101 protein-coding genes and 1 pseudogene are annotated in these 110,564 nt (G+C 63.4%); 59 read left to right on the top strand and 43 right to left on the bottom strand.

The features are described 5' to 3' along the window. Positions 1 to 216: 216 nt before the first annotated feature. From ACH488_RS15645 to ACH488_RS15635, 3 genes are read right to left on the bottom strand one after another with little or no spacing between them, the layout of a single operon-like run. Positions 217 to 1,050: an alpha/beta fold hydrolase gene (locus ACH488_RS15645; protein ID WP_397325480.1), complete on the bottom strand. Its 834-nt coding sequence runs from the start codon at positions 1,048 to 1,050 to the stop codon at positions 217 to 219. A gap of 49 nt (positions 1,051 to 1,099) precedes the next feature. After that, positions 1,100 to 1,954, bottom strand: coding sequence for an alpha/beta fold hydrolase (locus tag ACH488_RS15640; protein ID WP_397325479.1), 855 nt, complete (start codon positions 1,952 to 1,954; stop codon positions 1,100 to 1,102). 9 nt (positions 1,955 to 1,963) lie between these two features. Continuing rightward, a complete protein-coding gene (locus ACH488_RS15635; RefSeq protein ID WP_397325478.1) occupies positions 1,964 to 2,854 on the bottom strand; it encodes an alpha/beta fold hydrolase in 891 nt (296 codons plus the stop codon). A gap of 56 nt (positions 2,855 to 2,910) precedes the next feature. Here ACH488_RS15635 and lysS point away from each other — a divergent pair, with 56 nt between their 5' ends. From lysS to ACH488_RS15605, 6 genes are all read left to right on the top strand, one after another. Beyond that, positions 2,911 to 4,440 carry a lysine--tRNA ligase gene (gene lysS, locus ACH488_RS15630; protein ID WP_397325476.1) on the top strand — a complete coding sequence of 510 codons (1,530 nt, stop codon included), beginning with the start codon at positions 2,911 to 2,913 and terminating at the stop codon, positions 4,438 to 4,440. Positions 4,441 to 4,442: 2 nt separating this feature from the next. Further along, on the top strand, positions 4,443 to 4,616 hold the full coding sequence (locus ACH488_RS15625) for a hypothetical protein (protein WP_397325475.1): 174 nt from the start codon (positions 4,443 to 4,445) through the stop codon (positions 4,614 to 4,616). 127 nt (positions 4,617 to 4,743) lie between these two features. Beyond that, positions 4,744 to 5,073, top strand: coding sequence for an Lsr2 family protein (locus tag ACH488_RS15620; RefSeq protein WP_387439078.1), 330 nt, complete (start codon positions 4,744 to 4,746; stop codon positions 5,071 to 5,073). Positions 5,074 to 5,442: 369 nt separating this feature from the next. Beyond that, on the top strand, positions 5,443 to 7,935 hold the full coding sequence (locus ACH488_RS15615) for an ATP-dependent Clp protease ATP-binding subunit (RefSeq protein ID WP_397325474.1): 2,493 nt from the start codon (positions 5,443 to 5,445) through the stop codon (positions 7,933 to 7,935). Between the two features lie 83 nt (positions 7,936 to 8,018). Next, positions 8,019 to 9,281, top strand: coding sequence for a glycosyltransferase (locus ACH488_RS15610; protein WP_397325473.1), 1,263 nt, complete (start codon positions 8,019 to 8,021; stop codon positions 9,279 to 9,281). 80 nt (positions 9,282 to 9,361) lie between these two features. Beyond that, positions 9,362 to 11,443 carry an alpha/beta fold hydrolase gene (locus tag ACH488_RS15605; RefSeq protein ID WP_397325472.1) on the top strand — a complete coding sequence of 694 codons (2,082 nt, stop codon included), beginning with the start codon at positions 9,362 to 9,364 and terminating at the stop codon, positions 11,441 to 11,443. Here ACH488_RS15605 and ACH488_RS15600 read toward each other — a convergent pair. After that, positions 11,440 to 12,678 carry a Fic family protein gene (locus tag ACH488_RS15600; RefSeq protein WP_397325471.1) on the bottom strand — a complete coding sequence of 413 codons (1,239 nt, stop codon included), beginning with the start codon at positions 12,676 to 12,678 and terminating at the stop codon, positions 11,440 to 11,442. The two genes, ACH488_RS15605 and ACH488_RS15600, sit on opposite strands and share 4 nt — an antisense overlap. 111 nt (positions 12,679 to 12,789) lie before the next feature. Beyond that, the gene (locus tag ACH488_RS15595; protein ID WP_397325470.1) at positions 12,790 to 13,449 is read right to left on the bottom strand and encodes a TetR/AcrR family transcriptional regulator; all 660 of its coding nucleotides are present in this window, start codon (positions 13,447 to 13,449) and stop codon (positions 12,790 to 12,792) included. Positions 13,450 to 13,540: 91 nt separating this feature from the next. Here ACH488_RS15595 and ACH488_RS15590 point away from each other — a divergent pair, with 91 nt between their 5' ends. From ACH488_RS15590 to ACH488_RS15545, 10 genes are all read left to right on the top strand, one after another. Continuing rightward, entirely contained in the window at positions 13,541 to 14,551 is a 1,011-nt protein-coding gene (locus ACH488_RS15590; RefSeq protein WP_397325469.1) for an NAD(P)-dependent alcohol dehydrogenase, read from the top strand. A 141-nt stretch (positions 14,552 to 14,692) separates the two neighbouring features. Beyond that, the gene (locus ACH488_RS15585) at positions 14,693 to 15,202 is read left to right on the top strand and encodes an amino-acid N-acetyltransferase (protein WP_397325468.1); all 510 of its coding nucleotides are present in this window, start codon (positions 14,693 to 14,695) and stop codon (positions 15,200 to 15,202) included. A gap of 207 nt (positions 15,203 to 15,409) precedes the next feature. Beyond that, positions 15,410 to 16,798, top strand: a complete 1,389-nt coding sequence (locus ACH488_RS15580; protein ID WP_397325467.1) for an FAD-binding oxidoreductase — start codon at positions 15,410 to 15,412, stop codon at positions 16,796 to 16,798. A 9-nt stretch (positions 16,799 to 16,807) separates the two neighbouring features. Further along, positions 16,808 to 16,978: a hypothetical protein gene (locus ACH488_RS15575; protein WP_397325466.1), complete on the top strand. Its 171-nt coding sequence runs from the start codon at positions 16,808 to 16,810 to the stop codon at positions 16,976 to 16,978. A gap of 98 nt (positions 16,979 to 17,076) precedes the next feature. Further along, positions 17,077 to 18,078 carry a dihydroxyacetone kinase subunit DhaK gene (gene dhaK / locus ACH488_RS15570; RefSeq protein ID WP_397325465.1) on the top strand — a complete coding sequence of 334 codons (1,002 nt, stop codon included), beginning with the start codon at positions 17,077 to 17,079 and terminating at the stop codon, positions 18,076 to 18,078. Between the two features lie 2 nt (positions 18,079 to 18,080). Further along, positions 18,081 to 18,725, top strand: a complete 645-nt coding sequence (gene dhaL, locus ACH488_RS15565; RefSeq protein WP_397325464.1) for a dihydroxyacetone kinase subunit DhaL — start codon at positions 18,081 to 18,083, stop codon at positions 18,723 to 18,725. After that, a complete protein-coding gene (gene dhaM, locus ACH488_RS15560; RefSeq protein WP_397325463.1) occupies positions 18,722 to 19,396 on the top strand; it encodes a dihydroxyacetone kinase phosphoryl donor subunit DhaM in 675 nt (224 codons plus the stop codon). The genes dhaL and dhaM overlap by 4 nt, the downstream gene beginning before the upstream one ends. A gap of 86 nt (positions 19,397 to 19,482) precedes the next feature. Next, entirely contained in the window at positions 19,483 to 19,659 is a 177-nt protein-coding gene (locus ACH488_RS15555) for a CsbD family protein (RefSeq protein WP_397325462.1), read from the top strand. A gap of 78 nt (positions 19,660 to 19,737) precedes the next feature. Continuing rightward, positions 19,738 to 19,998: a DUF4235 domain-containing protein gene (locus tag ACH488_RS15550; protein ID WP_397325461.1), complete on the top strand. Its 261-nt coding sequence runs from the start codon at positions 19,738 to 19,740 to the stop codon at positions 19,996 to 19,998. A gap of 3 nt (positions 19,999 to 20,001) precedes the next feature. Then, on the top strand, positions 20,002 to 20,364 hold the full coding sequence (locus ACH488_RS15545) for a VOC family protein (RefSeq protein ID WP_397325460.1): 363 nt from the start codon (positions 20,002 to 20,004) through the stop codon (positions 20,362 to 20,364). A gap of 104 nt (positions 20,365 to 20,468) precedes the next feature. Here the strand turns inward: ACH488_RS15545 and ACH488_RS15540 are convergent, their stop codons facing one another. Then, positions 20,469 to 20,981, bottom strand: coding sequence for a VOC family protein (locus ACH488_RS15540; protein ID WP_397325459.1), 513 nt, complete (start codon positions 20,979 to 20,981; stop codon positions 20,469 to 20,471). A 71-nt stretch (positions 20,982 to 21,052) separates the two neighbouring features. Here ACH488_RS15540 and ACH488_RS15535 point away from each other — a divergent pair, with 71 nt between their 5' ends. Beyond that, the gene (locus ACH488_RS15535; RefSeq protein ID WP_397325458.1) at positions 21,053 to 21,859 is read left to right on the top strand and encodes a helix-turn-helix domain-containing protein; all 807 of its coding nucleotides are present in this window, start codon (positions 21,053 to 21,055) and stop codon (positions 21,857 to 21,859) included. On the opposite strand, the gene ACH488_RS15530 is transcribed toward ACH488_RS15535, so the two are convergent. Next, the gene (locus tag ACH488_RS15530; RefSeq protein ID WP_397325457.1) at positions 21,856 to 22,716 is read right to left on the bottom strand and encodes an SDR family NAD(P)-dependent oxidoreductase; all 861 of its coding nucleotides are present in this window, start codon (positions 22,714 to 22,716) and stop codon (positions 21,856 to 21,858) included. The genes ACH488_RS15535 and ACH488_RS15530 overlap by 4 nt on opposite strands. Before the next feature lie 290 nt (positions 22,717 to 23,006). Further along, positions 23,007 to 24,437, bottom strand: a complete 1,431-nt coding sequence (locus ACH488_RS15525; RefSeq protein ID WP_397325456.1) for a PLP-dependent aminotransferase family protein — start codon at positions 24,435 to 24,437, stop codon at positions 23,007 to 23,009. A 106-nt stretch (positions 24,438 to 24,543) separates the two neighbouring features. On the opposite strand from ACH488_RS15525, the gene ACH488_RS15520 reads away from it, so the two are divergent. The 6 genes from ACH488_RS15520 (at position 24,544) to ACH488_RS15495 (ending at position 29,972) form a co-directional block, all read left to right on the top strand. Continuing rightward, positions 24,544 to 25,788: a Tm-1-like ATP-binding domain-containing protein gene (locus ACH488_RS15520; protein WP_397325455.1), complete on the top strand. Its 1,245-nt coding sequence runs from the start codon at positions 24,544 to 24,546 to the stop codon at positions 25,786 to 25,788. After that, entirely contained in the window at positions 25,785 to 26,612 is an 828-nt protein-coding gene (locus ACH488_RS15515; protein ID WP_397325454.1) for a phosphoenolpyruvate hydrolase family protein, read from the top strand. Before ACH488_RS15520 ends, ACH488_RS15515 begins: the two co-directional genes overlap by 4 nt. 9 nt (positions 26,613 to 26,621) lie before the next feature. Next, positions 26,622 to 27,455 (top strand): SDR family NAD(P)-dependent oxidoreductase, encoded by an 834-nt coding sequence (locus tag ACH488_RS15510; RefSeq protein WP_397325453.1) that lies wholly within the window; start codon positions 26,622 to 26,624, stop codon positions 27,453 to 27,455. Between the two features lie 26 nt (positions 27,456 to 27,481). Beyond that, positions 27,482 to 27,910: a cupin domain-containing protein gene (locus ACH488_RS15505; protein ID WP_397325452.1), complete on the top strand. Its 429-nt coding sequence runs from the start codon at positions 27,482 to 27,484 to the stop codon at positions 27,908 to 27,910. A gap of 138 nt (positions 27,911 to 28,048) precedes the next feature. Next, positions 28,049 to 29,455 carry a nucleobase:cation symporter-2 family protein gene (locus ACH488_RS15500; protein WP_397325450.1) on the top strand — a complete coding sequence of 469 codons (1,407 nt, stop codon included), beginning with the start codon at positions 28,049 to 28,051 and terminating at the stop codon, positions 29,453 to 29,455. Between the two features lie 163 nt (positions 29,456 to 29,618). Further along, positions 29,619 to 29,972, top strand: a complete 354-nt coding sequence (locus tag ACH488_RS15495) for a hypothetical protein (RefSeq protein ID WP_397325449.1) — start codon at positions 29,619 to 29,621, stop codon at positions 29,970 to 29,972. Between the two features lie 555 nt (positions 29,973 to 30,527). On the opposite strand, the gene ACH488_RS15490 is transcribed toward ACH488_RS15495, so the two are convergent. The 5 genes from ACH488_RS15490 to ACH488_RS15470 all read right to left on the bottom strand — a co-directional run bounded on the left by ACH488_RS15490 (position 30,528) and on the right by ACH488_RS15470 (position 36,215). Continuing rightward, the gene (locus tag ACH488_RS15490; RefSeq protein ID WP_397325448.1) at positions 30,528 to 31,748 is read right to left on the bottom strand and encodes a family 43 glycosylhydrolase; all 1,221 of its coding nucleotides are present in this window, start codon (positions 31,746 to 31,748) and stop codon (positions 30,528 to 30,530) included. 62 nt (positions 31,749 to 31,810) lie between these two features. After that, positions 31,811 to 32,593, bottom strand: coding sequence for a carbohydrate ABC transporter permease (locus tag ACH488_RS15485; RefSeq protein WP_397325447.1), 783 nt, complete (start codon positions 32,591 to 32,593; stop codon positions 31,811 to 31,813). A gap of 47 nt (positions 32,594 to 32,640) precedes the next feature. Then, positions 32,641 to 33,654, bottom strand: coding sequence for a carbohydrate ABC transporter permease (locus tag ACH488_RS15480; protein ID WP_397325446.1), 1,014 nt, complete (start codon positions 33,652 to 33,654; stop codon positions 32,641 to 32,643). A 25-nt stretch (positions 33,655 to 33,679) separates the two neighbouring features. Next, the gene (locus ACH488_RS15475) at positions 33,680 to 34,921 is read right to left on the bottom strand and encodes an ABC transporter substrate-binding protein (RefSeq protein WP_397325445.1); all 1,242 of its coding nucleotides are present in this window, start codon (positions 34,919 to 34,921) and stop codon (positions 33,680 to 33,682) included. Between the two features lie 250 nt (positions 34,922 to 35,171). Continuing rightward, positions 35,172 to 36,215, bottom strand: a complete 1,044-nt coding sequence (locus tag ACH488_RS15470; RefSeq protein WP_397325444.1) for a LacI family DNA-binding transcriptional regulator — start codon at positions 36,213 to 36,215, stop codon at positions 35,172 to 35,174. 70 nt (positions 36,216 to 36,285) lie between these two features. Here ACH488_RS15470 and ACH488_RS15465 point away from each other — a divergent pair, with 70 nt between their 5' ends. After that, a complete protein-coding gene (locus ACH488_RS15465) occupies positions 36,286 to 38,046 on the top strand; it encodes a glycoside hydrolase family 31 protein (protein WP_397325443.1) in 1,761 nt (586 codons plus the stop codon). Continuing rightward, positions 38,043 to 40,073: a hypothetical protein gene (locus ACH488_RS15460; RefSeq protein WP_397325442.1), complete on the top strand. Its 2,031-nt coding sequence runs from the start codon at positions 38,043 to 38,045 to the stop codon at positions 40,071 to 40,073. The genes ACH488_RS15465 and ACH488_RS15460 overlap by 4 nt, the downstream gene beginning before the upstream one ends. 56 nt (positions 40,074 to 40,129) lie before the next feature. Here ACH488_RS15460 and ACH488_RS15455 read toward each other — a convergent pair whose 3' ends face one another. Further along, a complete protein-coding gene (locus tag ACH488_RS15455; RefSeq protein ID WP_397325441.1) occupies positions 40,130 to 41,008 on the bottom strand; it encodes a helix-turn-helix transcriptional regulator in 879 nt (292 codons plus the stop codon). Positions 41,009 to 41,111: 103 nt separating this feature from the next. Here ACH488_RS15455 and ACH488_RS15450 point away from each other — a divergent pair, with 103 nt between their 5' ends. Then, positions 41,112 to 41,807 (top strand): SDR family NAD(P)-dependent oxidoreductase, encoded by a 696-nt coding sequence (locus ACH488_RS15450; protein ID WP_397325440.1) that lies wholly within the window; start codon positions 41,112 to 41,114, stop codon positions 41,805 to 41,807. Positions 41,808 to 42,372: 565 nt separating this feature from the next. On the opposite strand, the gene ACH488_RS15445 is transcribed toward ACH488_RS15450, so the two are convergent. From ACH488_RS15445 to ACH488_RS15375, 15 genes and pseudogenes are all read right to left on the bottom strand, one after another. Beyond that, positions 42,373 to 42,552, bottom strand: a complete 180-nt coding sequence (locus ACH488_RS15445) for a hypothetical protein (protein ID WP_397325439.1) — start codon at positions 42,550 to 42,552, stop codon at positions 42,373 to 42,375. A 62-nt stretch (positions 42,553 to 42,614) separates the two neighbouring features. Beyond that, a complete protein-coding gene (locus ACH488_RS15440) occupies positions 42,615 to 43,286 on the bottom strand; it encodes a TetR/AcrR family transcriptional regulator (RefSeq protein WP_397325438.1) in 672 nt (223 codons plus the stop codon). Further along, positions 43,286 to 44,332 (bottom strand): FUSC family protein, encoded by a 1,047-nt coding sequence (locus ACH488_RS15435; protein ID WP_397325437.1) that lies wholly within the window; start codon positions 44,330 to 44,332, stop codon positions 43,286 to 43,288. Before ACH488_RS15435 ends, ACH488_RS15440 begins: the two co-directional genes overlap by 1 nt. Positions 44,333 to 44,446: 114 nt before the next feature. Beyond that, positions 44,447 to 45,274, bottom strand: coding sequence for a fumarylacetoacetate hydrolase family protein (locus ACH488_RS15430; RefSeq protein ID WP_397325436.1), 828 nt, complete (start codon positions 45,272 to 45,274; stop codon positions 44,447 to 44,449). A gap of 138 nt (positions 45,275 to 45,412) precedes the next feature. Continuing rightward, positions 45,413 to 46,915: an NAD-dependent succinate-semialdehyde dehydrogenase gene (locus ACH488_RS15425; RefSeq protein ID WP_397325435.1), complete on the bottom strand. Its 1,503-nt coding sequence runs from the start codon at positions 46,913 to 46,915 to the stop codon at positions 45,413 to 45,415. A 56-nt stretch (positions 46,916 to 46,971) separates the two neighbouring features. Then, positions 46,972 to 48,657: a thiamine pyrophosphate-dependent enzyme gene (locus ACH488_RS15420; RefSeq protein ID WP_397325434.1), complete on the bottom strand. Its 1,686-nt coding sequence runs from the start codon at positions 48,655 to 48,657 to the stop codon at positions 46,972 to 46,974. Positions 48,658 to 48,813: 156 nt separating this feature from the next. Beyond that, positions 48,814 to 49,854, bottom strand: coding sequence for a 4-hydroxy-2-oxovalerate aldolase (dmpG, locus tag ACH488_RS15415; protein WP_397325433.1), 1,041 nt, complete (start codon positions 49,852 to 49,854; stop codon positions 48,814 to 48,816). Next, positions 49,851 to 50,957 (bottom strand): iron chelate uptake ABC transporter family permease subunit, encoded by a 1,107-nt coding sequence (locus tag ACH488_RS15410; protein ID WP_397325432.1) that lies wholly within the window; start codon positions 50,955 to 50,957, stop codon positions 49,851 to 49,853. Before ACH488_RS15410 ends, dmpG begins: the two co-directional genes overlap by 4 nt. Beyond that, positions 50,954 to 51,979: pseudogene (locus tag ACH488_RS15405) on the bottom strand (iron chelate uptake ABC transporter family permease subunit). Before ACH488_RS15405 ends, ACH488_RS15410 begins: the two are co-directional and overlap by 4 nt. Before the next feature lie 41 nt (positions 51,980 to 52,020). Beyond that, positions 52,021 to 53,088, bottom strand: a complete 1,068-nt coding sequence (locus ACH488_RS15400; protein WP_397325431.1) for an ABC transporter substrate-binding protein — start codon at positions 53,086 to 53,088, stop codon at positions 52,021 to 52,023. A 136-nt stretch (positions 53,089 to 53,224) separates the two neighbouring features. Then, positions 53,225 to 54,097 carry an AraC family transcriptional regulator gene (locus ACH488_RS15395; protein ID WP_397325430.1) on the bottom strand — a complete coding sequence of 291 codons (873 nt, stop codon included), beginning with the start codon at positions 54,095 to 54,097 and terminating at the stop codon, positions 53,225 to 53,227. A gap of 212 nt (positions 54,098 to 54,309) precedes the next feature. Further along, positions 54,310 to 54,777, bottom strand: a complete 468-nt coding sequence (locus tag ACH488_RS15390; RefSeq protein ID WP_397325429.1) for a hypothetical protein — start codon at positions 54,775 to 54,777, stop codon at positions 54,310 to 54,312. 210 nt (positions 54,778 to 54,987) lie between these two features. Then, positions 54,988 to 55,482: a hypothetical protein gene (locus ACH488_RS15385; protein WP_397325428.1), complete on the bottom strand. Its 495-nt coding sequence runs from the start codon at positions 55,480 to 55,482 to the stop codon at positions 54,988 to 54,990. A gap of 163 nt (positions 55,483 to 55,645) precedes the next feature. Further along, the gene (locus ACH488_RS15380) at positions 55,646 to 56,251 is read right to left on the bottom strand and encodes a TasA family protein (RefSeq protein ID WP_397325427.1); all 606 of its coding nucleotides are present in this window, start codon (positions 56,249 to 56,251) and stop codon (positions 55,646 to 55,648) included. A gap of 227 nt (positions 56,252 to 56,478) precedes the next feature. After that, entirely contained in the window at positions 56,479 to 56,808 is a 330-nt protein-coding gene (locus tag ACH488_RS15375; RefSeq protein ID WP_397325426.1) for a MarR family winged helix-turn-helix transcriptional regulator, read from the bottom strand. Between the two features lie 761 nt (positions 56,809 to 57,569). Between ACH488_RS15375 and ACH488_RS15370 the strand changes: the two genes are divergently transcribed. The 3 genes from ACH488_RS15370 (at position 57,570) to ACH488_RS15360 (ending at position 60,487) form a co-directional block, all read left to right on the top strand. Then, on the top strand, positions 57,570 to 57,707 hold the full coding sequence (locus ACH488_RS15370) for a hypothetical protein (protein ID WP_397325425.1): 138 nt from the start codon (positions 57,570 to 57,572) through the stop codon (positions 57,705 to 57,707). A gap of 179 nt (positions 57,708 to 57,886) precedes the next feature. Further along, positions 57,887 to 58,840 carry a DUF808 domain-containing protein gene (locus tag ACH488_RS15365; RefSeq protein WP_397325424.1) on the top strand — a complete coding sequence of 318 codons (954 nt, stop codon included), beginning with the start codon at positions 57,887 to 57,889 and terminating at the stop codon, positions 58,838 to 58,840. A gap of 57 nt (positions 58,841 to 58,897) precedes the next feature. Next, a complete protein-coding gene (locus ACH488_RS15360) occupies positions 58,898 to 60,487 on the top strand; it encodes a molybdopterin-dependent oxidoreductase (protein ID WP_397325423.1) in 1,590 nt (529 codons plus the stop codon). Here the strand turns inward: ACH488_RS15360 and ACH488_RS15355 are convergent. Next, complete coding sequence (locus tag ACH488_RS15355) at positions 60,373 to 62,247, bottom strand: 2-isopropylmalate synthase (protein WP_397325422.1); 1,875 nt, start codon at positions 62,245 to 62,247, stop codon at positions 60,373 to 60,375. The genes ACH488_RS15360 and ACH488_RS15355 overlap by 115 nt on opposite strands. 173 nt (positions 62,248 to 62,420) lie before the next feature. Here ACH488_RS15355 and ACH488_RS15350 point away from each other — a divergent pair, with 173 nt between their 5' ends. Continuing rightward, a complete protein-coding gene (locus ACH488_RS15350) occupies positions 62,421 to 63,089 on the top strand; it encodes a FadR/GntR family transcriptional regulator (RefSeq protein ID WP_397325421.1) in 669 nt (222 codons plus the stop codon). A gap of 86 nt (positions 63,090 to 63,175) precedes the next feature. Here ACH488_RS15350 and ACH488_RS15345 read toward each other — a convergent pair whose 3' ends face one another. Continuing rightward, entirely contained in the window at positions 63,176 to 63,838 is a 663-nt protein-coding gene (locus ACH488_RS15345; RefSeq protein ID WP_397325420.1) for a TetR/AcrR family transcriptional regulator, read from the bottom strand. A 149-nt stretch (positions 63,839 to 63,987) separates the two neighbouring features. On the opposite strand from ACH488_RS15345, the gene ACH488_RS15340 reads away from it, so the two are divergent. The 10 genes from ACH488_RS15340 to ACH488_RS15295 all read left to right on the top strand — a co-directional run bounded on the left by ACH488_RS15340 (position 63,988) and on the right by ACH488_RS15295 (position 78,241). Continuing rightward, positions 63,988 to 64,215, top strand: coding sequence for a hypothetical protein (locus ACH488_RS15340; protein ID WP_397325419.1), 228 nt, complete (start codon positions 63,988 to 63,990; stop codon positions 64,213 to 64,215). Between the two features lie 26 nt (positions 64,216 to 64,241). Further along, on the top strand, positions 64,242 to 66,038 hold the full coding sequence (locus tag ACH488_RS15335) for a sigma-54-dependent Fis family transcriptional regulator (RefSeq protein WP_397325418.1): 1,797 nt from the start codon (positions 64,242 to 64,244) through the stop codon (positions 66,036 to 66,038). Positions 66,039 to 66,354: 316 nt separating this feature from the next. Beyond that, complete coding sequence (locus ACH488_RS15330; protein WP_397325417.1) at positions 66,355 to 67,302, top strand: C-terminal binding protein; 948 nt, start codon at positions 66,355 to 66,357, stop codon at positions 67,300 to 67,302. A 54-nt stretch (positions 67,303 to 67,356) separates the two neighbouring features. After that, positions 67,357 to 68,652, top strand: a complete 1,296-nt coding sequence (locus tag ACH488_RS15325) for an aspartate aminotransferase family protein (protein ID WP_397325416.1) — start codon at positions 67,357 to 67,359, stop codon at positions 68,650 to 68,652. A gap of 2 nt (positions 68,653 to 68,654) precedes the next feature. Continuing rightward, the gene (locus tag ACH488_RS15320) at positions 68,655 to 69,554 is read left to right on the top strand and encodes a fumarylacetoacetate hydrolase family protein (RefSeq protein WP_397325415.1); all 900 of its coding nucleotides are present in this window, start codon (positions 68,655 to 68,657) and stop codon (positions 69,552 to 69,554) included. A 33-nt stretch (positions 69,555 to 69,587) separates the two neighbouring features. Then, complete coding sequence (locus tag ACH488_RS15315) at positions 69,588 to 71,678, top strand: hydantoinase/oxoprolinase family protein (protein ID WP_397325414.1); 2,091 nt, start codon at positions 69,588 to 69,590, stop codon at positions 71,676 to 71,678. Positions 71,679 to 71,680: 2 nt separating this feature from the next. Further along, positions 71,681 to 73,441, top strand: coding sequence for a hydantoinase B/oxoprolinase family protein (locus ACH488_RS15310; protein ID WP_397325413.1), 1,761 nt, complete (start codon positions 71,681 to 71,683; stop codon positions 73,439 to 73,441). A gap of 82 nt (positions 73,442 to 73,523) precedes the next feature. Further along, on the top strand, positions 73,524 to 74,657 hold the full coding sequence (locus ACH488_RS15305; protein WP_397325412.1) for a Gfo/Idh/MocA family protein: 1,134 nt from the start codon (positions 73,524 to 73,526) through the stop codon (positions 74,655 to 74,657). 188 nt (positions 74,658 to 74,845) lie between these two features. Further along, positions 74,846 to 76,807: a 3D-(3,5/4)-trihydroxycyclohexane-1,2-dione acylhydrolase (decyclizing) gene (gene iolD, locus ACH488_RS15300; protein WP_397325411.1), complete on the top strand. Its 1,962-nt coding sequence runs from the start codon at positions 74,846 to 74,848 to the stop codon at positions 76,805 to 76,807. A 78-nt stretch (positions 76,808 to 76,885) separates the two neighbouring features. Continuing rightward, positions 76,886 to 78,241 (top strand): aldehyde dehydrogenase family protein, encoded by a 1,356-nt coding sequence (locus ACH488_RS15295; RefSeq protein ID WP_397325410.1) that lies wholly within the window; start codon positions 76,886 to 76,888, stop codon positions 78,239 to 78,241. Between the two features lie 63 nt (positions 78,242 to 78,304). Here ACH488_RS15295 and ACH488_RS15290 read toward each other — a convergent pair whose 3' ends face one another. Further along, positions 78,305 to 79,489 carry a Gfo/Idh/MocA family protein gene (locus ACH488_RS15290; protein WP_397325409.1) on the bottom strand — a complete coding sequence of 395 codons (1,185 nt, stop codon included), beginning with the start codon at positions 79,487 to 79,489 and terminating at the stop codon, positions 78,305 to 78,307. A gap of 188 nt (positions 79,490 to 79,677) precedes the next feature. On the opposite strand from ACH488_RS15290, the gene ACH488_RS15285 reads away from it, so the two are divergent. The 14 genes from ACH488_RS15285 (at position 79,678) to ACH488_RS15220 (ending at position 95,512) form a co-directional block, all read left to right on the top strand. Further along, a complete protein-coding gene (locus ACH488_RS15285) occupies positions 79,678 to 80,445 on the top strand; it encodes an SDR family NAD(P)-dependent oxidoreductase (RefSeq protein WP_397325408.1) in 768 nt (255 codons plus the stop codon). Between the two features lie 52 nt (positions 80,446 to 80,497). After that, the gene (locus ACH488_RS15280; RefSeq protein WP_397325407.1) at positions 80,498 to 82,255 is read left to right on the top strand and encodes an IlvD/Edd family dehydratase; all 1,758 of its coding nucleotides are present in this window, start codon (positions 80,498 to 80,500) and stop codon (positions 82,253 to 82,255) included. 72 nt (positions 82,256 to 82,327) lie between these two features. Beyond that, the gene (locus tag ACH488_RS15275; protein ID WP_397325406.1) at positions 82,328 to 83,341 is read left to right on the top strand and encodes a D-2-hydroxyacid dehydrogenase; all 1,014 of its coding nucleotides are present in this window, start codon (positions 82,328 to 82,330) and stop codon (positions 83,339 to 83,341) included. Between the two features lie 32 nt (positions 83,342 to 83,373). Continuing rightward, the gene (locus ACH488_RS15270) at positions 83,374 to 84,834 is read left to right on the top strand and encodes an APC family permease (protein WP_397325405.1); all 1,461 of its coding nucleotides are present in this window, start codon (positions 83,374 to 83,376) and stop codon (positions 84,832 to 84,834) included. Positions 84,835 to 84,860: 26 nt separating this feature from the next. Beyond that, positions 84,861 to 85,871: an inositol 2-dehydrogenase gene (gene iolG / locus ACH488_RS15265; protein WP_397325403.1), complete on the top strand. Its 1,011-nt coding sequence runs from the start codon at positions 84,861 to 84,863 to the stop codon at positions 85,869 to 85,871. Between the two features lie 399 nt (positions 85,872 to 86,270). Then, complete coding sequence (locus tag ACH488_RS15260) at positions 86,271 to 87,086, top strand: ATP-binding cassette domain-containing protein (protein WP_397325402.1); 816 nt, start codon at positions 86,271 to 86,273, stop codon at positions 87,084 to 87,086. After that, positions 87,083 to 88,081, top strand: a complete 999-nt coding sequence (locus ACH488_RS15255) for an ABC transporter permease (RefSeq protein WP_262276854.1) — start codon at positions 87,083 to 87,085, stop codon at positions 88,079 to 88,081. Before ACH488_RS15260 ends, ACH488_RS15255 begins: the two co-directional genes overlap by 4 nt. 60 nt (positions 88,082 to 88,141) lie before the next feature. After that, complete coding sequence (locus ACH488_RS15250; RefSeq protein ID WP_144663151.1) at positions 88,142 to 89,110, top strand: sugar ABC transporter substrate-binding protein; 969 nt, start codon at positions 88,142 to 88,144, stop codon at positions 89,108 to 89,110. 127 nt (positions 89,111 to 89,237) lie between these two features. Continuing rightward, entirely contained in the window at positions 89,238 to 92,174 is a 2,937-nt protein-coding gene (locus tag ACH488_RS15245; RefSeq protein WP_397325401.1) for an FAD-binding and (Fe-S)-binding domain-containing protein, read from the top strand. Next, positions 92,175 to 92,372, top strand: a complete 198-nt coding sequence (locus ACH488_RS15240; protein ID WP_397325400.1) for a hypothetical protein — start codon at positions 92,175 to 92,177, stop codon at positions 92,370 to 92,372. Positions 92,373 to 92,500: 128 nt separating this feature from the next. Next, complete coding sequence (locus ACH488_RS15235) at positions 92,501 to 92,698, top strand: hypothetical protein (protein ID WP_397325399.1); 198 nt, start codon at positions 92,501 to 92,503, stop codon at positions 92,696 to 92,698. A gap of 109 nt (positions 92,699 to 92,807) precedes the next feature. Further along, entirely contained in the window at positions 92,808 to 93,245 is a 438-nt protein-coding gene (locus tag ACH488_RS15230; protein WP_397325398.1) for a hypothetical protein, read from the top strand. A gap of 35 nt (positions 93,246 to 93,280) precedes the next feature. Further along, the gene (locus tag ACH488_RS15225) at positions 93,281 to 93,946 is read left to right on the top strand and encodes a TetR/AcrR family transcriptional regulator (RefSeq protein WP_397325397.1); all 666 of its coding nucleotides are present in this window, start codon (positions 93,281 to 93,283) and stop codon (positions 93,944 to 93,946) included. A 102-nt stretch (positions 93,947 to 94,048) separates the two neighbouring features. Further along, positions 94,049 to 95,512: an APC family permease gene (locus ACH488_RS15220; RefSeq protein WP_397325396.1), complete on the top strand. Its 1,464-nt coding sequence runs from the start codon at positions 94,049 to 94,051 to the stop codon at positions 95,510 to 95,512. A 118-nt stretch (positions 95,513 to 95,630) separates the two neighbouring features. On the opposite strand, the gene ACH488_RS15215 is transcribed toward ACH488_RS15220, so the two are convergent. The 3 genes from ACH488_RS15215 to ACH488_RS15205 all read right to left on the bottom strand — a co-directional run bounded on the left by ACH488_RS15215 (position 95,631) and on the right by ACH488_RS15205 (position 97,773). Continuing rightward, entirely contained in the window at positions 95,631 to 96,098 is a 468-nt protein-coding gene (locus ACH488_RS15215) for a hypothetical protein (RefSeq protein WP_397325395.1), read from the bottom strand. A gap of 129 nt (positions 96,099 to 96,227) precedes the next feature. Beyond that, positions 96,228 to 96,710, bottom strand: a complete 483-nt coding sequence (locus ACH488_RS15210) for a hypothetical protein (protein ID WP_397325394.1) — start codon at positions 96,708 to 96,710, stop codon at positions 96,228 to 96,230. A 112-nt stretch (positions 96,711 to 96,822) separates the two neighbouring features. Next, complete coding sequence (locus tag ACH488_RS15205) at positions 96,823 to 97,773, bottom strand: A/G-specific adenine glycosylase (RefSeq protein ID WP_397325393.1); 951 nt, start codon at positions 97,771 to 97,773, stop codon at positions 96,823 to 96,825. 127 nt (positions 97,774 to 97,900) lie between these two features. Here ACH488_RS15205 and ACH488_RS15200 point away from each other — a divergent pair, with 127 nt between their 5' ends. Next, entirely contained in the window at positions 97,901 to 98,569 is a 669-nt protein-coding gene (locus ACH488_RS15200; protein WP_397325392.1) for a hypothetical protein, read from the top strand. Positions 98,570 to 98,624: 55 nt separating this feature from the next. Here ACH488_RS15200 and disA read toward each other — a convergent pair whose 3' ends face one another. The 8 genes from disA to ACH488_RS15160 form a co-directional block, all read right to left on the bottom strand. Next, positions 98,625 to 99,701, bottom strand: a complete 1,077-nt coding sequence (gene disA / locus ACH488_RS15195; protein ID WP_397325391.1) for a DNA integrity scanning diadenylate cyclase DisA — start codon at positions 99,699 to 99,701, stop codon at positions 98,625 to 98,627. Between the two features lie 217 nt (positions 99,702 to 99,918). Next, entirely contained in the window at positions 99,919 to 100,290 is a 372-nt protein-coding gene (locus tag ACH488_RS15190; RefSeq protein ID WP_397325390.1) for a type II toxin-antitoxin system death-on-curing family toxin, read from the bottom strand. After that, positions 100,287 to 100,493: a hypothetical protein gene (locus ACH488_RS15185; protein ID WP_397325389.1), complete on the bottom strand. Its 207-nt coding sequence runs from the start codon at positions 100,491 to 100,493 to the stop codon at positions 100,287 to 100,289. Before ACH488_RS15185 ends, ACH488_RS15190 begins: the two co-directional genes overlap by 4 nt. A gap of 33 nt (positions 100,494 to 100,526) precedes the next feature. After that, positions 100,527 to 101,150 (bottom strand): Pr6Pr family membrane protein, encoded by a 624-nt coding sequence (locus tag ACH488_RS15180; protein ID WP_397325388.1) that lies wholly within the window; start codon positions 101,148 to 101,150, stop codon positions 100,527 to 100,529. A gap of 54 nt (positions 101,151 to 101,204) precedes the next feature. After that, complete coding sequence (radA, locus tag ACH488_RS15175; RefSeq protein WP_397325387.1) at positions 101,205 to 102,578, bottom strand: DNA repair protein RadA; 1,374 nt, start codon at positions 102,576 to 102,578, stop codon at positions 101,205 to 101,207. A 90-nt stretch (positions 102,579 to 102,668) separates the two neighbouring features. Next, positions 102,669 to 103,931 (bottom strand): choice-of-anchor P family protein, encoded by a 1,263-nt coding sequence (locus ACH488_RS15170; protein WP_397325386.1) that lies wholly within the window; start codon positions 103,929 to 103,931, stop codon positions 102,669 to 102,671. 123 nt (positions 103,932 to 104,054) lie between these two features. Beyond that, positions 104,055 to 104,762 (bottom strand): phosphatase PAP2 family protein, encoded by a 708-nt coding sequence (locus ACH488_RS15165; protein ID WP_397325385.1) that lies wholly within the window; start codon positions 104,760 to 104,762, stop codon positions 104,055 to 104,057. Positions 104,763 to 104,806: 44 nt separating this feature from the next. After that, on the bottom strand, positions 104,807 to 105,934 hold the full coding sequence (locus ACH488_RS15160) for an aromatic acid exporter family protein (protein ID WP_397325384.1): 1,128 nt from the start codon (positions 105,932 to 105,934) through the stop codon (positions 104,807 to 104,809). A 275-nt stretch (positions 105,935 to 106,209) separates the two neighbouring features. Between ACH488_RS15160 and pstS the strand changes: the two genes are divergently transcribed. From pstS to pstB, 4 genes are all read left to right on the top strand, one after another. Next, positions 106,210 to 107,331: a phosphate ABC transporter substrate-binding protein PstS gene (gene pstS / locus ACH488_RS15155; RefSeq protein WP_397325383.1), complete on the top strand. Its 1,122-nt coding sequence runs from the start codon at positions 106,210 to 106,212 to the stop codon at positions 107,329 to 107,331. Between the two features lie 139 nt (positions 107,332 to 107,470). Beyond that, complete coding sequence (gene pstC / locus ACH488_RS15150) at positions 107,471 to 108,403, top strand: phosphate ABC transporter permease subunit PstC (protein ID WP_397325382.1); 933 nt, start codon at positions 107,471 to 107,473, stop codon at positions 108,401 to 108,403. Beyond that, positions 108,404 to 109,507, top strand: a complete 1,104-nt coding sequence (gene pstA / locus ACH488_RS15145) for a phosphate ABC transporter permease PstA (RefSeq protein ID WP_397325381.1) — start codon at positions 108,404 to 108,406, stop codon at positions 109,505 to 109,507. Between the two features lie 61 nt (positions 109,508 to 109,568). Then, positions 109,569 to 110,348, top strand: coding sequence for a phosphate ABC transporter ATP-binding protein PstB (pstB, locus tag ACH488_RS15140; protein ID WP_387438981.1), 780 nt, complete (start codon positions 109,569 to 109,571; stop codon positions 110,346 to 110,348). The last annotated feature ends 216 nt before the right edge of the window (positions 110,349 to 110,564 follow it).

Genomic DNA, 110,564 nt, shown 5'->3' with positions numbered 1-110,564 from the left:
AAGACCCACAGCGCCGATGGTACTGCACCCGGGAGGGTGTGGGAGAGTAGGACACCGCCGGACAACCATTCAGGTCGAGGCCCCCCAACCACCAGGTTGGGGGGCCTCCCACTTTAACAACCACTCCCGTTGCGGGGCCCACACAACACCCCAAAACCCCGCGACCACACGCACAACAGGCCCCACAACAAGCTACGCGGAACCGCCCGGGTAAGCCTACCCGGAGAAGAACTCAGACAGCTCCGCGATCAGCTTCTCCGGTGCCTTGTTGGGCCCGTCATGGCCGAAGCCCGGCAGGATGGTGTAGCTCGAGCCGGAGAGGACGTCGTGGATCTGTCCGCAGGCCACGCCGAAGTACGCAGGGCTCTTTTCGCCCACCACGATCAGGGTTTCCAGAGGCAGCGCCAGGAACGGCTCGGCCGGCATGTCGGCGGCGATCACGGCCTTGATCTCCCGGACGCCGCACGTCATGAGCTCACGCATCTGCTTGCCCAGCGGGGTGCCGGCTGTGAGTTTCGTGGCGAGGGTGAGCATGGAGAGCGGCATGCGCGCGAAAGCGCCGCCTGTCTCGACGCCCTTGATCAGGACGGCGAGTCCACGATCGTAGTCTCCTGCCGCCGTCGCGCGTTCGTATTCGTCCGTCCAGTCCGCCTTGACGCTGTGGTTCACGGAAACGGCGGGGTCGTACACGGCCAAGCGCTCTACGGGCAGCGTGCGCGCGGCGTGCAGTGCAACCGCGCCGCCGAAGCTGTGGCCGAACACATCGGTGCTGGACGTGTGCTTCATGACAGCATCGAGGTCGCGGATATCGGCTTCCAGCGTGTAGCCCTCGGCTTGCGGTGAGGATCCACCGCGTCCGCGACGGTTGAACGTGTGCACAGGGCGGCCCAGGGCTTCGCTGAGTTTCTGCGCGAAACGCGTGTAGTCGGATGCTGTAACCATGGAGGCAGGCACGACGACGACGCCGGAACCTGCGTCCGTCCGGTCACCTCCCGTAGTGAGTACCTCGAGGTGTCCGCCGTCAGCTGTGGTGATGATCTCGCGCGTCATGACTTGAGCCTAGCCGAGCCACCTGTACGGCGGCCGGATACGTCGGCGATCAGCGCTTGAAGTAGTCCGAAATGTCTTGGACCAGCTCTTTGACGGCTGCCGGAACGGAGCCATGGAAACCCCGCGGAGAGACTTCGAGGGTGCTGCCTGCAACGGCACGGTTCAGCCGCGCGGCGGTGACCTTGTAGAACTGGGGGCTTCTCTTGCCCACCATGAAGTGCGTGGTGGGTGGCAGCACGGAAAAGTCCCTTGGCGTGGCATCAGCTTCGAAGGCGGCTTTCAGCTCGCCGACGCCGGAGGGCAGCAGCTCACGGAAGAGTTTGTTGACCTTGGTCCGCGACACAACCGCCATGAGCCCTGCCAGGATCGGCTCGGGAACGCGTGCAAGCGCTGTTCCGGGCTGCATGCCACGCTTCATCCTTGCCATCGCCCGGCTCAGGTCGCCCGCGTCCACGGCGTCGGCAAATCCTGCCAGCCAGTCGGTGCTCATGCTGCCGTCGATGTTGACGGCAGCGTCGTAGACGGCCAGCTTGGCAGGTTCGTGGTGTGTTCCGGCGAAGGCCAGCGCCGCGTTGAGGGCCACGGATCCACCCAGGCTATGGCCAAGGATGTTCCGTCCGTCCGTGGCGTCCATGATGGTGCGCACATCCGCTATCTCGGTGGCCATGGAGTAGTTGTGTGGTTGGTCGGTGGACTTGCCGCGTCCCCGCCGATCGTAGACATCCACTGCCCAACCGTCTCCGAGGCCCTTCGCCAGGGCAATGGAGAATGGTCGGTAGATCAGTGCGGTCAGGAAGGCTCCACCGATGACGATGACCCGGCGTTCCCCGGGTGCGTCTTCCGTGCCGTACGTATAAAGGGCGAGTTTGCCGCCGTCGTGCGTCTTGATGTCGCGTTCCCTCACCGGATCATCCTAGGTGCCGACGGCCGCGTTAACGTGGTCACCGGACAGGAAGCGGGCGATTCGCGTCGCGAGGCGCTTTCCTGGGCGCAGGGGCCCGTCGTGAAATTGCAAAGGAACAATGGCGAAGTCGATTGCCGGCACGGCGCTGGCAAGGACGCGGCCGGTTTCGGCAAAGTAGGACGGACTCCAGCCGCCGCTGAGCATGAGCGTGGGCGTTTGCAGGCCGGAGAAATCGCGCAGCTTGGCATCGACGGCCAGGACTGCCCGCATCTCGGCGACAGCCGTGGGCAAGAGGGAACGCATCTCCAGGCCCAGCCGCGTCTGGGCGGAGATGATGCTCAGCACGCGCAAAGCGCCCATGGGCAGGTAGGAGATGGGTCCCGCTGTTCCCAGCCCTTGGACCAGGTGCGCCCAGGCGTGGTCGAGTTGGCCTGCCGTGACCGCTTCCTCCAGTTCGGGGCGCCAGCGGCCGTGGAGGTTCCCGGACAGGGAGACGGCGGCGTCGTAGGTCACGAGCCGGTTGATCCTGCTGCTCCGCACGGCGTTGAGGGCGACGAAGCCGCCGTAGCTGTGGGCGACGACATCGGCCGAGCCGGTTTTTCGCAGCACGGCGGTCAGGTCTGCCACTTCCGTTTCAACCGAGTAGCCCGGGGGCTGGGGAGCGGACTGTCCGCGGCCACGGCGGTTGTAGCAGTGGACGGGCCGCCCCAGCATGCGGCTGAGGTTCCGGGCGAAGGGCCAGTACAGCGAATCGGTCACCAAAGTGCCATGCACAATAACGACGCCGGCTGGTTCGGCGGGTGCCTTCGGGCCCGGAAGGGAGGCCTCGGTGCGCGGACGGAAGGTATGCACCTCAAGCTGCCCGCCGGCGTCGTCCGTTTCAACAGTCCACGTCTCCACAGCCCGAGTCTATGACCGGAAGTAGCGGTCCGTAATCGGCGGTAAACTTAAGGATTGTGACTTCCGCAAACACCTCCGCCCCGAACACCTCCGCCGAGCCCGTCGACGCCAGCGAGCAGATGCGCATCCGCATGGACAAGCGTGCCAAGCTGATCGAGCGCGGCGCGGAGGCCTATCCGGTGGGCGTTGAACGGACGCATTCGCTCAGCGAAATCCGCGAGAAGTACGCACACCTTGAAGCTGACCAGACCACGGGCGACGTCGTGGGCGTTACAGGTCGCGTCGTGTTTGTCCGCAACACGGGCAAGCTGTGCTTCGCCACGCTGCAGGAAGGTGGCGTGGACGGCAAGGGCGTCCGGCTGCAGGCAATGCTGAGCCTGGCCAACGTCGGCGAAGAAGCGCTTGCCGAATGGAAGGCCCTGGTGGACCTCGGCGACCACGTGTTCATCAAGGGCGAGGTTATTTCCTCCCGCCGCGGTGAGCTGTCCGTCATGGCCGATTCATGGTCCATGGCCTCCAAGGCCCTGCGCCCGCTCCCTGTTCTCCACGCTGAGCTCAACGAGGAAACCCGCGTCCGCCAGCGGTACGTGGACCTCATGGTCCGCGATGAAGCCCGCGAAATGGTGTACAAGCGCGCTGCCATCACCCGCTCGGTCCGCGACACCCTGGACCGCCACGGCTATGTGGAGGTGGAAACGCCCATTCTGCAACTGGTTCACGGCGGCGCGACGGCCCGTCCGTTCGAGACCCACATGAACGCCTTTGACCAGAAGATGACGCTGCGCATTGCCACCGAACTCTTCCTGAAGCGCGCAGTGGTGGGCGGAATCGACCGTGTTTACGATATGGGCCGGGTGTTCCGCAATGAGGGCGTCGACTCCACCCACAGCCCCGAATTCACCACGCTTGAATGCTATGAGGCATGGGCGGACCAGTTCGTTATGGCCGAGCGCATGAAGGAAATCATCCTGAATGTGGCCGATGTTGTGGGTACGCGCACCATCCAAACGGATGCGGGCGAGATTAACCTCGACGGCGAATGGGCCTGGATTGCCGTATATCCGGGCCTTTCCAAAGCTGTGAGCGTTGAAATTACCCCGGACACCACGGTGGACGAATTGCTGGCCATTGCCGCCAAGCATGAGGTCAAAGTGGATCCCAAGTGGGACGCCGAGAAGCTGGTAGTGGAATTGTTCGGCGAGATTGTGGAACCCACCTTGCTTAACCCCACGTTCGTCTACGACTACCCGCCGTCCGCACAGCCGCTGGCCCGCCCGCACCGCGAGGATGACCGGCTGATCGAGGCCTGGGACCTGATCATTGGCGGCATGGAGCGTGGAACGGCGTTCTCGGAGCTCATTGACCCCGTGATCCAGCGGGAACGGCTGACGGAGCAGTCCCGCCGTTCCGCAGCCGGCGATGACGAAGCCATGCAATTGGACGAGGACTTCCTCCGGGCACTGGAATACGGTGCGCCGCCCATGGGCGGTATTGGCCTGGGTATTGACCGCCTGGTCATGCTGTTTACAGGTGCCGGTATCCGCGAAACCATTCTCTTCCCACTACTCAAGCCTGAAGGTCACTGATCATGGAGTACATCGCCGTCCTGGCGCCGTCAGTAGTTGTTGGTTTGATCTTCTGGTTTGCCATGAAGGCCATATTCAATGCGGACAAATCCGAGCGCCAGGCGGAAGCACGTGCGCAGGCTGAGGCGAATCTGCGCAATTCGGGTCCCGAAGCTGACGGGCCTGCCGCTAAATAGCCCGGAAATTGGCGGTCCAAAGCAGTAATCCACATATGCCTTTGACGTGTGTGCATGCCGTGAACGATAATCAGGAATAGCAACATGGGGATTTCTGAATATCAACCCTCCAAAAGAGAGGCTACTCATGGCACAAAAAGTAAAAATCATCCTGGTTGACGACTTGGATGAAGGGGCAGCTGATGAAACTGTCCGCTTTGGCCTTGACGGTGTGAGCTACGAGATGGACTTGTCCACCGCAAACGCAGCTTCCCTGCGTCAGGCGCTTGAGCCTTACGTCGCCAAAGCCCGGAAGACTTCCTCTTCCGGCCGTGCCACCCGGGGCCGCGCTACGGCTGCGCGGAGCCAGGATTCGGCTCAGATCCGCCAGTGGGCACGGGATAACGGTTACACGGTCAACAGCCGTGGACGTATTCAAGCTGAAATTCAGGAAGCGTACCAGAAGGCAAATTCCTGATTCACCGCCTCTAAGCCCCGGCCTCAGTGCCGGGGCTTTGGTGTTTTAAAAGCTATTAGGCATCCGGCGTGCCACCTTTTCCCGGGCCGAAATATTCCGGGGTCCTCCCGTGGCGCTTCGACCCCGGATCTTTTGGGTACATGGAATGCAGGGGGCAGGAACACTAACCACCCGGATTGGTCCGAGGGCCCATGTGCAGGGCGGCGCGTGGTGCTCCGAGGCAGGACGGGCGCGGAAGTGTGCGGTCCCGGGCAGGCATGATGACATTTATTCCGCAAGTGCGTCATGTTTCCCCTGTGGCGAACACGCTCCAAAAGTCCCGTCCCGGCACGTAGCATCAAAGTACGTCGTAGCTAGGAGTGTGGCGAAATGTTTGAGAGATTTACGGACCGTGCCCGTCGCGTGGTCGTCCTTGCCCAAGAAGAGGCACGGATGCTCAATCACAACTACATCGGTACAGAACACATCCTCTTGGGTCTGATCCATGAGGGTGAAGGCGTTGCCGCCAAGGCGCTTGAGTCTCTGAGCATCTCGCTCGACGGCGTCCGCGAACAGGTTCAGGAGATCATCGGACAGGGCCAGCAGGCTCCTTCCGGTCACATCCCCTTCACCCCGCGCGCCAAGAAGGTACTTGAGCTTTCCCTTCGCGAGGCTCTTCAGCTCGGCCATAACTACATCGGCACCGAGCACATCCTCCTCGGCCTCATTCGTGAGGGCGAGGGCGTTGCTGCCCAGGTCCTGGTGAAGCTTGGCGCCGACCTCAACCGGGTCCGCCAGCAGGTCATCCAGTTGCTGTCCGGCTACCAGGGCAAGGAAACCGCAGGATCGGGTTCCGGCCAGGGCCAGCAGGAAGGAACCCCCGCCGGTTCCGTGGTGCTGGACCAGTTCGGCCGCAACCTCACCCAGGCTGCCCGCGAAAACAAGCTCGATCCCGTGATCGGGCGCGAGCAGGAGATGGAACGCGTCATGCAGGTCCTCTCCCGCCGCACCAAGAACAACCCCGTGCTCATCGGTGAGCCCGGCGTCGGTAAGACTGCCGTCGTCGAAGGCCTCGCCCAGGCGATCGTTCGCGGCGACGTCCCGGAGACCATCAAGGACAAGCAGCTGTACACGCTGGACCTTGGCTCGCTGGTTGCCGGCTCCCGTTACCGTGGCGACTTCGAAGAGCGCCTGAAGAAGGTCCTCAAGGAGATCCGCACGCGTGGGGACATCATCCTCTTCATCGATGAGATCCACACCCTGGTTGGTGCCGGTGCCGCCGAAGGTGCCATCGACGCCGCATCGATCCTGAAGCCGATGCTGGCCCGTGGCGAGCTCCAGACCATTGGTGCCACCACGCTGGACGAGTACCGCAAACACATCGAGAAGGACGCCGCCCTTGAGCGCCGTTTCCAGCCGATCCAGGTCAAGGAACCGTCGGTTGCCCACGCGATCGAGATCCTGAAGGGCCTGCGGGACCGTTACGAGGCACACCACCGCGTGACGATTACCGACGGCGCCCTCGCCTCAGCCGCTCAGCTGGCCGAACGCTACATCTCGGACCGCTTCCTGCCGGACAAGGCGATCGACCTCATCGATGAAGCCGGCGCCCGCCTGCGCATCCGCCGCATGACCGCTCCGCCGGAGCTCAAGGCCATGGACGAGCGCATCGCTGACGTGAAGCTGGAGAAGGAATCGGCGATTGACGCCCAGGACTTTGAAGGTGCCGCTTCGCTGCGCGACAAGGAGCAGAAGCTCATTGCCGAGCGCGCAGAGAAGGAGCGCAACTGGAAGTCCGGCGGCATGGATGACATCTCCGAGGTTGACGAGGACCTGATTGCGGAAGTCCTCGCGAACTCCACGGGCATTCCGGTCTTCAAGCTCACCGAGGAAGAATCCTCGCGCCTGCTCAAGATGGAAGAGGAACTCCACAAGCGTGTGGTCGGTCAGGACGAGGCCATCAAGGCCCTATCGCAGGCCATCCGCCGTACGCGTGCCGGCCTGAAGGACCCCAAGCGTCCGGGTGGCTCGTTCATCTTCGCCGGCCCCACCGGCGTTGGAAAGACCGAGCTCGCCAAGGCCCTGGCCGAGTTCCTGTTCGGTGAAGAGGACGCCCTCATCACGCTGGACATGTCCGAGTACTCCGAGAAGCACACGGTTTCGCGTCTCTTCGGTGCACCTCCGGGCTACGTCGGCTACGAAGAAGGCGGGCAGCTGACCGAGAAGGTTCGCCGCCGTCCGTTCTCCGTGGTCCTGTTCGACGAAGTGGAGAAGGCGCACGCCGATCTCTTCAACTCGCTGCTGCAGATCCTGGAAGACGGCCGTCTGACCGACTCCCAGGGCCGCGTGGTGGATTTCAAGAACACCGTGATCATCATGACCACCAACCTGGGTACTCGCGACATCTCCAAGAGCGTCGCTACCGGCTTCCAGTCCGGCACGGACACCCAGACCGGCTACAACCGGATGCGTGCCCGGGTGACGGAAGAGCTCAAGCAGCACTTCCGCCCCGAGTTCCTCAACCGTGTTGACGACGTCGTGGTCTTCCCGCAGCTGACGCAGGACGAGATCATCGAGATCGTGGACCTCTTTGTTACCCGTCTGGAGCGCCGCCTGAAGGACAAGGACATGGGCATCGAGCTCACCAAGGCCGCCAAGGTCCTGCTCGCCACCCGTGGTTACGATCCCGCCATGGGTGCCCGGCCGCTGCGCCGCACCATCCAGCGCGAGATCGAGGACCAGCTGTCCGAGAAGATCCTGTTCGGCGACATCCACACCGGCGACATCGTTGTGGTTGACGTCGAGGGTGAAGGTGACGAAGCCAAGTTCACGTTCGAAGGCAACGCCAAGCCGCGGATCCCGGAGATTGCTCCCACCGCGTAAGGCAGAGGCCCCATAAGCAGAGTGCCCCGCACATTCTCCTAGGAGTGTGCGGGGCATTCGTGTTTTCCGGAAGCGAGGATTGAATGCGGATTTTGATGGTGGCTCCTGGTACGCGCGGAGACGTGGCGCCCATGGCCGGGCTGGGTTCGGCATTGCAGGAACACGGCTTCGAGGTTTCCATTGCTGCAAACCCTGCCTATGGCCCGCTGGTTGTGTCCGCCGGCTGTGAATACAGGGCGCTCCCGGGGGACCTCACAAGCATCATCCAACGAACCGACTCGGCGGAGAAGCCCTCACTCAAGGACGTCCGGCGTTCGTGGCAGGCCCTTGGCGGCTACATGGAACAGGCGGCGAGGGGAACACTGGCTGCAGCCGAGGCGGGGGCGGACGTTATCCTGGCGAATTCCGTGGCGCCCTTTGCCTACGACATCGCCGAGGCTTTGGAAGTTCCTGCCATCGGCGCCCACCTGCAGCCCGTGGAGCCGAGCGTCGCATATCCGCCTGTGCTGCTCGGTTCCGGGCGTGACCTCGGCGCCGTGGGCAACAAAGTGATCGGCAGGAGGGTTCTCGCCGGACCAGCGCCTTACGATGCTCCGGGTGCCAGGCTTCGCCGCGGGCTCGGCTTGCCCAAGCTGTCCCGCCAAGCTGCCGACCGCCGTCGTCGGCGTAATAGGGCAACCACCCTCCACGGCATCAGCCCCACGGTGCTGCCCCGTCCGAAGGACTGGCACGCGGGGCTTGTCATGGCCGGTTACTGGTGGCCGCCGGGGCAGCGCAACTGGCAGCCCGACCGGGCGTTGGCAGATTTCCTCGCGGCCGGGCCGGCGCCGGTCTTCATTGGGTTTGGCAGCGGCGCGGCAGTCGATGTGGAACTCGCCTTGGAGGCGGCGCGGATTGCCGGTGTTCGTGCCGTGATCCAGGGCGGACGCGTTCAAAGCGACGACGCAATCGGGATCGGCGAGGTCCCGCACGAGTGGCTCTTTCCCCGGATGGCTGCCGTGGTGCATCACGCGGGTTCAGGAACGACGGCGGCCGGCCTCCGTGCGGGGGTGCCCGCGGTGTGTGTTCCCGTCTTTACGGACCAGCCTTTGTGGGCATCCCGCGTGGCGGCGTTGGGAGCCGGCCCGGAACCGATTCCTTACAAGCAACTCACTGCGGAGCGCTTGGGCCAGGCCATGAAGGCGGCGGTCAGCACGCCGTCGTACGCCGCCCGGGCCAGGCACCTCGCCGCAGCGATCGCCAAGGAAGACGCAGTATCCCCGGTGCTGGCGACTCTCCGCAACCTCCCAAGTAGGGGACAGCTAACGTCCTACTCAGCGCTGGGTGGAACGTTAGCTGTCCCCTAGTTGGGCGGAATGTGAAAGTAGTGTTTCACTATTAGTGAACCACCCTGTGATCGACGGCACATTCCGTGTTGAATCGGAGCATGCCTACCCCGCAACCCGAAACTCCCTTCCACGACCTTGACCACTACCTGGCCATCCCGCGGGTCAGTGGACTCACCCTTAGCCCAGACGGCAACCGATTGGTCACCATTGTCTCCACCTTGAACGGCAAGGGCACGGAGTTCATGACCGCCCTGTGGGAGCTCGACCCCACGGGCCGGGAACAGGCCCGCCGGATCACCCGGAGTGCCAAGGGCGAGGCGGGCGCCGTGTTCGCCGCCGACGGTAACCTCTACTTCACCTCGGCGCGGCCGGACCCGGAAAAGCCCGACGAGGATCCCGTCAGCGCGTTGTGGGTGCTTCCTTCCAATGGCGGAGAGGCCGGCATTGCGCACTCCCGCGCAGGAGGCGTGGGTTCCGTCCTGGCTGCCACGGATGCCCGGGCCACCTTCCTGGTGGCCGACGTCCTGGCCGGTTCCACTGGCGAGGAGAACGATGAAGAGCGGCGCAAGGCCCGCAAGGACAACAAGGTCTCGGCCATCCTGCACAGCGGCTACCCGGTCAGGTATTGGGATGCGGATCTGGGTCCCTCGGAGCCCCGCATCTTCGCGGTCGAAGCTGGACCGGCGGCCGAACCCGGCAAACCGGCTACTGTTGACGCGGAACCGCCGGTCGCCCTGCGGAACCTGACTCCCGGCGTCGGAGGTTCGCTGCGGGAAGCCAAAACCGTGGTGAGTCCGGACGGCAAGACCATCTATACGAGCCTCAGCAAGGCGCTCGCGAAGGCCGACAGCCGGGAGGTGCTCGCCGCCGTCGACGTTGCCACCGGTACCGTCAAGGTGCTGCTGGACCACGAGGGCATGAGCTACTTCCCCGGCCCCGTGAGCCCGGATAACCGAACGCTGGTGGTGCAGAGCGAAAGCGACACCACCCCCACCCAGGCGCCGCTGGTCAAGCTGCACCTGCTGGACGTCTCGGGCGGGGAAGCCACCGGGCTCGTGCCGCTGGCGCATGACTGGGACCGCTGGGCGACGCCGGTTGCCTGGCTCCCGGACGGCAGCGGCCTTTTGGTCACAGCGGACGACGACGGCGCGTCGCCGGTTTTCCGGGTGGACGTCGCTGACGGTGGGGTCACGAAGGTGACGAAAGACGCTGCGGCGTACACCGACGTCGTGGTTGCGCGGGACGGACGCACAGCGTACGCGCTGCGGAGTTCGTATGAGTTCCCCTCGGAGGCTGTGCGCATCGATTTGTCGACGGGAGACGTGGTGCGGTTGCCGGCGCCCGCCGAGCGTCCCGTGTACAGCGGGCGCTTGGAGCGGGTGGAAACGACGACGGCGGACGGCGTGCGTGTACCGGCGTACCTGGCGCTTCCCTCCGGAGCGTCAGCCAATGCACCTGCCCCGCTCCTCCTGTGGATCCATGGCGGACCCCTCGGCTCATGGAACGCCTGGACGTGGCGTTGGAACCCGTGGCTTTTGGTGGCCAAGGGCTATGCCGTGCTGCTTCCGGACCCTGCACTCTCAACGGGCTACGGCCAGGAGTTCATTCAGCGCGGTTGGGGTGAGTGGGGCAAGAAGCCGTTCTCGGATCTGATGGCAGTGACGGACTCCGTGGTTGCGCGCGCGGACATTGACGAGACCCGGACCGCCGCGATGGGTGGCTCCTTCGGCGGATACATGGCCAACTGGGTGGCCGGGCAGACCGACCGTTTCAAGGCGATCGTCACGCACGCCAGCCTGTGGGCGCTGGACCAGTTCGGCCCGACGACGGACGCTGCGCAGTATTGGCTGAAGGAAATGACGGCGGAGATGGCCATGGAGAACTCGCCGCACCTCAACGTACGCAACATCAAGACGCCCATGCTGGTGATCCACGGTGATAAGGACTACCGCGTGCCCATCGGCGAAGGATTGCGGCTCTGGTACGAATTGCTCTCCTCCTCCGGGTTGCCGGCTGACGGGAACGGACAGAGCCCGCACCGCTTCCTCTACTTCCCGGACGAGAACCATTGGGTGCTCCAGCCGCAGCACGCGAAGGTTTGGTACGGAGTGGTGGAGCACTTCCTGGCCAAGCAGGTGCTGGGGAAGGACGTGGAACTGCCGGAGGAGCTGGGGGTTTAGCCCACAGACATGCGGCGGATCCCCGCGGCGTAGGCGTCCAGGACATCAAGGATGCCGCGGTGCTGCCACACGCGTTTGCGGTCTCGGCCTGTGGATTCACTCAGCACGCCGCGCTCGGTCAGAGCATCGAGCGCGCGCAGTGCTGCCATCTCGCCAAGCCCAAGTTGGGCCATGAGATATCTCGTGTTCACCGCAGGCTGTCCGATCAAGGTGGGAAGAAGGCGCCACGCCGCGGCATCCGCGCGAAGCCCTGCCAACTTCCCCCGGGACTCCTCAAGCTGTTCGACGAGGTCGTCCACGAGCTGTGCCCCGGTGGTCGAGGCGATCCTGCTCGCCATGGCGAACTCTCGGACAATCGGTCCGGCGTCGCCCTCACGGAAGGAGCCCAAGGCTGCGAAGTAGCGATCCGTGTGGACGAGGAGCCCTGCGGAGATCGGCACCGCGGTGGAGCCGACGAGTCCTTTGTTGCGAAGGATGGACTGAGCCAGGGCGCGCCCGGTCCGCCCGTTCCCGTCGGGGAACGGGTGGATGGTCTCGAACTGCGCATGGCTGACCGCTACCTGAACGAGGACGGAGACGTCGTGCCGGCCTACGAAGGTAACCAGATCGCCTATCGCGTCGCGAATGCGGTGGTGGTGCGGTGCGACGAACTCAGCCATCCGTGGTCCCGCTTGGCCAGGGCCTATCCACACCAGCTCATTCCGAAAATGCCCAGCACCGGCAGGGTCGAACCCGCGCTGGTGAAGCATCAATGCTCTGTGCATGGCCAAGATGGAGTCTGCATTGATTTCGTCTGCGAGCCGAAGTGCCGCCTCCATGGCGCGGACATTGCCGACGACGGTCAGTGCGTTTGCTTTGTCACCCTCCTGGATCTCGGCGAGGGCGAGCTCCTTTGCCGATGTGGTCAGCTGTTCGATCTGCGAACTGGAAGCCGACTCTGTCCGCAGCAGGATTGCCGTCATCGGTCCGAGCGCTGGATTGTTGGTTCCCAATCTGCGCTGGGCGTGTTTGTCGAACGCGACCAGTTGGCGGGTGGCATCCTCTACGTCGGCGGAGTCTTCGCCTGAGATCTGGGGTTTCCACTCTGCGATGGGGGCTGTAATGCTGGCCTGGTAGGGCCCGGTTTGCCTGTTCACCTCGGCTCGTGAGTACATCTCAGGCGCGCGGGGCTGCCAGTCGAGGGTCTCGAGTGAGATTGGTTCGATTGGAATGCGGGCATCCGGAGGTGTTGGCACGACTCCAGTTTACTAACACTTAGCACCATAAGTGTTGCCTGAAACTAGTGCTAACCAACACTTAGTGGCATAAGTGTTGGTAAAGTTCGGATTTACTCTCCGTTGAGGTGGTCAGCGGGAGCGCTCCAGGGCGTCGAGGATCAGCTCTAATCCGTGGCTGAACTCGTTGCCGTAGTCGTACCCGGGCTGCATGACAAGTTCCGTGGCGATCTCCACCATGTGCGGGTACTCGCCCGTGGCAAAGCGTTCCATGATGGGCGAGGCTACGTCTGCCATGGGCTCTCCTCCGGCGATGGGGAGTGCGGCTTCCTGGAGGGCGAATCCGTAGATGTAGCTGTCCAGCAGCGAGTAGGCGCGGGCCGTCTGTTGCACGGTAAATCCGGCGGACCTCAGTGTGGCCAAGGTTGCCTCGTGGTGTTTCAGCGTTGCGGGACCGGGTGCCTTCCGTGATTCCAGCAGCCCAATGGCCCAGGGGTGGCGACGGAGCACCTCACGGGCCGAGTGGGCACGGGTGCGCATCTGTTCTTTCCACTCGCCGCCGGCCACCGGAGTGTGGATTTCGCCGAAGACCAGGTCCACGAGTCCGTCCAGGATCTCGTCCTTGTTGGCTACGTAGTAGTACAGGGACATGGGCTTGGTGCCCATGCTTTGGGCGAGCGAACGGATGGACAAGGCAGCGATGCCGTCGGCGTCTGCCAGTTCGAGGGCTTTCTGCAGCACCTTGCTGCGGCTGAGTTCAGGCCGCTTTGCGGTGTTTACGGCTGCGGCCATGACGTTCCTCCAAGTTGGCTCTTCCGGTTTCGTACAGTGTACTGTAATGTCATTTTCGTACAGCGTACGATTCTGATTCGGAGGAAAAGCCATGAAAGCCCCGCAGCGCGCACAGTCCGAAGCACAGCAGTCCATCGGCATGCGTGCCGTGGTCCGCGAAACATATGGCGGTCCCGAAGTCCTGGGGGAGAAGCGCCTCCCAAGGCCCGAAGCCGGCGCCAAGGAAGTGCTGGTCAAGGTCCACGCCGCCGGAGTTGATCGCGGTGCTTGGCACATGATGACTGGCTTCCCGTATTTGGGACGGCTTGCCTTCGGTATCGGGAAACCACGGGATCCGGGCTTGGGCATGGATCTCGCCGGCATCGTGGAGGCGGTTGGGCCTGGCGTCACCACGTTCCGCGTGGGTGATGCGGTGTTCGGGTCCGGGCGCGCGTCGTTCGCCGAGTACGCCGTGGCCCCGGAGGGGAAGTTGGCTTCCAAGCCCGCGAGAATCACCTTCGAGCAGGCTGCGATCGTGCCGGTCTCGGCGGTGACGGCACTCCAGGGCTTGCGTGCCGGGCGGGTGCAGGCCGGCCAGAAGGTCCTGATTACCGGAGCGTCCGGCGGCGTCGGAAGCTACGCGGTCCAGTTGGCCAAGGCCTTTGGCGCCGAGGTTGTGGGAACGTGCAGCTCCGGAAAGATGGACTTCGTGCGCAGCCTGGGCGCCGACCGGGTGATCGATTACGCCAGTGAGGACTTCGCGGATTCAGGGCCCTACGACGTCATCCTCGATATCGCAGGCAATCCCGGGATCCGCCGAATGCGCCAGGCCCTGACCGCCACGGGAACGGCCGTGATTACAGGAGGCGAAGGGGGCGGTAAATTCGCCGGCGGGCTGGAACGGCAGCTGGGTGCCATCATGCTCTCGCCCTTCATCAGGCAGCGGCTGACGATGTTTTTCGGAGTGGTCCGCGCCGAAGAACTGCACGAACTCGCGGAGCTGATCGAAGCCGGCAAGATCACCCCACCCTTGGACCGTACGTTCAGGCTCAACCAAGCGCCTGACGCGCTGCGCTATTTGGAAGACGGACACGCCCGCGGCAAGATCGCGCTCACCGTCTGATAGGTGGTCACTGACCGATAGGGCTGGTCCGTCTGATAGGGGTGGCCGGCGCTCACTGTCTGATAGGGCTGGTCCGTCTGACAGGGGTGGCCGGCGGTCACGAAAGCCGGAACCGCACCCGCGGCTGGCTAGGATGGGGGAGTGGATTCTGCCTTTAGCCTTCGCCCTGCCCGCACCAGCGACGTTGCGGCGATCAAGAGGCTGGTGGCACGCCTGGCCGACGAGCGGATCCTGATTTCCAAGGAAACCGTCGCCTATTACGAGAGCCTGCAGGAGTTCCAGATCGCCGAATCCTCCGAGGGGGAGGTCATTGGCTGCGGCGCCCTCCACGTCATGTGGGAGGACCTTGCCGAAATCCGCACGCTTGCTGCCGCCGATTCCTGGCGCGGCAAGGGAGTGGGCCACAAGCTGGTGGAGAGCCTCATAGATAAAGCCCGCGAGCTGGGCGTCAGCAGGGTCTTCTGCTTGACGTTTGAAGTGGACTTCTTTGTGCGCCATGGCTTCGAAGTGATGGCGGACCAAAGCGCCGTGGATCCTGAGGTCTACTCGGAACTCCTGCGCTCGCATGACGAGGGCGTTGCCGAATTCCTTGATTTGGCACGCGTCAAACCCAACACCTTGGGTAACACCCGCATGATCAAGCACCTCTAGCCACACCCGCAACAGTCCAGCCAAAAGCCGGGGAATTATGGGTGATTTAAACTCCCTTCTTTTATCTAAAGTTGATGGATAAACTGGTTGAGGCTTGCTGGGGAGCTTCCGCCACATCGGTTATATCGAGAGAAGATCATGCAGTCCCACGCGTCCTTTTCAGGCATTTCAAGCATTTCAGAACTACAACTCAGCGTGCGCGGTCCAGTGTTCACACCCGCTGATCCAGGCTTCGCAGACGAAGTCGCCGCATTCAACCTTTCCACCCAACACCAGCCGGATGTCGCCTTTGGTGCCCTCGATGCAGAGGACGTCTCGGCAGCAGTGAAATGGGCTGCCGAGCGCGGCATGCCCGTCGCGGTCCAGTCCACCGGGCACGGTGCCACCAATGCAATCGAAGGCGGCCTGCTTATCAGTACCCGCCGCATGCTGGAACTCAGCATCGACCCCGTCGAAAAGACCGCCCGTGTAGGTGCGGGCGTTCGCTGGAAGGCGGTGGTGGAGTTGGCATCGACCTTTGGCCTCATGGGCCTCTGTGGTTCCACCACCGACGTGGGCGTGGTGGGGTACACCCTGGGTGGCGGACTGCCGATCATGGGCCGCAAGTACGGTTTCGCTTCGGACCACGTGATCGCCTTCGAGCTGGTCACTGCCGACGGTACCCAGCGGCGGGTCACCAAGGACGAAGACCCCGAACTCTTTTTCCTCCTCCGCGGAGGCAAAGGCAATCTCGGGATTGTCACGGCCATGGAATTCCACCTTTTCCCTAACCAGGACATTTTCGCCGGCGGGCTCTACTTCGCCGGCGTCCACGCAGCCACCGTGCTCCAGCAGTTCAGCGAATGGGTGCCGTCGCTCCCCACCGAAGCATCGGCGTCGTTGGCTTTCCTGCGCCTGCCGGACATGGACATCATTCCCGAACCGCTGCGGGGAAAGTTCGTGGTCCACGTCCGCTACGCCTTCCAAGGTGATCCGGCGGTTGCCACGCAACTGTTGGAACCCATGCGCCAGTGTGCACCGCTCATGATGGATGCCACCGGACCCCTTGAATCCACGCAGTTCGACACCATCCACCAGGACCCCGACCAGCCAGTGCCGGTGCGCGAGCGTGGTTTCCTCCTGGACCGACTGGACCAGCCTGCCAAGGAAGCCATCCTGCGGCACTTTGGCCACGGCGTCGAAAGTCCCGTCCTGTTGGCCGAACTTCGCCTGCTGGGAGGGGCGTTGGCAAAGTGCGCCGACGGCGAAGACGTGGTGGGCGGCCGCGATGCGGCGTTCAGTTTCTTCATGGCCGGGATGGCCGTCCCGCCTCTCGCTGAGCTGCTGCCGTTGGTGTACGACGCCGTTCGCGAGGACCTGCGCGACGCCTCCAATGGCGGGACTTTCGTGAACCTGCACGGCCACTTTGTGGACGCTGAGGACAGGGAACGGCCCTGGGCCCCGACCGTCCGCGAACGGCTGCGGAAGGCCAAGGCGGAGCTGGATCCGAAGAACATGTTCAGTTTCGGCCATGTGGTTGGCTTGCCGGTGATCGACCAGACCGTGCTTCTCGAAGATGTTGTGACTGCCGGCGGCGACGCCGTGCTGGGCAACTAGGAACCCGCCATGTTTCCGGACTTCTCGGCGTTCCAGATCGATATCCCGCACGGCTCCTGGCCGCACGATACTGAGTGGTCCGGAGCCGGGCACCCGCACCACGAGATCTCCGGCGACTTCTGGCCGGACGTCCAAGTGAGCCATGACGCGCCAGCGAAAGCGGCAAGCGAAGGCGGATAGCTGAACGCTGCCAACAGGGGATACTCCGGGCCTACCGTGGTCACTGCCGCCGGTAGTAGGGTCAGAGCACCACACCACTGCAGGCTCAGGAGCATCCCATGAAAAAGCTCATCAATGATCCACGTGCGGTGGTGGACGAATCCGTCGAGGGTTTCGGCATGGCACATGCCGACCTTGTGGACGTCCACCCCGACCCCAAATTCGTCGTCCGCAAAGGTGCGCCGGTGGCGGGCAAAGTTGCCCTGGTTTCCGGCGGGGGCAGCGGGCACGAACCACTCCATGCAGGATTCGTGGGGCTCGGCATGCTGGATGCAGCCGTTCCCGGCGCAGTCTTCACCTCGCCCACACCGGACCAGATCATTCCGGCCACCACGGCAGTCGACTCGGGTGCCGGCGTCGTACACATCGTGAAGAACTACACCGGTGACGTCCTGAACTTCGAAACTGCCGCGGAGATGGCCCAAGCCGAAGGCGTGGCTGTCCGCTCCGTCCTCGTGAACGACGATGTTGCCGTGGAGGACTCGCTGTACACGGCCGGCCGGCGCGGGGTGGGCGGTACCGTCCTTGTGGAGAAGATCGCGGGCGCCGCTGCTGAACGGGGTGACGACCTGGACGCCGTGGCCGGCATCGCCGAGCGGGTGGTGGCCAACGTGCGGACCATGGGCGTTGCGCTCTCCGGCTGCACCGTGCCCCACGCCGGAACACCGAGCTTTGAATTGGCCGACGACGAGATCGAAATCGGCATCGGCATCCATGGTGAACCCGGGCGGCACCGGATCCCCATGGAAGGTGCGGATGGGATCACCGACCGCCTCCTGGAACCGGTCCTTGAGGACCTGTCCATCGGCTCCGGGGACAAGGTTCTGCTGTTCGTCAACGGCATGGGCGGTACTCCGCTGAGTGAGTTGTACATCGTGTACCGCCGGGCCGCGAACGTGCTGGCCGATCGTGGTGCCACGGTTGAGCGTTCCCTGGTGGGCAATTACGTGACGTCCTTGGAGATGCAGGGCTGTTCCGTCTCCGTGCTGCGGCTCGATGATGAGATGACCACCCTGTGGGACGCTCCCGTCCACACTGCGGCCCTGCGTTGGGGAGCGTGAGCATGGGATTGGGCGTTGAATGGGCCGTGAACTGGCTCAAACTCTCGGCCGAAGCAATGGCGGAACACCGCACTGAACTCATCGAGCTGGACCGGGCCATTGGCGACTCGGATCACGGCGAGAACATGGACCGCGGCTTCCAGGCCGTGCTCCAGAAGCTCGACGAGCCGTCTCTGGAAACGCCCGGCGCGGCACTGAAGGCAGCGGCCATGGCGCTCATGTCCAAGGTTGGCGGTGCGGCCGGGCCCCTCTACGGAACGGCCTACTTGCGTGCCGCTACGGCGTTGGGCGATGCCACGGACATTGATGGCGCAGCCGTGGTGTCCGCCTTGGTTGCGGCGCGCGACGGCGTTGTTGCCCGCGGCAAAGCCGAGCCCGGTGATAAGACCATGATCGACGCCTGGACCCCGGCGGTGGAGGCGGCGCAGAAGGTGTCCGACGACGGCGGCGACGCGCTCGCAGCCTTGGAGGCCGCCGCGGAAGCCGCTGAGTCCGGGGCCGTTGCCACTGAACCCCTTGTTGCCCGTAAGGGCCGTGCCAGCTACCTGGGCGAGCGGAGTGCCGGTCACCGCGACCCTGGTGCGCAGTCCACGGCACTGCTCCTTCGGGCCGCTGCCGATGCGGCCAAGCAGGGCGCGGCCGCATGACCGTTGGGATCGTGGTGGTCTCGCACAGCAGCAAGATCGCTGAAGGTGCAGTGGAACTCGCCGCCCAGATGGCGCCCGACGTCGGACTCGTCGCCGCCGGGGGAACCGACGACGGGCGGATCGGTACCAGCCTCGAGAAGGTGCTGGCCGCCGTCGAGCAGTCACTTGTGGACGCCGGCGGTGACGGGGTGGTGGTGCTGACGGACCTGGGATCGGCCGTGATGACGGCGGAATCCGCCATGGAGTTCGCCAGCGATCCCGACGCTGTCCGGCTGGCCGATGCGCCTTTGGTGGAGGGGCTCGTTGCTGCGGCCGTCGCCGCCCAAGGAGGTGCCGCCGTCGGGGATGTACGCAAGGCTGCGGAAGCAGCGGGAGGTGTGGCGCCGGATGCGGGTCCTGTGGTGCGGGGTGAGCCGGACGCCGCGGCCGAATTCGAGCTCATCAACCCCATGGGCATTCACGCCCGGCCGGCAGCCAAGATAGCTGGTGGCCTCTCTGGCCTTGACGCCGAGGTGACCATCAACGGCGTCGACGGGGCTTCCATGATGGAACTGATGGCGCTCGCCGCTGGCCAGGGAACAAAACTGCGCGTGGAGGCGCATGGCGCGGAGGCGCAGAAGGCCGTGGACTATGTGGGCAGGCTGGTGGAGGAGGGCTTCGGGGAGCTCTGAGTTCAATCGTTTTCACCCAAAATATTGATAAGTATCCTGATTAGTGATGTTGTAGAGATACAGGTTCACAACGAAAGAGGTGCAACATGGGTGCAGACGACAAAGCACAGAATGCTGGCGAAAAGATTGCAGGCAAGGCCAAGGAAGCGGCTGGAAAGCTGACTGACAACGAGCGCCTCGAAGCCGAAGGCAAGGGCGAGCAGACCAAAGCCGACCTCAAGAACGCCGGCGAAAAGGTGAAGGACGCCTTCAAGAACGACTAGGAATTGGGCAGGGCCGCTGGTTGCAGCGGCCCTGCCTTGTTGTTGGCAGTGATGGTCATCGATGTGAAAGGGGGAACCGTGAATTTACTGGTGAAACTGTTCGGCCTGGCGGTCAGCCTCGGAGCCGGCGCGTTGGCAAACAAGACCCTCGAAGGGTTGTGGGAGAAGAAAACCGGGAAACCTGCGCCCAAGGACGGCACTGACCTGGACGATTCCTTGCCTGGCGTGCTGGTGTTTGCCGTAGTCTCTGCCGCGGTTGGTGCCGTGGTGCACGTCCTCACCCAGCGCGGCACCAAGAGCGCCCTGGCCCGCATGAAGAAAACAGCAGACGAGGTATAGCGAATGGCTATTGCAAAACACCCCAGTGTTGTCATCGACTGTCCGGACGCCCCCGCCCTGGCTGCCTTCTATGGAGAGCTGCTGGGCTGGGAAGTCACCCGCGACGACGGCGACTGGGCAGATGTCCGCCCCGCCGATGGCAGCAACTGCATCTCCTTCCAGCAAGTGGACGTCTACCAAGCGCCCGTATGGCCTGGGCAGACCCTTCCGCAGCAAATGCACTTTGACGTGATCGTGGAGGACCTGGATGAGGCCGAGAAGGCCGTCCTGGCCATCGGCGCCACGAAGCACGACCACCAGCCGGGCGAGACTTTCCGGGTGTTCCTTGACCCGGCCGGGCATCCGTTCTGTTTGTGCGTTTCCTAGCTGGTTTCGCGGAGGGCCCGGTACTGCGTTCGACAGTACCGGGCCCTTTTGTGTGGGTTTGTTGCCTGGCTTTTGTGCCGGGCCTTGTTGCCTGGCGTTGTTGCCTAGCCTTGTTGCGCGGCCCATTCCTCGACGCGGCGGTTGCTTTCTTCTTCGGACAGGTCCTCCACCCGGGTCATGATTGACCAACGGACGCCGAAGGGATCGCGGATGCTGGCGTAGCGGTCGCCTGAAACGAACGTGCTGAGCGGTTCGCGCACCGTGGCGCCGGCTTGCTCCGCGCGCTGGACCAAGCCGTCAGCGTCCGCGCAATAGAGGCCCATGGAATAGCAGTCGTCCTCGCCTTCCGGCGCGGGGACCAGGTGGTAATCGGGGCTCGGCTCCCCGAGCTGCAGGTGGCCGTTGCCGAAGTCGAGTTCGGCATGGACCACCACGCCACCCATCTCCGTGGCGCCCACGACGCGCGCGCCGAACACGTCTTTGTAGAAGTCGATGGCCGCCTTCGCGTTCCTGATTGCGAGGAACGGGGTGAGGCTGGTGAGGCCCTTGGGAACTCCGTGGACGGTGTGCTCCCCGTGGGCGGCCGTGGTTGATTCGGTGCTTGTAGTATCGGTCATGTCTTTGACGCTACGCTTCCGCGCGTTGGCATCGCTTGGAGATTTGCGACAACTCTTGTTCGAGGGTGGGAATGGATCATTCATTCAAAGGAGTCCTGTACCCCGCCCGCTTGCCCACGTTCCACCGGCTTCCGGCGCCTGCTTCGGTGGAGCATCTGGTGCAGTGGTTCTGGATTCCGGAGTGGGACATCGAACCCGGCCGTACTTCACGGCAGCACGTGATCGCCTACCCTGCCTGCAACCTTGTGGTGGGACTTGAGCGCGTGGATTTCGCCGGCCCGACTACGCGGGTTGGACACCAAGACCTCTCGGGGCGTGGATGGGCGGTAGGTGCGCTGCTGCGGCCCGCTGCCGTCCCGCTTTTCACGGACGACCCCCGTGGAGTCCGCGACGCGGAAGTGGACTTTGCCGCCGTCGAACTTCACCGTACTGTCACGTCGGCGATGTCGCCTTCGCCTTCGGATGCCGACGACGGCGGCGCTCGCCGGGAGCGCGCGGTGGACGCGTTTGCTCACTGGTTGGCCTTGTTTGCCGGGGCCGGGGTGTCCGAGGAGGCGCTGCTCGCCAACCGGATGATGGATCTCTTGGCTTCCGACCCGTCTGTTCTCCGTTTGGAGGACGCAGCTGCGGCGTTGGCTGTTTCGCCACGGACATTGCAGCGGGTGGCGCGGAAGTACATCGGCCTTAGCCCGGCGGCGCTGATCCGGCGACGTCGTTTGCAGGACGCGGCTGAGCGGGCGCGGTTGGACGCGTCGGCTGACCTGGCCGCGATCGCAGCCGAGCTGGGTTATGCCGACCATGCCCATCTCACGAATGACTTCCGGAAGTACCTGGGTTTTACGCCGAGTGGGTACCGGCGGGCTGTGTCGGGAGGCTAGGTTTTTGCGTTGTCCTCGGCGGGGCCGGGGGCGTTTGCGGTGCCGGGTTGGCTGGAGTCCTGTTCGCTGGCGGAGCCCGGTTCGCTGAGGCGGCGGCCGAACGCGGCGCCGGCGGCGTCCGGCAGGATGTTCGAGCCGAGGCCGAGCGTGCGGGACTTCAGCGAGCCACCCAGGATGTTGCCCTCGCCTTTCATGAGCCCTTTGAAGCCCTGCTCGGCGACTTGGGCGGCATCGTCCTTTTCTTCGGCACCGACCCTTGTGTCCAGAAGGTCTGCCTTCTCGAAGAAGGGCGTCTCGGTGGGGCCGGGAAGGAGCGTTGAAACGGAGACTCCCGTGTCCTTCAGCTCGTTGCGGAGTGCTTGGCTGAACGACTGGACGAAGGCCTTGGACGCCCCATAGATCGCCTGGAACGGGGCGGGGGTCCGGGCGATGATCGAGGACGTGAACAGGATCTGGCCTTCATCGCGGGCGGCCATGTCCCTGGCGACCCACTTGGCGATGCTGGCCGTCGAGGCGACGTTGAGGTTGATGATCCTGAGTTCCTGGGCGAGATCTGTCTCGATGAACGGGCCGCCTGTTCCGATTCCGGCGTTGATGGCGGCTGCTTGGAGGGGCTTTCTGAGTGAGTTGATTGCGGATTGAAGGGTTGATGCGCCGTGCCTGTCCGCAAGGTCGATCTGGAGGGGGATGGGTTCGCCGCCCAGACCCTGGAGGCTCCGGGCGGCGCTGCGGATGTCCTCTCCGTCCGCGACCATGACTGTGTCGAAGCCGTTGCTGAGGAATTGCCTGGCGAGTTCGAAACCGATGCCGGAGGAGGCGCCGGTGACCAAGGCGAGGGGACGGTTGCTGGGAGTCATGACGGTTCTTTGCTTCGTTCCGTCCATTCTAAGGGTGCTTAGTATTTGTTGGGAGGGGTTCCTTGCAGGAGGGCCGCGGAGTGTCAGGTTGGGTTCTTTGGGGTTGCTGTGAGGCTGTCAGGAAAGTGCTTCGGAGGGCCTAATCTGACGGCTTTTGGGGGCGGTGCCTAATGTCAGGTTGGGGTGTAGCTCTCTGGTCAACGGGCGGTAAATGCTCAGGGATATTCAACTGAGACCACGATGCACCTTGGCGCAGACTTCCCGTGTGAACTGTCTCTCCGGGCGGAGGATCACTTGATGACTGCTGCTAAGCGTTCCAACCCTGTTTTGACGGAGTCAGCAGACCAGAAGGGCAATCGGAGGTAGTCGTCGAAGGCGCCGACTGCGGAGAAGGACGGCCCTGGCGTTAAACGCACTCCTGCGCGAAGTGCGGTGCGTGCGATCTCTTGCATGTTAACCCCGGGTGCACGGACCCAGAGTCCGCTTCCCCCGGAGGGTTCGGTCCATGACCAGTATGGGAATCTGGACGTGATTTCGTATTCCGCCAGCTTCAGTGACTTTCGGAGGGTTTCCAGCCGTTCCTGGCGGGCGGCAGTGGTGTGTGGAAGGAGTTGGAGGGCGAGTGTTTGGCTGGGGATGGAGGTTCCCAGGTCCATAGCGACTTTGTGGCGCTGAAAGCGGGCTATGACGGGTTTGGGGCCACGGATCCACCCGATACGCAATCCACCCCAGAAGAGTTTCGACATCGAACCGATCGTGATTGTCATGGGCGCGTCGATTGCGTGATGCAGCGGCAGCGGTGCGATTTCTTCGGTCAGTGCCAGGTCAGCGGTGCTCATGTCTTCGACGATCATCAGTCCGCGCTCGGTGGCTATTGCCGAGATGGCCTTCAACTTCTCGGAGGAGGTATTGATCCCCGTCGGGTTGTGCGACACGGGGAGCGTATACACGAATCGAGGTGCCGTGTGCCGGGCTATTCGCTCCAGTGCGGAGACGTCCAGCCCATTGGGTTCCATCGGAACGGTGTAGAGGCGGGCGCCCCTTGATCGGAAGGCGTCGAGGGCACCCCGGTAGGTGGGGTCTTCGACCACCACGGGGTCACCGTCGTCTATCCAGGCGCGGGAAATAATCTCGAGGGCTTGCTGTGAGCCGGATGTGATGAGGATTTCGTCGGCATCGGTTGTTCTGCCCGAGAGTGTGTATCGGCGTGCGATCTCTTCCCTGAGCCGGGGCATCCCTCGGGGTTCGTACCCGTCGCCTTCGAAGGCCTGGTCAATGAGCTCAAGCTCGATGTTTTTCCACTCCCTTGCGACCAGGGCCAATCCCGGCAGGGCACCGCTGGAGAGGTTAATTATGGGTCCGGACGTCGCTTCACTTGTTGGCCGTTCAGCGAATCCGTCCAGGCTGCGTTCTGGTTCAATCCTGTCGCGGTTCTCCTTGGTGCTGTCCACGTTGGGGCGGTGCACCCGCCAGCCACTTCCCTGAAGGCTCTGCAGGACGCCTTGTTCCTTAAGAATTCCGTAGGCGTCGGCGACGGTCGCCCTGCTGACGCCCAGGGCGGAGGCCGCTGCGCGTTCGGCCGGCAACGCGGACCCGAAGGAAATTTCCTGCGCCCGGACTACTTCGAGGATGGCGCCGGCGATCTGCTCAGCCTTTGTTCCGCGGGTGGTTTCCCACCCTCGGAGGAGCTGCGCGAGCTGGTCATCGCTGATGCGACCCATTGATTATCCAATCTTCAGGAATTGGCATGGACTGTCCAATTATCCCAAACATACTCTGAATTGGACCTAGTGTTCGCCATCACTATGAAACATTGAAAGGAGAGCGATGCCTACAGTTGCGTTGCTCGGAACACTTGACACCAAGGGGGTCGAGTACGCCTGGATGCGCGAGCGTCTCGAAGCCCTTGGTCATCAAGTGCTCGTTGTGGACGTGGGAGTCACCGGCTCACCTTCGACGGCGTCCACCGCTTCGCGTGAGGAAGTCGCCAGGCGGGCTGGTACCACCATCGATGATTTGGTCCGCGCCAACGACCGGGGCAGAGCCCTCGCTGCCATGGCTGCCGGCGCCACCGAGGTGGTCCTTGAACTCGTTAATCGAGGCGAAATTGATGCGGTCCTCAGCGTCGCCGGTTCGGGCGGTTCGTCGGTAGCGTCAGCGGTGATGCGGGCCCTGCCGATCGGGTTCCCCAAACTTCTCGTCAGCACCATGGCATCGGGTGATGTCTCACCCTATGTGGGAGCTGCTGATGTGACGTTGATGTACAGCGTCGTGGACGTCGCTGGCATCAACCGGTTATCCGAAGCCATCCTCGGTAACGCCGTCGCCGCGGTGGCTGGGATGGCCACGGAAAACGAGGCAAGAAAGCTCAACCCTCCGGCGGATCGCTCCCGTCCGCTGGTTGGTGCGTCGATGTTTGGCGTGACCACACCGGCGGTGGAGGCGTGCCGGGCGCGGTTGGAGGAGGCTGGGTACGAAGTTCTTGTCTTCCACGCCACGGGGTCGGGCGGTAAGGCGTTGGAGGGCCTCGCCGCAGGAGGCTACCTCGAAGGTGTTCTGGATCTGACCACGACCGAACTTGCCGATGAGTTGGTCGGCGGCGTGCTGAGTGCCGGGCCCGAGCGCCTCACCGCGGCCGGGCGTGCCAGGGTGCCTCAGGTCGTCAGCCTTGGAGCGCTGGACATGGTCAATTTCGGCCCCCGTGAAACGGTTCCTGCGAAGTTTTCCGAGCGCCTGATCTATGAGCACAACAGCACGGTCACGTTGATGCGGACCTCTGTGGCCGAATCGGCGGAGTTGGGGCGGATACTCGGCGAGAAACTCGTTGGGGGGTCCGGGGCAAGGACCGTCGTCGTACCACTTCATGGAGTGTCAGCCCTGGATGTGGACGGAGGACTGTTCCGTGACGAAGCTGCTGATTCCGCCCTGTTCAACGCCCTGGAGCAGGCGTTGGCCGGCAGCGACGTCGAGCTGGTCAAAGTCAGCGCCCACATCAATGATCCCGAATTTGCTGAAACGGCCACGGCTGCCTTGCTGGAGCTGATGGTCAACAACAAGAAAGTACGAACATGACCCGAGAGAGCATTTTGGCAAAGCTGCAGCAAACAGCCGACGCAGGTGTCCCCATCATTGGAGCCGGGGCAGGTACCGGCCTGTCAGCCAAGTTAGCCGAGGCTGGGGGAGCGGACCTCCTTGTCATCTATAACTCCGGACGGTACCGCATGGCCGGCCGCGGTTCACTCGCCGGGCTGCTCCCCTTCGGGGACGCGAACCAGATCGTCGTTGAAATGGCGCGCGAAGTGCTGCCTGTCGTCAAGGACATTCCCGTCTTCGCCGGTGTTTGCGGAACCGATCCCTTCCGGATCATTCCCAGGTTCCTCGACGAACTCGCCGGCTTGGGCTTCGCGGGAGTGCAGAACTTCCCCACAGTTGGCCTGTACGACGGAAACTTCCGCCAAAACCTCGAAGAAACCGGGATGGGCTTCCAACTGGAGGTAGACCTCATCGCGGCCGCCCATGAACGCGGCCTGGTCACCTCCCCGTACGTGTTCGATGCCGACCAAGCACAGAAGATGGCCGCAGCTGGAGCGGACATCCTCGTCCCCCATATTGGCCTCACCACGTCCGGGACCATCGGTGCGGCGACTGCAGCAACACTGGACGAATCCGTTGAACGGGTCCAGCAGATGAGGGACGCCGCGGTCGCCGTCAACCCCGACATCATTGTCCTTTGCCACGGCGGGCCAATCGCCGAACCGGAGGATGTGGAGTACATCCTTGCCCGCACCGAGGGCATCGACGGCTTCTTCGGTGCCTCATCCATGGAACGGCTCCCCACCGAACGGGCCATCACCGAACAGGTCAAAGCCTTCAAGAACCTGCCCATTCACGTCTAGGAAACAATCATGCTGATCAAAACGACAGAAACCCGGACCCTGCCCGTCCGGAACCCCATCACGTACCCCGTACATGAGGGCCGGAAATTTGTTCTCACCGGCGGAGCCCGCGGGCTGGGACGGGCCACCGCAGAACTGCTCATCGCCCAAGGAGCCCGCGTCGCGCTCATCGACGTCCTTGAAGACGAACTCAAAACCACCGCCCAGGAACTTGGGGGAGAAGCCGCCGGAGTCTACGCAGTCAAGGGCGACTTGTCCGACACCACGAGCATCCATCAAGCCGCTGCCCGGGCCATCGAACTCCTCGACGGTGTCGACGGCCTAGCGAACATCGCCGGTATCGTCCGCCACTCCAACCCGCTGGAGATTCCCGCCCAAGACTGGGACATCCAACTCAAAATCAACCTAATTGGTTCCTACGAATTCTCCCGTGCCGTCGCGAAACATCTCATCGAGACCGGCCGCCCGGGAGCGATCGTCAACGTCGCATCGGAAGCCGGAAAGGTCGGCCACGCCGAATCCCTGGCCTACAGTGCCAGCAAGGCCGCGGTCATCAGCCAGACCAGGATGTTGTCGGCTGCCCTCGCCTACGCCGACATCAACGTCAACTGTGTGTGCCCCGGAGGCATGCCCACCAAAATGCTCCGAGAAGTAGCCGACGCGTACTCCGGAAAGATCGGGCAGGCCGCCGAAGACATCTTCGATGCCATGGAAAACGAACAGGTCGGACGCCACATCGAAGTAGCCGAAGTCGCGAGGGTCATCTCGTTCCTCCTCTCCGATGACGCATTCGCGATCCGAGGCCAGGCCATCAACGCCGACGGCGGAAAAACCCCCTACTGAACCCGACACAGAACAGGATCAAACTCATGAGCGATTCGAGCCACCGCACCCCGTCCGAACTGTCTACCTGGACCTTCGACTGGGGCGCGATCAAATGGCACGTAACCCCCGAGACCATCAAGAACGCCACCTCCACCCTCGGCGAAGTCATCATCACCCCAGGCAAGGGACACGACCGGCACAACCACCCAGATGCTGACGAGGTCCTTTACTTCATCGAAGGACAGGGTACCCAGACCGTTGGCGACGAACCAGCTTTCGACGTCAAAGCCGGCGACGCCGTATGGATCCCGCGCGGAACCGAGCACTCCACCTTCAACACCGGGTGGGGTCCACTGCGCATCATCGCCACCTACACCCCTGGCGGAGCGGAAAAGCCCTTGCGTGACCTTCCCGATTTCAAAGAACTGAACCCCGGCGAACTTCCCTCCTGGACCGCCGGTCAACCCGCGTAGCAGCTGCACCAAAACCCACCTGGTTGCCGGCCATTCGGCCAGGCCGGCAACCGCGCAGGTGACCCTCCGCCCACGAACGCGGACCCCGCAACCAGCCGCCCCAACAAGCATCCACGTCACAATGAGGAGACGTACCAAATGAGCGCCACCCAACACCCCGGCACCGAAAAAGACCCAACAGCGCCCCCTGCACCCACGGTTGCCCGAAACGCCGTCGACGAGATACCACCGCGCGGCCGGATGATATTCCTGAGCCTTCAGCACCTGCTCACGTTCTACGCCACAGTTCTGGTCCTTCCGATCATCATCGCGGCAGGCATAGGCCTCTCCAAACCCGACACCGTCGTGCTGCTCGGCGCCGTCGTCCTGGTCAGCGGCATTGGTACCATCATCCAATCCGTCGGCGTATGGAAGATCGGCATCCGGCAGCCACTCGTGCTCGGCGGCTCCGCCGTCGTCATCGGCCCCACCATCGCCATCGCCAACGCCAACGGCGCCGGTTCAACCGGTCTGCTGGCCGTCTTCGGAGCCTCGATCGTCGCCGGCGCCGTCGTCTTCGCACTGAGTCCCCTCTACGGAAAACTCCTGCGCCTGCTCCCACCCGTCGTCACCGGCTGTGTGATCGCCATGGTCGGATTTTCACTGCTGCCCATCACCGTGAACCTCATGGGCGGCGGCAACCCGACCGCCCCTGATTTCGCGAGCCCGGCAAACCTGACTATCGCCGGTACAACATTGCTCGTAATCCTGGTTCTTTTCCGCTTTGGTCGCGGACTGCTCAAGAGCCTGGCGATCTTCATCGGCCTGATCGCCGGCACAGTCACTGGAGCCGCCGTCGGAGTGGTCGACTTCAGCGGCATCGCCGACGCCAACTGGTTCGATGTTGTCCGTCCCTTCCACTTCGGCCTGCCAACGTTCGAGATCGGCGCGATCATCTCCATGACCGTGGCCATCCTCATCGTCGGTGTCGAATGCACCTCAAGCTACTTCGCCATGGGCGAGATCGTCGGCCGTAAACCACTCGGCAAAGACGTCCAACGCGGAATCGCCGCCGAAGGTCTCTCCGCGATGATCGCCGGCATCTTCAGTGCAGTCCCTCCGACCACCTTCAACGGCAACGTGGGCCTAGTCCGCGCCAGCGGCGTCAAAAGCCGGTGGGTGGTCGCACTCACCGGTGTCCTGATGCTTATCGTCAGCTGTCTGCCCAAGATCGCCGCCGTCGTGTCAATCCTTCCAACGCCTGCAGTCGGCGCTGCACTGCTGACCCTCTTCGGCATTATTGCCACCGTTGGAATCCAGACCCTGGCCAAGGTCGAACTGACAAACGACAAGAACCTCATCATCATCGCCATCAGTCTTGGCGTCGGCTTCATCCCATCCTCTTCGGCAACCTTCTTCCACACGGCACCCGAGTCAATCCAAATGGTCCTGCAAAGCGGCATCGTCCTGACCGCCATCGTTGCCATCCTTCTCAACCTGGCATTCAACGGATTCACATCCAAAGCAGACGTCGAACACGAGATGGAAGAAACGCCCCCCGCCTAAGGTTGGGCCATCATTACCAAGATGGCGAGCACCCCAGCGCCAAAGAATGACCGCCTGAACACGTCAAAACTCAGCCCCACGACCGCATGCGGTCAACGGATACGCGCGACGACTACTGAGCCGCGGGCAGCCAGTTCGTCCAGGCCTCTCAAAAGGAAACAGGGTGGACAAAACAAAACAACTCAAAGATGGCCGGGGCAGAAACAACTCCCCGGCCATCATGGCAATCAGCCCGGCCCAGGAAAAAGCCATCAGAGCATGGCTGGAGAACACTTCCAGCGAACAGGCCGAGTTGGTGCTTTGGAGCCCACTGGAACCGGAACCACAAGACAACACATGGTCGCACCTCGGAGAAGGCGACAGAATACGAGCCATAACAAACGGCCGCATCATCACAGGCATCGTTGACTGCATAGCTGACGACGGTTCAATATTCTGGGTCTGGCAAGACTCAGGACAAGGACGGACAATGATCCACGAGGGAGATTCTGCAACCGTGTTTGTAGACGAGTGCTGAAACCCGAACCTAGGGGACAGCTTCAAAGTTCCGAAGCGCGCTCCGAATCGATAGTGATTTGATTCCACCAGCGGCCGCTGATACACAAACCGCACGCTCGGACTCCCCATTAGCCTTAACTCCTAACCCAAGCTTGTGCTCGTAAAAGGATGACGGCTATGCCTGCCGCTTCGTCAGCGGAGGTCCGCCACCTGCGTTGGGAAGGAGGTCTCCACCGGCCCTTACCTACCGTGGTAAACAAGAACCACAGCCCGAGACACCAGGCGTCGTTGTCCGTGACGAGCATTCGCCCTAGTCCATCGAGCCGTACCCAGATTAGGGACGCGTCATCCGAGATGTCATCTATGGTTCCAGGTCGAGGAATCTCGTGTGGTCGCTGAAGCACAACTCGGTCCCCGCGGTGCAAGGAGCCCCAGTCGTCGGGGCTGAGGGCAAGACCCGGTGTTCGGCATGAACTCCTCCATTGCTTATGTTCACGTCAGTGCCTCGGCTGGCGCGGGGGTGGCAGGCGTGGCGCTGGGCCGTTGCAGATGTGGTAGGACAGAGCGATGTGGCTCAGGACTTCGGGGTGTGGACGGTTAGGCCGGTGACCGACACCTTCGTGCCTGCGCTTCCGAATCGTTCGCCGCGCTTGTCGGACCATTCGATCAGGGCTCCGTCGACAGTTAGAACGAGTCGGTAGGTGCCGGGTGTCAGCTGCGGGCTCACGTAGCGGTAGCCGTGTTCCGGGACTTTGGCGTAAAAGCTGACGTAGGAGCTGGTTATGCAGTTCTCTTTGCTGTCCATGATGTCGATGCAGGCATATGCGCCGTTTGGCTGTGCCGTTCCCATGAGGGTAATGCCTGAGCCGTCGAAGGGGACTTCGAGGGTCTCCCCGGCGAGGTCGGATTCGAAATCTATCTTGATGCCTGGGCCTGCGACCTCAACGGTATTCCCTGTTTTGGGGTTCCAGGACGATGCGAAGGTAGCAATTTCCAGACGCCCTTTCTTCGTCGTCAGCGGCTGCCAGACGTATGTTGCGGCTGAGGCTTGGTGCGGATAGGACCAGCGGTCGCCCATGTAGATGGGTAGGGTCTTCCCCGATTCCAGGGTTAGCTGGAAGGAGAAGGTGCTTTGGGAGTTGCAGGTTTGGCTCCCGTCCGGGGCGAAGACACCTTGGTACGTCCATGGTCCGTTGAGTGATGGTGCGGACAGGTGAAAGTTGTCGTTGCTTTCCCAACTGGTCTTGTGGGAGAAGAGCATGAAGTAGGTGCCGCCTGTTTTGACCATCGTGGGTGACTCGCCGCCGGGAGCGATCCCGCGTGTGACGAGTTCTTCGGCGGTGAGCAGGTCAGGACTGAGCCGGTAGATGTCTCCTTCGTGGACCAGGAGGTAGGCGGTGCCGTCATCGTCTTGGAAGCTCCCGATGTCCCAGCGTCGGATCGGCTGGTCCTTGAAGGTCAGGGGCCCGGTGATTGCATAGTCTCCAGTGATGGTGTCTGAGGTGGCCAGCCCGATGATGGGGTCCTGGTAGTTGCCGTTGTCGGAGTGGAAATACATTGAGTACCGGCCGGTGGAGGCCGAGCGCATTACCTTTACGCGTTCGCCGACGCGGCCGGGTCCGAGCAGCCCGTCTGCCTGGCGGGGCAGGACTATTTTCTCGAACCTCCAGTTGGCGAGATCTTCGGATGAGTAGCAGCTGAACCCGGCAAATTCATTCACGTCGTCAGTCTTGTATTCGCCGAACAAGTAATAGCGCCCGTCCTCCTCCAGGAGGCAGGCTCCGTGCGCGTTCACGATGGTTCCTCGGTCATCGAACCACGGCACGCCGCTTATGATCAGCCGGTCTTGCCCATCGTTCATCCCTTCACGGACCCGGCCGCTAAGCCTGCCACGATCCAGCGCTGGCAGAAGAGGAAGAAGATGGTGACCGGAACGAGTGCGATGACAGTCACAGCCATGAATTGCGGCCAGTTGGTGGTGAACTGCCCGACCGCGTTGTAAACCTGAAGGACAATCGTGCGGTTTTCCGTGGAGGACAGAAGCACGTTTGGCCAGAGGAAGTCGTTCCACGTGGCCAGGGTCTGGAAGACGACTACGGTGGTGAGGATTGGGGTGATGAGCGGGAGCACGATGGAGCGGTAGATCCGGAAGGGCCCTGCTCCGTCGATGCGGGCCGCCTCAAGCACATCAAGGGGTAGTTTGCGCATATAGCCGACGATGAGGAAGTAGCAGAAAACGGCCCCTCCCAGATAGATCAGGACCAGCCCGGCAAGGGAGTTGACGAGGCCGAGTGCTGCTTCCATGCGGTACAGCGGGATCAGTGTTGATTGCATCGGAATGCAGAAGGCGACCAGCAGAACGGTTCCGACCGCCGCCGTCAGCCGGCCTTTGTGCAGAATCATCCCGTATGCGGCGAGCGACCCGATGGCGACTTGGAAGAAGACGCCTGCGACGGTGACGATGAGCGTGTTCGCGAAGGCGCGCGGCACGTTGCTGGTGGCAAAGACGGTGGCAAAGTTTTGCAGCGTCCAGTTTTTGGGCAGTCCGAGGGGGGATTGAGCCATGTCGATCGGCATCTTGAAGGCGCTGACGACGATGTAGTAGAGCGGGATGGCCATGAAGGCGGTCAGGGTGAGCATGACGATTGAACGGATGGCATACCGCTGTCTCTGGCGGGTCCTGGTGCTCATTCGAACCTCCGGGTAAGGGCGCGGGCAGCCAGAAGCTGCAGCAGGATGATGGTGAGGCATGCAAGTGTGAACAGTACGGCGAGGGCGGAGCCGAGTCCGTAGTCTGACTGGGACAGCCCTTCGACGAGAATCGATTGGGTGATCGTGTTCGTGGAATATCCCGGACCGCCCTTCGTCATCGCGAATGGAAGGTCGAATACCTTCAGCCCGCTGGTCATCAGCAGAAAGGAGGACACGACGATGGCTGGGACCAGCTCAGGCAGTGTGATGTGCCAGAACTGCTGCCGACCATTGGCTCCGTCGAGTTGCGCCTGTTCATAGAGGTCACCGGGGATCGACTGGAGGTAGGCCAGATAGAGGGTGGCGTGCCAGCCGACGTGGGCCCAGAGACCAACGAATATGACGCAGAACCGTGCCAGGTCGGAGTCGGCCAACCATGGGACCGCATCGAGTCCAAACCAGCGCAGGACAGAGTTTAGTGCCCCGGTTCTGAGCGGGGAGAAGATGAATTGCCAGACCAGGCCGATAATGACCAGTGATGGGACTCCGACGAAGAAGAAGATTGAGCGTGACAGGGTGCGTCCGAAGAATTTTTTGTTCAAGGCCACGGCAAGGGGAACAGCAAATGCCGTGATGAGGACCGTTGACACAGCAGTGAAAAGAAGCGTGAATCCGAGTCCCGTGATCAGTGACGGGTTGGTGAACACGCTGGCATAGTTCGCCCATCCGACCATGTTCACTTCCGGTCTCAGGCCGTTGAAGTCGGTGAATGAGTAATAGATGGTCTGGGCCAACGGGATCGCGTACAGCACAACGAAGACAGCGGCGACCGGCAGCAGGAACACCGAAGAGGCTGCCGCGTCCCGCCTTCCCCGTATCCGACCCTGCCTACGGGGGAGGGGCCCGCGTGCCGACGTCAGGTTGCGCGGCAACGCTTTTTGAAGTGTATTTGCCATGCCGGTGGTGTTCCTTTGAGCGGGATCGATGGTTGAGGCCGCCGGGGACTCCATGGTGGAATGCCCCGGCGGTTGTGATCTACTTTTGGGCGTTCCACTTGGCATCGAGGGCTTCAGCAACGCTCTTGGGCGTCGCCTTGCCCTGAATGAGCAGCTGCCACTGTGAGGTGACTTCCTGGCCCATGACCGTTCCGGCTTTGGGCCAGTTGACCCAGTAGTACTTGCCGTTCTTGATGTAGTCCCTGTAGACCTCCTGCAATTGAGGTGCAACCTTGGAGTCGTACTTCGAGGATGTCGACACCTGGTTCATGTTGTCCTGGGCCAGCTGCAGCCCTTCCGCGCTGTTGATGAAGGACAGGAATTTTTGCCCAGCGGCCAGTTTTGCGCCGTCGATCTTGGAACTGATGACATACGGAGAGTCGGGGCCGCCTCCAACGAACGGCTCACCACCGTCTACGCCGGGGAAGGGCGCCGCGGCGAAGTCAATGCCGGATGCGTTCAGATCCTTGAAGTCCCACGGCCCGGAGCGGAACATCGCCACCTGACCCGTCATGAACTGTTCCTTAATCTGTGCTCCACTGACCCCGACCGCCGTAGCCGGCAGAACGCCCTGCGTCACGAGTTGCTGCCACTGTTCGATGACCGGAGTCCATTCTTGAGCGAACGTCTTTTCGCCGCTTAAGACCGGATCTTTGCCGTTCTGGCCCTGGGCCGCGTAGAGGCCGCCAAGCATTGGACTGAAGGATCCGGAAACGCCACTCGTATCCTCCATATAGGGGATCACGTCATGTTCTTTGAGCGCCTTACCGAGCTTGATGAATTCCGTCAGCGTCGTCGGCACGCTGTCATAGCCGGCCTTTTTCAACAGATCCTTGTTATAAACGATGACGCCCGCCCAGGCTGTCGGGGCCATGCCGTACACCTTGCCGTCCCTGGTGTAGAGAGAGGCCGCCGTAGGATCGAGCCCTTCCATAAAGGACTCGTGCGTCAGGTCACGTGCGTACCCGGCCCCCATGACCTCGTTGCGGGTTTCAATTGACATGTGAAACACATCCGGTGCCTGGTTGCCGGCGATGCGGGTCATCAGTGTCTGCGCATACTCTGTTGGCCCCCCTGACGCCGCACTGACATCGACGTTGATGTCCGGGTTCTCCTCCTCAAATTTGTCCACCAGAGGTTGGATGGATGCCTGGTTCTGCCAGGAAAAGTAGCTGATTGTGGTCTTGTCGCCATTACTTCCGGCGCTGCTGCCGCAGGCGCTTAGCGAAGCCATCAGCGCGGTGGCAGCTATAACAGCTGCCACAGCCCGGTGTGCCTTCATGATTGCCTCCTCGTCGAGTTTTTGTAGGTGCTGCTGCAGGCAGGCTCTTGTGCCGGAGCAAGCGAAGAATCGGTAAGTTCAAAGCGCGGGGGAAGGCCAGGAAGCCCAAAACCAGCGCAGTTCGATACGTATTGATCGATACGTATGGAAACCTTGGCACAACAAAAGTGACACCACAAGTGGAGTCCGGAATGTTTTTCCTCCGGTGCCGCACCTGACCGGCGATGGTGCCCGCGAAGAGGACCTGGCTTTAGGACCTGCGCGTGTAGTTCACGGTCGTAGCCCGCCGAGTTACCGATTCGGGTTCGACAAGCTGCAGGCGGGCAGGTTCCTCGCTGCCCGCGAGGCGGTCGAACAAGAACTGCATGGCCAGAGTCGTTAGCTTGCGTGGCTGCGGAGAGACGTTGGTCAGGGGCCTGGGGAAGGAGGTTGCCATTTCATCGGTGCAACGGCTCACCAGGGAAACGTCCTCGCCCGGAACGAGGCCGCGTGACTGGAGTAGCTGCACTATCGATTGGGTGATTCGCGGGGTACGCGCGATGATGCCAAGCCGGTCGTGGCAATGGTCAAGCAATGGGTCGGCGGTCTGGGCGATGCTGTTCCAGCTGTCGTCCTCAAGCGGAATGATCGAGAGCTCCATGCCGTGCCGATCCGCACGCTCGCGCAGGCCGGTGTAGAAGTCGTCAAGGAAGCGGTACACGCCGGCGTTGCCTGGCGGTTCGTCGTGCACGGCGACGTGACGGTGGCCCGTTGCCGCCAGTTCGTCCACCAGGAGGTGCGCTGTTTTTCTGGTATCAAAGTCGACCACATCCAGGCCGCGCGCCTCAACCGGGCGACCGACGAGTACGACGGGGAGGTCCAGGTCCGATGCTGTGATGACCCTTTCGTCATACTCCTGTACGTCCATCAAGAGAAATCCATCGCAGATTGATCTTCTCGCCAGCCTGATCAGCCCTTCCGGGCCTTCATGCAAGGTGCTGAGGATGACGTCATAGTCGTGGCGTCTCGCTTCCGCGATCACGGTGTCGATGTAGGGCACAGTCTCGACCGCGTCGTCCTCAGGCCCGAGGTGGACGACGAGTGCTATGACGTTCGTTTTGGAGGTTCGAAGAGTCCTTGCGCCGGCGTTTGGCTGGTAGCGGAGCTTGCGCATTGCCTCTTCAACCCGCGCCCGCGTCTCTGGAGCAACCTGGCGGCCATTGATGACGTAGGAAACAGTGCTTTGCGCAACTCCCGCCAGCGCTGCCACGTCGCGACTGGTGGGCGCCTTGCCACTGCGAGTATCTCTTGCCATAAGGGAACAGTACCGGCTCCGGCGGCTCATACGTGCCGGAGCCGAGAAGGGTTCGACGAGTAAGCAGGTATTGCCTGAAGGGAAAACCAGGCCTATAGTCGATACGACGCGACTGATACGTATCGATCTTCGGCTTTTGCAGCCGCCCTCTTTCATTGTGAAGGCGCCTGGATCGACGGTCCCCGCGATTCTTTCCGTGGCAATTGCGCTCTACGCCCCCTTGACGATGAGGTTCCAGATGACTACTTATTCCGCCGTCTCACCGGTCACTGACCGCGAGGCTCAAGATCGCCTTGTGCTGGACATCGGCGAGGGAGAACGATGGTGGGGTGGTTCCGCTGGTGACGGAGTGGTGATGCCCTTTGGAGACCGGTCCTTCGTCAGAAATTTGGGAATGCCCGATGGTTACGGACGCGAGGATGCCAGGCCGTCGAGCCAAAGTGCCCCCCTGCTGTTATCCACCCATGGGCGCCTCGTGTGGTCCGATAGCCCCTTCACCTTCTCCATCAACCATGGCCGCCTGACCGTTGAAGGAAGCAATCTCGTCGTCCGGCAAAGCGGAAATTCGCTGCGGGAGGCGTTCCTGGCCGCCTCCCGGGAGTTTTTTCCGGCGTCCGGTTCGGCGCCGGCTACCGAACTCTTTGCCGGGCCGCAATACAACAGCTGGATCGAGCAGCCCTACAAACCGACTCAAGAGTCTGTGCTGCGCTACGTCCGTACACTCCTTGACTCCGGCATGCCCCCTGGCGTGGTGATTATTGACGATTCGTGGGCTCCGGACTACGGCACCTGGTACTTCGACGAGGCACGTTTCCCGGACCCGGCTGCCATGACCTCCACACTCCATAGCTGGGGTTGTTCGGTGATGCTCTGGCTTGTACCTTTCGTCAGTCCTGATTCCGCAGCGTTCCGCCACCTTGAAAAGAAGGGGTTGCTGATCCGCAGCAGCGATGGCAAAACCGCGGTCCGCCGGTGGTGGAACGGCCTGAGCGCATTGTTGGACCTCACCCACCCCGAAGCAGTGAATTGGTTGACGAACCAACTCGACGATTTGGTCGACCGCATGGGCGTGGATGGGTTCAAGTTCGACGGGGGAGATATCCGCGACTACCGCGCCAACGATATAACCCATTTCCCCGCCGAACCCGTAGAAATGTGTGAACGTTGGTCCCGTATCGGCCTGCGTTACCGCTTCAACGAATACCGGGCATGCTGGCGCATGGGCGGACAGCCCCTCGGTCAGCGGCTCCAGGACAAACCGCCGGCTTGGAGTTCCGAAGGAATCGGATCGCTGATCCCGGAAATGCTGGCCCAAGGCATGATCGGGCACCCCTTTACCTGCCCCGACATGATCGGGGGCGGAGAAATTGAGGCTATGACCCGGCAGGCGGGTGTAGATCAGGAGTTCTTCGTCCGATATGCACAGATCGCGGCGTTGTCGCCCATGATGCAATTCTCTGTGTCTCCGGCTCGAGTGCTCCAGGGTGAATACCTGGAAGCGGTCCAGGCAGCGATGGAAGTGCGGGCGGTACTGTTGCCCACCATCCTCCAACTGGTCAATGAAGCCGCCATCACAGGAGAGCCCGTAATCCGGCCCATGTCCTATCACGCGCCCGGATGTGATGACATTACCGATCAGTTCTTCCTCGGCCCCGACATCATCGCCGCCCCGATCACCGAACGCGGAGCGCGAACCCGCCAAGTGGTACTTCCGGAAGGGACCTGGCACTCGGACCTGGGGGAAGTCATCGCCGGCCCCGCCACCGTTAGCGAGGGCGGGCCTTTGCTGAGGATCCCACGATTCACCCGCGGCACCACCACAAGCAAATGACAGCAATCCCACAGAGCAGCCACGACGTTGCGGCCATCGTGAGGGCACACACCTACGACCCGCTTCCGGACGTCCCTCATAAGGAAATTGCAGACCAGACTTGGTATGCCCTCCCGGGCCAATGGGAGCTCGGCTTACTCCACCGCCTGGTTCGCGAAGGTTTTGCAGCCGCCTGCGACGTCGAGTTCGCAGCAAATTACGGTGCCCTTCAATCCTCCGCGAGGTTTCGGATAGCCGGGACCGCCGGTAACTTGCTCATTCGCACGACCGGCCGGATAACCCGGACCGAGGGTGCGACCATCAAACTCGGCACCGGGGGGCTGGCAGCCGTCGAACCCGCCGCCACCGGCGTCTGGACCTTGGGCCTGGAAGCGGGCCCCGGCGTTCCAGCCGGATTTACGGTGATTGAAGGCAGTCCTGTGTTTGTCGAAGCAGTTGACGGTGCCGCGGGCTTGGTGCCAGCAGGGACAGCGTTGGGAACAACGTCAACCCCGCCCCATGAGTTGCGCAATCCCATCCACGAACTGCGCATGACACAGCAAAGCGGGCTTTGGGTCGTGCCCGCCGAAGTGTTGGGAAGGGTTGTGATCACGAGTGACGAAAAACCCCGGATTTTCGGCGGGGAGTCCCGGGAAGAAGCGGCCGCCGGCCACAGCGAGGAACAGCATCACGAGGTGCGGATCCGTGCAGACGGATGCTGGGAATCCGTACATGAACTCGGCCTGCGTTATCTCTCCGTCAGGGACACGACAGCCACGGAAGTGATAGTTGAGGCCAGGACTTACCCAGTGAACCGGCGGGGCTCCTTCGCGTGTTCTGACCAGCGGCTGACAGACATCTGGGTCACTAGCGCCTATACCCTGCGTCAGTGCGCGCAAGGCATGATCGTGGACGGCATTAAACGCGACAGGATGCCCTGGATGGGTGACCTGGCTCTCGGTGTCCTCGGCTTCGCGCACGCCTTCGGAGACCCAAAGATCATCGAACGTGGACTGGTCGCGCTCGGTCAGAACCGGTCCGGTTATATCAACGGCATTGTTGACTACTCGCTGTGGTGGCTTATCTGCACCGCCGCCTACGCCCGCTACTTCGACGCCACAAAGTACCTGCGGGCTCACGCAGACCACATCCACGCCTTCACCGCCAAACTGGCAAACGAAGCCGATGACAGGGGAGTGCTCAGACCCCAGCCCGGCGACGACGCCTATGCCAAACCCATCTTCATTGACTGGCAGGTCCAAGTGGACCCTGAACGGGACAACTCCGCACTCCAGCTCCTCTGGTACTGGGCATTGGACAGTGCCGCATCGGTTCTCCGTGTGACCGGTCACCCTGGAGCGGGTACATGGGAAGCCTTGGCGAAACGGCTTCGCGCCACACTGTTCGACACCGCCTGGGACGATAGCTCCAAGAGTTGGCGTGAGTACCTGGATTCATCACCCAGCGATTTCCCGTACCCCAATCTCTTCGCATTAGCCTCAGGCATCATGGGAGGAACAGACACCTCCGGTGTTTCCCAGGCTCTTCGCGATGGGCCACGAACCCGAACCCCGTTCATCACCGCCTTCGCCCTCGATGCCCTGGCGCGCAGCGGCAATCAGGGTGCTGCCGTGGAAGCCATCCGAGCATTATGGGGAAGCATGCTCGACGCCGGTGCCACCACATTCTGGGAAGAGTTCCACGAGGACGGCGCAGGGATCTACGAGATGTACGGGCGGCCGTTCGGCAAAAGCCTCTGCCATGCCTGGGCCGGAGGCCCCGCGCGGCTGCTCCCCGAAATTGTATGCGGCATCAGACCGGTAGGACCTGGCTGGTCAACGTTCGAAGTCCGGCCCCACCTCGGTAACCTCGGATGGGCCGCAAGCATCACGCCCGTCCCAGGAGGGGAAATTACAGTAATCGCTACCCCGGAGCAGACCACCGTGCACGTTCCTGCCGGACACACCCTGCTGCACGACCGTTCCCGGTACCAAGGCCCTCAAGAAGTCAAAGTCATCACCCAGTCCCGTGTCCAAACCTCATCCTGACGGACTGAGGACCGCCCGGCGCGCCAACGAGGGCTTCGACAGTGAGGCGCGAAGTGTCACTGAACGGCGGGACGGCCCGGCCCGGAAGACGATGAGCCGTTGATGGGGACCCCATTTGTGACCCGTAGGAACTCAAGTTTCTCCGCATCTGGGGATCCTGCGGCCACAGTGTATACGACGAGCCGGATATCGCTGCCGGGGACGGTAAGTACGTCGCAGTCGCACGTCACCTCACCGACCTGCGGGTGCACGATCGTTTTTCGGGCTGAGACGTGATGACCGACCGCGCCCTCGCTCCACAACCGACGGAACTCGGCGCTGGTGGAGCGCATGTCGGCGACGAGGTCGAGCAGCCCCTGGTCACGGGGGTAGTCGACCAGTGCCGTCCGCAAATCGGCCACGAGGGCGGAGCTCAGAGAGCCGTCCTCCAGATCGACGGGCCAGGCCGAGAGTCTCGGGCCCATTTCGGCAAACACCGACCGCACAAGGTTCCGCTCGACCCCCGACCGTTCGCTGGGGTCGCCCAGCAGCACTGCCCAGGCGGGAGTCCATGACAGTAAAGTCCAGTCCGCGCTGAATACGCCGGCAGGAAACTCCCCGAGCCGAGCGAGCATCCGCTGAATCCCCGCTGGAACATGTGTAGAAATTCTTCCCGCCTGTGGCGGCAGGAGGCCTGCCAACCGGTAGGCATGTTCGCGCTCTGCCGGTGAAAGTTGCAGTACCCTCGCGAGACTCGCGACGACCTGCGCGGACGGGCTTGTAGAGCGACCCTGTTCCAGCCGCACCACGTAATCGACCGACAGTCCTGCAAGCTCGGCAAGTTCCTCGCGCCGCAGTCCTACTGCCCGTCGTCCGGGCAGGGCCGCCCGCCCGACATCGACGGGTGAGAGGCGGTCGCGCCAGCGGTGCAGTGCTCTTCCGAAGGTCTCGTTCACTTCAACAGTATGTCCCTTGAAAAGTGGCTCTGCATGGTACTGGCAGTCCTACGGTCGCTGCGGGTGCTGGTTGTCACTCCGCCGGCAACAGAGACTTTGATGCATGACAACAACATTCATCACAGGAGCCAACAAATCCCTTGGGTACGAGACCGCCCGCCGCTTAATCGAACTTGGCCATACTGTCTTGGTCGGTGCCCGTGATCCAGAACGCGGCAAGGCAGCTGCCGAAGCGCTCGGGGCACGATTCGTGCCAATTGACGTGACGGACGACGTGTCAGTGGCTACGGCAGCAGACAACATCGCAGCCCGCGAGGGGCACATCGACGTCCTGATCAACAACGCAGGCATCTACGAACCGCATGTCCCTGCCGACCATCTCACGGCCGCCGATGCCAGCGCGGTGTTCGGAGTCAACGTCGTGGGGATCGTCCGGGTAACGAATGCTTTCCTGCCCTTGCTGCGGAACTCGGAAAACCCGGTCATAGTCAACGTGTCCAGCGGCATGGGGTCCTTTGCCGCAACCCATGACCCCGCGCGCGTCGAATCCAAGCCCGTCGCTCCGCTCTACACCTCTTCGAAAGCCGCCGTGACCATGCTGACGACGCAATACGCAAAGGCCTGGACTGACATCAAGATCAACGCGGCCGACCCGGGCTATACCGCAACCGATTTCAACGGGCACAGCGGACCACAGACAGTGACCGAGGGTACAGACGCCATCGTCCAACTGGCTACCATCGGAGCCGACGGTCCAACCGGAACATTCCGCGACCGCCTCGGTGAAATGGCCTGGTAGAACAAGTCCCGAATCCCGGCGGCAGCAAACTACTTACCGCCCACGCCCGGTAGCGCGCTGCGCTACCGGGTGCGTCCTTAACCAATAGACCGCGATCCATCTACCGAGGAAGCCGGATCTGCTCCTTATGGATCCTGGATATTGTGTGCCGGAAGGTGCCCTCCAAGAGCGTTCAACTTCATTGATGTTGTGCTCGTAGAAAGACGTTAGCTGTGCTGCAGCTTGGCCAACCGAGGCAGAAAGAGCCACGTACAGAAATCCATCCGCCGTCAGGATAGGTCGAAAGCCATTTCAGTGACGTCTGCTGATGACGGTCCTAGATTCCATCCTGACAACCTGGACGGAAGAAATCATGCTTCGGAACACCGGCGGACAGTCGGGGCGGCCTTATAAACAGAACTTTTACGTGGGCGCACTGCAACAGGAATGCATCATGACTTGTAAGGAACGCCGGGGGAAACCCATTCGCAGGCAAGTCTCCTAGGTCAGAAGGCTCTATTGTCAGGATGGGGCGTAGGTCAAATTGACCATTGGTAGCCTTCGTGGCGTTGACTTCCCAAGAACTTCACTCGGCTGTTGCCAGAGACTCGGTAGCCGGCTTGTCACCCCGCAGTTCCCAGCCGTGGCCGTTGATGACGAATGTTTCGGCGTCGAAGGTGGCCATCTCCACCAGCGGCGCTTCCAGGCCTTTCATCCGTTTAATGGAGTCGATGCGCAGCTCCCCGGTGTCGTATTCCTTAATCATGTTCCCCCGTGACGCCGTCGCCGGTGGAGTTGTCAATGACCATATCGGACCGCTGCGGAGCCCTAGTTTTTATGCGAGGTGTCGACGTTGTCTTTTGCCAGCTCAGCCATGAGGATCGCGGCTAATTGGGGGATATCGTGTCGCGCTCTGGCCCTTAGTCCGCCGAGCTCTTCCCCGAACAGCGCGTGCATGTAGAGAGGGTGAAGTGCGGTTTCCACGAATCGTTCGGCCCATGGTCGAGCAGATTCTGTGTTGGAAAACAAGGCTAAGCCCACCAGGCAGCTGGTGATGCTTTTAACGCTTTCATTGAACCCGATTCGAAATCCTTCGCGGGCAAGCTCGGGAAATGATTCCGCTTCCGCAGCGGTAACCCGCATCAAAGCCATACTAGGACCGGTAAGGGTCGCGTCAGCGAGCTGAACCGCCAAGTCAATGAGACACTCTTCGGGTGTTCCCACGGCAAATTCGATCGCGACGCGTGCACGAAAGTTTGCAACACTTCGCCGGACGAACGCGCCGAATAGTTCGGATTTGACAGGAAACCGCGTGTACAGCGTCGTCTTACTTACGTTTGCTTTCTCGACGAGCTGCTCGTACGTCGTACGGGGATACCCCTGAGCGAGGAAGAGTTCGCCTGCGGCCTCAAGGATCCGCTGTTCGACTTCGTGGGCACGCTGTGCCCGCGGCCTACCCCGCCCCGGTCGCGGGATCTCCGATGAGACTGGAGTACGCATCAGCGCTCCACCCTGTCCCGAAATCTACGCGTCATCAAAATCAGCACAACGACGATTCCTAGGCCGATTGCCGTCTCGACCACGCGGGCGAATAGGAGCCCAGACAGGGGTCCCGAACCGCCGAGAACGGCAAAGCCGATGGTCATCGGGGTAACGAAGGCCAGCGCGATCGAATAATTGCGGGCTACAGTCAACTCGGTACCGACCATTAGAAGCCCTAGCACGATAAGCAGTCCGAGGTCCGACCAGGGGATCAGGAATAGCAAAGCGGATGTCACCAATCCGATGATAGTTCCGATTAGCCGGTGGCCGGCACGCAGCAACTGTGTATGCGTCGATAGTCCGAAAACCGGGACTACAGCCGACACGACTGCCCAGTACGGGTGCGACAGTCCCACTGCCAACGCGATGAGGCCAGCCAAGCCGCCAGCCAAGGCGCACATGCCAGCATGGACAAAGCTGAGGGACAACGGCATTCTGTTGCTCCCGACCGGCTCTTTCCGTGCTGGTGCCCCCGTACGATAAGTAGAGGCCAGCGTAGGTGCGGACCATGCCAGCGTCACGACAATTGTCACCAACATAGATACTGCACCGACACCCGCTATGACAGGAACGCCACCAGCAGGAGACGGCGCGAACGCGGTGACCGCCAACGCGAAAGTGGGAAACAGGGCTCCGGGCGGCATCCATTGCCTAATGTCGGAGATCAATGTTGTCAGCCCCGCGGCGGCCGCTGTGACCAACAGGACAATTGCCGCTTTGGTGTGAACTTGCGAAAGCCAAGCGCCGAGTAGGACCAGTAGAACCTGAAGAAGGGCGACTTCAACCTGCATCCGTAATCGTCGCCTTGCTGGACTTCGCCGCCCGTACACCGCCGCCACCGATGTCAGCAGCGCGTAAGGAACCAAATCCATGCGGCCGAGCATAACGAGGATGGCCGTAGGTACGCCGGCGGATACGAACAGTCGCAGCGCCGGATGGTGCGCATCGGCATGGGGTCCGACATGGAGTAAGCCCCGGGGATGGGGGAAGATATCAGCCTTCACGTACTAATAGTACGGCATCGTACTATTAGTTTCCTGCGTGAAGGTCAGGGCCCAACGAAAGAGGGCTCCCGGTGCGTTGCAAAGGCCAGTCCCCGGACCGTGCTACCTCGCCGGTCAGGCTTCCTTGATCACGCGGCTGGTCAGCTGGCCCAGGCCCTCGATGGTGGTCACCAGGACCTGGCCCTCCTGGAGGCAGCGCTTGGGGTTCTGTGCGTGGCCCACGCCGCCGGGGGTGCCGGTGGCGATCACGTCGCCCGGGTTCAGCGTGATGATCGTGGAAATGTAGGAGACCAGGAATTCGGGGGTGAACACCAGATCCGAGGTGGGGGTGGACTGCTGGACTTCGCCGTCCACGGCCGAGGTCATCAGCGGGCCGGGGGTGAATTCGTCCTTGGTGACCAGGGCGGGTCCGAACGGGGTGGACTTCTCCCAGGTCTTGCCCTGCAGCCACTGGATGGTGCGGAACTGGTAGTCGCGCATGGAGACGTCGTTGAGTACGGCGTATCCGGCGATGTGGTCTGCTGCCTCGGATTCGGGGATCCGGCGGCCGGTCCTGCCGATCACGACGGCGAGTTCGGCTTCCCAGTCCACGGTGTCGGACTCCTGCGGCAGCCCCAGGTCGTCGTTCGGACCGGTCAGGGATTCGGCGTACTTCGCGAACAGCGTGGGGTACGCCGGAACATCATGCCCCATCTCTTCTATGTGGTTGCGGTAGTTGTGGCCCACGCAGATGATCTTGCCCGGGTACGGCACTACGGCGGCGAGATCGGCGCCGTTATAGGGGTGCGTTGTGCCCCCAGCTGTCTTCGCCGTGGTCTCCCAGTTGGGGTCTTTCAGCAGGGCCCCGACATCAGAAAAGCCGGGAATCTCCGTCAGGGTGCCGCCGTCCTGCCGGACCGCGGTGGTGACGCCGTTACCAAGGCGGAGGGTGAGTAGTTTCATTGCTAGCTGCGTCCTTCAAACTAGGTGGGGTGCGAAAAGCGTCAGGGTCCTTGGGAGTGACCCTGGCTAGATAGTTCTCAGGCACTCAGCCGAGGTAGCCGCATTCGGCGCCCAAGCGGTTGCAGCTCCCATGCCTGTTCACGCCGTGTAGGGGTCGCTGATGCCGATGTATTGGGTAGTGGTGTATTCGGCGATGCCTTCGGAGCCGCCTTCCCGGCCAAGTCCTGAGTGTTTGACGCCGCCGAAAGGGGCGGCTGCGTTGGAGATGACGCCGGCGTTGAAGCCGACCATGCCGAACTCGATCTGCTCGGCGACGCGCAGGAGCCTGTTGAAATCGCGGGAGTAAAGGTAGGACGCGAGGCCGTACTCGGAGGCGTTGGCGAGTTTGATGGCTTCTTCTTCGGTGGTGAAGGTGGTGATGGGGGCGACGGGGCCGAAGATTTCCTGGCCCAGGATCGCGGCACCGTTGGGCACGTCGGCGAGGACGGTGGGCTGGTAAAAGTAACCGGGCCCGTCCACCGGTGCACCGCCGGTGAGTGCAACCGCTCCGGCGTCGACCGCCGCGGTGACCAGGGCGTGGACGTCGTCGCGGGCGCCACCATCGATCAGGGGTCCGACCTTGGTGTCCGGATCGGTCCCGCGGCCAGTGGTCAGCGCGCCCATCGCCGCGGCGAATTTGCGCGTGAACTCCTGTGCGACAGACGCGTGGACGAGGAAACGGTTGGCAGCGGTGCAGGCCTCGCCCATGTTCCGCATCTTCGCCGCCATGGCACCTTCGACGGCGGCGTCGAGGTCGGCGTCCTCGAACACGATGAACGGGTCGTTGCCGCCGAGCTCCATCGAGGTCCGCAGCACGTTCTGGGCCGCGTCGGCCATCAGACGCTTGCCCACCGGGGTGGAGCCGGTGAAGGAGACCTTCCGCAGCCGGGAGTCCTTCAGCAGCGGCCCGGAAATGCCGGACGCTGAGGCGGAGGAGACGACGTTAAGCACCCCGGCGGGCAGGCCGGCGTCGAGCATGGTCTGCGCGAAGTACTGCGCGGTCAGTGGCGTGAGCTTGGCCGGTTTGAGGACCATGGTGCAGCCCGCGGCGACCGCGGGGGCGACCTTGCGGGTGGCCATGGCCAGTGGGAAGTTCCAGGGGGTGATCAGCAGGCACGGCCCGACGGGTTTGTGCTGGACGAGGATCTTGTTCTTGCCCTCGGGGGTGGTGAGGTAGCGGCCGTAGTCGCGGACGGTTTCCTCAGAGAACCAGCGCAGAAACTCAGCCCCATACGTGACCTCGCCCCGTGCTTCGGCCAAGGGTTTACCCATCTCCAGGGTCATCAGCAGCGCGAAGTCCTCGGCACGTTCGGTGACAAGATCGAAGGCGCGGCGGAGGATCTCGGCCCGCACCCGGGGCGCGGTCCGCGCCCAACTGGCCTGTGCCCTGTCGGCCGCGTCCAGGGCAGCGATAGCGTCCTCGCTCGTGGCCGAGGCGAGGGTAGCGAGCACCTGCCCGGTGGCGGGATCATGCACATCGAACGTGCCGCCGTCGGACGCTTCCCGCCACTTGCCGTCAATCAGCAAGCCGGTGGGCACGGACGCCAGGAGGGAAGTCTCCCGCTCACGCGGGACAGCAGGGGACAGCTCAGAAACAGTCATAAGGAAATCCTTCAAAGGTAGGGTTTTCGAGAGGCTGAAACACCGGAGGTGCGCCTCTAGTAGGCCTTGACTCGTTGTTCGACGACGAGGTGGATGAGTGCGAACACCTTGTCCTCGTCTATGGCTCTGAGTGCGGCGGTGATGGCGTCCGGAATATCGGCGTCGCGTTCGACTTTGATGCCGAAGCCGCCGAAGGCCTGTGCCATCAGAGCGAACTCCGGGTTTTTGAGCTGCGTTCCCGAGACCCGGTCGGGGTAGTGCCGTTCCTGGTGCGTGCGGATGGTGCCGTACTCCTGGTTGTCCATCACGATCACCAAGGGAGTTGCCCCGTACTGGGCTGCCGTGGCCAGTTCCTGACCGTTCATGAGGAATTCGCCGTCGCCGGCGATGGTGACCACACGCCTGCCCGGGTACTCCAGTGAGGCAGCGATTGCGGAAGGAACCGAGTACCCCATGGAGCCGTTGCGCGCGCTGATCATCGACGCATACCGCTGCGTTGGGAAATAACGGTGGGCCCAGTTGGTATGCTCGCCGGCCCCAAGAGTGACCATCGCGTCCGCCGGAAGCGTGGGGACAAGATTTGCCATCAGGGTGTCCATGCGGGCCTGGCCTTCGCTGGGCGCTGCTGGCGGGAGGGCGGCGAAAGCTTCCTGTTCCCCGCGCATCCTCGCTGTCCACGTCTGCCATTCGCTCTTGACCAGGAGCTCGATCTTGGCCAGGTCCCGCACGAACACATCGGGCTTGGCAACGATCTGATAGGAGACAGGGCCGGAACGACCCCGGAGCGACGGGTCGATGGTGACCAGGAAGTTCTTCTTGTTCCAGTCCTGCCGACAGAGGAATCCGTCGGTGATGACATCCCCTGGGACGGTGCCCACGAAAACAAGCAGGTCGGTTTCCTCGAGCAGGTCATATGTGGGGCGGGGCCGTCCGTAGCCGATCGGTCCAACATAGGAGGGGGAATCGAAGGGGACGGTGCCTTCGGTCCGCCATTCGGCAGCTGCGGGGATTTGATGCTTTTCCAGCCAGCGTGTGAGCTGGTCCGCGCATTCCTGTGTCCAGTCATTGCCGCCGGTCACGAAGAGCGGCTTGCTGGACGCGGCCAATGCCTGCGCCAGGGCCTCAGAATCGACCGTTGTCATGCCGCCGGTAGCGACAGGAATCGGCGGGTGGAGTTCTGCGGGGATCTGCTGCCGGATCACGTCCTCCGGCAAGCCAACTACAACCGGGCCGGGCCGGCCGCTCATGGCCGCGAAAAGCGCTTCCGCCACGATCTCCGATGCCCTTTCAGCGTGATCGAGAACCATCACGCGTTTGGCCCCGGTGTCGAACCATGCCTTGATATCGAACTCCTGGAACGCCTCGCGGTCCCGGTGTGCGAAGGGAATCAGCCCGACGAACAGCACCATCGGGGTCGAGTCCTGCCACGCCGTGTGCAGACCCACGTGGGCATTAGCCGCACCAGGGCCCCGGGTCACCATCGCTATACCCGGCAGCTGGTTCATTTTGCCGTCAGCTTCGGCCATGTACGTTGCCCCGCCCTCGTGACGGCAGACAATCGTCTCAATTGGCGAGTCATGGAGGCCGTCCAAGACGTCCAAGAAGCTCTCGCCGGGCACGACGTGGGTTCGTCTGATGCCGTGGGCGACCAAGGTATCGACAATGACGTGCCCGGCCGACTTCCTGCCAGTTTCCGGGGCAACCTGAATGTTCAGAGCGTTTTGCAGCAGTGCTTCAGTCATCGTGCGGCCTTCCTGTTGGTCGCTGCGCGGGCGGCAGAGGGAAGCCGGGCGGGGCACGGGGGAGAAGGGAGCGTCATTGCTTTCCTGTCGGGGAAGGGGGTATCGGAGGTACGGCGAGCCCGCAGGCACCGGGTGCCTGCGGGCTCATGTGCGTGGTTAGCCGTGTGCTACTGACTTGATCAGGTCGAGGGCGACGTCGGCAATCATGTCTTCCTGGCCCCCGATCAGCTTTCGACGGCCTACTTCGACGAGGATGTCTCTGGCGTCCAGGCCGTAGGTGTCGGCTGCCCGCTCGGCGTGGCGAAGGAAGCTGGAGTAGACACCGGCGTAGCCCAGCGTGAGTGTTTGCCGGTCCACCTGCACGGGTCGGTCGTGCAGCGGGCGGACCAGTTCGTCGGCTGCGTCCTGAAGGGCAAAAAGGTCGGTCCCATGCTCCCAGCCTTGTAGGGTGGCAACCGCGGCGAAGGGTTCGATCGGGGTGTTGCCGGCTCCGGCGCCGTGCCCTGCCAAGGAGGCGTCCACCCGGTAGGCGCCCTCTTCGACGGCGACCACTGAGTTCGCCACGGCCAGGGACAGGTTCTGGTGGGCGTGGATGCCGATCTCGGTTTCGGGCCTGAGGGCTTGCCGGTATGCCTTGACCCTTGATCGGACCCCATCCATGGTGAGGCCTCCACCGGAGTCGGTGACGTAAACGCAGTTAGCGCCGTAGGACTCCATCAACAGGGCCTGCTTGACGAGTTCCTCAGCGGGGATCATGTGGGACATCATCAGGAACCCGGAGACATCCATGCCGATTTCCCGCGCCGTGCTGATGTGCTGGGCGGAGACGTCTGCTTCGGTGCAGTGGGTGGCGACGCGAACTGATCGGACGCCCAGGTCGTAGGCGTGCTTGAGTTCCTTGACCGTGCCGATTCCGGGCAGGATCAGGGTCGTCAGGCGTGCGTTCTTCACGACGTCTGCTGCTGCCTCGATCCATTCCCAGTCGGTGTGGCTCCCGGGGCCGTACGTGAGGCTGCTGCCTGCGAGGCCGTCGCCGTGGGAGACCTCGATCGCGTCAACGCCCGCGGCGTCCAGGGCAGCGGCAATCTTTCGTGTGTTATCGATGGAGATCCGGTGCCGGACGGCGTGCATGCCGTCCCTGAGGGTCACGTCCTGAAGGAAGACCTTGGCGGGATTCGTATCGTTGGGGCTGCTCATCGGGTTGCTCCCTCTCGTGCGGTGACCAGGCGTTCGGCGACGCGCAGCGCGGCCGAGGTCATGATGTCCAGGTTGCCGGCGTAGGACGGCAGGTAATGGGCCGCCCCTTCCACCTCCAGGAAGACGCTGACGCGTGTGTAGCTTCCTGTGCGGCGCTCCTCGGGGATAAGGGCCTCGACGTCGGTCCCTTCGTCCTGGAACTGGACGCTTTGCTTAAGCCGGCATCCCGGCACGTATTCGGCCACTGATCCGACCATCTGGGCTACGGATTCCTCGACCGCGGCCCGTCCAGCCTCATCCAGCCGGTCCACCACCCACAGCCGGACCCGGTTGGGGTTCGAGCCCAGGGCGCGTGCTGCGTCGTCGCCCAACTCCAGTTGACGTAGTGGTGGCTCGATGGTGACCGCGAGAGGTATGAGGATGGCCACGATGCAGAGGACGGGAATCAGCTGGTCATTGCTGAGGGCATTCAGTGAGCCGGCGCCCCAGATGGCCGCGCGGATGGAGTCTTCCAGGCTGGCTTTGAGCATGAGCCACGTGTTGAAGGCCCCGAGCATGGCTGACACTCCAATACCCACAATGATCAGGCGGAAGCCGTGGTTGCCGCGGCGGTAAGCAAGCACGTAAACGAGGAGTGCTGTCAGAATGCCTCCCACGAGTGAACCTGCCGCTACCTGGTAATAGCCGCCGCCCACCAGCAACATACTTATCAGCGCGCCGGTATATGAGCCCGAAGCGAAGCCGATGATGTCCGGGGAGCAAAGGGGATTGCGGGTGAGCGATTGGAAGATGGCTCCCGATATTCCCAGGGCCGCTCCAAAGAGTATTGCCAGCAGGGCACGTGGCAGTCGCCATTCGAGGATCACCATGGTGGTTCCGCCTTTGCCGTTCCCAGTCAAAGTGCGGAGGACATCGTCCAGGGGGATCACGTAGGTACCGGTGGCCAGGGCCAGGAGCAAAAGCACTGCAGCCAGGGCCAGGCAGATCACCAGGACGACGACGGTGCGAAGATCCAGGCGCAGGGACCATAGCCGGGTCCTGGTCCTGATCACGCGGCGGCCGAAGTCCACGGTTGCGGTCGGGGATGCCCGGAGGTTGCTCACAGCGCGCTCACTTTCCTGCCGCGGGCCAGGAGGATGAGAACGGGCGCGCCGATGAAGGCTGTCACTATTCCGACTTCGAGCTCCTGGGGCGCCAGAACCACTCGTCCTGCAACGTCGGAAAGTGTCAGGAGGATGGGTGCGCAGATGATCGTATAGGGGATGATCCAGCGCTGGTCAGGGCCGACAAACTACCGGACAACGTGCGGGACCATGAGCCCCACGAATCCTATGGGCCCCACGGCCGCAGTGGCTGCACCGGCAAGCAACGTCACGGCAATGATGACGATCGCCCTTGTTTGCACAATGTGCGCCCCGACCGCCCGTGCCAGGTCCTCGCCCAACGCGATGGCGTTCAGTGGCCGGGACGCGAGCATGGCGAGGCACAGGCCCGCAACGATGAAAGGCACGACGGCGGTCAGGATGTCCCAGCCCCGGCCCGCCAAGGAGCCAGCCGCCCAAAACCGCATGGAATCAAAGGCGCTCGGATTGAGGAAGGTGACGCCGGACGATATGCCGCCCAGCAGTGCGCCCACAGCTACACCAACAAGGGTCAGTCGGATCGGCGTTGGCCCGGCGCGCCTCACGGAGCCGAGCGCGTAGACCGTGACGGTGACCAGGATTGCACCAGCAAACGAGAGCCAGAGGTAGTTGGTGATCGAGCTGGTGCCAAAGAACGCCACGCCGATGGTGACGGCGAAGCCCGCGCCGGCGTTGACGCCAAGGATCCCGGGATCTGCCAGGGGGTTTCTTGTCAGGGCCTGGATGAGTGCCCCCGCGACACCGAGGGCTGCTCCCACAAGAACTGCCAACATGGTTCGGGGCATGCGAAGTTCCCGGACTATGAAGCCGGCCTCGGATCCATCTCCTGTAAACAACGCGTCCCAGACTGTGCTGACGGGAAGACTCTTGGCTCCCACAGCCAGACTGGCCAGGACGCACAGCGCCAGAATGGCGAGGCAGGCAAGGAATCCGGTGGCCCGGGTGGCATTGGCCTTGGCAAGGCCAGCGGGGCCGGCAGCCACGGACACCGCTGGGGTGGCCGTGGCCGCTTTGACGACTGAGGTCACGAGGACGAGCCGCTCTTTACCGCCTCGACCCCGTCCAACAACGCATCAATGTCGTTGAGGTTTTCCAGCGCCCAACCGTAGGATCCAGTTGCCGAACGGTCAATGTTCGGGAAAACCAGGCCGCTTTTCACAGCGTTCAGGTTTTGCCAGATCACGTTGTCCGCGAGGGTGGTCCGTGGGTCGTCCTTCGCTTGATAGAACAGCACGTCAGCGTTGTTGATCCGGCCAAGTTCTTCGTAGGAGAACCAGTTTGGGAAACCGGCAGGATTGATTTCGTCGCTCTGTTGTTCGCGGTACCTTGCACCTAGATCGCTCCAGACGCCACCGGTGAAGTGTGTGCTTGCGTAAGTGCCCCAGGTGGCTTCCTGCGAAGGCACGAAAACGGCCATGGTCTTGTCCGTGAGGAAGTCCTTATGCTCTGCTTTGACCTCGTTGAGGCGGGCCAGGTACTTCTCCCGGATGGGTTCGAGCGTGTCCACGTGCTTGACGATTTCGGCGACTTGGTCGGAACGGGTCTTCCAGCTCAGGGCATCCCTCGCCGTGAAAGTCACGATGGGGGCGATTTTCTCAAGTTGTGGTCGGAGCGGATCGTTCATGGGCAGGAAGTCATCTGTAGCCAGAATGACATCGGGCTGGGCTTTGGCGACGGCTTCGACATTGAGTTCGTAGTACTCACCAATGGATTCGGCGCCGGAGCTCTTGATAGCTGATGTGTAGGCCGTCGGAATGGCTTTGCCTTCGGTGTCCGTGAAGTAGGTGTTCACCACGCCCACTGGAGTCACGCCGGCGTCGATCAAGGCGGCCGGTGTGTAGAAGTCCACCGAGACGACGCGTTTGATGGTGCCCGGCAGTTCAACGCTGCCCAAGTCATTGGTGAACGTCCAACTCTGGCTGGTTTCGGTATCCTCCGCCGACGCCGGTGCGCAGGCAGAAAGCACGAGCAGTGCCAGCGTCGCGGCCGCAATGGCCGCCAGAGGACGGCGGCCCGCGGCGGTCCTGTTGGAGCCACGGTTCTTGGGGTAGTTGTTGCTCTGGTGGGAGCGGCGCGCGAGGTGCGGCGTCATGGGGTCCTTTCGGCAGAAAGCCCCCGCGCTCTTCTGGGCGCAGAGGCAGTGTTCCTGTAAGGGGAGCCTTACCTAAATAAGCTACCGGCGGGGACATCAGGGTATGGCGCCATGCTGTACTGCTTTTGTGACACAGCTACGTTAGTTGCGTCACCTCGGCGCCCTCGCCAAACGATCTGAAGTACGCCGCCGGTGTATGCCCGGTTACTTGGCGGAACAGGTCGATGAAGGTACTCGGGTTGGCATAACCCAGCCGACGCGCTACGGCGACCACTGGTACACCGCCGCCAATATCGATCAGGGCCACCCGGACGCGGGCAAGGATCCGCCACTGGGTGAGGCTCAGCCCGCTATCAGCCTTGAACCTGCGCATCAGCGTGCGGCTGCTGATGTTGAGGGAATAGGCCCAGTCAGCGGCGGTCCTGTCATCTCCGGGATGGGTCAGGATGAAGTCGGTGATCCGGCGAAGGGCGGGATCGTTGGGGGCGGGCATTTCGAGTGCTGCTGTATGGGCTGGCTTGACGAGGTCGATGGCCACCTGTTGCAGGCGCAGCCTCTTCGGGTCTGGCATCAGCTCCAGGTGGTTAACCATGAGAACTTCCTTCAAGGCCGGTGTCAGCGGGACGCCGGAGATGCGCTCCCACGCGCCGGGCTCTGTGGCTCCGGTCTTGATGTAGGTGGCGCACGTGACCGCCCCGGGTTTTGCGCGCACCCGATGGGGCATTCCCGCAGGAATCCAAATGCCGAGGACCGGCGGCACGAGCCATAGTTGGCCGGCCGCTTCCACGGTCACGTTGCCCGTGGTGGACCACAACAGTTCATGTTCGACGTGTGCCTCTGTTGGCCACTGATTGTCGGTACCGCTGGAGAACGTACGGGACGTCAGCAGCCAGTCATCCTTAACCATGGGTTCCGTCAAGGCAGGGGCCACCCCTGGATCAAGGAGTGGGGTACTCCTCAGGACCGGGGCGCCCCACAGGCGCACCGGGCTGGCTCCCAGGTCCGTCACACAACCACTGTAGTAGTTACCTCGGGGGATGCAGTCAGCCCGGGCGAGAGGCCCGCGCCTACCGCATGACCCCAGCGTCGTGACCCTCCGATGCGCGGTGGCCTTGTGCTGGACTTCATTGGGTGAAAGCCTTGCCCGCATCCCGAGGGAGAACAGCTCGTGACCAAGTATTTAGTCCGCCTTTTGAGCTGTCGCGGCAGGGTGCTGTTGGGTCAGGGGCAGCTGAGGGTACCGGTGAGGGGTTGGCCTGTCCAGGAGTTCGTTGAGTTGGGGACTTTGTAGTAACCGCGGATTTGGTAGGTCCAGGTGCCCGTGAGGTTGCTGGCGTTCTGGACTCCGGAGTTATAGGACTTTCCGGCTGTCTTGCTCAGGTCGCCCGTGAACTGGACGACGCCGTCCGGGTCGATGATTTTCAGCTCGTGGTAGTTCGCGAACGCGACGTTGGCGTAGGTTCCGACGCTGATCTTCACTTGGCCGAACCAGAGGAAAGTGTCACAGGATTTGGTGACGGTGACCGTGTTCGCTGCGGGGGCGGGGATTCTGGCCGCGGTGACGGCCGTGGCGGCGGTTTCGGTGTCGTTGAACTTCGCGTGGGCCGGTGAAAGCTGCACACCCAGGATCAGGAACGCTGCGGCGAGGACGATGGCCGGTATCTGCCAGATGATGCTTTTGCCGTGCATGCGTTTTCCGTCCCCCGGGTGCTGCTCTTGTGATCCGCTTCCAGTGTGTCCGGCGAGGCTCAGGAAAGACCTGGGTGAACACTCAAGGTCCGCTCAAGAACCTTCGAGCATTCAGGGATGGAGAGCAATTTCCATCCCGTTGGCTGGCCCGGGCTAGCGAGCGGGGCCATGGACCCGGTGGGCAGGAGTGACCTCGGTAGGCGTGGTGGTTCAGACGCTTCGGAGCTGCTGGCTGTGCAGCAGTTCGACGGACTCGTCAGGGACCTGGACCGGTTTGCTCACTGGGGATTGGGTGTCATCAAGGAACACTCGGTAGTACATGCCCTTCCGGTGTGACTCCACCCTGTACACGTGCGGCATCCACTGATGCCCAAGGATTGCCTCCACCCATGCCTCGCACTCTTGTGGGACAAGTGTTGTCAAGGTGCCGGTTTGACGGCGGTGTCCTGCCATGCCAATGGTCACGCAACAGCCACTCACTTCCGGGGAAGGGCTGAACCGCCTCACGTCCTCAAGATCTGCCACGACTGTGAGGTTGGTTCCCTGGCCGGTCACCGAGGGCACGGGGCCGATCCGGCCCAGTCGCCGGGCTGTGTGGATCCCGGACGGCCCGGGTGCACTGAAGTGAAGTTCCCGCATCACCTCATCCATGGCAGGGCCGTGGGCGGCCCGGATGCGGTGGCTAAGTTCTGAAGTGCCGTTCACGGCCCCTCCTTCGGGGAACTGTTCCTTGTGCCTTCACCCTGTTCCGCGGGGATCAAGGCAAGGTGCTGAACTTCCTCAAGACTTGCTCAAGAAACGGCCCAAGGCCCGGCCGGAAGGGCAAACAGGCCGGACCCCCGGGGCGTGAGGGCCGGAATCGCCCTGGTTACTTGGTGGTTTCGGTGCGTTGGGTGCCGGTGAAGGAGAAGGCGATGGTGGAGGTGGCGCCTTGGAAGGTGTTGTCCGCGGTGGTCGGGAACGCGGTGGTGACCTTGAGGTTGTCAGTTTTGGACGAGGTCAGGGAGGTCAGGTTGTTCAGGACCTTGTTCGCGCCGATCACCGGGGCGGAGGCCAGCACGGTGGTCTTGGTCCCGCCGCAGGTGTAGGGGGCGGCTGACCCGGTCCACGGAACGGAGCAGTTCTCGATGGTCAGCTGCAAACCGTTGGTCGTGTCGGTGGTCAACAGGGAGGCGGTGGCGCCGGCGGAGGTGGTGAGGGTGACGTTGTTCAGGTCCGAGTTGCCGGTGTTGGCGAGGGTGACGAGTTTTTCGACCTTGTCACCGGGCAGCAGGCCCGCGACCGGGACGTTCAGGGTGTTCGATGCCCCGGTGCCCAGGGCGATGGTCACGGTCCCGGCGGTCACGGCCTGCGAAGCGGAGGTGGAGGAAGTGAAGGCGCCGTAGGTGCCCATTCCGGCGACGGCGGCTGCGGTGCCGACCAGTGCGACGGAGGCGAGGATCTTTCCGGAGGTGGTCTTGATGCTGATGGCCATGTGAATCAGTGTCCTTTTCAAAGTGGCCACCGTTTCCCCGGACGGCCGTTTCCTTGTTTTCCAGCCCTTACCGGCTGACAAGAAATACTCTGACGGCCCCACCTCAAGACAGAACGCTGCAAACCCACAGCACCGCGTCAGGAAAACCTCAAGACTTCCTCAAGCCCCACCAGCCCCAATAACCGCTCCACGAACAAGCTTTTGGTTGCGGCTTGCGCCCCAGGACCCTACTGCTGAACGGGGTCGGGGCTCGTTGCCCCTTGGCTGGTTGCTATGTCGAACAATGCTTGGCGTAGTTCGCGGTAGCGTTCGGGGCCAAGTGCCTCGGACCAGCGTTCTTCTGTAGCGGCGATGATGTGCAGCGAGAAGTCCACGGCCGCTTGGCCTTGCTGGGTCAGGGTCACTATTTTGGCGCGCTTGTCCGCCGGGTCGCCAGTAAAGCCAACATAGCCCTCGCGTTGCAGATAGTTCATGAATTGGCCGATTCCGGCCTTGGTGATGGTGGCGCGTTCGGCCAGTTCGGTCAGGCGGATTCCTTCCGGCGGGATCAGGGACATCACCCGGTAGTGGGAGGGCCGGAGACCCGGGATGGCCCGTGGCGTACAGAGGCGGAGGTGTACGCCTCGGAACTCGCGGATGCCATGCCTGCAGGCGGCCGGCTTCCCAAGGTCTACAGCATTGTGGAGGCGGACGGGCAGCGTACTGCGATCTGGATGGAGGACGTCTCCGAAAGCCCCGACGCTGAATGGAATGACGCGAGGTTCCGGGACGCGGCCACCCTGCTCGGCAGGCTAGCGGGAAGCACGGAGGTCAAGGACCGAGGGCCGGCGCTTTCCCGGGAAAGGGACGCGGACAAGATGCGCTTCTTCCTCAAAGGAGTGGGCGCCATGCTGCTCATACCGGGTATTCAAGGCGACGACCTCTGGAAAATCCCAGCCGTGGCCGAAGTCGCGGATCCGCGACTGATTGACCGCCTGCGCTCGCTCACCGTCCGGGCTCCGGAGCTCATGGAAGAGATGATCGCCCTTCCGGCCCTGCCTGCGCACGGAGACGCCAGCCCACAGAACCTCCTGATCGGGGACACCGGCGGCCCCGAAGGGTCCACAGACTTCACTGTCATCGACTGGGGCCTGTACGGCGGGGCCTGTGCCGGTTTTGACCTTGGCCAGTTACTGGCCGGCCTGGTTAATCAGGGTGCCATGAGCGGGGAAGAGTTGTACCGGCCGGAACCGTTGTGCCTTAAGCGTACTGCGAGGGCTAGGCCGAATCCGGCGTCGAGACCCCCGAGGCCCAAGTGCGTCGGGGACACGCGGCATCCATGGCCCTCTTTACGGGACTCTCAGCGGTCGCCACCCAGCGGCTGTCAGAACCCGACTCCGACGAACTCCGCACCCTCGTGGCCGGACGTGTACATATGGCCCGCTTCGTACTCGACCTTCTGGCATCCACGGATTGACCTGACAGGGGCGTTGCCCGGCCATGAGGTGCCCGGGCGGTGGGGCTTCGTCTTCATGTCAGCGAACGGCATCTGCCTGCTCCCGCCAGGAGACCGTAGACTTTCAGCATGCCAATCGTGCTCCCCGCCCCGGACAATCACGCCCACCTGCACACGCCCGTGCGGGATGGAGGTGAACTGTGAGCGGAGGCCTCGTCGCGCTGTTGGATGATGTCGCTGCCCTGGCTCGACTGGCGGCCGCGTCTGTCGATGATGTGGCGGCCGGTGCCGCGAAAGCGGGTGCCAAGGCTGCCGGCGTCGTGATTGATGACGCCGCGGTGACCCCGCAGTATGTGTCCGGAGCGGACCCGTCCCGGGAACTGCCCATGATCCGGAAGATCTTTTGGGGCTCGCTGAGGAACAAACTGCTGGTCATCCTGCCGGCGCTGCTGTTGGTGAGCACTTTCGTCCCGGGGATCATTCCAGTGATCCTCCTGTTGGGTGGCACCTACCTTTGTTATGAGGGCGCCGAGAAGGTCTGGCACAAGCTCCGGGGACACTCCGAGGAGGGTCATGGCCCGGCCGTGGACCGAGGACCCGAAGCGGAAGCCAAGGTCACGCGAGGCGCGATCACCACCGACTTCATCCTCTCCTGCGAGATCATGGTCATCGCGTTGAATGAAGTAGCTGCCGAGTCCTTGTGGGTCCGGGCGTTCATCCTGGTTGTCGTCGCCATCATCATCACCGCGGCCGTGTACGGGGCTGTGGCACTGATCGTCAAGATGGACGATATTGGGCTTCATTTGACCACCAAAGACTCTCCGGCAACGCAGAGGACTGGACGACTGCTGGTCGCCGCCATGCCGAAGGTGCTCTCCGTGATCACCGTCGTCGGCACGATCGCGATGCTCTGGGTGGGTGGCCATATCCTGCTGCAGGCCGCCCACGACCTCGGCTGGCACCTGCCCTACGACCTGGTCCACGCGCTGGAATCACCCCTCGCCGGAATCCCGGCAGTGGGCGGCGCGCTGGCGTGGTTGGTCAATACGCTGTGCTCGGCTGTACTCGGCATCATTTGGGGTTCGGCCGTCATGGTTGTAGTCCAAGCAGTGTCGCGCGTGCTGCCGTTCGGAAAGAAGAAAGCAGAGCACTAAAGAGGGCTTGAGCCAAGTCTGACCGATCCTTATACCGGGTGGCTCCGAATCACCCGCATGACGAAGCACAGCCGCAGGATCAGGGGCGCCAAGGGTATGGCAGCGCTCGCAGGGGTGGTCTCGGCCGCCGTCGTACTCGCCGTCGCGGAGCTGGTGGGCGCGTTCTTCACCGCCAGGGCAACGCCGTTTTTTGCCCTGGGGTCTACGTTCATTGATTTCACGCCGTCGTGGTTGAAGGATTTCGCGATCGCGACGTTCGGTACCAATGACAAGGTTGCCCTCTTTGTCGGGATGGGCCTGACCATCGCGGTCCTCGCCTGCGTCCTCGGCGTTGTCGCGTACCGGAAGTGGGCCCTCGGCGTCCTGGGTGTGCTGTTCATGGGCGCGGTGATTGTCGCTTGTGTCCTGACCCGGGCCGGCGTGCAACCCGTGGACGCCATCCCGTCGGTGGCGGGAACCGTGGCTGGGCTGGTGGCGCTGCGCCTGCTTCTCCGGCCGTTGTGGCGGTTGAAGTCCTGGCCGGAGGTCCCTGCGGACATGGCGGCCGACGCCGACGGGACGGATCGTTCGGCCGTCACCAGCCGCCGTCGTTTCTTCGCCGCTGCCGGGGTAGCCGCTGTCGCGGCCGGTATCGCCGCCACCGGTGGCCGGTTGCTGAGTGCGGCCCGGAACAACATCGCCCAGGCTCGGGAAGCACTCAAGCTTCCGGCCCCTCGCAGGGCTGCGGCCGCGGTCCCCGCGGATGTGCAGTCCCCGGTGAAGGGCGTCTATCCGTGGTTGACGCCGAATAAGGATTTCTACCGGATCGACACGGCATTGAGTGTTCCCGAGGTCAACTTCGAAGACTGGGCACTAAGGGTCCATGGAATGGTCGAAGAGGAAATCACGCTCACTTTCCAGGACCTGCTCGACGCCGATCTGATCGAATCGCATGTCACCCTCACCTGTGTTTCCAACCCGGTGGGCGGGAAGCTGGTGGGCAACGCGAAGTGGCTGGGCATGCCCCTGCGCGACGTCTTGGCCAAAGCCCGGCCGAAGGACGGCGCAGACATGGTCCTTTCCCGCTCGATCGACGGCTTCAGCGCTTCCACCCCCTTGGACGTCCTCCAGGAGGACGACCGGGATGCCATGCTGGCCATCGGCATGAACGGCGAGCCCCTGCCGGTGGAGCACGGCTATCCCGTACGCATGGTGGTGCCCGGACTGTATGGCTTTGTCTCAGCTACCAAGTGGGTGGTTGACCTGGAGATAACCCGCTTCGCGGACAGCAAGGCGTACTGGACGGAGCGGGGATGGTCCGAGCGTGGACCCATCAAGACCATGGCACGGGTGGATGTCCCGGCATCCTTCGCGAAACTACCGGCAGGAAAGGTTGCTGTTGGCGGTTCCGCTTGGGCCCAGACCCGCGGCATCACCAAGGTCGAAGTACAGATCGACGACGGCGACTGGGTGGAAGCGACGCTGTCTGCCGAAGCGTCCACCATCACATGGCGTCAGTGGTCCTACGAGTGGGACGCCACCCCAGGCATCCACTATGTCAAGGCTCGTGCGACGGACGGCACCGGCGAGGTGCAGACGGACAAACGCGCCGATCCCGTACCCGACGGAGCCTCCGGCTGGCCTTCCGTCATGGTCACCGTCGAGTAACTGTTGGCGGCGTTGATCACCGTTGCCATGCTCGCGGCCAAGACTGATCCGGCACGGCCCGCCGCCCAAGAGACGTCTCCGTCGAGGCGGTATTCGATGATCGTGAGCGCTTCGCTGTCGTTGCCATGACCGAGGCTCGTCTGGTGCAGGTTGAGAATTTCGACGTCGATGTTCTGCGCCGCCAGCGCCGCAGTCAGGGCTTCGACGGGGCCAACTCCTGTATGGGTGCTTACATGCTCTTTACCGCGGATACGGAGGTTGAGGCACGTGGTGCCGTGACCGGCATTATCGGTGGTGTCGTAGCCGCAGAGTTCGACGGCGGCGGTACCTGCGTTGCTGAGGTAGCTGCGCTGGAAGATCTCCCAGATTTCGGTGGCGGTAATCTCGGCGCCGGAATCATCGGTGTGCTGCTGGACGCGTCGGGCGAAGTCGATTTGCAGGCGCCTCGGCAGTTCAATCCCGTACTCCGTTTCGAGCAGGTAGGCGATTCCGCCCTTGCCGGACTGGGAGTTCACGCGGATAACGGCGTCGTAACTGCGCCCGATATCGGCCGGGTCGATTGGCAGATAGGGAACCTGCCACGCTATGGCCGATTCAGCCTGCCCCTCGGCCTTGGCGCGAGCCTGGTGCTCGGCGAAGCCCTTCTTGATGGCGTCCTGGTGGGTACCGCTGAACGCCGTGTGCACCAGGTCGCCGACGTACGGATGCCTGGGGTGCACGTCTATCCGGTTGCAGTATTCCACCGTGCGGCGGATCTCGTCGATGTCCGAGAAGTCGATCATCGGGTCGACGCCTTGTGCGTGAATGTTCAAAGCCAATGTTGCGATGTCGACGTTGCCGGTGCGTTCTCCGTTTCCGAAGATGCAGCCTTCCACTCGCTGGGCGCCGGCGAGCACCGCCAGCTCTGCGCATGCGATCCCCGTGCCTCGGTCGTTGTGGGGGTGTACGGAGAGGATGACACTGTTCCGCCGGGCAAGGTTCTTGTGCATGTACTCGATCTGGTCCGCATAAACGTTGGGCGTCGCGATTTCGACGGTTGCGGGCAGGTTGAGGATCACGGGACGCTCCGCTCGGGCGTCCCAAAGCTCGGTCATCGCGTTGCAGACATCGAGCACGTAGTCGGGCTCGGTGAGGTTGAAGACCTCGGGTGAGAATTCGAACCTGACGTTTGGCATATCGCCGGCGGCGTCGAGGACGTCCCGGCCACCCCTGAGTATGAGTTCTTTCAGGTCAGCGGGGTTGTATCCGAGCACCATGTTCCGCCAGGCCGGTGCGGTCGCGGTGTACATGTGGATAACGACGTCGTTGCGGATGCCCCTGATCGATTCAACGGTTCGTTTGATGAGGTCGCGCCGGGTCGGCGTGAAGACCACGATGGTGACATCTTCCGGGGCGATGTCCGTATCGGCAATCAGGCGCACGAAGTCATAGTCGGTCTGCGATGCAGAGGGGTAGCCCACCTCGATTTCCTTGTAGCCCATGGCGACCATCAGTTCGAAGAAGCGACGTTTGCGTGCAGGGTTCATCGGCTCCGCAAGGGCTTGGTTGCCATCACGCAGATCGACCGGAACCCACAGCGGCGCGGCCGTCAATCGTTTCGTCGGCCAGTCCCGTTCGGTGAGCGGCACTTCCACCCGTGAATACACATCGGAATAGCGGTGGGAAGGCATCTGGGAGTGACGCTGCAGGTTCCACGTTGGAGCAGAACTGGGCACTGCGCCTGCGGGAGTAGAGATGCGGGGGAAAGCTGAAGCTGTCATCGGTCGGTTTCCTTCGTGTTCAGATCAAGGGACCGGCGCATGCTTCAGCTCCACGGAGGGGAGCCGGTCTTGGTCAGGCCCCGCCGTGGCAGCGAAGAAGAAGGAACTCGATGGAGAACATGGGTAGACTGTAACACAACACCTCAGACAAGCTGAGTAGTAAGGAAATTCTTATGGCGCAGGTCAAGCGCGTTTCACTGGCAGATCAGGCCGCAGAAATTCTCCTTGGTCGGGTGAAATCGGGGGAGTGGAAGCTCGGCGAGAAGCTGCCCGGAGAAACGACCCTGGCCCCGCAACTCGGCGTCGGCCGTTCCACGGTCCGCGAGGCCATCCGTCAACTGGCGGGGCGTGGCGTGCTCGACTCACGACAGGGCGCGGGCGTTTTCGTCACCGCGCTGGATGTCTCGGACGAGTGGGATGAGGTGCTTCGCCGTGCCGATATCGTCGCAGTGGTCGAAGCCCGCATTGCCATCGAGACAGAAGCGGCAGCACTGGCAGCAGAACGCCGTACCCCGGCCGATTTATCAGCGATCCGTCGCGCCCTTGCCCTCCGTGACCAGCAACGCGATGACCCGGTGCAGCTTGTTGACGCGGACACCGCCTTTCACCGCGCGATCGTCGCCGCTGCCCACAACCCGATCCTCACCGAATTGTTCGATGGGTTCACTCCGCGGCTCCGGCACGCGATGGTTGAACTGCTCCACATCAGAAAGAACCACGCCGACGACGCAGACCACAAGGTGCACGCAGATCTGCTGCAAGCAATAACCGAGCGCAACGCCGCGGATGCAGTCCAAAAGAGCCGGGCGCACTTGCTGAAAATCAAGGACGCGCTCACCTGACGGGCGCGCTCACCTGACGGCCGCGCGCGAACGCGCCGGCCGCCGTCGTGTTCTTTCCGGCCGCAAGACCGTTGGCCCGCCGACGCCTACATACTTGCGCGCTGGAAATCCACCGCCAGGATCGCCCGCGAAAGCGTGACGGCCCGGTCGGCCAACACCTCCAGTTCGGCGTCGTCGCAATCGGCTGGAGCCCACCGTGTGGCGCCCTCCAGCAGGGTCATGACCACCCGGACATGTTCCTCGGCGTCGGGGCAGCCCATGTCCCGCGCCGCCGCGATGTACATCTCCTCGTGCAGGGTGACCCAGTCATCAACCTGGGCCCGCAGGTCCTTGGGCAGGACTCCCGCCATCCTGTCCGTGGCAACCAGGAGATCCCACAGATTGCTCTCCGGGAGCCTTACCTGCCTGGTGAAGTGGAGTTTGACCATGGCATCCCAGAACTCCTCGGCATTGCCCGCCGGAGCAACGGCCTCGAGCAGGGCGACACCAAAACGGTGGAAGTGCCAGCGCAGGGATTCGGCAACGATCTCGTCCCGGCCGTCCGGGAAGTGCGAGTAGAGGCTCGGCGGCTTGATGTTGACGGCGTTGGCGATGGTCCGCATGGAAACGGAGTTGAAGCCGTTGGCGATTGCGAGTTCCAAGAAGGCTTCAAGGATGTTCTGCCGGCCCGCCCTTTGGCCCGTCCAGTTCCATTCCTTCAGTTGCGATTCGAAGGCGCGGGAGGCGGATTCGTAGGACCTGTCGCTCATAATGAGCCATCCTAACAGTCGTTAGCTTTTGTCCGCTTTGAAGCCAAAAAACTCTTCCCTAACGTCTGTTAGTTAGGTACGCTGGAAATGGCATCAGGCAGTAACGCTGCCGGTGCATCTCAAAGCGTTTGAGCGGGAAGAGAACAGCAATGGTCACCGAAAACACGAGCCTGGGGGCCACTCGGAACAACAACGTCATCCTCGGAAGCGGTCTTTCCGGAATGGTTGCCGCGTACATCGGCGCACGGGCGCTGGAAGACAACGCCGCGCAGGATGAGGCTTGGCAGGCGCAACTCGCGTTCCATTCCAGGCCATCCCGGCGGCTGCGCCACAGAAAGACCACATCGGGCGGACCTGGCCCGGCACTGGCATCCTGAACCGCCAACCCAGAGAGAACCCCCCAATGTCAGCAGAAGTATTGTCTCCGTGGCCGAATGAGACCCCGCGCGAAACCAACCGCGTCCGCGAGCTCTTCCTGATGCAACCCCATGCCGACCTCAGCGGCATCCGTCCCATGGTGGCCCGTTCCTGGTACAGGAGCCGCGCGGCCGGTGTGGATGCCTTCGCGGACAGGGGTTTCTACGACGAAGGGCGGGTAGACGAGTACACGATCGCTGCGGCCGGCCCGCACCTGCAGAAGCTGGATGAGGTGGCCGCCGATCTGGGTGGCTACGTCAACATCACCGCCCCGAACGGAGTGCTGGTCAAGGCCAACTTCCTGCGGGATGACGGGTTCCCCGCCGGGTACTCCTTGCTGGAGGAAAGCTGTGGGAGCAACGGCGAAGGCCTCGCACTGGAGGAGGGGCGGGGAGTGTGGCTGGCCCCGGAAGAACACTTCCGTGAGGACATGCGCGGCAACTGGTGCTTTGCTTCCTTGGTCCGGGACCCGTTCCATAACCGTGTGCGGGCCGTGATCGGGCTGACGCTCCCGGCAAACCGGGTCAGCACGCTGGAACCGTCGTCCACCCTGCTCATGCTGGAAGGCGTTGCATCTCGGATCGAGCGGGACATCGAGGTCCGTACGTCCTCCAAGGAGCGGGCACTCCTCAGCGAGTACCTCAGGATTTCGCGCCGCCGGGGCAACCGGGCCGTGATCGCCGTCGACGGCAAGAACTCGCTCCAGAACGCCTCGGCGACAGCCACGCTGGTGGACAGCGATTTCTCGATCGTCTCCGGCTACGCCAAGGCAGTAATGTCCTCCGGTCGAGAGATGAACTGCGAAGTCATGCTCCAAGGGCCAGGCTTGTCCACGTTGGAAATATCCCCTGTGACGCTGTCCGCTGCAAACGTCGGGGCGATCGTCGTGGTCCGGCCCCATGCCCCGGCCAAGGACCGCGCCATCACCCCCACAAGCGCACCGCTCCAGTTGGCCTCTGCTCCGCAAGGGACCGCAGAGCGGCTGCTCAAGCACGTTGACGGCACCAGTACTGAGTTCAAGCGCACCCTCAACCTGGCCCGGAAAGCCGTTGACCAGGACAGATCCGTGGTGATGATCGGTGAAGTCGGCAGCGGAAAGCTGCGGTTGGCCGGTGCCATCGCCGCCCTGCGGGGTGGGCAGATGGTGGTGGACGCCCGCAACGGAGACCTCAGGAACGCCTCGCTCCGGGACGTCCTGCACAGGGTGGCCACCGAGCTTCCCTCAACATTGATCGTGGAGCACGCCGATGAGCTCTCCCAGAACGAAGCCAGTGAGATCGCCCGCAACCTTCGGGGCAACGCCGCCACCAAGCTGATTTTCACCATCACGCGCCCCACGGATGCCACCCTCCTGCTTTCGGAAGCCTTCGATGTCCTGGAGGTTTCCGTGGCGCCCTTGCGCAACAGGCGCGAGGATATCCCCCAACTGGCCAACGCCATCGCGGAAGAGCTGGGGGAGCGGAAGCTGTCCCGGCGGCTCATCACCACCCTGACCCACGCCGACTGGCCCCGAAATATCGACCAGTTGCGCGCGGTGGTCTCCAACGCCGTCGAACGTGCAGAAGGTGCGGAGGTCACCCTGGACGACCTGCCGCAGGGTTTCCACCGCGTCCTGACCAAGGGTAGGCTGTCCCGCCTGGAGGATGCGGAACTCAGCGAACTGCGTACGGCGCTCCAGGAAGCGGGCGGCAACCGCAGCCTTGCGGCCGAAACCCTGCAGATCGGGCGCTCCACCCTGTACCGGCGCATGGACTACTTCCGCAGCCGCGGCTTCGACCTCTGATTCCACGCAGCAGCAGCCGACCTCCCAAGGGGCCGGCTGCTGCGCGCTGCCCACCAACTAAAGAGGCCCGACGGCGGGTGGCTGCTTGCGCTGCCCGGCGGCGCTCCGGCGTCGGAAGGCCCGACGGCGGGTGGCCTCTTCGCGCGTCCGCGGCCCCGACCTCCAGGCGCTGGGACAGTGTCCCACCGAGGTGTCTCGATCTGGCACGGATGGCCGCCCCGATATCGCGTTGTACTGGAAATCACCCGACACCGGCACCCGTCCCAAGGAGTGTCCGGCAGGACCGAGGGTACCAACACGAACAGGACGACTGACTATGACCCGCGATGCCCAGGGAACCATTCTTGTGGCCCCTCACCATTTCCCGGACCTGGACCGTGAGCACGCGCTCGCGGAGGAGTTCGGTTACACACTCAACCCCGCGGCGGACACTGACGCCTTCCGCGACGGGCTGGCCGAAGCCGACATTGTGATGATCACCCCCTACGCCAAGCTCACTGCGGCGGACTTCCCGCTGATGGCCAAGTGCCGTGCAGTCATCCGGTACGGGATCGGCTACGACAACATCGACGTCGCCGCGGCCACCGACGCGGGCATCCCCGTCTCGATCGTTCCCGGCACGGCGTCAGAGGAAGTCGCCTCCCACGCCTTCGCGATGGGCCTGGCGCTGGCCCGCCGCCTGCCCGCCGGCAACGCAGCGATCAACAACCTCGGCTGGGCCGGAACCATCGGCTACGACACCCCAGTCCTCTCCGAATTGGAAGTCGGCGTCCTGGGCATGGGACGCATCGGCCAGCACGTAGCCCGCATGTACTCGGCCGTCGGCGCCCGGGTCCGCGCCTACGATCCGTTCGTCACGGACAGCTTCGTGGAGATGGCCGGGCTGGAAGACATCCTGGAGAATTCCGACGTCGTTTCCCTCCACCTGCCGCTGAACGACGAGACGGCGAACCTCATCTCCATCGATGTCCTCGCCAGGATGCGCAAGGGCACCGTGATCGTCAACGTGTCCCGCGGCGGGCTCATCGACGAGGCCGCGCTCGCCGAGGCCCTGGCCTCGGGTCACATCGCAGGCGCCGGCATCGACACCTTCGCCCAGGAACCGCTCGCCGCTGACCACCCCCTGCGCACGGCACCCAACGCCATCCTCACCCCGCACATCGCCTGGCGTTCCAACCGGTCGACGGGCGCCCTGCAGGACGGCGCTGTGGAGCGGGTCCGCCTCGCGCTGACCGGCCAGCCACTCATCGACCTCGTGAACTGAAACAACTCGTGAACTGAAACGACTTGTGAACTGAAGAGACTGGAGAAACCCAACTTGGCAACCACCAATCATCTTGAAGACCTCGCTGCTTTGCAGAACCCCGTAGAAGATCCGCACCTACGCCGTGGGCCTCGCGGTTTTCCGCTGCTGCCCGGCGGCTACGGCCGCTCAACGTACTACACCGGCGCTCCGAGCCCCTACGCCATCAAGGGCGAGGGCTACCGGGTGTGGGACGACCGCGGCCGTGAACTGATCGACGCGAACAACAACTTCACCTCCCTGATCCACGGAAACGCCCACCCGGAAATCACCGAAGCCGCCACCAAGGCGCTCACCACCGGGGCGAGCTGGGGGATCCCGAACCTTTACGAATGGGAGTTGGCCGAACTCCTGCTGGGCCGCCTCCCGGAGTTGGACCAGGTCCGCTTCGCGAACTCCGGCACCGAAGCCGTCATGTCCGCGATCCGTATCGCCCGGGCCAGCACCGGCCGTGAACGCGTCATTGTTACCAAGGGCGGTTACCACGGAACGTCCGAGGTTGCCCTGGTCCCGGGCGGACCGTCCTACCAGCGTGGCGTGACCCGAGGCGTGATCGACGACGTCACTGCGGTGCCGCTGAACGACGTCGAATTCCTGCGCCAGGCGGTTGAGGCCGCTCCGGACGCGTACGCCGCCATCATCCTGGACCTGCTGCCCAACCGTGCCGGCCTGCTGACGATCAATAAGGAATTCGTTCGGACGGCCAGGGAACTTGCAACGCAGTACGGCATCGTCCTGATCATCGACGAGGTCATCAGCCTCCGTCTTGGCTACAGCGGCTTCAGCGGTGAGTACGGGGTTTCCCCGGACCTGCTGACCACGGGCAAGCTCATCGGCGGCGGATTCCCCGTTGGCGCGGTCTGTGGCAAGGCCGAGCTCATGGCCGAAGTGGACCCGACGCGCCCGGGCAGCCTCCCGCACGGCGGCACTTTCTCCGGCAACCCGGTGAGCATGGCCGCCGGTTCCGTTGCACTACGCCTCTACACCGAAGCAGAGGTCACGCGCTTGAACCAGCTGGGCGACAATGCCCGCGAAACGGTCAACGCCAGGATTGCCGACGCCGGCTGGGAGATTCGCGGCCACGGCTCGCTCCTCCGCGCGGTTCCTGCCGGTGCGGAGAAAGTGGACGAGCACACCCAGCACAGGCTGTGGTGGGCCTCCTACGAGCGCGGACTGCTCGGCTCCCCGGCTAACCTGCTGTCCCTGTCCACCCCCATGGACGAAAAGGTGGTGGCCGACATTACCGACCGCCTGGCCGACGCTGTCCTGGCAGTCGCCTCGGAGGCTCCCACTACGGAAGGTGCCAAGTAACCATGAAGATCGTTTCCTACGAACACGAATCCGGTATCCGCGGCGGCGTCCTGATCGAAGACACCGTCTATGACCTGGAACTGCTCCTTCAAAGCTCAAAAGTGGCAGTGCACGGAGCCACCACGTCCGTCCGGGAATTCCTGGAACTTTACGGCGACCGGCTGCAGGCCATCTCCGCCGAGGTCAGCGTCTTGGCCGGACAGGATCCGGAAGCACACGTTGGTCCCCGGGCCGATGTTCGCCTGACCACGCCCGTGCCCAATCCCTCCAAGGTTCTCTGCATCGGCCTGAACTACAAGGACCATGTTGCCGAGACCGGCCGCGCGTTCCCGGAGTATCCGGATGTCTTCGCCAAGTTCGCGTCCACCATGGTGGGGCCCGAGGACGAGATCGGCGGCGCGAAGGTCAGCGAAAACCTCGACTTCGAGGGTGAACTGGCAGTTGTCATCGGGCGCAAGGCCAGTGAAGTCACGGAAGAAGAGGCGCTGAACTATGTGGCGGCACTCGCCCCGCTGAACGATGTGACCGCCCGCGACCTGCAGTACCGCGGCACCCAGTGGTTGGCAGGCAAGGCCGTGGACGGGTCAACCCCGTGGGGCCCTGCCCTGGTCACCTTGGACGAAGTGGGCGATCCCCAGAACCTGGACCTCGCAACCCGCGTGAACGGCATCGAAGTGCAGCGCTCCAACACGAGCTACCAAATCTTCTCGATCGCGCGGATCGTCTCCTACCTCTCAAGCTTCCTCACCCTGGAACCCGGCGACGTCATTGCCACAGGAACCCCGCAGGGCATCGGTGCCAAGCGGAACCCGCCTGTCTGGCTGGAACCGGGAGACACCGTGGAAATCGAAATCGACAAGGTAGGTCTGCTCCGCAACACCGTGGGCAAGCCCCAGCTCTAACCCCCTGCAAGCTCTACGAAAGTAATGAAGACCATGAGTGATGTACAAACACAACCAGGCGAGGCCCGGTACCGCATCGCCGTCGACACCGGCGGTACCTTTACCGACGTCGTGGTCGGTTCCAACAGCGGCGACATGGCAGTCGGCAAGGCGCTGACTACCTACGACCGCGTGTTCACCGGCTTCGAAGCCTCGGTCCGCCGCGCGGCCGAGTCTGTTGGCTGGAGCGGCGACGACGTTCTCCGCAACGCTGACGTCATTGTCTACGGCACCACCCACGCCACCAACGCAGTGCTCACCGGCAAGGTCGCCAAAACAGCGCTGCTGACCACGGACGGTTTTGCCGACACCCTGCTGCTCCGCGAAGGTGGCCGCCGCGACGCCTTCGATTCCAAGGCTGCCTACCCGCCGCCCTACATTCCCCGCCACCTGACTTTCGAAATCACCGAGCGCATCTCGGCCGAGGGCGACATCCTGGTGGAACTGGACGAAGAGCAGGTCCGCGAAGTCCTCGGTTCCTTCAAGGAACAGGGCATCGAAGCCGTTGCCGTGTCCTTCCTGTGGTCCATCATCAACGACGCCCACGAGAAGCGGGTTGCCGAGCTGATCAAGGAAATCCTCCCCGGCGTTCCGTACACGCTCTCCAACGCGGCCAACCCCACCATCCGCGAATACCGACGCTCCTCGGCAGCCTCGATCGACGCTTCCCTGAAGCCGCTCATGGCCGACCACCTGGGCAAGCTCCGCTCGGACCTCCAGGAGTACGGCTTCGCCGGCGACCTTCTGGTGGTCACCTCCGAAGGTGCCGTGCTCGACGTCGCCGATGTCCTTGACCGTCCCGTCCTGCTGCTGAACTCCGGTCCGTCCATGGCGCCGCTGGTGGGTGCGGCGGCAGCACCGGACCACGACACCGTGGTTGTCTGCGACATGGGCGGCACCACCTTCGATGTGTCGCTGGTGGAGAACGGCGTGGTCCGCCACACCCGCGAAGCTTGGCTGGGGGAGCCGTTCGTCGGTCACCTCACCGGCTTGTCCTCCGTCGCCGTGTCCAGCATCGGCGCCGGTGGCGGCAGCATCGCGTGGATCGACGGCGGTGGCCTCCTTCGCGTGGGCCCGCAGAGTGCGCGCAGCACTCCCGGTCCGGCAGCGTACGGCCGCGGCGGCGAAGAACCAACCGTCACCGACGCCTGCGTGGCGCTTGGCTACCTCGACACGGAGGGCTTCGAAGGCGGGTTTACCTTGAACCGCGAGGCCGCCATCAAGGCCATCGACACCCGCATTGCCGGGCCGTTGAAGATGGACACCCTGCAGGCTGCCCAGGCCATCCTGGATGTCTCCGCCAACCACATGGCAACCGCCATCCGCCAATCTGCCCTCGAACAGGGCGTTGACCCCCGGGGTGCGCTCATTGTTGCGGGCGGTGGCGCAGGCGCCATGGTCGCAGCGATCATCGGCAGGCTCCTGGAAGCGGACACCGTCCTGATCCCGGCGACCGCCGGCGTCCTGGCCGCCTACGGCGCCCACCGCGCCCCGATCGCAACCGAGTTCCTCTCCCCGCTGCACAACGACACGCGCAGTTTCGACGCCGGTTCGGCCTCCCGCGCTGTGGAGGACCTGACGGCCAAGGCTGAGCTCTTCGTGAAGCGCTTCGACGGCGTAGGCGAAGCGCCCAAGGTCACCTACTTCGTGGATGCCCGGTACCCCGGCCAGGCCTGGGACCTCCGCGTCTACCTCGACGCCGCCCCGGACACCTCCGGTGACGCGGCAGGCATCATCGAGCGCGCCTTCCACGAAGAGCACGACCGCCGCAACGGCACCCACGATCCGGACAGCCGCGTGGAGATCATCACCTGGGGCGTCCGCGTGGAAATCCCGCGTCCGGAGCACACCAGGTCCGAAAGCGAACTCAGCCGCACCGCGGAAATCCACCGCACGGACAGCATCGTCTTTGGCGGCGAACCCTTCAGCACCCAGCGCTACCGCGGCGTGACGCTCGCTCCGCGCGACAAGATCGTGGGACCGGCCGTCATCGACCAGCCCACCACCACCATCGTCGTACCGCCGGAATGGGACGCGACGCTCGATGAACGATCCAACATCTACCTCACCCGTAAGGAGGCGTAACCGTGACCCGCGAATTCGATCCCGTAAAGCTCTCGGTCCTTGCCAACGCATTTGACGGCATTGTCCGCGAGATGACCAGCGGCCTGCTCCGCTCCGCCCGCTCTTCCGTGATCAACACGGCCCGCGACTTCTCCTGCGCCGTGCTGACCGCGGACAACCAGTTGCTTGCCGCGGCTGAAGGTGTGCCGGTGCACGTCTTCGGTGCCGGCCCGCTGGGCGAGGACATGGTGGAACTGCACAAGGACATCCGCGAAGGCGACGCGTTCCTGCACAACGATCCCTACATGGGTAACTCCCACGCAGCGGACCACGTGATCCTGGTGCCCATCTTCATCCAGGGCCGCCACCTCTTCACCGCCGTGACCAAGGCCCACCAGGCCGACTGCGGCAACTCGCTTCCCACCACGTTCTTCGCCACCGCGCGGGACGTGTACGAGGAAGGCGCGTTGATCTTCCCCTGCGTGCGGATCCAGCGCGACTACACGGACATCGACGACATCATCCGCATGTGCCGGTCCCGCATCCGTGTTCCGGACCAGTGGTACGGCGACTACCTGGCCTCCGTCGGTGCTTCCCGCATCGCCGAGCGCCGCATCCACGAACTCGCTGAAAAGTTCGGCGTGGATGACCTGGTGGACTTCGTGGACGCTTGGTTCGACTACTCCGAGCGCCTCACCGCCAGCGCGATCGAGAAGCTGCCCGAGTACGTCCTCCACGGCACCTCTGCCCACGATCCGTTCCCCGGAACCGGTCCGGAGGGCGTCCAGCTGCAGGCAACCCTTGAGGTGAAGCCCAAGCAGGGCAAGGTGGTGATCGACCTGCGCGACAACCCGGACAACCTGCCCAACGGCCTTAACCTCACCAAGGCAACTGCCACCGGCGCCGCCCTGGCCGGCATCCTTTCCGGCATCCCGGAGAACCTGCCGAGCAACGCGGGAACCTTCCGTCGCGTCGAGGTGCTGCTGCGGGACGGTTGCGCGGTTGGTGTTCCCAAGCACCCGTACTCTTGCTCCTCCGGCACCACGAACCTCGCTGACCGCGTGGTCAACATCGTGCAGGCCGCTTTCTCCCAGATCGACGACGGTTACGGCACCGCCGAGGGCGCAGCCGGCCAGGCCCCCGCCAAGTCGGTCATCTCCGGAACGGACGAACGCAACGGCAACCCCTACGTCAACCAGATCTTGGTAGGCGGCGTCGGTGGTCCGGCAACACCGTACGTTGACGGCTGGCCCACCTACCAACGTCCCGTGTGCGGCGCACTGCTGTACCACGACAGCGTGGAAGTGGACGAGCAGCGCTACCCGATCCTGGTCCACGAGCGCACCTTGGTTGCCGACTCCGGCGGAGCCGGCCGCCAGCGCGGCGGACTCGCAACACGTGTCACCATGGAGCCCCGCGGCGAGAGCGTCACCCTCACCTACGGCATCGAAGGCAAGATCAACCCGCCGAAGGGTGTCCGCGGCGGCCACGACGGTGCGGAACCGTCCGCCTGGGTGGAAGACCTCAAGACCGGCGAACGCCGCGAAATTCCCGTGGTGGGCCGCTACGACCTGCAGTCGGGCGAGAAGGTTGTGTCCATCACCCCCGGCGGTGGCGGCTACGGCGACCCGCTGGAACGCGACGTCCTCGCGGTGCTCGACGACTACCGCGAGTCCCGCGTGACCATCGAAGCCGCGGCCGCACACTACGGCGTGGTCATCACCGACGGTGCCATCGACGAGGCAGCCACGGCGAAGACCCGCGAGGAACGCCTGGCCGGCTAGTTACGGCAAGCCATCGCAACCCATCCCGGGGCGAGGTATCCTCGCCCCGGGATGTTCCAACAATCATTAAACGGAGATTCACATGGAACCCATTCGAGTCGGCATTATCGGCGTCGGAAACGTCCTCAACCAATACCTGGACAAGATCGGCGTCCACCCTGACGTCGACATCGTGGCGCTCGCGGATGTGAACCCCGAGGCCGTGCGGAAGCGCGCCGCCGAGTATGACGTTCCCAAAGCACTCACCCCGGACGAGTTGCTGGCGGACGAGGACGTGGAGCTGGTCCTGAACCTCACACCGCCCAAGCTCCACGCGCCGGTCACGCTGCAGGCGATCGCGGCCGGCAAACACGTCCTTTCGGAGAAGCCCTTCGCCACGTCCCTTGAGGAAGCGAAGCAGATCCTGGACGCGGCACGGGAAGCTGGCGTCAAAGTGGGCTCCGCACCCACCACCTTCCTGGGTTCCGGCATGCAGACCAGCCGCAAGCTCATCGACGACGGCTGGATCGGTGAGCCCGTTGCAGCCTTCGCTTCTTTCGCGTGCAGGGGCTACGAGCACTGGCACCCGAACGTGGACCCGTTCTACAGCCCCGGCGCAGGGCCAATGCTGGACATCGGACCGTACCTCATCACCAACCTGGTGAACTTCTTCGGCCCCGTTTCCCGCGTCTCCGCAACCACGCCGCGTTCGTCCGAGACCCGTCCCCGCCCGGGCAAGGACGGTGAAGTGATCCAGATCCAGACCCCCACGCATGTTACGGGCACCCTCGACTTCGAGTCCGGCGCCACAGCTACGGTGATCGTCAGCTGGGACATCTGGAACCACAACCTGCCACACCTGGAGATCTACGGCACGGGTGGCTCGTTGGCCGCGCCGAACCCGGACCACTTCTCCGGCGCTCCCGTGCTGCGCCGCGGCGAGCCGGGCGACCTCGCCCTGGACATGACGCCTCCCGGAGGCGGCGACTGGCGCGAAACGCCCATCACCCACCGCGACGACGCCTACCGCGGCATCGGCCTGGCCGAGTTCGGCTACGCCATCCGCAACGGCGTGGAACCCCGGACGGGCGGAGACTTCGCCTACCACGTGCTGGAAGTCCTCCTCGCCTTCGAGGCCTCCTCGGAGCAGGGCAAGCACATCGCGATCGAAAGCACCTGCGAGCGGCCCCGGCCGCTGCCCTCCGTGGGACCGCAGGAGCCTTACCGCTTCGACTAAGACAAGCGAAAACAAACAGCAGCCGACGGCGGTACGCACGTACCGCCGTCGGCTGCTGTTTTTTGCGTGTCCGGGCAGGTGGCCCGCGTCCCAAACTGGGACACAACTTTGCTTCCCCACGGTGAAAACCTGATGTTCGGGCGAATCGGTTTGCAAATGCCGACGCACCTACGAATTTAGGAGAACGCATGACTAGCACAGCCGCTGCTGATATCGGCACCGAGGTCAATATCGCAGCCGATAAAAAGGCCGTCCGCCGCCGCACTGTCGCACAAGCGATCATCGAGTATTTGCAGGTCCAGTTCAGCGAACTCGACGGCGAACAACGCCGCCTGATTGCCGGCATGTACGGCATCTTCGGGCACGGCAACTCCGTGGGCCTGGCCCAGGGCATCGACGAGTACGGTGTGGACTTCCCGCACTTCCAGGGCAAGAACGAACAGTCCATGGTCCACGCGGCCATCGGCTTCGCCAAGGCCTCCAACCGTGCCGCCACCCTGGCCTGCACCGCTTCCGCCGGTCCGGGATCCACCAACATGGTTTCCGGTGCCGCCACAGCCACCACCAACCGCCTCCCGGTGCTGCTGTTCCCCGCGGACATCATCAACAACCGCTTCGGTGATCCCGTGCTGCAGCAGATCGAGCACCCGGTGGAACGCGACGTGTCCGCCAACGACTGCTTCCGTCCTGTCAGCCGCTACTTCGACCGCATCACGCACCCCGCCCAGTTGCTGTCCACGCTTCCGGAGGCAATGCGCGTCCTCACCGATCCCGTGGAAACCGGTGCCGTGGTGGTTTGCCTGCCGCAGGACATCCAAGGCGCGGAGTTCGACTTTCCGGAGTCCTTCTTCACCCCGCGCGTCTGGCACATCCGCCGTCGCCCGGCTGTTGAGGACGAGCTCCGCGACGCCGCGGAAATCATCCGCAACGCCAAGCGTCCGCTGCTGATCGCCGGTGGCGGCGTCCGCTACTCCAAGGCGCAGGAAGAACTGGCGCGCTTCAGCTCCGAGTTCGGCATCCCGGTATCCGAGACCTACGCGGGCAAGGGAAGCGGACCCATCACCGACCTCAACCTCGGTGCGCTGGGCGTGACCGGAACCGTGGGTGCCAATGAGATCGCCGACGGCGCGGACTGCGTCATCACCGTGGGCTCGCGCCTGCAGGACTTCATCACTGCCTCGCACTCGCTGTTCCAGAACCCGGACGTGAAGTTCGTGAACCTCAACGTGGGTTCGTTCGACGCCCACAAGATGGGCTCGTTCCCCGTCATCGGCGACGCCAGGCTCAACCTGGCCGGCCTGCGGGAGCGGCTCACCGCCGTCGGGTATTCGACGTCGGACGAGTTCCGCAGCGACATCGCGGACGCACGCAAGGCCACGCTGGAAGTGCGCAAGCACGACCTCCAGGCCTTCCCCGGTGAAATCATGAGCCAGGCCCAAGTGATCGACGTCCTCAACAAGCGCACCACCAGCGACGACGCCCTGATCCTGGGTTCCGGCGGTGTGGTTGAAGGCATCCACAAGGCCTGGGACCCGTCCAACGGCACCGAAATCCACTTCGAGTACGCCAACTCCTGCATGGGCCACGAGATCCCCGCAGGCCTGGGTTACCGGATTGCCCGCGATGACGCGCCCGGCGAGGTGTATGTCCTGATTGGTGACGGCACCTACTTCATGCAGCCCACGGAGCTGGTCACGGCCGTCCAGGAACGCAAGAAGATCATCACGATCGTGATCGACAACCGCGGCCACCAGTGCATTTGGCCGCTGCAGGTTGCCAAGGGCGGTCCGGGCCGCGAATTCGGCACCCAGTACCGGGAACGCAGCAAGGAGTCCGGCCGTTTGGACGGGGCAGTACTTGAGTTCGACATTGCCGCCAACGCGGCCAGCATGGGCTGTGCGGCATGGTCGACGACGACGGTCGAGGAGTTCTCTGCCGCCCTCACCGAGGCGCAGGAAGCCAAGGGCCCCGCAGTGATCGTCGCCCGGGTGGAGCCGTGGCGCTACCTGTCCGGCAACGGCGCTTTCTGGGACGTTGGAGCTCCGATGACCTCGGAGCGGCCCGCCACCCTGGAGGGTGCTGCCAAGCACCTCAAGGGCCGTGAGCGCCAGCGCTTCTACGCTGCCACCACCGCACCTGACGCACGCTAGGCGCACCGGGCGGGACCGCTCCATCCAGCGGTCCCGCCCGTTTCTTTTACGGGATTTACTGACCAAGGAGCAATCATTATGAGCGCATTTGCCGTTACTGATCCGGCTACCGGAACCATCCACGCCGAGTACCCCGCCGCCACTGACGCAGAGGTGGAAGCCGGGCTCAACGCCGCCCAGCAGACCTATCAGGACTGGTCACGCACCACCACGGTGGCCGAACGCGCTGCCCTGGCCAAACGCCTCGCGGATCTGTTTGTTGAGCGCAAGGACAAGCTGGCCGCCATCATCAACCGCGAGATGGGCAAGCCGCTGCAGCAGGCCGCCGGCGAGGCCGAGTTCTCCGGCTCTATCGCCGCTGCCTTCGCTGAAAACGCCGAAGAATGGCTCGCCGATGAGCAACTGGAGGTGGCCGACGGGCTGCGGAGTTTCTTCCGCTACCAGGGCCTCGGCGTGATCCTGGGCATCATGCCGTGGAACTACCCGTATTACCAGGTGGCCCGGTTCGCGATTCCCAACATCATCCTGGGCAACACGGTGATCGTCCGGCATGCGAGCCAGTGCCCGGAATCGGCGCTTGCGTTGGAAGAGCTCTTCCGCGACGCAGGCTTCCCGGAGGGTGCTTACGTCAACCTCTTCGCCACTCACCAGCAGATTTCCACCATGATCGCGGACGACCGGGTGCAGGGTGTCTCGCTGACCGGTTCCGAGCAGGTGGGAGCGATCGTGGCTGAACAGGCCGGACGTGCGCTGAAGAAGTGCGTGCTGGAGCTCGGCGGCGCCGACGTGTTCCTGGTCCTGGACACGGACAACGTTGACCTTGCCGTGAAGAAGGCCGTCATGGGTCGCATGGGCAACACGGGCCAGTCCTGCAACGGTTCCAAGAGGATCGTGGTGCTGGACAAGTACTTCGACGAGTTCTCGGAGAAGTTCAAGGCAGCCATCGCCGGACAGTCCTACGAGAACGGCGATTTCGGACCGATGTCCTCCGATTCGGCCACAAAGTTCCTGGCTTCCCAGGTGCAGGGCGCGCTGGACCAGGGCGCCGAGATCCTGGTGGGCAACAATGAGCCCCAGGGCAACGTCTTCACTCCAACGATCATTACCAACATCACCCCGTCCATGGACGTCTACAGCGAGGAACTCTTCGGCCCTGTTGCGCAGCTGTACAAGGTCAGCAGCGACGAGGAAGCCATCAAGCTGGCCAACTCCTCGCCGTACGGCCTGGGTTCGGTAGTGATTTGCGACGACGTTGAGCGCGCCGAGCGCGTCGGCAACCAGCTCGACGTCGGCATGGTCTTCGTGGGTGCCTACGACCTCAGCGGTGCGGACGTGCCGTTCGGCGGCGTCAAGAAGTCCGGCTACGGCCGCGAACTGGGCAAGGTGGGCATGCTGGAGTTCGCCAACAAGAAGCTGTTCCGCTTCGCGAAGTAGTTTTCAGCGCAGCAAAGGAGGCCGGATCGTGGTGATCCGGCCTCCTTCTTTTGCCCCAGGAGCCTAGGCTCCGTACGTCGTCTTCCCCGTGACTTCCGGAACCTCCACCCAAGCGGAAGACTCTGCGCTGCGCAGCGAGGCATCCACCAGTTCCGATGCCGACCAACCATCGGCCACCGAGGGGCCGAGCTGCTTGCCTTCGGCGACGGACCGCAGGAACAGCGCGGCCTCGATGGTCTTGAGGTCGTTGAACCCGATGCCGGGGCCGGCGTTGGGCTGGAAGCGCCCGAATTCGCCGAAGGACGGCGGGGTCATGATGGTCCGGTAACCACTACGGTCCGTGGCGACCTCCAACTGGTTCATGCGCTCAAAGTTCCAGCGGATGGATCCTTCAGTGCCGTAAACCTCCACGATGTATTCGGCGTGCGGGCCGATCGCGACGCGGGTTGTCTCGAACATGCCCACTGCACCGCCCTCGAACCGGGCGAGCATGGCCGTGTAGTCCTCGTTCTCCACCTCCCGGGTCACATCCGAGGCCTCACCCTTGTTGAAGGAATTCGACGACGTTCCGGCCGGCAGCGGACGTTCCTTGATGAAGGTTTCCGTCACCGCGTTGACCGAGGTGATGCGGCCTACCAGGAACTGGGCCAGGTCGAAACCGTGGCTGAGAATGTCGCCCAATACGCCGGAACCTGCGCGCGCCTGCTCGTAGCGCCACGTGAACACCTGCGTCGGGTCCGAGGCATAGCTCGTCAGCAGGCGGATCTGCACGTTGGTCACTTTGCCCAGTGCCCCGGAACGGATCAACCGTCGTGCCTCAGCGATCGCCGGGGTGTGCCGGTAATTGAAGCCCACTGAGGTGATCAGCCCGGCGGCTTCGGCGCCCTGGGCGATCTCCCGGGATTCCCGGGCGCTGCGGCCCATGGGCTTCTCGATCCAGAAATGCTTGCCTGCCTCGATGGTGGCCAGCGCGATCTCGTGGTGCAGGAAGTTGGGGGAACAGATCGAGACGACATCGACGTCCGGGTTCTCCAGCACCTTCCGGTAATCAGTAGCCGTTTCCTTGTAGCCGAGAGCATCCTCGGCATGCTGACGGCCGGAATCATCAGGATCCGCGGCGATCACAAGCTCGGGGTGGCGCGGCAGTTCAGGGAAGAACTGCTTGGTGGCGAGGTAGGCGCGGGAATGCAGGCGCCCCATCCACCCCACCGAGATGAGGCCAACGCCAATGCGGTTCTGGTCTTCCAAAGTGGACTCCTTAGTTAGTGCCGCTCTTCGGCGGTGCTGTGCCGCGCAGAAAGGCGGCATCTGCGGATCAGCCTATGAACGCAAGGAGTGTGCGCTGTGTCTCAATCTGAGACATCCGGCGAAGGCCTCCGGCTGTTTGAGTAGAACGTACTAGTCCAGTAACGCCAAGAAAGAGGAGCCCGTCGACGATGATGGAGCGCAGCACGTGGAATCGGACGGAACCCTTGCGGGTGCTCGTCACAGGCGCGACGTCCGGCGTCGGCGAAGCGACCGCAAAACTCTTCGCAGCACGGGGTGCGCGGGTGGCCGTATTGGGTCGCCGCACCGGAGAGCTGCAACGGGTTGCGGAGGAGATCGACGGCGGTGCGCACCAAGTGGTTGCCGACGTCGCCAGCGCCGAATCGGTCCGGAACGGGGTCCGGGGTGCCATCCACGCCCTCGGTGGGCTCGACGTTGCAGTCAACGCCGCGGGGGTTGCCGGCTACGCGGCACTGGAGGACCTGGATGATCGCCGCTGGCGTGAAGTGCTGGACACCAACCTCTCCGGCACCTTCTACGTCGCCCGGGAAGCGGGGCTGCACCTGCGCAGGTCCGGGGGAGGGGCAATCGTGAACGTCGCCTCGGATCTCGCAACGATGGGCGTGGCCGGGCTGGCCCACTACTGCGCAGCCAAGGCCGGCGTCGTGGGCCTCACCAAGGCGCTCGCCTTGGAACTGGCGCCCCATGTCCGGGTCAACGCCGTGTGCCCGGGCCCCATCGATACCCCCATGTTGCGGTCAGGCCTGGAATCCGAGGCGGACCCCGTCCTGGCCCTGCAGCAGAAGGAAAGCACCGTGCCGCTGAACCGCCTTGCTGACCCGGAAGAAGTAGCGGCAGCCATCTACTTCCTGGCGGTGGACGGCACCTTCGCCACTGGTACCAGCATGGCGTTCGACGGCGGCACGTCTGCCGCGTAGCAGCCTCACCCAAGACTTCACAACACGAACAAACCAAGGAGTTCCGAAAGATATGCCTGAGTCGAACTACAACGATCTCCGCAGTGCACACTGGTTCGCACCGCACGACCTCACGGGATTCGTGCACCGTACTGCCATCCAGGCCGAAGGCTTCTCGCGCTTCGCCATCAAGGACCGGCCGGTCATTGGCATCGCAAACTCCTGGTCGGAGCTGGTCAACTGCAACATCCACTTCAAGCTGCTTGCGGATGCCGTAAAACGTGGTGTTCTCATGGCCGGCGGTTTGCCGCTGGAGTTCCCCACCATCTCCTTGGGCGAAAGCCTGATGAAGCCCTCGGCCATGCAGTTCCGCAACCTGATGGCCATGGACGTTGAGGAATCCATCCGCGCGTACCCGCTGGATGCGATCGTGCTGCTGGGTGGTTGTGACAAGACGGTTCCGGCACAGCTCATGGGAGCGGCCAGCGCGGACATTCCCACCATCATGCTGACGGGTGGCCCGCAGGAACCGGCGTACTTCCGGGGCAAGCAGCTGGGCGTTGGCACGGACACGTGGAAGTACGCGGACGAACTGCGCGCGGGCAAGATCACCGAGGTGGACTTCGATGAACTCGAGTCCTCTGCCAAGCCCTCCGCTGGCCACTGCAGCGAAATGGGCACGGCCTCCACCATGACGTCGCTCGTTGAAGCGCTGGGCATGTGCCTTCCCGGCACTGCGTCCATTCCCGCCGTCGATTCACGCCGCGGGCAGGCAGCGGAAGCCACAGGCCGCCGGGCGGTGGAAATGGCCTTGTCGGGTCCGAAGCCCAGCGAGATTCTGACCGAGGAAGCCTTCGACAACGCCATCACCTTGCTCATGGCGGTGGGTGGCTCGACCAACGCAGTGGTTCACCTTTTGGCCTTGGCCCGCAGGGTCGGCTACGAACTGCAGCTGGACCGCTTCCACGAGATTTCCCAGCGGACCCCTCGGATCGTCAATGTCCGCCCGTCCGGCGAGTACCTGGTGCAGCAGCTGTTCCAGGTGGGCGGCATCTCCACCGTTCTCAAGGAACTGGCGCCACTCTTGAACAAGGATGCAATCACGGTCACCGGTGAGTCCCTCGAAAAGGGCTACATCAACGCACCCGAACCGGACGGCGTCGTCGTGAGCAAGCTTGAGACGCCCTTTGACGCATCAGGAGGCATCGCCGTCGTGCGTGGTTCCCTGGCCCCCAACGGTGCCGTGATCAAGCGCAGCGCCGCCTCCAAGGACCTGCTGCAGCACAAGGGCTCGGCGATTGTCTTTGACGACATTTACGATCTCGGACGGCGGATCGACGATCCTGACCTGGACATCACCGAGGACTCGGTCCTGGTGCTGCGCAACAGCGGTCCCGTCGGCGCGCCCGGCATGCCGGAGTGGGGCATGCTGCCCATCCCGCAGAAGCTGCTGCGCCGCGGCATCCGCGACATTGTGCGCATCTCCGACGCCCGCATGAGCGGCACCGCATTTGGCACAACCGTGCTACATGTCTCGCCCGAAGCTGCGGTGGGTGGTCCGCTGGCGATCGTCCGTGACGGCGATCCGATCGTGCTGGATGTCGAGAACCAGCGGCTGGACCTGGATATCCCCGAGGAAGAAATCGAGGCCAGGCTCGCGGAGCTCAAGCTGCCCGAGCCCAAGTACCGCCGCGGCTATGGACGCTTGTTCATCGACCACGTGAACCAGGCGCACGAAGGCTGCGACTTCGACTTCCTCAAGGGCCTGCCGGATGAGGAGCCCCAGCGGTTGCCGTACGGCCTGATGAGTGGATGGCAGGGCGGCTGGTAGGAGGCCGCTGGCACCCCATGTAGACATCAAGGGCCGCTCCCGTGGGAGCGGCCCTTCGAAAAAGGAGAAGATATGCCACGACCCAAAGTGATTGTTATTGTCCAGGAGGGCCGTCCGGTGCCTCCCGTGGAGCGATTGAAGGACGAAGCCGACGTGGTGGTGGTCCGGACGGCCGACGAGTTCCGGGCCGCGCTGCCTGGAACGGAGATCCTGTTCCTCAACGACTTCCGGACCAAGCTGCTGCGCGAAGTGGGTCCGGGTGACCTCCGCTGGATCCACACGTCCAGCATCGGCGTGGACAGCCTCATGACTGAGGAGATCATCAACAGCGACATCGTGGTCAGCAACTCGCGGGGCGTCTGTGAACGCCCCATAGCTGAGTGGGTCCTGGGCGTTCTGTTGATGTTCACCAAAGACCTGCGCCGCACCATCGAGCTGCAGCAGGCGCGGACGTGGCAGCACCGGGAGACCGAGCCGCTGCTGGACCGCAAGGTGCTGGTGGTAGGGCCAGGTCCGGTGGGACGCGAGACCGTGCTGTTGCTGCGCGCAGCGGGCATGGATGTCTCTGTGGTGGGCCGAACCGCACGTGAGGATGCTGAGTTGGGCGCCATTGCCTCCTTCGACCAACTGGACGCACTCCTTGGAGAGGCTCAGGACGTGGTGCTTACGGTTCCGCTCACCGAGGAGACCCGAGGACTGTTCAACGCGGCCCGCTTCGACAAGATGCGTCCGGGTGCTCGCCTGGTGAACGTGGGCCGTGGGGCCGTGGTGGTGGAGCAGGACCTCCTCGATGCGATCGACGCGGGGCATCTGGGAGCTGCGGCTTTGGACGTGTTTGAGAACGAGCCCTTGGCGGCCGAAAACCCGCTGTGGAGCCGCAACAACATCCTGGTGTCACCCCATGCTTCCGGGGATCTGATCGGATGGCGCGGGAAGGTTGTGGACTGCTTCGCGAAGAACCTCCAGCAGTGGAAAGCCGGCCAGCCACTCAATGATGTGGTGGACCTGAAAAAGCTGGGCGGAACCGCTCCAAATGCGGTGTCCCAAGCTGGTACAGTGCTCCCACAATCCGCGTCGGTAGTGTGATTCAGCACTCTAAATTTCGTGACGAGGATTACATGTCTAGCTCAACAAAAGGGAAGCCGATAACGCCTACCCAGACCCAGGAACACAAGCTCAGCGGCAACATGGGGGTGGGCGAGCTCGTGATGAACGTGCTCGCCTTCTCCTCCCCGCTGACCACCGTTGCGGGCACCTTGCCCGTGATGCTCCTCTTCAGCGGCCACACCGCTCCCGGAATCTACCTCCTGGTCACCCTGATGCTGCTGATCTTCTCGGTAGGTTTCGTCAAGATGAGCCGGAGCGTCGAGGCGCCCGGCGGCTTCTACTCCTTCGTCACCGCGGGCCTCGGCAAGCCTGCGGGTCTTGGCGGGGCCCTCCTGGCCCTGGTGGGGTACGTCTTCATCGGTTTCTTTGCGCCGTCCCTGTTCGCCCTCACGCTGCAAAGCTTCGTGGTGAATACCCTGGGTGGCCCGGACATCCCGTGGTACTGGTACGGGCTTGGCATCATTGCCGTCACAACCCTGCTGGCCTACAACCGCATCGACCTGTCCGCGAAAGTACTGACGGTCGTCATGCTGCTTGAATCGGCCGTCGTCATCATTTTCGACGTCGCCGCGTTCGCTTCCGGTGACGTTTCCCAGGGCGTCGGGTTCTCCATGCCGTGGATAACCGACGCCGGCCTGGGCCTCGCGCTGCTCTTCGCTGTTGGCAACTTCTTCGGCTTCGAAGCGACAGTCATTTACCGCGACGAGGTCAAGAACCCGGACCGGACCATTCCCCGGGCAACCTACCTGGCCGTCGTCGGCATTGGCCTGTTCTACGCGGTTGCGGCGTGGGCATACACGGCCTTCCTGGGAGCGGACAACGTCCAGGAAGAGGCCAAGGCGAATACCGTGAACCTGTTCAACGACGGTGCTACGGCGCTGGTGGGCAAGATCTTCGCGGACATCGGCGTCGTCCTGCTCATCACCTCCATCCTGGCCTCGATGCTTTCCATCCAGAACATCGCTGCGCGGTACAGTTTCTCGCTTGCCGCTGACGGCGCGCTTCCGAAGGCCCTGGGCCGGGTGCACCCGCGGCACAAGTCCCCTTACATTTCGGCAGTGGGCGTGGGTCTTGTCTGGGCTGTGGCCACCGTGGTGTTCACTCTGGTGGGAGTTGCTCCCGAGGCCCTCTACCCGATCGCCAGTGGCAGCGGCACGTTCTCTGTCCTGCTCCTGATGTTCATCACAAGCTTCGCCGTGTTGGTGTACTTTGTCCGCCGCCGCAGTTTCGCTCCGGAATCTGTGTGGAAGACCATTGTGGCGCCGATAGTCAGCGTGATCTTCCTTGGCCTGATTACCTACCTGGCAATCGCGAATTACCCTGAGCTGATCGGCGGCTCCATGGTCATGACGGCCATTTTCATGACGTTCACTTTCGCCTTGTTCATTGGCGGAATTATCTACGCGAATTTCCTGCGCTCGAAGCGTCCGGATGTTTATGCGCGCCTTGGCCGGCAAAAGATCGAGCAATAAACCACCTCAATATCTGGAGACCTGCAATGACGCAACAGATCAGGGTTGGCCTGTTCGGGACCGGCAGGATCGGTCAAGTGCACGCCATGAGCCTTGCAACACTCGAAGAAGCAACGTTGGCCTGGGTGTGCGACCCCTTCATTGAGGGCGCCAAGCGGACGGCCGCCGAGTTCGGAGGCCGCGTCAGCGACGATCCGGAGGACGTGTTTGCTTCCGGGGAAGTCGATGCCGTTATTGTCGCCTCGCCAACGGCCACCCACGTGGACTTGATCGAACAATCGATCGACGCCGGCATCCCGGTGCTGTGCGAGAAGCCCATCGACCTGGAGATCGGACGGGTCGACGCCCTCCGGGCCAAGGCGGCGGCCACGGATGTACCGATCGCCCTGGGCTTCAACAAACGCTTCGACAGGCACTTCGTGGAGCTCAGGCGGCGTGTGGGGGCGGGTGAGATCGGTGCCCTGGAGCAGCTGATCATCACCAGCCGGGATCCAGGGGAGCCCCCGGCGGCCTATCTGCCCCAGTCCGGCGGAATCTTCCGGGACATGACCATCCATGACCTGGATATGGCCCGTTACTTCATCCCGGACATCGTGGAGGTCTCGGCCCGGGGCGCCAACGTCTTCAGCGACGGCATCCGGCAGGCGGGCGACTTCGATTCCACCGTGGTTACCCTCCGGGGTTCCAAGGATGAACTCGTGACCATCTTCAATTCGAGGCATTCCGCGTATGGCTACGACCAGCGCATCGAGGCCTTTGGATCCACCGGCTTGCTCCAGGTGGCCAACAAGAACGACAGTCTGGTGCGTCATTGGGGCGCCCGGTCTGTCGAGGGGACAGGGCCGTACCAAAACTTCTTCCTGGAGCGCTACGCGGAGGCGTACCGGCTTGAGGTCGCCGAGTTCCTCCGCGCGGTCCGTGGCCTTCCCTCCCGGAGCCCCGGCTTCGAGGACGGCCGTGCTGCCTTGATCCTGGCCGACGCGGCGGAGAAGTCTGCCCGGACCGGAGCTGCCATAGCAGTGGAGCTGTCCGCGTAGCCCTTTGACTGCCCGGTTTGGGCACGGATTCTTTCGCAACAATCCGTGCCTGGACCGGGCTTTGTCCTTTTAACGACTTATCGGCTTAACCGCCAAGAATTGTTTCCCACAGCAACAATTCCGGCAGGTCCGTGTTCCAAAGTGGCACACATGCCGGGTTATCCAATCCGTCAAAGTTCAAGTAAGTGAAACAGTGTGGCGAAGGTCACGCAGTTATGGGGCTTTCTTGAATGACCCCGGAATCTGCAAAGTCGAACAACGTTGTTTGATGGTCCATCGCCAAAGGTGTTTCACCGGTTCATTTGCATGGCCCTATCAAACGAGGATGAGATGACCGACGCACCACCGGCGACAACTCCATTGGTCGCCCTAAAGGACATACACAAGACATTCGGGGCGGTGTCCGCACTGCGCGGCGTCAGCATCGATGTCATGCCCGGCGAAACCTTCGCTCTTCTTGGAGACAACGCCGCCGGCAAATCAACGCTCATGAAAGTGCTGACGGGTGTCTACCAGCCCGATCGGGGCTCGATCGAGCTGGACGGGAAGGCCACCGCTTTCCCCACCCCCTCGGCGTCCCGGGACCAGGGCGTCGAGATGGTCTACCAGGACTTCGCCCTGGCCGACAATCTGGATGTCCGGACCAACATCTTCCTGGGCCGCGAGCCCCAGAAGAACATTCTGGGTCCGCTGTTGCGGATCATCGACAGGAAGAAGATGGAATCCGAGACCAAGCGCGTGCTGGAGCGCCTGGACATTCCCATCAACCCGCGGCTCAAGGTGAAGCGACTCTCCGGCGGCCAGCGGCAGGCTGTGGCGATCGGACGCGCACTGGCCTTCGACGCCCGGCTGATCATCATGGACGAGCCCACCGCGAACCTTTCGGTGGCCAAGGTGGACAAGCTCATTGAGGTCACCCAGCGGCTCAAGGACCTGGGCATCGCGGTCATCATCATCACGCACCGCCTCGACGAAGCCTTCGCAGTGGCGGACCGCTTCGCCGTCATGCGCCAGGGCCAGGTAGTGGGACGCTTCCGCGTGGGCGAGGTCTCCGAGGCCCAGGTGGCCCACCTGATCTCCCACGGCACACTGGACGACTACGTCGACACCGGGAGCGGCATTCCCGAGGACCGCCGCAAGATCGGAAGCACTTCATCCATGGAAACCGTTGATGCCTTCTCCGCACGCGGTACCACCAACGGGAGCGACTCATGACCATCACCATGGACAACCTCAAGACCAAGCTGGGCCCCGCCGACCTCAAGGAAGGCCTCACCGCCACCAAGGTCAAGCGGTTCATTGGCGACTACGGCATCATCATCCTGTTCGTGGTGATCCTCGTCTTCCTCGCTGCGGCAGCACCGAACTTCCTCACGCTGAACAACATCGTGAACGTGGTCAGGCAGTCTTCCATCATCGGGCTGATCGCCCTGGGAATGACCTTCATCATGATCACGGCAGGAATCGACCTGTCCGTGGGATCGGTGGTGGGCCTGGCCGGCATGACCTTCGCCTTGCTTGCACCCGCCAGTGGCGGCGCCTTCTGGCTGCCGCTGATCGCCGGCCTGGGAGTCGGCCTCCTGGTCGGCTTCCTCAGCGCAGCGATGGTGGTTTGGGGAGCCATCCTTCCCTTCCTGGCAACGTTGGCCACCATGGCCATAGCCCGCACGGCGGCGCTCGTGATCACTGACGGCCAGGTTGTCTCCGGCCTCAGCGGTCCGGCCGAGTGGCTCGGATCCGGCTTCCTGGGCCCCATCCCGGTTCCCGTGATCATCTTCCTGGTGGCGGCCATCATCTGCGAGTTCGTGCTGAGCCGCACCAAGTTCGGTTCCCACGTCTACGCCGTGGGTGGCAATGAGGAATCAGCCAAGAAGGTCGGCATCTCAACGGGCCGGGTGCTCTTCATGGTCTACCTCATCGGTGGCGTCACGGCCGCACTCGGTGGCCTGGTCCTCACTGCCCGTCTCGACGGCGCCGCGCCGGTGGCAGGTACCGGTTACGAACTCCAGGTGATTGCCGCCGTCGTCATTGGCGGAACGAGTCTCTTCGGCGGCGTCGGCACCATCCGCGGAACCGTCATCGGCGTGCTCCTCCTGGGCGTGGTGATGAACGGCATGAACCTGATGGGCGTTTCCTCCTACTTCCAGCAAGGCGTCCAGGGCGTGATCCTGGTGCTCGCCGTCCTGCTGAACCGCTGGAAGTCGGACTAACCAAAACACAGGCAACAACAATCTCCCAACGCACAGACAAAACCACTGAAAGGAACAACCATGGGTATGCGACGTAAGATCGCCGCGGCGGTCGCCATGATGGCAGCGGGGGCACTGACCCTCACCGGCTGCGCGGGAAGCAGCAACGCGACCAGCAGCGGAGGGGCGGCCAAGACCTACAACATCGGCGTTGTGGTCCTTGACCTGCAGGACCCGGACCTGGCCCACATGACCGACGCCATGAAGAAGACGGCTGATGAAAAGGGCGTCAAGCTCAACATCACCGACTCCAAGAAGGACGTTGGCAGCGAGCTGAACCAGGTTGAGGACCTCCTCACCCGCCAAGTGGATGCCGTGATCATGCAGCCCCTGGATGGCGATGCCAGCCAGAACGCGGCCAAGCGGGTCATTGCGGCCAATATCCCCCTGTTCATCCTGTCCACCGAGTTCGCTGAGGGCTCGGATGTTGGCTACAAGAGCTACATCGGCGTGGATGACACGGTGGCCGGCCAGATGCAGGCCGAATACCTCAACAAGCTGATGCCCAACGGCGGAAACCTCGTGTTCGCAGCGGGCATCTACGGCGCCTCGTGGACCGATCGCCGTAAGAACGGCTTCGACAAGACCATCAACAAGAACTTCAAGATCGTGGCGGAATTCCAGGCCAAGGGCAGCCGCGATGACGCCAAGCGCAACATGGAGGACACCCTGCAGCGCTTCCCGTCCGGCCAGATCGACGCGGTTGTGGCCAACAACGATGAGATGGCCATCGGTGCCGCCTCCGCCATTGCCGACGCTGGCCGCACTGCCGAGTTCAAGGCCGTGGTGGGCGTCGACGGCACCGAGCCGGCGCTGCAGGACATCAAGGGTGGCACCATGTCAGCTACCGTCCGCCAGGACTCAGCGGGCCAGGGCGTCAAGGCTGTTGAGGTGGTCACCGACTTCCTCAACGGTGGAAACGTGGACAACCGCTACACGCTGCCGTTCACGCTCATCACCAAGGACAACCTGTCCGAGTTCCTGAAGTAGCCTCTTCCGAACAAAAGCACGGGCACAGCGGATCCCTCCGCTGTGCCCGTTCTGTTTTGGCACATTCCAGCAGGGTGCGGGCCTGCCTAAACTTCCAGCGGACCACTACGAATTGGAGACGGCCAACATGCCCCATGGTGACGACGGAGACACGAAAGTAGAGCAGTTGCTTGCCGCCCTGCGCGGGCAAGGCATCGAGGTGGATGACTCCCCGCGACGGCTCTCCGAATACTCCTACGATGCTTCCAACTACCGTGTCCGGCCCGCCGCCGTCGCCTTCCCCGCGAGCGTCAAAGACGTCAGGAAAGTGTTGCGCGCCTGTTCCACGCTTGGCGTCCCGGTCACCGCGCGCGGCGGCGGAACGTCCATGGCGGGCAACGCAATTGGCCAGTCGTTGGTGATCGACCTTTCGCGCCGCTTGACCAGCATTGAAACTCTCGACGGCGGTGCGGCGGCGGTCTGGGCGGACGCCGGCGTCGTCCTCGGCGAACTCCGCTCCTACGTCGAGAAGGCGAGCGGCGGGGAGCTGACCTTCGCCCCGGATCCTTCGTCCATGACCCGGGCCACCATTGGCGGCTCCATCGGCAACGACGCCTGCGGAAACCACTCGGTGGCCTACGGGCGAATGACCCAGCATGTGCAGGAAGTAGAACTGGTTACGGCGGACGGAGCGCACCTGCATGCGGGACGCGACTTCCTCCGGGCCGTGGACGCGGGTGACCAGCACTCAGTAGCCCGGGCCGAGGAACTATTGGCGGCCTTGAAGGATTTGGCCCAAGCCAACCTGGCCCCGCTCAGGGTTGAGCTGGGAAACATTCCCCGGCAGGTCTCCGGCTACCATCTGGGACACCTCCTGCCCGAGAACGGCCTGGATGTGGCGGCCGCCCTGGCAGGCAGCGAAGGCACGTGCGCGCTGGTGGTCCGGGCCAAAGTGGGATTGGTGCCGAAGCCCCGGACCACGGCACTCCTGTGCCTCGGCTACGCGAACACCATCGATTCGGCCCGTGATGTGATGACCATCCTCGCGGCCAAGCCAAGCGCCATTGAAGGCCTGGATGCCTCGATTGTGGACATCATGCGCCACCGCCGGGGTGCCGCCAGCGTGGACTCCCTCCCGCAGGGCAAGGCGTTCCTGATGGTCGAGTTCCCTGCGGACACCATGGAACAAGCCGCCGCTGACTGCGACCGGCTGCTGGAGAAACTCAAAGCTGACGGCCGCGTGGTGGACCACGCAATCGTCACCGAGCCGGGAGAGCGGGCCAAGCTCTGGCGGGTCCGCGAAGACGGCGCCGGGCTTTCCTCCCGCAGGATCGACGGTGTCCAGACGTGGCCCGGCTGGGAGGATTCCGCTGTCGCTCCCGAGCGCTTGGCGGACTACCTCGCGGAACTGCTGCCCCTCGTGGAGCAGTACGGCTACACCGCCTTCATGTACGGGCATTTCGGTGCGGGCTGCGTGCACATGCGCCTCGACTACGACCTCCGAAGCGATGCTGGCCGGGAGTCCTTTGAGAACTTCACCCGCGAAGCAGCGGCCCTCGTGGTGGCTCACGGCGGCTCCCTTTCCGGGGAACACGGGGACGGCCGGGCACGCAGCGAACTGCTGGACGTGATGTATTCGCCCGCCATGGTGGGCATCTTCAGGGCGTTCAAACATCTCTGGGATCCTGCCGGAATCCTGAACCCGGGAATCATCGTGGATCCCGAGCCCTTCGCTGCCTCCCTGGCTCTTGAGGGCGTGCCCCTGCCAGGCCCCGCCCACGGCGAGGCGGCCGCGGTGCCGGGTGCCGCCGTCGTGCCTTCTTCCGAAAGCCGAAGCCTGCTCCCGGTGGCGAGCCCGTTCGTCGGCAACACCCACGCGTGCATCGGTGTTGGGCGCTGCAGGGCAACGACCGGTGGTTTCATGTGTCCCAGCTACCGCGCCACGAAAGACGAGAAGGACTCGACGCGGGGCCGGGCGAGGGTCCTGCAGGAACTTACCCGGACCAAAGGCACAAGCCACGGCGGCTGGTCCAGCCCCGAGGTGCGGGAAGCCCTGGACCTCTGCCTTTCCTGCAAAGCCTGCTCGGCTGACTGCCCCACGGGGGTGGATATCGCGGAGGCCAAGTCGGAATTGGTGGATGAGCACTACCGCGGCAAGATCCGGCCCTTTACCCACTATTCGATCGGCTGGCTGCCGCGGTGGCTGCCGCTGTTGACGCGCATCGCACCCCTCGCCAATGCGGGGACAGGCTTCCGGCCGTTCCGTTGGGTGGGCGAAAAGTTGGGCGTCAGCGCACGACGGCGGCTCCCGGATTTCGCCCCGTCGGCTCGCATACGGCGGCGGGTCCGGGAAGCCCAGTTCGCGGACAACGCTGACATCCTGCTGTTCATCGACAGCTTCACCCGCGCCTTCCGTCCCGAGGTGGTCCCTGCCGCAGCCCGGGTGCTGCGCGACTCTGGTCGTTCTGTGGGGTGCACGCCGGACGCCTGCTGTGGACTGACGTGGATTTCCACCGGTCAGCGCGACGGTGCCCGGCGCCGGTTGGCCCGGTTGATCAGCAGGCTCGACGATGGCACGGACCGGGACATTGTGGTGCTGGAGCCCAGCTGCGCGGCGGCCATCCGCGACGAGGGGCCCAAGATGGTGGGCGGTGCAGCTGCCTCGCGCGTGGCCGCCCGGGTCCGCTCGTTCTCCGTGGCCATCGACGAAGCGATCAAGCGTGGCTGGAAGCCGTCCGCGGCTCCGCCCGAAACGGCTGTCCTGCAAACCCACTGCCACGAACACGCAGTCTTCGGGGCAGGTGCCCAGAAACGGGTCCTGGAGGCGTGGGGAGTGCCGAACGTCGTGGAATCGTCGTCGTGCTGTGGAGTGGCCGGAAACTTTGGCTTTGAGGCGGAGCACTTCGACATGTCCATGAAGGTGGCCGAACACTCCATCGTGCCGGCGCTGGACAGCAGTGACGGGCTCGTACTCACCGACGGGTTCAGCTGTGCCATGCAGGTTTCGCAGATTGACCCCGATCGCTCCAGCAAGCACCTGGCGATTGCCTTGGACCCGCTGAGTGCCCGATGGACGGAGGACTAAGTGGTGTACGTCGGCATTTTCCTCATCCTCGTAGCCGCCGGATTGCGCCTGGCGGGCGGGCATTTCGCGGGATCGTCCCGTGAAGCCCGGGCCACGGCCAGCTTTCGGGGCGTCCATGCGGTTCCCTTGGGAGCCGCGGCCTTCCTGGTTGCTGCGAGCGGTGTTTTCATCGTCGCTGCGGGCATCAGCCTTGGCTGATTTCGGCCCATGCAGACCGCGTCCGGAGGGTGTCCCAACCGTGTCCCAAACTGACACGGTTGAGCCGGGACGCCGGGACGGATGCTGGAAGTAGCCCAATAACCCACCTATTTTGAGAGTTGATCTCGATGATGAACAAGAAGCTCGCACACGGACGGCACGTCGAGTGGCTGCGGGCATCGGCACACTTCAACGAAACCGATCTCGGCGAACGGACCGACCTTCAGCTGAAGCGCTCCGGGAAACTCGTTCACCGTCTCCTTCAGGACATGGCAGAAGGCCGCGATACCAGCGAGTCCTCGCCCTGGCCGACGCCTGGCTCCTGACACCCATAATCTGCGGTCCGTAGCGCTTGTTCCCTGGCACTGTGTTCAGGCGCTGCGGCCGCTTCCTTCATTCCAAGAGGCAGAGTTGGACAGTCGTGAATCCGGAGGGATGGCAACCGCGTCCCCGATAGGCCTGGCGTTGGGGGATGACCCGCCCTCAACCCTCGTCATTCCGGTCGACTTCGGCGGTTCGGCGGGGCCGGACCTGGCGACGGCGTGCCTGCTTCTGGACATGCCACCGCGGACGTTGATCAGGCGCCTGTGCCGGACCAAGCACACGGTCAGGTCATTCGCGGCGCCTGCAGCCTCTGCACTGATCGAGGTGCCGTGGGGGAATGACTGGCACCAGATGGGCTATGCATGGAGGCGCGTCAAGACCGTGCCCCAGGGTTCCCTCACACTCTCCGCCCTTGGCGTCACTCTCACAAGCTGCGACGGCTACACGGACGACCTCGTAGTAGGCCGGGTAGGGGAGCCTTTCGCCGACTGCCTCATTGGGCGGGGCGATTCGGTGTGGCTGCGGTCTTCTCAAGCTAACGACTGTTAGTTAGACTCTTTTTGTTACTGCCCTTTGAGGATGAAATGAGTCCATCTCCGCGTGAGCAGGCGAACGCTGCTGTCCTGGAATTCCTGTCGAAACGCGACTGGTCGGCCCAGACGCCCGCCCGGAAGCGGATCCTTCTGGCTTTCCTTCGGCTGGCTGCCACCAACGGTTATAACTCGGTGAGCATGCGTACGCTCGGCCGCGAGTTGGGACTCAAGGCGCCGAGCCTCTACTCGACTTTTCCCCAGGGCAAGGACCAGATTGTGGCGGAGTCGCTCCTTTGGTTTACCCATGGATTCGCCCGCGAGCTTCTGGAAGCCGTTCAGCACATTCCCTGCGCGGGTGACTCGTGGGCGGCCCTTGTCCGCTTCCATGTCATCCAGCAGGTGAGCAGGCCCGAGGCGGAGCTCTGGAACCTGCTGGTTGCCTCGGACAGGGTGGCGGGTTTCTTGGGGGAAGGCCTGCGTCGTGAGTTGTCCCTCTGGCAGAGCCTGCATGAGCAGATGTATGCGGCCGCGGCGGAGGAGATGGGGCTGGCGGTATCCCACCAAACCATTCAGGCCATTTTTACGCTGCTCGACGGCGCTGCCCATTGGTCCGCCTGGGACGGCACGGCTGCCCAGTTGGAAAGCCTGGCGGACCACGGGGTGGCCCTGTCCCGTTCCTTGCTCGAAGTCAGTACCGGAAGCCGCGTCGGTACGTAGCCGGCGCTGTCCCAACATGGCACTGTCCCAACATGGCACACGGCCCCTCCTTAACCCGTCGCTACTGTGATGTGGAACTCAATATTCAGTGATGAGGATTACATGAATAACACCACCCTTGACGCACCAAAGGTGTCGCGTCACACCCAGGAGAACCGGCTCAGCGGCAACATGGGAGTGGGCGAGCTTGTGATGAACGTGCTCGCTTTCTCTTCGCCCTTGGCCACGGTAGCGGGCACCCTTCCGGTCCTGCTGATGTTCAGCGGGCAGACAGCGCCGGCCATCTACCTGCTGGTCACGCTCATGCTGCTGATCTTCTCCGTCGGTTTCGTGAAGATGAGCCGCAGCGTCCAAGGCCCTGGTGGCTTCTACTCTTTTGTCACCGCTGGGCTCGGCAAACCCGCAGGCCTGGGAGGTGCCTTCCTTGCGCTGTTCGGCTACATTTTCATCGGCTTCTTCGCGCCGTCCTTCTTTGGCGTGACGCTCCAGGGCTTCGTGGTCAACACCCTGGGCGGGCCTGACATCCCCTGGTATTGGTACGCGCTGGCCATTACGGCCGTTACCACGCTGCTGGCCTACAACCGCATTGATCTTTCGGCCAAGCTGCTGACCATTGTCATGCTGCTGGAAGTGGCGGTGATCGTTGTGTTCGATGTGGTGTCCTTCTCCACCAACGGACTGGAAGCAGTGCAGGGCGCAGGACTTGCCCTCCCTTCGATCACCGACGCAACTCTGGGACTGGCACTCCTTTTCGCGGTAGGCAACTTCTTCGGTTTCGAGGCAACCGTGATCTACCGGGACGAGGTCAAAAACCCGGACAAGACCATCTCCCGGGCCACCTATCTTGCCGTCGTGGGCATCGGCATCTTCTACGCAGTGGCAGCGTGGGCCTTCATCGCATTCTTCGGTGCGGACAAAATCCAGGCCGAGGCCTCGAGCAACACGGTGAACCTCTTCAATGACGCGCTCGTGGGCCTCGTGGGACGAATCTTCGCGGACGTCGCCGTCATTTTGCTCATCACGTCCGTCCTGGCCTGCATGCTGTCCATCCAGAACATCGCCGCCAGGTACAGTTTTGCCCTTGCCTCGGATCACGCTCTCCCCAGGTTCCTGGGCCGGGTCCATCCGAAGCACAAGTCGCCGTACGTCTCGGCGTTGGCTGTGGGCATCATTTGGGCTGCGGCCACCGTGCTCTTCACGGTCCTGGGCGTTGCCCCGGAGGCGCTGTATCCCATCGCCAGCGGAAGTGGCACCTTTGCCGTGCTGCTCCTGATGTTCATCACGAGCTTCGCCGTCCTGGTCTACTTCATCCGCCGCCGTGGCTTCGCGCCGGAATCGGTGTGGAAGACCATCGTCGCACCCATCATCAGTGTTTTGTTCCTTGGAGCCATCACCTACCTGGCCATCGCCAACTACCCGGAACTGATCGGCGGTTCGGCGGTCCTGACCCTGATCTTCATGACGTTCACGTTCGCGCTCTTCTTCGGCGGCATCATCTATGCCTTCTTCCTGCGGACCAAGCGCCCCGACATCTACGCCCGCCTGGGCCGCCAGCGGATCGACTGAGCCGGAACGGGCGGCCATGGGGCACAGGGCCGCCCGTTCCCAGCGAAGCACTCAGGAAACGGCAACCGCCGCGTCGGGCGAGGCCGGCACTTTTGCCGCCGAAAGCGTCGAAAAAGCGTCAGAGACCGTCCAGTCGAACGCACCCTTCGGCCAGAACCTCCAGCGGTTTGGGCGAAGGCCGTTGCAGGCCATCCAGGTACACGCGGTAGGACACCACGTTCATGCTTGCCGGTCCCGTGGCGCAGTCGCACGAGTAGACATGCGGCATCCACGAATTGCCAAACAGCGCCCGCATCCAGGCCTCGCACTCATTGGCCGAAAGCCTGGCAGGGAGCCCGCTCTCTTCGTGGTGGGCAACCAAGGACAACGTTATGCAGGTCCCCGCTGGTGCCGGTCCGATCGTGAACCAACCCAGCTCGGCGGACTCGGCCACCAGGGTCAGTTTGACGGTGTGGTCTTCCATGGACGGAGTTGGGCCCATGCGGTACTGCTTTCGGGCGGGGTTGAGGCTGCCCGATTCCGAGGTCAGGGTTGCGAGAAAGCTCCGCAGTTCAATGCCGTGTATCCGCTGGATCTTGGCGGTCAACTCCGTAACCGAAGCCGGAGGTGCGGACGGCGCATCGACATGACTTCCCAAACCGTGCACGACGCCTCCCCTGCGACCATTACCCGGGCAGACTACTAGCTGGCAGATTAATAAGCCATAGGAATGCAACTATTCCTGGCGCAAACCTTCCGCGTCCAAAACAAGGCTGGCCGTGATGAACCTCTGGCATTGCTCGCCGAACGGATAACTGCCCTTGGGCGTGAAGGTCAGGGTCCGGACGGGCAAAGCAGTGCCCGATGGCGACGTCCCGGTCATGGTGGCGTCCATGGGAGTCTCGGACAGTGCGGGCAATTCCAGAAGCCCGCGGACGGTCCCGTCAAAAGTGGGCGTCGCCGAGCACACCCCTGCCTCGTTGCACCCCTGGTCGACCGCCACAGTGCCCGGGTTCAGTTCCAGATCCCGCTCGGTGCACACGCCATCCTGGCAGGCCTTGACGTGAAGCATCTCCACCGACTCCGCATAGCTTGCGGCGACCGTCACAGACAGACCCGTCACCTGCCCCACCGCCGGACACGCAACGGGCCCGAGAGAGCAGCTGCCAAGCAACACAGCTGCGCCGGCAAGGGCCAAGGCAACCCCAATTTTCCCCATGGCTTCAGCGTAGGTCCTGGGGGAGGCGGAGGCAGTTCAGGCTGCTCAAACGGTCCTGCATCGTTACACCCGGGAGGCGTCCGATGCGGAACCGCAATCGGCCCCGGCCGCCTTACGCGGGAAGCCGCAACCCGCCGTCGTGCATTTCCGCCAAGCCGTCCCGCAGCAGCCCGTCCAAGGCCCGCTCCAGCTGTTCCGGTGCGGAGTTCAGCCGGTGCAGCGCAGCCAGCGGGATCCCCACACCCGACGGGGCGAACCCGAGGTCCGCGGGCGCCTGCTCGAACATGTCCCGCGGCACGGGCGAGGCCGCCTCGCGCAGCACGGCCATCACGGCTCCGCGCACCTGCCGGTCGGTGCCGTGCCATGCCTGGCCCTTGGGAACGTACGACGGCGGCGGCTCACCCGCTGCGAGCCAAGCGCAGCTTTCGCGTACAGGACAGTCGGCGCACTTGGGGCTGCGCGCCGTGCAAACCATGGCACCGAGTTCCATGACGGAGGCGTTCCAGCGAACCGAGAGCTTGCGGTCCTCGGGGAGGAGGGCGTCGGCCATGCGCATTTCGGCGGCCGTGAGCGTGGGGGCCGGCAGGGCGTGGCCGGAAATGAGCCGGGCGTGCACGCGCCGGATGTTGGTATCCACCACGGTCTCGCGCCGGCCAAAAGCAAAAGCGGCGACGGCGGCAGCCGTGTAATTGCCGACGCCCGGCAGGTCCAACAGCCCGGGATAGTTGTCCGGCACCTCGCCGCCGTGGTCATCCCGGATCGCGACGGCGGCAGCGTGCAGCCTGAGGGCCCGGCGCGGGTATCCCAGCCTGCCCCAATGCCGGACGGCTTCACCCGAAGGCTCCTTGGCCAGATGCGACGGTGTGGGCCAGCGCTCCATCCAATCGAGCCACACGGGAAGGACCCGGACCACAGGCGTTTGTTGGAGCATGACTTCGCTGACCAGGATCCCCCACGCGCTGCAGGCCGGATCGCGCCACGGAAGGTCGCGGGCGGTCCGGGCAAACCACTGGTCCAAAGCCTCGTGGAGCTGCGTCAATTCATCGGTGTCTGGGAGTGCCATGCTGCCCCCTACTCTAATGGAACCGATGGCGGCCAGTGCCCGTGCGGGAGGCCATGGTGGACGTCACATTGCCGGCCGGCGGCGTGGTGGTGGGGTGCATGGAGCGCGCGCCGCCTAGCCTAGAAACATGGCCACCCAGGGTAAGCAGCAGTCGTCCGCGCGCTCAGCCGCGCCGACGCGAAAGCGACGCCCGAGCCCTGCCGTGTACCGCCGTCGTCGTCTGGTGGTGCTCATCGGCTTGCTGGTAGTGATCGCCCTGCTGATTGCCGGTGTCTCGGCCATCACCCGTGCCATCGCCGGCGGCAGTGAGCCCCAGGCTGTGAGCACGCCCCCTGCGACTACCGCCCCCACGCCTGTCAGCACACCGTCCGCGGGGGCAGCGACGCCGTCGGCCTCGCCCACTCCGGTGTGCGACTTCAACCTCATGACCGTGGCCGCGAAAACGGACAAGGCCGCTTACGCCGCCGAGGAGCTTCCGATGCTCACCATGACCATCACCAACGGCGGATCGGCGCCGTGCGAGGTGAACGTGGGCACCTCACAAATGGAGTACGTGATCATGAGCGGCGCGGACCGGATCTTCTCCTCCAAGGACTGCCAGACCGGTGGCGTGGACCTCATCAAGACCATCCAGCCCGGAAAGAGCGAGACGGCCAACTTCCCGTGGCAGCGCAACCGCACATTGGAAGGCTGCGGCGCCATCACGGCCAAGCCGGGTGCCGGCGGCGCGTATTACACGTTCGAGGCGCGGCTGGGTAACAAGGCGAGCCCGAAGGCCGTCTTCCAGTTGAACTAACGCTGCTTGAGCGTGATGTACGACGGCGGCAATCGCCTTAACAGCGGCAGTCGCGTTAGAGGAACCGGTCCAGGAGGCTGGCTTCAGCCATCCGGCTGAGCCCTTCCCGGACCGTACGGGCGCGCTGGTCGCCGATGCCATCCACCGTCATGAGATCGTCGATGGTTGCCGCCATGAGGTTCTGGAGTCCGCCGAAGTAGTCCACCAAACGGTCGGCCACTGCCTTCGGCACGGACTTCAGGCCCGAGAGCAGGCGGTAGCCACGGGGCTGGACCACTGCGTCCAGTTGTTCCACGCCACCGGCAAAACCGATGATGTGGGCAATCTTGCTGAGGTCGATCAACTCGGTGGGACCCAGGTTCAGCAGCGCCTGGACGGCCTCTTCGATCTCCTCAGGTGTGGCGTCCGGGTCCGAATAGTCGCGGATGATGACGTCGCTGCCCGGACCGCGTCCCGTGGTGAGTTCCTCCAGCTGCAGTGACAGCAGGCGGCCGTCCTCGCCAAGTTCCAGGACGTACTGGGCGATTTCCTCCGAGATGCGGCGGACCATTTCCTGCCGCTGCAAGGTCACGGCAACATCCCTGACGGTGACCAGCGCTTCGATTTCCAAAGCCGAGAGCGAGCTGGTGACCTGGTCCAGCCGTGCACTGTACCGTTCCAGGGTTGCGAGGGCCTGGTTTGCGCGGGCCAGCACCTTCTCGGAGCCCTCCAGGACATGGCGGAGGCCGTTCACGTAAAGGGCGATGATCTGCATGGACTGGCTCACCGAGATCACCGGAACACCGGTCTGGATGGCCACACGCTCCGCCGTGCGGTGACGGGTGCCGGATTCCTGGGTTTCGATGCTTGAATCCGGAACCAGCTGGACCGCGGCCTTGATGATGTTACTGGCGTCCTTGTCGCACACGATGGCGCCGTCCATCTTGGCCAGCTCGCGAAGGCGCGTGGGGGAGAAGTCGATGCCGATCTCGAATCCACCCGAACAGATGGAGTCGATGGTGCGGTCCGAGCCCAGCACGATCAATGCGCCGGTGCGGCCACGAAGGATCCGTTCCAGTCCGTCACGCAACGAGGTTCCGGGCGCGACTCTGGCCAGAGTCGCCTTGAGCGATTCTTCCGGGCTCCGGGCCATGGGGTTTCCCTTCGAAGGTGCAAGCCTCGGCTCACAGACAAGCTGAATCCGGCATCGGGAGGCACCCGCGAAAATGCCCTGATGACGACAAGCACCATGATATGGCTTCCCGGCACCGTTAACCGCACCAGCAAGCCCCAAAGTGGGTCATTTTGTTATGTTCGCGGATGCCTCGAAAGGGCTCAGGCGTGCCCACCGCAGAGGCAGACTTTTGACTTCACTGGCGGGGTACTAAGTGGGCGGAGATCACTGCGGTGCTGGCTTCCAGATCCAGACTGCCGGATGCGACTCCCACGACGAGGTCGAAGCCTTGGTCTGTGTTGAAGTCATGGCGATAGCCATTGATCCACAGAAGTAGCACCATGAGGGTCCAGGCGGTGCGCTTGTTGCCGTCAATCAGCGGGTGAAACTTGGCCACAGACTCCAGAAGTGCAGCGGCCTTTTGGCTGAGCCCGGGATAGGCGTCAACGCCCATCACGGAGGTCGCCGGGCGGGCAAGTGCAGAAGCCAGCAAGCCGACGTCCCGGATGTGGAACCCGTAGCGATCGATGACCTGGAGGGCGTCTTCTATGTCCAGATACTCTGTCACGCGTCTTCAAGGCGCTTGAGCAGTTCCTTGTCATGGTCCATCACGAAGTTCAAGCCCTCGTTGATTTCCTTGCGACGGTGATGGCGCTGAAGGATCAATTCGGCACCCTGGAGGAGAAGTGCAGATTTAGATGTATGTTCCTCGGCTGCAAGTGCTTCCAACTGCTGGTCGAGTTCCTTGGGAACGCGGAGATTCATAGCCATACCAAATGGTACCAAAACAGTACCAATCGAAAATCAGTAATCCACTTGGCGCTTCAGCTTGTTCCCGAGCCACAGCATCGCGAGGCTCACGATGAGGAAGCCCACGGCGATCGCGATCGCATAGATGATCACGCCACCCCATCCACCAGCCCGGTCCGGGTTGATGAACCAATACGGGTACCAGTTCACGATCGATCCCCGGACAAGGCTGTAGACCAGGTAAGCAATGGGATAGATCAGCCAGTACGGGATGTGCCGGAGTTCCAGCTTTGCCCGGGGCGGCTGGAAGAGCCAGTCGGCCACCATCACCACGGGCATGAGGTAGTGCACCACGAAGTTGACCCACGGAACCATGGAGCCGAGATCCTCTCCCGCCAGCAGGGCGCCGAAGACAATACCGACCACGGCCATGGCGATCGTCGCGGTTCCGCGGGTAACGTCGTCCGCCTCGCTGGGCCGTTTCCCGATGAGCACCCGGTAGCCACTGATCAGCAGGACGATGGCGGCGAAGATGTTGGACAGGTTGGTGAAGTAGCTGAAGAAGTTGCCGACGTCGTAACCCAGCCCTATGTGGACCACCAGTTGCGTCGCCACGGCAACCAGGGTCAGAAGGCCAAAGAAAAAGCGTCCCCCGATAAGCACAGTTCTCTTGGTCATGGGTCTTATCCTTGCCGACGCCCGTGCTGACGGGGGTTCGACACCCCGCATCGGCTACGTGATGAGCAGTTCCAGGGCCTCCGCCAGATGCCCTACTTCGCGGACCGAGAAGCCATCAGGAATCGCCCCGGCACCCGCCGGACTCGCCGGAACAATCGCGTGGGTGAAGCCCAGGCGGTGGGCCTCCTGGATCCGTTGGTTGATACCCGGGACAGGCCGCACCTCGCCGGCCAGGCCAACCTCGCCAAAAGCAATGAGCCGCTGGGGGAGTGCCTTCCGGGACTTGGCCGAAGCGACAGCCAAGGCAACAGCGAGGTCCGTGGCCGGTTCGGTGAGCTTCACTCCGCCAACAGTTGCCACGTAGGAGTCGTCCTTGTGGAGCATGCAGCCTGCCCGCTGTTGCAGGACGGCGAGGAGCATGGCCACCCTGGAACTCTCGAGGCCGCTGGTCGCACGCCGAGGCTGGGCATTCGCGCTTTCTGCCAGGAGCGACTGCACCTCGGCCAGCAGCGGCCGGCGGCCCTCCATGGTCACCGTGATGCAGGTGCCCGAGACGGGTTCGCGCGTCCGCGACACGAAGAGCCCGCTGGGATCGGCAAGACCCTCGATGCCGGCCTCGTTCAGGTCGAAGCATCCGACGTCGTCCGTGGCGCCGTAGCGGTTCTTGACGGCGCGGAGCAGCCTCAACCGGGAATGGCGCTCGCCTTCGAACTGGCACACCACATCGACCAAGTGCTCCAGCAGGCGCGGACCGGCGATGGTCCCTTCCTTGGTCACGTGGCCCACCAGCAGCGTGGTCATGTTGCGCCGCTTTGCAGCAGCGATGATGGAGGCCGCCACCTCGCGGACCTGCGATACGCCTCCGGCGCTGCCCTCGACGTCCGCACTGCTCAGGGTCTGCACGGAGTCCACGATGAGGAGCTTGGGTTCCAGCTTCTCTACCTGCCCCAGTGCTTGGCCGAGGTCTGTTTCCGCCGACAGATACAGGGTGTGGGCGACGGCGTCGATCCGCTCAGCGCGCAGCTTCACCTGCGCCGCCGACTCCTCGCCCGTGACGTACAGGACGTCCTGCCCGGTGCGGGCGAACTTCGCGGCAACGTCCAGCAGGAGCGTGGACTTCCCGACGCCGGGTTCCCCGGCAAGCAGGATCACGGCACCCGGGACGAGCCCTCCACCCAGGACGCGGTCGAGTTCGTCCACCCCGGTGGGGAGGAAGGCCGCCGTCGTCCCATCCACCTCGGCGATGCGGCGGGCAGGCTCCAAAACGGTGGCAGCCGCCGTGGTGCGGGCAACCGTGGCACCGTACTCCTCAACGGTTCCCCACGCCTGGCACTCGCCGCAACGACCCACCCATTTGATGGCGGTCCAGCCGCATTCGGCACATTTGTACGCAGGGGTCTTGGAAGTGCGGGAGGTCTTTGAAGCCATGGATCCAAGGTTAGTGCGGACCACTGACAGAAAAGGACGGCCCGCCAACCCCGAGGGGCTGACGGGCCGTCCTGTCCCAGCTTGGAATGCTTACTGGACCACGCCCGTGCTCGAGTACCCAATCTGGATCCTCGAGCCCGTTGGCAGCGCGCCAATCGGCTGGCTGATGACTACATCAATCATGGTGACGATGATGCTGGTGGACGACTTGCTGACCTTGTGCAGGGTGACCGTACCCAAACCTGCCACATTGACCACCGTGTTCGGAGCAACCGATGCATTGATGGCCGGCAAGCCAGCAACCCTCAGGTTGGTGAACGTGGACGTATCAGTCAACGTCACCGTCGTACCCGTCGCCGCCCTCGTTGCACTGGTCTCCGCCTTGATGCCGTCGGCCTGGATTGCCCCATTGAGGAGGTTGAGCCCCGCAATCGTATTGGTGACCGTGACCTTCGGCTGTGGGGTCAGGACTCCGGTGGTTGCCGTGGAGGAAGCCCCCGCGGTTGCCAACCCCAGGATGTTGGTGGAAGCCAGGTTGGCATTGTTGGTTCCGCCACCGCACTTGGCGTAGGCCAGGGCCGTGGGGTTGGACCCCAGCAAACCGTTGGCCAGGACAGCCCGCGTGCTGAAGCCCGTTCCGGCCAGGTAGCCGGTCTGTGCCGGACCCAGGCCGGCGGTGCTGACGCCCACGCGGATGTCCGTTCCCACCTTGATCCCGGCGAGCCCTGTCTTGAGGACTTCAACCCGCAGCGCCGTAGTCGTGACGATGTAGCCGCCGGTGACGGCTCGTTTCTCCTGGCCGTTGAGGGTCACCTTGCCCACCGATCCCACCAGCGGAACGTTCAGGTCGAGGACCGTGTTGGGTGCCGGATTGGCGCTGACCGGAAGGCCCAGGACCTTGAGGTTGGCGATGGTTGTGGCATTGGTGCCAGAGAAGGCGCCGCTGGTGTTCTTGTCAGCGGAACTGGCCGAAGTGATGGTCCCCGCGGTGATGAGTCCGCCAAGCAGGTTGGTGCCGGCGACGGTTGACTGCGCTTCGATGCGTTTTCCTGTGGCGGTCAACAGGGTTTTCACGCTCGTGGACGCGGCGCCCACAGTTCCCACAGCGGGAACGTTCAATCCTGCGGCTGTATTGGTGGCAGTCCTTCCGGTAGCACCCGTGCAGCTGACGCCCGAATTCGCTGTTGGACCAGAAGTCAGCGTCTTGTCTGCGTTGAAAATGTAGGAACCGTAAGCCGATCCGGAAAACCCGGTGGCTACTTGTGCTGGTGTTGTGGCGGCTGTGGCCGGCGCCATGGGCCCGGCAAGTGCAACAGCCAAAGCACCCGTTAAAGCAAGCAAGGAACGTTTCATGTATGTCTCCCCAGATGATTACATGCGAACCCGTGAATGTGCTCACGATGGTGCATAGGCTACCGAGTAGTTGCCTTCGCAACAATAATTTTGGGAGAGGAATTTAGGCCCGGCAGCCAATACTTAAGAGGACCGGCCGTGCCTTGCCGCATCCACGAACACCGCCAGGCCCAGCACACCCAGTGCCACCCCAAGCGACGCCACTACGTCCGTGAGCCAGTGGTACCCCAAGTAGAGCCGGCTGTAGGCGACCACCAGCGTGAGGAGGGCGGCACCGGCGTAGGCGAGTACCGCCGTCGTACGCGCACCGGAACGCGAGACGAGCAAATAGGCCAGGACCGACGCGAAAACCGCGGCACCGAGCGTGTGGCCGGAGGGGAAGGACAGGGCGTCGTCGGGGCCCAGGAGGAAGTCCGACGACGGCGGGCGGGATCGCGAGACCTCCAACTTGATGACGGTGGCCAGGACCACTGAGAGAACCATGGACCCCAGCAGGACGGCGGGTCGCCAGACTTCGCGCTTCCAAACGGCCCACACGATGGCGACGAGGCCGCCAATCACGGACATCACCGTGGGCGAGGTGACCTCGGTAACCGCGCTGAGGAAGGCCGTGGAAGCGGGGTTGCGGGAGTCCACCACGAACGTGTGGACGGCACCGTCGAGGGTTGCCAGGCCACTGGAGGACAGGACGGCGGCGAACATCAGCCAGAACACCACGTCCCCGGCAACGAACAGCGATCCGGCCCACAGGAACAGCAGTCGCTGGCGCAACCGCAGGGCTGGCGCCGGCTTGAAGCGCAGGGAGGGGCGCACTGGGGTAGCAGGAAGCATCGGCCCATTCTCGCAAAAGGGTCTGGTGCTTTGCTGGGAGCACCCTACAACGGCGGGAGGACCGCGCGGGCTTCCTCGGGTTCCAGCCCGCTCGCTTCCAGCAGGTCCACCATGAGCGGCCGGAACAGCATCACCACGGTTTCGCCCTCAAGCCGGTGCACGTCCAGCATCTTGGGGTGGAGCCGTGAAGCGATCACGGTGAGGTCGGACCGGGCGCGGCGCAAATGGGCCCGGCGGGTTCCTTCGCTCTGCTCGGAGAGTCCTATGGTCAGCTCATCCACGGCCGCGGCGGTTTCCATCAGGACTTCCGAAATGGTGTCGGTCGCTTCGTCGGACAATGCGGCGTGGTTGATGGCGCTGGTCAGCCGGCGGGCGAAGACCCGGCTGTTACGCAGTGCGAGGTCGATGTACTCCAGCGAATGTTCCAGGCTGGCGAGTTCGTCACGGTGCCGGCGGTGGGCAGGGGCGAGCGTGGCCACTTCGCCTGATGCCCGCAGGGTCTGCCGCATGCGGTCCACCAGTGGCTGGCAATTGCGGCCGCGGATCAAGGCGTGCCACGCAGTGGTCGAGTCACTGTCCAGCATCGCCTTGGCGCACTCGCGCAGGATCTCGGCAAGCTCGTGCAGGATTTTCTGGACGTCCTTCCTGGGCTCCTGGCGCGGATCCTTCGGGACCAGGATGGTCACCAGCAGGGCGGCCACACCGCCCACCACGGCATCCAGGCTGCGCGTGAACGGTCCGCCGGCAGGTGCCGGCAGCAGCACCACCAGCAGCGACTGCAACCCCAGTTGCGTGGTGAAGATCGTGCCGCTGTCCAGGAACCTGGCCAGCAGGATGGAGAAAAGAAGGACGACGGCGGCCTGCCAGATTCCGGCGCCCAGCCAGTGGAGCAGGAGGTCGCCAACCACGATGCCCAACGTGCAGCCCAGGCCCACCTCGATCACGCGGCGCAGGCGCGGATCGCGGGAGAAGCCCAGGGCAATCAAGGATGACGTGGCAGCGAACAGGGGGCCCTGATGTCCCAGGACGTACTCGGCAAACGCGTAAGCGCCCACGGCACACACGGTCATTTGAACCGCGGGCACAAGGGAAGTCCGGCTCCGGACCAAGCCCGTCCTCAGGCGGGTACGGACAAACCTCTTGCTTGCGGAAAGTCCCTTCGTGGCGGCCATGCCTTCCAGTCTATTTGCCGGACCGCACCAGCTCTCGAACCTGGCGGGCGGAACAGCCGTCGCCAACGCCCGGACGGGAACGCAAGCACCGCTCAAGGTGGCGCGCGCCACATAACCCAATGGTCCGCCGTCGTTCACTTCCCGTTCACTTTCCACCACAGGTCCCGTTACCTGCGCTCCTTACCGTCAGTAAAGGCACAAAAGGTCCCATAGATCACTCACGCCGGAAACTCCGTTCGGCAGCATCTGAAAATCCCTGGAAGGGGCACATTCAAGTGAAGGCAACTCACTTCGGCCGCAACGCGGCAATCGCGGTCATCGCAGCTGGCGCACTCGCGCTCACCGCTTGTGGTTCGGACAACGCAACCGGTACCTCGGCCGGCACCCAGTCCGCCGCTTCCGGCACCAAGGTCACTGGCACGCTCACGGGCATCGGCGCCTCCTCCACCGGCGCTGCAATGGATTCCTGGAAGGCCGGCTTCGCTACCGCCAACCAGGGCGCCACCGTTCAGTACTCCCCGGATGGTTCCGGCGCAGGCCGCAAGGCCATCATCGACGGTTCGGCACAGTTCGCCGGTTCCGACGCCTACCTCAAGGACGACGAGCTTGAGGCTTCCAAGGCCAAGTGCGGCCCCGAGGGTGCCATCAACATCCCGGTCTACATCTCCCCGATCGCCGTTGCCTTCAACGTCCCGGGCATCACCGACCTGAAGCTGGACGCCACCACGGTTGCCAAGATCTTCCGCGGCCAGATCACCAACTGGAACGATCCCGCCATCGCAGCCCTGAACGCCGGCGTCACCCTGCCGGACCTCAAGGTCACCCCGGTCAACCGCTCGGACGACTCCGGCACCACCTCCAACTTCACCGACTACCTCGCAGCTGCTGCTCCCGAGGTTTGGACCGACAAGGCTGCAGGCGTTTGGCCCGCATCCCTGAAGGGCGAGAACGCCAAGGGCACTTCCGGTGTGGTCAAGACCGTTACCGACACCGCCGGCGCCGTGACCTACGCTGACGACTCCGCCGTTTCCGGCAAGCTGGGCACCGCTTCCATCAAGGTTGGCGAAGAGTTCGTAAAGATCTCCGCTGACGCCGCTGCCAAGGCTGTTGAAGCAGGCAAGCCCGTTGACGGCCGCGCCACCAACGACGTCGCCATCAAGCTGGACCGCAAGACCACCGCTTCCGGCGCCTACCCGGTGGTGCTCGTCTCCTACCACGTAGTGTGCACCACCTACGAAACCAAGGCTGTTGCAGACCTGGTCAAGGCCTTCGAAACCTACGTCGTCTCCGACGAGGGCCAGAAGACCGCCGCTGACGCCGCAAAGTCCGCACCGCTCTCCAAGACGCTGCAGGACAAGGCCAAGGCCGCTATCGAAACCATCAAAGCCAAGTCCTAGGGTTTCCCGGCGGGTTTTGACTGAACCCGGCTGAACATCGAAGTTCCCTGTCCCGCTTGCCGGTGGCCGAAGTGCCGCTGGGCGGGGCAGGGAACTTAGCCATGTAAGACCAGTTCACTCCAGACTGAAGGATCGTGAAGTGACCACCAACTCCCTGACAACCTCCCAAGGCGCAGGCCGCGCCGGGGACAAGGTTTTCTCCGGGGCCGCCATGGCCGCAGGGTGCCTGATTCTCGCGGTTCTCTTCGGAGTCGCGTTGTTCCTTGTGGTTCAGGCCATCCCGGCGCTCGTCGCTCCACCGGAGAACATCCAAGGCGGGCACGGCTTCTTTGCCTACATCGCCCCGATCGTGGTCGGCACGCTGATCGCCGCCGTGATCGCCCTCGTCATCGCCACCCCCGTGGCCATTGGCGTGGCACTGTTCATCTCGCACTACGCACCCCGCCGGCTCGCTTCGGGCCTGGGCTACGTGGTGGACCTCCTCGCTGCCATTCCCTCCGTTGTCTACGGTGCCTGGGGTGCGGCGTTCCTGGCCAAGGAAATCTCCCCGGCCTACGACTGGCTGGCGAACAACCTGGGCTGGATCCCGCTCTTCCAAGGCCCCGCCTCCGCCACAGGCAAAACCATCCTGACCGCGGGCATCGTCCTGTCCGTCATGGTCCTGCCGATCATCACCTCCCTGTCCCGCGAAATCTTCCTGCAGACCCCCAAGCTGCACGAGGAAGCCGCCCTGGCGCTGGGAGCCACGCGCTGGGAAATGATCAAAATGGCCGTGCTGCCCTTCGGCCGTCCGGGCATCATCAGCGCGATCATGCTGGGCCTGGGCCGAGCGCTGGGTGAAACCATGGCCGTAGCCCTGGTGCTCTCCTCCGGCGTGCTGACCGCGAGCCTGATCCAGTCCGGCAACCAGACCATCGCTGCCGAAATCGCCCTGAACTTCCCCGAAGCCAGCGGCATCAAGGTGAACACGCTGATCGCTGCCGGCCTGGTGCTGTTCGTCATCACCCTTGGCGTGAACATGATTGCCCGCTGGATCATCAGCAAGCACAAAGAATTCTCGGGAGCCAACTAAATGACCGCCACAGTAGTCCGCAAGCGCTCAGCGCTCACCAAGGGCCAACTGCCGAAGTTCGCGCCCTACATTGTCCTGGCAGTCGCCTTGATCCTCGGTGCCGCCATCCTGGCACTCATCGGCTTCAACGGCTTCGGCTGGGGATTGGTCTCGGCCATCCTGTTCACCGTAGGCCTGGTCGCTTGGAGCGGCGCCGTTGAAGGTGCCCGCAAGGCCAAGGACAAGCTGGCCACCTGCCTTGTGGTTGGTGCCTTCCTTGTTGCGCTCCTGCCGCTGGTCTCGGTCATTTGGACCGTGCTGGTGAACGGCATCCCCGGCCTGATCACTCCGGGCTTCCTGGGCACCTCCATGAACGGAGTGACCGGCGCCTTCGACAACAAGGCAGTGGAAGAGGGCGGCAAGGTCCTCGGCGGCATCTACCACGCGCTGCTCGGCACCATCCAGATCACCCTGCTGGCCACCGTCATCTCGGTGCCTGTTGGCCTGCTGACCGCGATCTACCTGGTGGAGTACGGTAACGACCGCCCGCTGGCCCGCGCCATCACGTTCTTCGTGGACGTCATGACCGGCATCCCGTCCATCGTGGCAGGCCTCTTCGCAGCAGCGTTCTTCTTCGCCATCGTGGGGCCCGGAACCAAGACCGGTGCGGTAGCCGCCGTCGCGCTTTCCGTCCTCATGATCCCGGTGGTTGTCCGCTCCAGCGAGGAAATGCTCAAGATCGTTCCGAACGAGCTCCGCGAAGCTTCCTACGCCCTGGGCGTCCGCAAGTGGCGCACCATTGTGAAGGTGGTCATTCCGACGGCGATCTCCGGCATCGCGTCCGGCGTCACCTTGGCAATCGCCCGCGTGATCGGCGAGACCGCGCCGATCCTGGTCACCGCCGGGTTCGCCACAACCATCAACAACAACGTGTTCGGCGGATGGATGGCTTCCCTCCCCACGTTTATCTACACGCAGATCCTCAACCCGACGTCGCCGTCCAACCCTGGCCCCTCGGACCAGCGTGCTTGGGGCGCCGCCCTGGTGCTGATCATCCTGGTGATGCTCCTGAACCTCGGAGCACGCCTCATCGCCCGCATCTTCGCTCCCAAGACGGGCCGCTAAGCCGGGCTCCGGCCCCGGCCACACCACAAACTTCCAGACCCCCAAGGAACAAAGGAACATCATGTCCAAGCGCATCGACGTCAAAGACTTGAATGTCTACTACGGCAACTTCCTTGCCGTTGAAGGCGTCAACATCAACATCGAAGCCAAGTCCGTCACGGCCTTCATCGGCCCGTCCGGCTGTGGCAAGTCCACCTTCCTGCGCACCCTGAACCGCATGCACGAGGTCCTTCCGGGCGCCCGTGTTGAGGGTGAAGTCCTGCTCGACGGCGACAACCTCTACGGTCCCGGCGTGGACCCCGTCACCGTCCGCACCCAGGTTGGCATGGTCTTCCAGCGCCCCAACCCGTTCCCCACCATGTCCATCCGGGACAACGTGCTGGCCGGTGTGAAGCTGAACAACAAGAAGATCTCCAAGGGCGCGGCCGACGCCCTGGTTGAGAAGTCCCTCGTGGGCGCCAACCTCTGGAACGAAGTCAAGGACCGCCTGGACAAGCCCGGCTCCGGCCTTTCCGGCGGCCAGCAGCAGCGTCTGTGCATCGCCCGTGCCATCGCCGTTGAACCCCAGGTGATCCTCATGGACGAGCCCTGCTCCGCCCTGGACCCCATCTCCACCCTGGCTGTCGAGGACCTCATCAACGAGCTCAAAGACCAGTACACCGTGGTGATCGTTACCCACAACATGCAGCAGGCCGCCCGCGTCTCGGACAAGACTGCCTTCTTCAACATCGCCGGCACCGGTAAGCCGGGCAAGCTGATCGAGTTCGCTGACACCACGTCCATCTTCAACAACCCGTCCCAGAAGGCCACCGAGGACTACGTGTCCGGCCGCTTCGGATAAGGGTTCCGCAGGCTCCGGCTTCTATGGGGGGAGCCGGCGAATTACGACGGCGGCCGTCGCCTTGGGGGTACGGCCGCCGTCGCTTTTTCGTACCCAACTAAGTCGCAGTTCAGGTCGTTCCCAGCGCTGGGAACGACCTGAACTGCGACCCAGTTGGGTTTACAGGTCCGCGAGGGGCGAGAAGGCCAGCTCGAGGATGAAAGCCACGGCCGCGGG

This window comes from Paenarthrobacter sp. NPDC018779 (genome assembly GCF_044391085.1).
Taxonomy (GTDB): domain Bacteria; phylum Actinomycetota; class Actinomycetes; order Actinomycetales; family Micrococcaceae; genus Arthrobacter.
The sequence above is the reverse complement of the archived record's forward strand: the minus strand, read 5'-3'. Positions and strand labels throughout refer to the sequence as shown.

Coding starts and splice junctions, on each gene's coding strand:
- ACH488_RS15430 (WP_397325436.1), bottom strand. CDS start 45,274: ATGAAACTACTCACCCTCCGCCTTGGTAACGGCGTCACCACCGCGGTC.
- ACH488_RS15275 (WP_397325406.1), top strand. CDS start 82,328: ATGCCACGACCCAAAGTGATTGTTATTGTCCAGGAGGGCCGTCCGGTG.
- ACH488_RS15210 (WP_397325394.1), bottom strand. CDS start 96,710: ATGGGGAAAATTGGGGTTGCCTTGGCCCTTGCCGGCGCAGCTGTGTTG.
- ACH488_RS15515 (WP_397325454.1), top strand. CDS start 25,785: ATGACCCGAGAGAGCATTTTGGCAAAGCTGCAGCAAACAGCCGACGCA.
- ACH488_RS15485 (WP_397325447.1), bottom strand. CDS start 32,593: ATGCTCACCCTGACCGCCTTCATGGCCATCCCGCTCTACTACATCGTC.
- ACH488_RS15505 (WP_397325452.1), top strand. CDS start 27,482: ATGAGCGATTCGAGCCACCGCACCCCGTCCGAACTGTCTACCTGGACC.
- ACH488_RS15345 (WP_397325420.1), bottom strand. CDS start 63,838: ATGAGCGACAGGTCCTACGAATCCGCCTCCCGCGCCTTCGAATCGCAA.
- ACH488_RS15530 (WP_397325457.1), bottom strand. CDS start 22,716: ATGACTCCCAGCAACCGTCCCCTCGCCTTGGTCACCGGCGCCTCCTCC.
- ACH488_RS15545 (WP_397325460.1), top strand. CDS start 20,002: ATGGCTATTGCAAAACACCCCAGTGTTGTCATCGACTGTCCGGACGCC.
- ACH488_RS15390 (WP_397325429.1), bottom strand. CDS start 54,777: ATGCACGGCAAAAGCATCATCTGGCAGATACCGGCCATCGTCCTCGCC.
- ACH488_RS15535 (WP_397325458.1), top strand. CDS start 21,053: ATGGATCATTCATTCAAAGGAGTCCTGTACCCCGCCCGCTTGCCCACG.
- ACH488_RS15525 (WP_397325456.1), bottom strand. CDS start 24,437: ATGGGTCGCATCAGCGATGACCAGCTCGCGCAGCTCCTCCGAGGGTGG.
- ACH488_RS15255 (WP_262276854.1), top strand. CDS start 87,083: ATGACCATCACCATGGACAACCTCAAGACCAAGCTGGGCCCCGCCGAC.
- ACH488_RS15610 (WP_397325473.1), top strand. CDS start 8,019: ATGCGGATTTTGATGGTGGCTCCTGGTACGCGCGGAGACGTGGCGCCC.
- ACH488_RS15295 (WP_397325410.1), top strand. CDS start 76,886: ATGAGCGCATTTGCCGTTACTGATCCGGCTACCGGAACCATCCACGCC.
- ACH488_RS15555 (WP_397325462.1), top strand. CDS start 19,483: ATGGGTGCAGACGACAAAGCACAGAATGCTGGCGAAAAGATTGCAGGC.
- ACH488_RS15245 (WP_397325401.1), top strand. CDS start 89,238: ATGCCCCATGGTGACGACGGAGACACGAAAGTAGAGCAGTTGCTTGCC.
- ACH488_RS15185 (WP_397325389.1), bottom strand. CDS start 100,493: ATGGCTATGAATCTCCGCGTTCCCAAGGAACTCGACCAGCAGTTGGAA.
- ACH488_RS15230 (WP_397325398.1), top strand. CDS start 92,808: ATGGCAACCGCGTCCCCGATAGGCCTGGCGTTGGGGGATGACCCGCCC.
- radA (WP_397325387.1), bottom strand. CDS start 102,578: ATGGCTTCAAAGACCTCCCGCACTTCCAAGACCCCTGCGTACAAATGT.
- ACH488_RS15285 (WP_397325408.1), top strand. CDS start 79,678: ATGATGGAGCGCAGCACGTGGAATCGGACGGAACCCTTGCGGGTGCTC.
- ACH488_RS15480 (WP_397325446.1), bottom strand. CDS start 33,654: ATGGAGTCCCCGGCGGCCTCAACCATCGATCCCGCTCAAAGGAACACC.
- ACH488_RS15510 (WP_397325453.1), top strand. CDS start 26,622: ATGCTGATCAAAACGACAGAAACCCGGACCCTGCCCGTCCGGAACCCC.
- ACH488_RS15440 (WP_397325438.1), bottom strand. CDS start 43,286: ATGCGTACTCCAGTCTCATCGGAGATCCCGCGACCGGGGCGGGGTAGG.
- ACH488_RS15225 (WP_397325397.1), top strand. CDS start 93,281: ATGAGTCCATCTCCGCGTGAGCAGGCGAACGCTGCTGTCCTGGAATTC.
- ACH488_RS15360 (WP_397325423.1), top strand. CDS start 58,898: ATGACGAAGCACAGCCGCAGGATCAGGGGCGCCAAGGGTATGGCAGCG.
- ACH488_RS15500 (WP_397325450.1), top strand. CDS start 28,049: ATGAGCGCCACCCAACACCCCGGCACCGAAAAAGACCCAACAGCGCCC.
- ACH488_RS15645 (WP_397325480.1), bottom strand. CDS start 1,050: ATGACGCGCGAGATCATCACCACAGCTGACGGCGGACACCTCGAGGTA.
- ACH488_RS15270 (WP_397325405.1), top strand. CDS start 83,374: ATGTCTAGCTCAACAAAAGGGAAGCCGATAACGCCTACCCAGACCCAG.
- dhaM (WP_397325463.1), top strand. CDS start 18,722: ATGACCGTTGGGATCGTGGTGGTCTCGCACAGCAGCAAGATCGCTGAA.
- ACH488_RS15205 (WP_397325393.1), bottom strand. CDS start 97,773: ATGGCACTCCCAGACACCGATGAATTGACGCAGCTCCACGAGGCTTTG.
- ACH488_RS15540 (WP_397325459.1), bottom strand. CDS start 20,981: ATGACCGATACTACAAGCACCGAATCAACCACGGCCGCCCACGGGGAG.
- ACH488_RS15590 (WP_397325469.1), top strand. CDS start 13,541: ATGAAAGCCCCGCAGCGCGCACAGTCCGAAGCACAGCAGTCCATCGGC.
- dmpG (WP_397325433.1), bottom strand. CDS start 49,854: ATGAGCAGCCCCAACGATACGAATCCCGCCAAGGTCTTCCTTCAGGAC.
- pstA (WP_397325381.1), top strand. CDS start 108,404: ATGACCGCCACAGTAGTCCGCAAGCGCTCAGCGCTCACCAAGGGCCAA.
- ACH488_RS15280 (WP_397325407.1), top strand. CDS start 80,498: ATGCCTGAGTCGAACTACAACGATCTCCGCAGTGCACACTGGTTCGCA.
- ACH488_RS15320 (WP_397325415.1), top strand. CDS start 68,655: ATGAAGATCGTTTCCTACGAACACGAATCCGGTATCCGCGGCGGCGTC.
- ACH488_RS15250 (WP_144663151.1), top strand. CDS start 88,142: ATGGGTATGCGACGTAAGATCGCCGCGGCGGTCGCCATGATGGCAGCG.
- ACH488_RS15350 (WP_397325421.1), top strand. CDS start 62,421: ATGGCGCAGGTCAAGCGCGTTTCACTGGCAGATCAGGCCGCAGAAATT.
- ACH488_RS15170 (WP_397325386.1), bottom strand. CDS start 103,931: ATGAAACGTTCCTTGCTTGCTTTAACGGGTGCTTTGGCTGTTGCACTT.
- ACH488_RS15615 (WP_397325474.1), top strand. CDS start 5,443: ATGTTTGAGAGATTTACGGACCGTGCCCGTCGCGTGGTCGTCCTTGCC.
- ACH488_RS15370 (WP_397325425.1), top strand. CDS start 57,570: ATGGCCCTCTTTACGGGACTCTCAGCGGTCGCCACCCAGCGGCTGTCA.
- ACH488_RS15445 (WP_397325439.1), bottom strand. CDS start 42,552: ATGATTAAGGAATACGACACCGGGGAGCTGCGCATCGACTCCATTAAA.
- ACH488_RS15595 (WP_397325470.1), bottom strand. CDS start 13,449: ATGGCCGCAGCCGTAAACACCGCAAAGCGGCCTGAACTCAGCCGCAGC.
- ACH488_RS15315 (WP_397325414.1), top strand. CDS start 69,588: ATGAGTGATGTACAAACACAACCAGGCGAGGCCCGGTACCGCATCGCC.
- pstB (WP_387438981.1), top strand. CDS start 109,569: ATGTCCAAGCGCATCGACGTCAAAGACTTGAATGTCTACTACGGCAAC.
- iolG (WP_397325403.1), top strand. CDS start 84,861: ATGACGCAACAGATCAGGGTTGGCCTGTTCGGGACCGGCAGGATCGGT.
- ACH488_RS15470 (WP_397325444.1), bottom strand. CDS start 36,215: ATGGCAAGAGATACTCGCAGTGGCAAGGCGCCCACCAGTCGCGACGTG.
- ACH488_RS15460 (WP_397325442.1), top strand. CDS start 38,043: ATGACAGCAATCCCACAGAGCAGCCACGACGTTGCGGCCATCGTGAGG.
- disA (WP_397325391.1), bottom strand. CDS start 99,701: ATGGCCCGGAGCCCGGAAGAATCGCTCAAGGCGACTCTGGCCAGAGTC.
- ACH488_RS15620 (WP_387439078.1), top strand. CDS start 4,744: ATGGCACAAAAAGTAAAAATCATCCTGGTTGACGACTTGGATGAAGGG.
- ACH488_RS15220 (WP_397325396.1), top strand. CDS start 94,049: ATGAATAACACCACCCTTGACGCACCAAAGGTGTCGCGTCACACCCAG.
- ACH488_RS15520 (WP_397325455.1), top strand. CDS start 24,544: ATGCCTACAGTTGCGTTGCTCGGAACACTTGACACCAAGGGGGTCGAG.
- dhaL (WP_397325464.1), top strand. CDS start 18,081: ATGGGATTGGGCGTTGAATGGGCCGTGAACTGGCTCAAACTCTCGGCC.
- ACH488_RS15305 (WP_397325412.1), top strand. CDS start 73,524: ATGGAACCCATTCGAGTCGGCATTATCGGCGTCGGAAACGTCCTCAAC.
- ACH488_RS15605 (WP_397325472.1), top strand. CDS start 9,362: ATGCCTACCCCGCAACCCGAAACTCCCTTCCACGACCTTGACCACTAC.
- ACH488_RS15400 (WP_397325431.1), bottom strand. CDS start 53,088: ATGACGCCGCACCTCGCGCGCCGCTCCCACCAGAGCAACAACTACCCC.
- ACH488_RS15160 (WP_397325384.1), bottom strand. CDS start 105,934: ATGGCCGCCACGAAGGGACTTTCCGCAAGCAAGAGGTTTGTCCGTACC.
- ACH488_RS15335 (WP_397325418.1), top strand. CDS start 64,242: ATGTCAGCAGAAGTATTGTCTCCGTGGCCGAATGAGACCCCGCGCGAA.
- ACH488_RS15475 (WP_397325445.1), bottom strand. CDS start 34,921: ATGAAGGCACACCGGGCTGTGGCAGCTGTTATAGCTGCCACCGCGCTG.
- ACH488_RS15355 (WP_397325422.1), bottom strand. CDS start 62,247: ATGACAGCTTCAGCTTTCCCCCGCATCTCTACTCCCGCAGGCGCAGTG.
- ACH488_RS15340 (WP_397325419.1), top strand. CDS start 63,988: ATGGTCACCGAAAACACGAGCCTGGGGGCCACTCGGAACAACAACGTC.
- ACH488_RS15180 (WP_397325388.1), bottom strand. CDS start 101,150: ATGACCAAGAGAACTGTGCTTATCGGGGGACGCTTTTTCTTTGGCCTT.
- iolD (WP_397325411.1), top strand. CDS start 74,846: ATGACTAGCACAGCCGCTGCTGATATCGGCACCGAGGTCAATATCGCA.
- ACH488_RS15380 (WP_397325427.1), bottom strand. CDS start 56,251: ATGGCCATCAGCATCAAGACCACCTCCGGAAAGATCCTCGCCTCCGTC.
- ACH488_RS15625 (WP_397325475.1), top strand. CDS start 4,443: ATGGAGTACATCGCCGTCCTGGCGCCGTCAGTAGTTGTTGGTTTGATC.
- ACH488_RS15575 (WP_397325466.1), top strand. CDS start 16,808: ATGTTTCCGGACTTCTCGGCGTTCCAGATCGATATCCCGCACGGCTCC.
- ACH488_RS15165 (WP_397325385.1), bottom strand. CDS start 104,762: ATGCTTCCTGCTACCCCAGTGCGCCCCTCCCTGCGCTTCAAGCCGGCG.
- ACH488_RS15375 (WP_397325426.1), bottom strand. CDS start 56,808: ATGTCCCTGATCCCGCCGGAAGGAATCCGCCTGACCGAACTGGCCGAA.
- ACH488_RS15420 (WP_397325434.1), bottom strand. CDS start 48,657: ATGACTGAAGCACTGCTGCAAAACGCTCTGAACATTCAGGTTGCCCCG.
- dhaK (WP_397325465.1), top strand. CDS start 17,077: ATGAAAAAGCTCATCAATGATCCACGTGCGGTGGTGGACGAATCCGTC.
- ACH488_RS15450 (WP_397325440.1), top strand. CDS start 41,112: ATGACAACAACATTCATCACAGGAGCCAACAAATCCCTTGGGTACGAG.
- ACH488_RS15200 (WP_397325392.1), top strand. CDS start 97,901: ATGGCCACCCAGGGTAAGCAGCAGTCGTCCGCGCGCTCAGCCGCGCCG.
- ACH488_RS15235 (WP_397325399.1), top strand. CDS start 92,501: ATGATGAACAAGAAGCTCGCACACGGACGGCACGTCGAGTGGCTGCGG.
- ACH488_RS15330 (WP_397325417.1), top strand. CDS start 66,355: ATGACCCGCGATGCCCAGGGAACCATTCTTGTGGCCCCTCACCATTTC.
- ACH488_RS15425 (WP_397325435.1), bottom strand. CDS start 46,915: ATGACTGTTTCTGAGCTGTCCCCTGCTGTCCCGCGTGAGCGGGAGACT.